The organism is Streptomyces sp. NPDC107471, from assembly GCF_055582845.1.
Map to the genome: position 1 here is coordinate 574,032 of NZ_JBVJPC010000001.1, position 115,343 is coordinate 689,374.

A 115,343-nucleotide genomic window follows, 5' to 3' on the forward strand; every position below is an offset into this window, starting at 1 on the left:
GGCCGACCCGCTTGCGGGTCATCTGGACCAGGCCCAGCGAGGTGACCTCGGCGACCTGGTGCTTGGTCCGGTCCCGGCCCAGGCACTCCAGCAGACGCCGGAGCACCAGGTCCCGGTTGGACTCCAGCACCATGTCGATGAAGTCGATCACGATGATGCCGCCGAGGTCGCGCAGCCGGAGCTGACGCACGATCTCCTCGGCCGCCTCCAGGTTGTTCCTGGTGACCGTCTCCTCCAGGTTGCCGCCCTGGCCGGTGAACTTGCCGGTGTTGACGTCGACGACGACCATCGCCTCGGTCCGGTCGATCACCAGCGAACCGCCGCTGGGCAGCCAGACCTTGCGGTCCAGCGCCTTGGCGAGCTGCTCGTCGATCCGGTACGTGGCGAAGACGTCGACCTCGGAGGTCCACTTCTGCAGCCGCTCGGCGAGGTCGGGGGCGACGTGGGAGACGTATCCGTGGACGGTCTCCCAGGCCTCCTGACCGCTGACGACGACCTTGGAGAAGTCCTCGTTGAAGATGTCGCGGACGACCCGGACGGTCATGTCCGGCTCGCCGTAGAGCAGCGTCGGGGCGTTGCCGCTCTTGGCCTTCTTCTGGATGTCCTCCCACTGCGCCTGCAGTCGCTCGACGTCGCGGCGCAGCTCGTCCTCGCTCGCGCCCTCGGCGGCGGTGCGCACGATGACGCCCGCGTCCTCGGGGACGATCTTCTTGAGGATGGTCTTCAGACGCGCCCGCTCGGTGTCGGGCAGCTTGCGGCTGATGCCGGTCATCGAGCCCTCGGGGACGTACACGAGGTAACGGCCCGGCAGGGAGACCTGGCTGGTCAGACGCGCGCCCTTGTGCCCGATCGGGTCCTTCGTCACCTGGACGAGCACCGGCTGGCCGGACTTGAGCGCGGACTCGATGCGGCGCGGCCCGTTGGCCATGCCCAGCGCCTCGAAGTTCACCTCACCGGCGTACAGCACGGCGTTGCGGCCCTTGCCGATGTCGATGAATGCGGCCTCCATCGACGGCAGGACGTTCTGGACCTTGCCCAGGTAGACGTTGCCGACGTAGGAGGTGGCCTGCTCCTTGTTGACGTAGTGCTCGACGAGCACGCCATCCTCGAGCACGCCGATCTGGGTGCGCTCACCGCTCTGCCGGACGACCATCACGCGCTCGACGGCCTCACGGCGGGCCAGGAACTCGGCCTCGGTGATGATCGGCACGCGGCGGCGGCCCTGCTCACGGCCCTCGCGGCGACGCTGCTTCTTGGCCTCCAGACGGGTCGAGCCCTTGATGGACTGCACCTCGTCGGACGGCTCGGACTTCGGGCGCGGCTCGCGCACCTTGACGACGGTCCGCTCCGGGTCGCCGTCACCGGGCTCGCTGTCGGCGGAGTCACCGGACCGGCGCCTGCGGCGACGGCGGCGACGGCTGCTGGAGCTGGAACCGCCGGACTCGTCCGAACGGGCGTCCTCGTCGTCCTCGTCGTCGTGCTCGGCGTCGGCGTCGGCGTCGTCCTCGTCCTGAGCGGACTGAGCGGACTGAGCGGAGCGCCCGGCCTCCTCGGCGGCGGGCTCGTCGGAGTCGTCCGCGTCCTCGTCACCGGACGCCTCGGCGGACTCGCCCCGGCGCCGGCGGCGGCCACCGCGCCGGCGACGGCGGCGCGAGCCGGTCTCCTCGGCGTCGGCGTCGTCCTCGGCGGCGTCCTCGGCGGCCTCGTCCGTCTCCTCTTCCTCGACGACGGTCTCGGCCGCGGTCTCCTGCACCTCGGGCTCGTCACCGGCACCCCGGCGACGGCGGCGGCGCCGCGAGCCGGTCTGCTCCTCGACGGCGGTCTCCTCGACCGGCTCGACGACCTCGGCCGGCTCGCTCTGTCCGGCCTCCGCCTCGGCGGCGGCCTCGGCGGCGGCCCGCTGCGGGGTCTGGAACTGCGGCTCGGTGAAGACGGGAGCCTGGAACACGGCGACCGCGGGGCGCGCGGGCCGGCGCGCCGACCCGTCCTCGTCGTCGGCACCGGCGGCGCCGCCGCGCCGCGCGGGCTCGGAGAACCCGGTGGCGGCCTGACGGACGGACCGGCGACGGGCACGGCGCGGGGCGGCCTCCTCGACGGGGGCCTCGGCGGCGGGCTCCTGCACGACGGGGGTCTCGGCGGCGGCCTCGGCCGGCGCGGCCTCGACGCTCTCGCCCTCGGGGGCCCCGGCGGGCGCGGAGACGCGCCGCGTGGCACGGCGACGGGTACGCCCGGCGGGCGCGGCGGACTCCTCGGACGCCTCGGCGGCCACCGGCTCCGCGGCCACCGGCTCGGCGGCCTCCGGAGCACCGGCGGGCGCGGCGGCCCGGCGCGTGGCACGGCGACGGGTGCGCGGAGCCGGCGCGGCGGTCTCGGCGTCAGGCGCCTCTGTCTCTGTGGGCGCCTCGGCGGTCACCGGCGCCTCGGTCCCGGCCGACTCCTCGGCCGCGGGGGCGGCGGCGGGCGCGGTCACCCGGCGGGTCGCACGCCGACGGGTGCGCGCGGCGGGCGGAGCCGCGTCCTCGGTCTCGGCGGGCGCGGTGTCCTCGGCCGCGAGCTGTGCGGGCGCCTCGGCGGCGGCCACTGGCACCACGGTCTCGGCGGCCTCGGCCGCCGCGGGGGCCCCGGCGGGGGCGGACGCCCGGCGGGTGGCACGTCGGCGCGGACGCGGCGCGGCCTCGGCCGGCTCCTCCGCCACGACGTTCTCGTCGAGCTTCTCCTCCTCGTCCGTGACGAGGTCCTCGGCCTCCGCGGCCGGTATGGCCGGAGCGACGACCTCCTCGGCGCCCGGGGCGCCGGCGACCGGCGGTCCCGCCGGCCTGGAAGCGGCCCTGCGCCGACGACGCGGCGGCAGGGTGTCGCTCGGGGTGTTCTGTTCGGAACCCTCGATGGGTTCGGTCGGTTCGAGCATGCGGGCTTGTCTCCCGTCAGGCTCCCGGGCGCCGCGCCTGGTCCGGCGAGGATGCCGGTGACGTCCGCGGCTCGCGCGATGCGCGGTGCCGCCGTCCGGGGCGCGGGCGCCGCACGGGAGCTCTCTGTGTCCTGTCTCGCCGGTTCCGTACGCCCTTGTTGGGTACGGCCTGGCGAAAGTCTTGTGGTCGGTGCGCTGCCCGACCCAGGTGGCTCCCGAGTACGAGGGCTGCGCTACGACGCCCGTCCTTCGCGGGACCTTCCTTACGCCGGCGCCTTCGCGGCGGCAGTCGGTTCGGCCGTTGAGTGGGCCTCGACTGCCTCGCGGTCGGGCGCGAGCGGGTCGGTCACCGTGCCGGTCTCTTCATCGAGCAGCCCCTGCGCCAGCCTGGTCACCGCTGCGGGGACCGGCGGCGCCAGGTCGGCCACGGCGCGGAGACCGGACAGGACGTCGTCGGGTCGTACGGCAGGCGTCACGTGCCGAACAACCAGCCGCAGTATCGCACAGGGCTGGTCGGTCGGCCTATCAGCGGGTTCACTGTGCGTTTCCAGGTGGACGACCGCGGGGCGGGCGTCGAAGGTCCGCAGGCCGTTCTTGGTGGTGCGCTGGACCTCGACCGCCTCGGCCGAGTTGAACGCGGCGACCGCGCGCTCGGCCTCGGCCGGTGCCACGCCGTCCAGCCTGAGCTCCCACACGGAAGCGGTGAGCCGGTCGGCGAGTCCCGAGGTCCGGGCCTCGACCGCGTCGACGACGTCGAGCCCGGCGGGCAGCGACTCGTCGAGGAGGAGCCGGAGCTTCTCCGGGTCGCGCGCCTGCGTGAGCGCGATCTCCAGGTACTCCGCCTCACTGCCCGTGCCGGTGGGTGCGGCATTGGCGTACGACACCTTCGGATGCGGCGTGAACCCCGCCGAGTACGCCATGGGCACCTCGGCGCGGCGCAACGCACGCTCGAAGGCGCGCTGGAAGTCACGGTGGCTGGTGAACCGGAGGCGGCCGCGCTTGGTGTAGCGCAGTCGGATGCGCTGCACCGCCGGTGCGGGCGGCGGGCCTTCGGGCTGTCGCTTGCCCAGTGTCGCTCAGTCCTTCGTGAGTGCGGTCGTACTGCTACCAAGAGTACGTGTGTCGGCGCCCGTCGGTTCCCGCCGGGCCACCACCTCACGCTCACGGGTTCCCCCGGCACTGCCGAAAAGAACCCGCCGGACGTCGGCCCGGGCCTGCCGTACGGATTCCCGGGCGGAGGCGAGCGTGGCCCGGGTGATCCGGCCCACACTGCGCGCGGCCTCGGCGACGGGCCGCAGCACCGCGTCCCGGATCACGTGCCCGACGGGTGTCAGGACCTCGCGGTACACCCAGCGCACCGGCTCGACGAAGATCCACCGGAAGAGGGTCGAGAGGAACCGGCCGACGGCGAGGGAGATGTGCCCGGCGATCCGCCACGCGTGCCCGAGGGCGTCCCACACCTCCCGGCCGACGACGGCGAGGGCCCGCCCCACGGGCGCGAGGACCCAGCGCCACAGGGCGACGAAGGGCAGGACGAGCAGGACGCGGGCGATCCAGTACAGGGCGACGCCGATGCCGGTGAGGACGGCGCTCGCCAGCCACGCGACGCCCTTGGCGCACCACGCGATCCCCTGCGCGCACCAGACGATCGCGCGCCCGACCGGCGTGAGGATCCAGAGGAGCACGGTCCCGACGCCCCTGAGGAGCCACATGATCCCGTGCCCGACCGGCGTGAACATGCGCGCGTACACCCACGTCAGCCCGGCCACGATCCCTCGCACGACCCACGCGATGCCGTGCCCGGTCACCGTGCAGATCCAGACGAGCCCGGCGCCCACGCCCTTGAGGAGCCATACGATCCCGTGCCCGACCGGGGTGAGCACGCGCGCGTACACCCACACCAGGCCGGCCACGATCCCCCGTACGACCCACGCGATGCCGTGTCCGACCGGTGTCAGCACCCACCGGTACAGCCACACCAGGGGCAGGACCAGGAGTACCTTGCCGAGCCAGCCGACCGCCTTGGCGAGGGGCACGACCAGGTACCGCCACACGGCCACGCAGGGCCAGACGACGAGCGCCCGCCACAGGGGCCGCAGCACGCTGTCGCGCAGGAAGCGTCCCACCACGACGAGCGCGTCCCACGCGATCCGCACGGGCACGACCAGCACGAGCACGACGATGCGTACGGGGATGCGAATCGCGACGGTGAGACATCCCTCGGGCGGGGACGCCTGCTGCGCGGGCTGCTTCTCCAGGTCCATAACGACGTAGACGCCTCAGTTCCCCGTCCGGATCCCGTACGGCGGCTCCGCTCCGCACCGGTCCTCGAATTCTCCGCCCCTGACGCGGTCACCTTACGAGAGGCGGTGTCGGTGGCGGCACGGGTGACCAGGGGCCGGGCGAGGGCCGGTTGACGACGGACGGCGGCGGGGCCGCGAGCACGGACCGGCTGCCGTCACCGTCAACCCACCCCGGTGGCAGGGCCGTTGCGGCTCGGTGCGCCTCTCGTCGACGACGGCCACGGATCCGCTGTGGGACCTCGGAGAAAGCCCGTGCAGTATGTCCCCATGATTACGCTTACGAAGGAAGACGGCCCCGCCGACCTGGACGGCGTGACCCATCTGTCCATAGGGGTCTCCTGGGACCCGACCGCGGGCGCCAGCGGCGGGGTGATCGGCAAGCTGCGCCGCAAGACCGGCACGGACCTCGACCTGATCGCCATCGCCATGCACGACGGCGACCCGGTGCGTCTGGCGGGCCTGGACTCGCTCGACCCCATCGGCAACGGCTCCCTGCTGCACAGCGGCGACAACCAGACCGGCCACGGGGACGGCGACGACGAGACGGTCACCGTCGAGTTCGCGAAGATCCCGCCGCACATCACGTCGATCGTCTTCGTGGCCGCCGCCTACAAGAAGGGCAGTTCCTTCCAGAAGGCCCGCAACATCAGCTTCAAGGTGTACGACGCCACCGGCGGCAGCTCCCAGCAGGTCGCCGACATCTGGCCGAGCATGCTCACCACGGACAACGGCTGCGCGGTCGCCAAGGCGGTCCGGGTCGGCGCCACCTGGAAGCTCGAGGTCATCAACGTGACGGGCAAGATCAAGCAGGGTGACGAGCTGGCCCTGATGCGCTTCGCCGCGAGCAAGTAGCACGCACCGGAAGGGCGTTGCCGAGGGGAGGGGCCGCGGCACCGGCGGCCCTTCCCTCCCGCGACCGATGAGTTCCCGCGCCCGCCGGGGTCTGCCTCCGGAGAGAACCGCACTCTGTGAGGGGACCCATGACCGCACACGCACTGCCTCCAGTCGTCGACGCCGCGACCTGGGAGCGCCGGCTCGGCGAACTGCGAGCCCGGGAGAAGGCCGCGACACGCGAACTCGACGCCATCGCCGCCGAGCGCCGCCGCCTGCCGATGGTCGAGCTGCCCGACTACACCCTGGACGGCGAGGGCGGCCCCGTACGCCTGGTGGACGTCTTCGAGGGCAAGCGGCAACTGATCGTCTACCACCACATGTGGAACGCCGGCCAGGAGTGGCAGTGCCCGGGCTGTACCGGCTTCACCGCGCAGTTCACCCGGCTGGAGTTCCTGGAGAACTACGACGCCCGGTTCGTCGTCGTCACCCAGGGCCCGATCGAGGAGGTCCTCGCCTACCGGGAGCGGGTCGGCAACCGGATGCCCTGGTACTCCACCGCGAACAGCCCCTTCGGCGAGGACGTCGGCGCCCCGCCCGGCGGCGGCTTCGCGGTCAACGTCCTCCTGCGCGACGGCGACACCGTCCACCGCACCTGGCACACCGACGGCCGCGGCACCGAGCAGCTCAGCCACACCTTCGCCCTGATCGACCTCCTCCCCTACGGCCGCCAGGAGCAGTGGCAGGACTCCCCCGAGGGCTGGCCCCAGGCGCCCACCTACAGCCGCTGGACCACCTCCAAGGACATCGCGGCGCTCTACGGCCCCGGCTCCGCCGACGGAAGCTGAGCGGGCCCGGGGCGGGGGGCGCTGCGAACCGCTCGCCCTGCTCCTCCCGCCCCGGCGGTCCATACTGGTGACGGAAGTGACGCCGTTCCTCCTGCGAGGAAGGTGAGTGCGCGCATGTGCCGTTGGATCGCCTACTCGGGCACGCCTGTCCTGCTCAGCCGCGTCCTGTTCGAGCCTCAGCACAATCTGATCGACCAGAGCCTGCACTCCCGCATGGGGGTGGAGACCACCAACGGCGACGGCTTCGGGATCGGCTGGTACGCCGAGGACCTCGCCACCCCGGCGGTCCTACGGGACGTGGGCCCGGCCTGGAACAACCGGAACCTGCAGGAGGTCGCTCACCACGTCCGCTCGGGTGTGTTCTTCGCCCACATCAGGGCGACGACCGGGACAGCCGTCCAGCAGACCAACTGCCACCCCTTCCGCAGGGACCGCTGGCTGTGGATGCACAACGGCATGATCAACGAGTTCCACCGGCTCCGCCGCGACCTGGCCCTGGCCGTCGATCCGGCCCTCTATCCCGAGATGGAGGGTTCGACCGACTCCGAGCTGATGTTCTACCTGGCCCTGACCTTCGGCCTCACCGAGGACCCGCCGGGCGCCGTGGCCCGCATGGCCGGCCTGGTGGAGGAGACCGGCCGACGGCACGGCGTCCCCCACCCCCTCCAGATGACCGTCGCCCTCTCGGACGGTGAGCGGGTGTGGGCCTTCCGCTACTCCAGCGAGGGCAAGTCGCGGTCCCTCTTCTACAGCACCGCGGTGGACTCCCTGCGCGCCCTGCACCCGGACGCCGCGTTCCTCCGCGAGGTCGACGAGGAAACCCGCCTGGTCGTCTCCGAGCCCCTGGGCGACCTCCCAGGAGCCTGGAACGAAGTCCCGGAAAGCACCTACGGCGTCATCCAGCCGGGCCCGGACATGCTGTACCCGTTCCGCCCCCTGCCGTAGCGCCCCGCAGCCTCAGTGCGAGTGCCCGCTCCCCGCCGGTGCCGGTGTCGCGTTCTTGACCGTCAGCGGCAGCAGCTTCTTCCCGGTGGGTCCGATCTGGATGTGGGTGTCCATCTGCGGGCACACCCCGCAGTCGAAGCACGGTGTCCAGCGGCAGTCCTCGACCTCCGTCTCGTCGAGGGCGTCCTGCCAGTCCTCCCAGAGCCAGTCCTTGTCGAGGCCGGAGTCCAGGTGGTCCCAGGGGAGGACCTCCTCGTACGTCTTCTCGCGGGTCGTGTACCAGTCGACGTCCACGCCGAACGCGGGCAGCGTCTTGTCGGCGCAGGCCATCCAGCGGTCGTAGGAGAAGTGCTCGCGCCAGCCGTCGAAGCGGCCGCCGTCCTCGTAGACGGCGCGGATCACGGCGCCGATGCGGCGGTCGCCGCGGGAGAGGAGGCCCTCGACGATGCCGGGCTTGCCGTCGTGGTAGCGGAAGCCGATGGAGCGGCCGTACTTCTTGTCGCCGCGGATCTTGTCGCGGAGCTTCTGCAGGCGGGCGTCGGTCTCCTCGGCGGAGAGCTGCGGGGCCCACTGGAAGGGGGTGTGGGGCTTGGGGACGAAGCCGCCGATCGACACCGTGCAGCGGATGTCGTTCTGGCCGGAGACCTTGCGGCCCTCGGCGATCACCTTCGTCGCCATGTCGGCGATCTGGAGGACGTCCTCGTCGGTCTCGGTGGGCAGGCCGCACATGAAGTACAGCTTCACCTGGCGCCAGCCGTTGCCGTACGCGGTGGAGACCGTGCGGATCAGGTCCTCTTCCGAGACCATCTTGTTGATGACCTTGCGCATGCGCTCGGAGCCGCCCTCGGGGGCGAAGGTCAGGCCGGACCTGCGGCCGTTCCTGGTGAGCTCGTTGGCCAGGTCGACGTTGAAGGCGTCCACGCGGGTGGAGGGGAGGGACAGGCCGATCTTGTCCTCCTCGTACCGGTCCGCCAGGCCCTTCGCGATGTCGCCGATCTCGGAGTGGTCAGCCGAGGACAGGGACAGCAGCCCCACCTCCTCGAAGCCCGTCGCCTTCAGGCCCTTCTCCACCATGTCGCCGATGCCCGTGATGGAGCGCTCGCGCACCGGGCGGGTGATCATGCCGGCCTGGCAGAAGCGGCAGCCGCGGGTGCAGCCGCGGAAGATCTCCACGGACATGCGCTCGTGGACCGTCTCCGCAAGCGGTACGAGGGGCTGCTTCGGGTACGGCCACTCGTCCAGGTCCATGACGGTGTGCTTGGCCACACGCCACGGGACCCCCGACTTGTTGGGGACCACGCGGGCGATACGGCCGTCGGGGAGGTACTCGACGTCGTAGAAGGCGGGGATGTAGACGGAACCCGTCTTCGCCAGGCGGAAGAGGACCTCCTCGCGGCCACCCGGCCGGCCCTCCGCCTTCCACTCCCGGATGATCTTCGTCATGTCCAGCACGGCCTGCTCGCCGTCGCCGATGATCGCCGCGTCGATGAAGTCCGCGATCGGCTCGGGGTTGAACGCCGCGTGGCCGCCGGCCAGGACGATCGGGTCGTCCAGTCCCCGGTCCTTCGACTCCAGCGGGATGCCCGCCAGGTCGAGGGCGGTCAGCATGTTGGTGTAGCCCAGCTCCGTGGAGAAGGACAGGCCGAACACGTCGAAGGCGCCCACCGGACGGTGGCTGTCCACCGTGAACTGCGGGACCCGGTGCTCGCGCATCAGCGCCTCCAGGTCCGGCCACACGCTGTAGGTGCGCTCGGCGAGGACGCCCTCCTGCTCGTTCAGGACCTCGTAGAGGATCATGACGCCCTGGTTGGGCAGGCCGACCTCGTAGGCGTCCGGGTACATCAGTGCCCAGCGGACGTCGCAGGACTCCCACGGCTTGACGGTGGAGTTGAGCTCACCGCCGACGTACTGGATCGGCTTCTGCACATGCGGGAGCAGAGCTTCGAGCTGCGGGAACACCGACGCGGCGGTTTCGGCTGACATCTCGCACTTCCATGGACGGACAGGGGTGACCATCTAGCGTAACGCGGCCGCGGCCACCCCCCGTACGCCCGGAGGGTCACAGGGCGTCCGCGGCCCCCCTGATCCCGTCCCAGAACCCGGGCAGCTCCGCCTCCACCGCCGCCGCCCGCTGCTCCTCACGCCCGTACAGCAGCCCGTACGTGAAGGCGCTCTCCCCCGCCGCGTGGGCGACCGCGGACAGCTCGCGCAGGGTCTGCCGGGCCATCACGCCGTCCTGGTGCTCCCCCAGCAGGTTCTGGAGCGCCTTCATGGACTTGACCATGGTCTTGGCCGGCTTGCCGAGGGCCGGGCGGGCCGCCTCGGCCGCGTAGCGGGTGCGCTTGGTCTTCTTGCGGGCCTCGTGCATCGCCTTGTCCCGGTCGGTGCCGGGTTCCAGGTCCAGCGCCTGGCCGACGAGCCCGGCGACCTTGCGGAAGTCCTTCCGCACGGCCTTGGCGATCACCTTGTGCGGCTTCTTCCCGGCCGCGTCGAGCAGCGGCGGGTCCGCGATCAGCGCGTCCAGGGCGTCGAGCAGGGCGAGGTGGCGCCGGGAGTCCAGCACTCCGACCAGCCGCGCGCTCGCCCCGCCGGGCCGCTCCCCCGCCCAGGTGCCCAGACGCTCGGCCACGGGCCCCGAGACCAGCGCCCCGGGCACCTCGTCGAGGGCGGCCGACAGGCGCTCGCTGAGCACCTCGCGGTCCCGGTCCACGCCCAGCTCGCCGGCCAGCCACTTCAGCTCGTCGCCGATCGGGTCCGTGACGTCCCGGTCCAGGACCTTGCCGTACGACTTGAAGGTGCTGCGCAGCCTGCGGGTGGCGACACGCATGCTGTGCACGGAGTCCTCGACGTCCTGGCGGACGGCCGGGTCGAGGGCGACGATCGCGTCCCGCTGGGCGCGGACGTACGCGAGGACGTGGTCGCCGGCGGTCACCGGGTCGCCGCCGGCCGGGCGCTTCTTCCTCGGTGCGGTCTCCGCGAGGGCCCGGGCCAGTTTCGAGGCGGACCCGGAGGGCCGTACGCCCGCCTTGCGCAGGCGTTTCTCCACCTTGTCGAGGAAGGCCGGGTCGCCGCCGTCGGCGAGTTCCACCTCGATCTCGGTCCACTGGGCGTCGCCGACGCCGCCGCTGAGCCGTTCGGCGTGCACGGCGTCCACGCTGACCTCGGCGAGCAACCGCCCGTCCGCCCCGAGGAGATGGCGCACATCGCGGTTCGAACGCAGCCGGACCACGGGCACCAGCTCGACGCCCCGGGCGCGGGAGCGGACCAGTGCGGCGAGTTCGTCGGGAAGGGTGTCGGACAGGGGTGCCCGGATCTCGTCGCGCACGCCCTCGGAGACGGGGAGCTTCAGGTGCCAGCCCGCGTCCGACCCACCGGTTCGGCGGCGCAGGGTGACCGAGGACGCCACGAGGCGTTCGTCCGGGGTGTCGTAGTAGACGGCGTCCAGATGCGCGACGCCCTTGTCGACGACGGCCTCGACCCCGGCGACTCCGGTCAGGTCGGGCAGGCCGCTGTCGTCGGACTCATACTTGCGTTCGATCTCCCGCTTTGTGTCCGCCATGATTCGAATCTAATGGTCAGGCACCGGTTCCGGCAGAGGGCCACGGCCACCCGGCCCAGCCCGGTCACGCCGACATCGGCCGCTGCACCTTGATCGACTGCAGCAGCCCTATGGCCACCCACACCGCGAACATCGACGATCCGCCGTACGACACGAACGGCAGCGGCAGACCGGTGACCGGCATGATCCCGAGGGTCATGCCGATGTTCTCGAAGGACTGGAAGGCGAACCAGGCGACGATCCCGGCGGCCACGATCGTGCCGTACAGCTCGGTCGTCTCGCGGGCGATCCGGCAGGCCCGCCACAGCACCACGCCGAGCAGGACGATGATCAGGCCCGCGCCGACGAAGCCCAGTTCCTCACCGGCGACGGTGAAGACGAAGTCGGTCTGCTGCTCGGGGACGAACTGGCCGGTGGTCTGCGAGCCGTGGAAGAGGCCCGCGCCCGTCAGGCCGCCCGAACCGATCGCGATCCGCGCCTGGTTGGTGTTGTAGCCGACGCCCGCCGGGTCGAGGCTGGGGTTGGCGAAGGCGGCGAAGCGGGCGATCTGGTACTCGTCCAGCACCCCGAGCTGCCACACCGCGAGCGCGCCGGCCGTCCCCGCGCCGAGCAGTCCGAAGACCCAGCGGTTGGAGGCGCCGGAGGCGAGCAGCACACCGAGCACGATGATGACCATGACCATGACCGACCCGAGGTCGGGCATGAGCATCACGATCAGCATCGGTACGGCGGCGAGGCCCAGGGCCTGGAGCACGGTGCGGTGGTCGGGGTAGGGCTTGTCGCCGGCGTCGACCCGGGCCGCGAGCAGCATCGCCATGCCGAGGATGATCGTGATCTTCACGAACTCCGAGGGCTGGAGCGAGAAGCCGCCGCCGAGCACGATCCAGGAGTGGGCGCCGTTGACCGTGGAGCCCAGCGGGGTGAGCACCAGCAGGATCAGGAACACCGAGGCGCCGTACAGCAGGGGCACGGCGGTGCGCAGGGTGCGGTGGCCGACCCACACGGTGCCGATCATCAGGGCGAACCCGATGCCGGTGTTCATGACGTGCCGGATCAGGAAGTAGTACGGGTCGCCCTGGTTGATCTCGGTGCGGTTGCGGGTCGCCGAGAAGACCAGGATCGAGCCGATCATGGACAGGGCGAGCGCCGAGAACAGTATCGGCCAGTCCAGCCGGCGGGCGAGCGAGTCGCGGGCCAGCAGCCGGGTCCAGCCCGCGCGTGCGGGGCCGTACCCGGAGACCTGGAAGCTGTTCGCCCCGGTCATGTGAGCATCCTCCGGCTTCCCCTCCTGCGGTGCCGCCTGCGGGTGTCGCGGTTCCCGCCGGTCGACGTGTTCACGGTCGCGCCCTGCTGCGTCTCGTCCGGCTCGGGCGCGCCCTCCTGGCTCGCCCGCTGGTCCTTGGCCGGGTCCTTGGCGACCTTCGGGGACTTGATGGTCCCGTCCGTGCGGACCTTCGGCAGGCTCTTCTGCGGGGTCGGCAGCAGGGCGTTCTTCTTGTCGATGGTGCCGTCGTCGGAGACGCCGTACAGCGCGTCGTAGATGTTGCGGACGGCGGGGCCCGAGGCACCGGAGCCCGTACCACCCTGGGAGATCGTCATGACGACCGTGTAGTCCTTGGTGTACGTGGCGAACCAGGACGTCGTCTGCTTGCCGTAGACCTCGGCCGTACCGGTCTTGGCGTGCATCGGGATCTTGTCCTGCGGCCAGCCGACCTGGGCGAAGCGCCAGGCGGCGGTACCGCGGGTGGCGACGCCCGCGAGGGCCTCGTCCATCTTGCTGAGCGTGGTACGGCTTATCGGCAGCCTGCCGTGCGAGGTGGGCTTGATCTCGTCGACCTTCTTGCCGTCGGCGCTGACGACGGCCTTGCCGACCGTCGGGTTGTACAGGGTGCCGCCGTTGGAGATGGCCGCGTAGATCGTGGCCATCTGGATCGGGGTGACGAGGGTGTCGCCCTGGCCGATGGAGTAGTTGATCTCGTCACCGGCGCGCATCTTGTTGCCTTCGAGGCAGTTCTCGTACGCGATCTTCTCGACGTAACTGCCGTCCTTCTTGCCGGTCTTGCACCAGCCGTCCTTGTTGGCGTTCCAGTAGGACTGCTTCCACTGGCGGTCGGGGACGCGGCCGGTGACCTCGTTGGGCAGGTCGATGCCGGTCTCCTTGCCGAGGCCGAACTGGTGGGCGGCCTTGAAGAAGTAGTCCTTGGGCTCGCCCTTCTTCGGGTTGATCCCGCCGTCCCGCTGCCACTCCTTGTGGGCGAGGCCGTAGAAGACGGTGTCGCAGGAGACCTCCAGGGCCCGGCCGAGCGAGATGGGGCCGAAGTTCTCCGACTCGAAGTTCTTGAAGACCTGACCGCCCACCGAGTACGAGCTCGTGCACGGGTAGCGGCCGTCGAAGTCGTAGCCGGCCTCCACGGCGGCGGCCGTGGAGATCACCTTGAAGGTGGAGCCGGGCGCGGACTGACCCTGTATGGCCCTGTTCAGCAGCGGGTAGTTGGACTTCTTGCCGGTGAGCCTCGCGTAGTCCTTGGCGGAGATGCCGCCCACCCAGGCGTTCGGGTCGTAGGTCGGGTTGGACGCCATCGCGACGATGCGGCCGGTCTTGGCCTCCATGACGACGACGGCGCCCGAGTCGGCCTTGTAGTTCTCGCCGGTGTTGTCGTCGAACTGCTTGCGGGCTTCCTTCATCGCGTCGTTCAGTTCGTACTCCGCGACACGCTGGACGCGGGCGTCGATGCTGGTGACGAGGTTGGCGCCGGGCTGGGCCTCGTCGGCCTCGGCCTGGCCGATGACCCGGCCGAGGTTGTCGACCTCGTAGCGGGTCACGCCGGCCTTGCCGCGCAGCTCCTTGTCGTACTCGCGCTCCAGACCCGAGCGGCCGACCTGGTCGGAGCGCAGGTAGGGCGAGTCGGTGTCCTGGGCCTTGGTGATCTCGTCGTCGGTGACCGGGGAGAGGTATCCGAGGACCTGGGCGGCGTTGGACTTGCCGGGGGCGGCGTAGCGGCGCACGGCCTCCGGCTCGGCGGTGATGCCGGGGAAGTCCTCGGCGCGCTCGCGGATCTGCAGGGCCTGCTTGGCGGTGGCCTCGTCGGTGATGGGGATGGGCTGGTACGGCGAGCCGTTCCAGCAGGGCTGGGGGGTCTTCGCGTCGCAGAGCCGGACCTTGAGCATGACGTCCTTGGCGGACATGCCGAGGACCTTGGCCAGCTTGGTGAGGACGGCCTTGCCGTCGTCCTTCATCTTCAGCAGGTCGGTGCGGGAGGCGGAGACCACCAGGCGGGTCTCGTTGTCCGCCAGGGCCACTCCGCGGGCGTCCAGGATCGAGCCGCGCACGGCGGGCTCGACGACCTGCTGGACGTGGTTCCCGGAGGCTTCCTTGGCGTACGCGTCGCCCTCGCGGATCTGCAGGTACCAGAGGCGGCCGCCGAGGGTGCCGAGGAGGGACAGCACGAGGATCTGGATGACGACGAGTCGGATCTGGACCCGTGGGGTCCGTCCGGTCTCGGGGATGTTGGTCACTGCGGTTGCCGCCCCCTCTCAGTGCGCCGACGTGTGTGCGCGTACGAATGATGAACGGCTGACCTGTGAAGCCGCGTTCCGCCCCGGCGAACCCGTTCGAGTGAACTCCGCTGCCCTGAACTCCGAGGCCCTCACAGCCGCTTGACCCCCTTGATGCGCCCTACCCGCGCCGTACGTGTCCGGGCCTTCGTCTTCAGGCTCCCGAGTCCGCCCCGCTGACCGCCGATCTTCAGACCGGTGCCCGAGGAGAGCCAGCCGGAGGAGATGTCGGCCGACTTGGCCGCCGAACCGGTCTCGGCCAGCGGGTCGTTCTCGGCACGGCGGGCGAGCGCCATGATGCCGGGGACGACGAACGGGGCGAGCAGCAGGTCGTACAGGGCGGCGGTGAACAGCAGGCTGGGCAGGCCCACATGGCGGGCGGCGGTGTCGCCGACGAGGGCGCCGACACCGGCGTACAGCAGGGTGGTGCCGACGGCCGCGGCGACCACGACGACCATGGGGCCGGTGGCCGACTTGAGCCGGCCGTTCTCCGGCTTGGCCAGGCCCGCGAGGTAGCCGATGACGCACAGCACCAGGGCGTAGCGGCCGGCCGCGTGGTCGGCGGGCGGGGCGAGGTCGGCGAGGAGGCCGGCGGCGAAGCCGACGAGGGCGCCGCCGACATGGCCGTAGACCAGGGCCAGGCCGAGGACGGTCAGGAGCAGCAGGTCGGGGACGGCGCCCGGGAGGTGGAGGCGGGCGAGGACGCTCACCTGGATCACCAGGGCGACCACGATCAGGGCGGAGGACAGCAGGATCCGGTTGACGCGCATGACTACAGCTCCTACTGCTCTTGCTGGATCTCGCCGTCGACCGGCGCATTGGCGGACGGGGTGACGGTGACCGTCACGGTCGGCGTGGGCGTCGGCTTCGGTTTGGCGGGCAGCACCGTGTCGCGCGGGTCCTTCTTCGGGGCCTCGACGACGACGCCGACGATGTCGAGCTTGGTGAAGCTGACGTACGGCGTGACGTACAGGGTGCGGGTGAGGTCGCCGCCGGAGGGGTCGACGCGGGCGACCACGCCGACCGGGACGCCGGGCACGAACGGCTTGTCGGCCTGCGAGCCGAAGGTGACCAGGCGGTCGCCCTTCTTCACCTCGGCCTTGCCGTTGAGGAGTTCGACGCGCAGCGGGCGGTCGCCCTGCCCGGAGGCGAAGCCGAGCTCGTCGCCGGCCTCCATGCGGGTGCCGACGGTGAAGTCGGGGTCGTTGGCGAGCAGCACGGTGGCGGTGTTCGGGCCGACGGTGGTGACCCGTCCGACCAGTCCGTCGCCGTTGAGGACGGTCATGTCGCGCCGGATGCCGTCGTCGGCGCCGACGTCGATGGTGATGGTCCAGGAGAAGCCCTGGGCCGCTCCTATGGCGATCACCTGGGCGCCCTTGATGCCGTACTGCCCCGCGCCGGCGATCTTCAGCATCTTGTCGAGCTGCTTGAGGCGGCTGGTGTTGCGGTCGTCGCTGCCGAGCCGCGCCTTGAGGGCGGCGTTCTCCTTCTCCAGCGTGGCGAGCCGGTCGTGCCGCTCGCCGGAGTCGCGGATGGCGGAGACGGCGTTGCCGACCGGGTCGACCGCGGAGGACACCCCGTCCTCGATGGGGCCGAACACGGCGGCCGCACCTTGGCGGGCACCGTCGACCGGCGAGTCCTCCCCGCCGCGGATGTCCACCGTGATCAGCGCGAACGCGACGGCGATCAGCAGCACCAGGAGCAGCCGGCTCTCTCGTGTGTCCCTCACGTGCGGCGGCCGTGCCCTTCTTATTGGAGTGGCGTTTGTGGGAGCTTATGCCTCTATATCAACGATCCGCCGTACGAGAGGAGATCATCTCGTACGGCGGAATCGAAGAGTTACGTCATCTGCGCGGCTGGGCGTCCAGCACCTGCTGGAGCGCCTCGAATTCTTCGACGCACTTCCCGGAGCCGAGCGCCACGCTGTCCAGCGGGTCCTCGGCGATGTGGATCGGCATGCCGGTCTCCCGGCGCAGCCGCTCGTCGAGCCCGCGCAGCAGGGCGCCACCGCCGGTGAGGACGATGCCGCGGTCCATGATGTCGCCGGAGAGCTCCGGCGGGCACTTGTCGAGGGTCGTCTTGACCGCGTCGACGATGGCGTTGACCGGCTCCTCGATCGCCTTGCGGACCTCGGCGGCCGAGATGACGACCGTCTTGGGCAGTCCGGACACGAGGTCCCGGCCACGGATTTCGGTGTGTTCGTCAGCGTCCAGGTCGTACGCCGAACCGATCGTGATCTTGATCTGTTCGGCGGTCCGCTCACCCAGAAGGAGGGAGTACTCCTTCTTGATGTGCTGGATGATCGCGTTGTCCAGTTCGTCGCCCGCGACACGGATGGACTGGGCGGTGACGATGCCGCCGAGCGAGATGACCGCGACCTCCGTGGTGCCGCCGCCGATGTCCACCACCATGTTGCCCGTGGCCTCGTGGACCGGCAGGCCGGAGCCGATGGCGGCCGCCATGGGCTCCTCGATGATGTGCACCTGGCGGGCGCCGGCCTGGGACGACGCCTCGATGACGGCACGGCGCTCGACGCCGGTGATGCCCGAGGGGACACACACGACGACGCGCGGCCGCGCGAGATACCGACGCTTGTGGATCTTCAGGATGAAGTAGCGCAGCATCCGCTCGGTGATCTCGAAGTCGGCGATCACGCCGTCCTTCAGCGGCCGCACGGCAACGATGTTGCCGGGGGTCCGCCCGATCATCTTCTTCGCTTCGGCGCCGACAGCCAGGATTCCACCGGTGTTCGTGTTGATCGCGACGACGGACGGCTCGTTGAGTACGATCCCGCGACCCCTGACGTACACCAGCGTGTTGGCGGTCCCGAGGTCGACAGCCATGTCACGGCCGATGAACGACATTGAGTTCCCCATCAGGATTCGTCTGGCCTTCCTGGGAGCTTTTGAGGGCTTTTCAGGTCGGCGAAGTGGGTGCTGTGACGTGAAGGCTTCCATCGTAGACGCGCCTGCACGAACACTGCGCGAGGGTCTTCGCCATTGTCAGCAGATCAGACACCGCCTCGCTTGTGGAGACGGTCCATAAGGGCCACTCGTTCCCCCGATCGGCACGCATATGCCGAGGGACGGCCGAAAAAGTACGGCCGCCCCAGGTCAGACGGGAGTGCGAGCTGACGCGCCCTCAGAAATTGCCACGAAACCTACGCACGTGACGTACGCAGGTGACCTATGCGCGGCCGGGGAAGAAGATCTTCACCTCGCGCTCGGCGGACTCCTCCGAGTCGGACGCGTGGATGAGGTTCTCGCGGACGATGACACCGAAGTCCCCCCGGATGGAGCCGGGAGCCGCGGCGATCGGGTCGGTGGGACCCGCCAGTTGGCGTACGCCCTCGATGACCCGCTCGCCCTCGACGATCAGCGCCACGACCGGACCGGAGGCCATGAACTCCACCAGCGGCTCGTAGAAGGGCTTGCCCTTGTGCTCGCCGTAGTGCTGCTCCAGCGTGTCCTGGTCCAGGGTGCGCAGCTCCAGCGCGGTGATCTGCCAGCCTGCCTTGCGCTCGATACGGCTGATGATCTCGCCGGTCAGGCCACGACGGACGGCGTCGGGCTTGAGGAGGACGAGGGTGCGCTGGCTCACGAGGGGCTCCTAACCTGCTGACATGTGCGGTGGGACGAGATTACAGGGCGTGTCGGTCCGCTCGTCACACAGCGTCAGGTGTAGTGGGGCCGGCCTGGGCGGTCTGGGCGGCGAACCTCGCCTTCGCCTCGTCGATCTTGCGGCCGTAGTGCACCGACGCCCACCACAGGGCCGCGAAGACCGCGCCCATGAAGAACATGGTCGGCACCACGAAACCGGAGGCGATCAGGGCGATCTGCAGCGCCCAGCCGAAGGCGATGCCGCCGGGCCGGGTCACCACCCCGCACAGGGCGAGGCACAGGAACATGGCGATGCCGCTGACCGTCCACACCGTGGAGGTCGCGAGGTCGGGGTCCTTCATCGCGACCAGTGCGGCGAAGCCGATGACGAAGAACTCGCCGATCAGGGTGGATGCACAGAGCGTACGCATGGCGCGGCTCAGCCCCTTCCGAGCAGCAGCCGGGCCTCGCCGACCGTGATGACCGACCCGGTGACGAGCACCCCGCCACCCGTGAACTCGCCGTCCTCCTCGGCCAGCGTGATCGCCTCCTCCAGGGCGTCCGGCAGCCGCGGCTCGACCTGCACGCGCTCCTCGCCGAACACCTCGACGGCGATCGCGGCGAGCTCGTCGGCGTCCATCGCGCGGTGGCTGGAGTTCTGGGTGATCACGACCTCGGCGAAGATCGGCTCGAAGGCCTCCAGGAGCCCCCGCACGTTCTTGTCGCCGCTCGCGCCGACCACGCCGATCAGCCGGCTGAAGTCGAAGGCCTCACCGACCGCCTCGGCGGTGGCGCGGGCACCCGCCGGGTTGTGGGCGGCGTCCAGGACGACGGTCGGGGAACGCCGTACGACCTCGAGGCGGCCCGGGGAGGAGACGGCGGCGAAGGCCTTGCGCACGGTGTCGATGTCGAGGGGGTCGGGGCGCTGGGCACCCACCCCGAAGAACGCCTCCACGGCGGCGAGCGCCACGGCCGCGTTGTGCGCCTGGTACGGGCCGTGCAGCGGCAGGTACACCTCGTCGTACTCACCGCCGAGGCCGCGCAGGGTCAGGAGCTGGCCGCCGACGGCGACCTGCCGGGAGACGACCCCGAACTCCAGGCCCTCGCGGGCGACGGTCGCGTCGACCTCGACGGCCTTCTTCAGCAGGACCTGCGCCGCGTCGACCGGCTGCTGGGCCAGCACGACGGTCGCGCCCTGCTTGATGATCCCGGCCTTCTCGACGGCGATCTCCCCGGGGGTCTCCCCCAGCCGGTCGGTGTGGTCCAGGTCGATGGGGGTGACGACGGCGACATCGCCGTCGATGACGTTGGTGGCGTCCCAGGAGCCGCCCATGCCGACCTCGACGACGGCCACGTCGACGGGCGCGTCCGCGAAGGCGGCGTACGCCATGCCGGTCAGCACCTCGAAGAAGGACAGCCGGTACTCCTGCTGCCCGTCGACCATGTCGACGTACGGCTTGACGTCCTCGTACGTCTCGATGAACCGCTCGGCCGAGATCGGGGCGCCGTCCAGGCTGATGCGCTCGGTGACCGACTGCACGTGAGGGCTGGTGTAGCGGCCCGTGCGCAGCTCGAAGGCGCCGAGGAGGGCCTCGATCATGCGGGCCGTGGAGGTCTTGCCGTTCGTCCCCGTGATGTGGATCGAGGGGTACGACCGCTGCGGCTCGCCCAGCACGTCCATCAGCGCGGCGATCCGGCTGACCGAGGGCTCCAGCTTGGTCTCGCCCCAGCGGGTGGCGAGCTCCGCCTCGACCTCGCGCAGAGCCTTGTCGACCTCGGGGTCCTCGGGGCGGGCGGGCACGTCTGCCTCCGGCGGGCCGCCCTGGGTGCGCAGGGTGCGGCTGCCGGCCTCGATGACCGCGAGGTCGGGGTCACGGTCGGTCTCGGCGGCGACGATCTCGTCGAAGGGGTCGGTCTCACTCACGGGGCCCAGTCTACGGAGGCCGACCGACACAGTGCCCACGGAGTGGGGTGGCAGCCGCGGGGCCCCGGAGTCCGACGGACTCCGGGGCCCCGGTGAGCCTTATGCCTCGGGCAGGCGGTCCAGTTGCTCCTGGATCCGCTTGATGTCCTCGTCCGCCTTCGCCAGGCGGCCGCGGATCTTGTCCACGACGTTGTCCGGGGCCTTCGCGAGGAACGCCTCGTTGCCCAGCTTGGCGTTGGCCTGGGCCTTCTCCTTCTCGGCCGCGGCCAGGTCCTTCGCGAGGCGCTTGCGCTCGGCCGCCACGTCGATCGTGCCGGAGAGGTCGAGCGCGACCGTGGCACCGGCGACCGGGAGGGTCGCCGTGGCCGCGAAGGTCTCACCCTCCGGCTGAAGGCGCAGGAGCTGGCGGATGGCGGCTTCGTGGGGGGTTAGGGCGGTGCCGGTGAGGTCCAGGCGGGCCGGGACCTTCTGGCCGTCCTTGAGGCCCTGGTCCTTGCGGAACCGGCGGACCTCGGTGACCACCCGCTGGACCAGCTCGATCTCCAGCTCGGCGTCCTTGTCGCGGAAGCCGCTGTCCGCCGGCCACTCTCCGATGACCAGGGACTCGCCGCCGGTCAGGGTGGTCCACAGGGCGTCCGTGACGAACGGGATGACCGGGTGCAGCAGTCGCAGCGTGACGTCGAGCACCTCGCCGAGGACCCGGCCGGAGACCCTGGCCTGCTCACCACCCGCGAAGAACGTCGTCTTCGACAGCTCGACGTACCAGTCGAAGACCTCGTCCCACGCGAAGTGGTAGAGCGCGTCGGCGAGTTTGGCGAACTGGTAGTCGTCGTAGTACGCGTCGACCTGGGCGACCGTGGTGTTGAGCCGGGAGAGGATCCAGCGGTCCGTCGCCGACATCTCGGAGGCGTCCGGCAGCGGGCCCTCGACCGTGGCGCCGTTCATCAGGGCGAAGCGGGTGGCGTTCCAGAGCTTGTTGGTGAAGTTCCGGGAGGCCTTGACCCAGTCCTCGCCGATCGGCACGTCCGCGCCCGGGTTGGCGCCGTTGGCGAGGGTGAAGCGGACGGCGTCGGAGCCGTAGGCGTCCATCCAGACCAGCGGGTCCACCGCGTTGGGGTTCGACTTCGACATCTTCTTGCCGAACTCGTCACGGACCAGGCCGGTCAGCGCGATGGTGTGGAAGGGGGCCTGGCCGTCCATGGCGTAGAGGCCGAACATCATCATCCGGGCGACCCAGAAGAAGATGATGTCGTGGCCGGTCAGCAGGACGTCGGTCGGATAGAACTTCCGCAGGTCCTCGGTCTGTTCGGGCCAGCCGAGCGTGGAGAAGGGCCACAGACCGGAGGAGAACCAGGTGTCCAGGACGTCGGAGTCCTGGGTCCAGCCCTCGCCGGTGGGCGGCTCCTCGTCCGGTCCGACGCAGACCACCTCGCCGTCGGGGCCGTACCAGATCGGGATGCGGTGGCCCCACCAGAGCTGACGCGAGATGCACCAGTCGTGCATGTTGTCGACCCAGTCGAAATAGCGCTTCGACATGTCCTCGGGGTGGATCTTGACGCGACCGTCGCGGACCGCGTCACCGGCGGCCTTGGCGAGCGGACCGACCTTGACCCACCACTGCATGGACAGACGCGGCTCGACCGTGGTCTTGCAGCGCGAGCAGTGACCGACGGAGTGCATGTACGGGCGCTTCTCGGCGACGATCCGGCCCTGCTCCTTGAGGGCGCCGACGACGGCCGAGCGGGCCTCGAAGCGGTCCAGGCCGATGAAGGGGCCGTGGACGGTGATGACACCGTGCTCGTCCATGATCGTCAGGGACGGCAGGTCGTGGCGGCGGCCGATCTCGAAGTCGTTCGGGTCGTGCGCCGGGGTCACCTTGACCGCTCCGGTGCCGAACTCGGGGTCGACGTGGGTGTCGGCGACGACCGGGATGGTGCGGTCGGTCAGCGGGAGCTTGATCTGCTTGCCGATGAGGTGCTTGTACCGCTCATCGTCGGGGTGGACGGCGACGGCCGTGTCACCGAGCATCGTCTCCGCGCGCGTGGTCGCGACGACGAGGCTGTCCTCGCCCTCGCCGTAGCGAATGGAGACCAACTCGCCCGCGTCCTCCTGGTACTCCACCTCGATGTCGGAGATGGCCGTCAGACAGCGGGGGCACCAGTTGATGATGCGCTCGGCGCGATAGATCAGCTCGTCCTCGTAGAGCCGCTTGAAGATGGTGAGGACGGCCTTGGACAGGCCCTCGTCCATCGTGAAGCGCTCACGGCTCCAGTCGACCCCGTCGCCCAGGCGCCGCATCTGGCCGAGGATCTTGCCGCCGTACTCCTCCTTCCACTGCCAGACGCGCTCGACGAACTCCTCGCGGCCCAGGTCGTGGCGGGACTTGCCCTCCTCGGCGAGCTGCTGCTCGACCTTGTTCTGGGTGGCGATGCCGGCGTGGTCCATGCCGGGCAGCCACAGGGCCTCGTAGCCCTGCATGCGCTTGCGGCGGGTGAGGGCGTCCATGAGCGTGTGCTGGAAGGCGTGGCCCAGGTGGAGCGAACCGGTGACGTTCGGCGGCGGGATGACGATGGTGTACGGCGGCTTGTCGCTCTTCGCGTCGGCGGCGAAGTAACCGCGCTCCACCCAGCGCTCGTACAGCGTCCCCTCTACCTCGGCCGGCGCGTACTGGGTCGGCAGTTCGGTGCTGGGCGCTGTGGGCTGCTGCTGAGCGTTCTCGGTCACGGGGTCAGTTTAGGGGTGTCCCGGGCATGTCCCGAAACGCGTTTGTTCTGTAACGGTGGGGGCCCCGATGCGGTGCGCCGCCCGCGCCTGGGCCAGGATGTCGGGAACACATAAGCATCTGGAGGGGAACCCAGAGATGAGTCACAACCAGCCGGGCCCGTACGGGCAGCCCCAGCAGCCCGGGCAGCCGCCGCAGCCCGGGCCGTACGGCCAGCCGGGCCCCTACGGCCAGCCCCCGCAGGCCCCGCAGGCGCCCCAGCCCGGCTACGGCTACCCCCAGCAGCCCGGGCAGCAGCCCCAGCAGCCGGGGTACGGCTACCCCCAGCAGCCGCCTCAGCCGGGCTACGGCTACCCGCAGCAGGGCGGGGTGCCGCCGCAGGCCCCGCCGCCGTACGGCCAGCAGCAGCCGTACGGCCAGGCGCCCTACGGGGTTCCCCAGCCCCCGCCGCCCGCCGGCGGCAACGGCAAGAAGGTCGGCATCATCATCGCCGCGGTGGCGGTCGTCGCGGCGATCGCGGTGGGCGCGTACCTGGTGATCGGCGGGAGCGGGAGCGGCGGCGGCTCGGACATCGCGGACGACGGCGCGCACACGCTCACCACGCCCGCCACGGTCCTCACGGATTACAAGAAGTCCGCCGGCGCGGGCGGCGACGGCTTCAGCGCGGACGACGTCAAGGACGCCGAGAAGCACGGCGTGAAGAACGCCAAGGACGTGAGCGCGACCTACCAGTCCGGCGACGCGACCAACTACCTCGCCATGAAGATGGTCAACTTCATGGGCGTCTACGGCGACATCGACGATCCCGAGAAGGTCGTCGACGCGATGTTCGCCGAGATGAAGAAGAGCGCCGCCGAGGACTCCGACGGCGAGGCCGTCGGCAGCCCGAAGGCGTACACGCCGGCCGGTCTCGACGGCGCGGTGCTCAAGTGCCAGGAGACGAAGATCAAGGACAGCTCGGGCTCCGGTCCGAGCTCGATCAGCATGCCGGTGTGCATCTGGGGCGACCACAGCACGCTCGGCGTGGTCATCCCGGTCGACATGGCGGACGCCATGGCCGGCAAGGCGGCGGACCTCTCGAACGCGGCGGACATGACTGCCAAGCTCCGCAAGGAAGTTCGCGTCAAGGCCTGACACGCGCTACTGATCGGCGGCGAGGCACCGCACCCGCGAGCGCCTCGCCGCCTCAGCGGTTCAACGCTCAGGCAAACTTGCAGGCGATGGTCGCGTGGTCCGTAGTGACACCGATGACGACGAGATCGCTTATGCAGACCGGATTCGGTCCCACAGGGAGATGCCTGATGCTGCAGGCCGCCCGCACCTTGACGCCGACCGTATAGCCCCGGTGCTTCAAGAAGGTTATGCAGTCACTCTGGTCCGCGCTTGCCGGTGCAGCCGCTGCAATGGGTACAACTCCGGCCGCGACAACCACACTTGCCGCAGCCAGGAGTCTCTTGGCCCCTAGTAGTCTCACGCCATTCCTCCCGATTTCTTTCCACCGGAAACGCCAGGCAGGCGCCCGATGGTGGTCGGGTCGACTTGATCAAGTGCACGAACCGTCCGCAAGAACTCGGCAGGGACCTGACCTGTTCGCGTGGCGTGATTGGCCAGAACGCAAGACGAAGTGCTCGGCACCTGATTCAGGTACCGAGCACTTCACATGTGCGGGAGACCGCTACGCCGTCTTCTGCTCGCCCGAACCCCGGCCGCGGGCATCCCTCGGGATCAGGGTCGGGTTGACGTTGGAGTGGACGACGTCCGCGGTGATGACGACTCGGGCCACGTCCTTGCGGGACGGGATCTCGTACATGACGCCCTGGAGGACCTCTTCCATGATGGCGCGCAGGCCGCGCGCGCCGGTCTGGCGGAGGATGGCCTGGTCGGCGATGGCCTCCAGCGCCTCGCGCTCGAAGTCCAGCTCCACGCCGTCGAGTTCGAAGAGGCGCTGGTACTGCTTCACCAGCGCGTTGCGCGGCTCGACCAGGATCTGGAGGAGGGCCTCACGGTCCAGGTTGTGGACCGAGGTGATCACGGGCAGGCGGCCGATGAACTCGGGGATCATGCCGAACTTGACCAGGTCCTCGGGCATGACGTCCTCGAACTGGTCCTTCGCCTCCAGCTCCCGCTTCGAGCGGATCGTCGCCCCGAAGCCGATGCCCTTGGCGCCCGCCCGGGACTCGATGAGCTTCTCCAGACCCGCGAAGGCACCGCCAACGATGAACAGGACGTTCGTCGTGTCGATCTGGATGAACTCCTGGTGCGGGTGCTTGCGTCCGCCCTGCGGCGGCACGGAGGCCGTGGTGCCCTCCAGGATCTTCAGGAGCGCCTGCTGCACACCCTCGCCGCTCACGTCCCGCGTGATCGACGGGTTTTCACTCTTCCGCGCGACCTTGTCGATCTCGTCGATGTAGATGATCCCGGTCTCGGCCTTCTTGACGTCGTAGTCGGCCGCCTGGATCAGCTTGAGCAGGATGTTCTCGACGTCCTCGCCGACGTAGCCCGCCTCGGTGAGCGCGGTCGCGTCGGCGATCGCGAACGGGACGTTCAGCATGCGGGCGAGGGTCTGGGCGAGGAGCGTCTTGCCGGAGCCCGTGGGGCCCAGCAGGAGGATGTTGGACTTCGCCAACTCGATCGCGTCGTCACGGCCGTTGCCGCCGCCGTTCTCGCCGGCCTGGACGCGCTTGTAGTGGTTGTACACCGCCACGGAGAGGGCCTTCTTGGCCGCCTCCTGGCCCACCACGTAGCCCTCCAGGAACTCGTAGATCTCGCGGGGCTTGGGGAGTTCCTCCCAGCGCACCTCGCTCGTCTCGGCGAGCTCCTCCTCGATGATCTCGTTGCAGAGGTCGATGCACTCGTCGCAGATGTACACACCAGGCCCTGCGATGAGCTTCTTGACCTGCTTCTGGCTCTTGCCGCAGAACGAGCACTTGAGCAGATCGCCGCCGTCACCGATGCGTGCCACGGTGTGCTTCCCCTTCGCCTGGGAGACGCCTAGGTCCAGCGGCTCCTGGTGCTGCCTTATGTCCGACGGTACCTTGCCGGGCCCCCCGTTCGGGCCCCCCTTGGCAGGGTTCACTTTGACGTGCGCTGTACCAAGGGGCGGCATATCCTACGGGTCCGCGTCAGCGGACGGCGGCGTTGTTCATCTTCCGGGTGGAGATGATCTGGTCGATCAGGCCGTACGCCAGGGCGTCGTCGGCCGTGAGGATCTTGTCGCGCTCGATGTCCTCGCGGATCTTCTCGATCGGCGTGGTGGAGTGCTTGGCCAGCAGGTCCTCGAGCTGCGCGCGCATCCGGAGGATCTCGTTGGCGGCGATCTCCAGGTCGGAGACCTGACCGCGGCCGGTCTCGCTGTAGGGCTGGTGGATCAGCACCCGCGCGTTGGGCAGCGCCATGCGCTTGCCGGGCGTACCGGCGGCCAGCAGGATCGCGGCGGCGGAGGCCGCCTGACCCATGCAGACCGTCTGGATGTCCGGCTTCACGAACTGCATGGTGTCGTAGATCGCGGTGAGCGCCGTGAAGGAGCCGCCGGGGCTGTTGATGTAGACCGAGATGTCCCGGTCGGGGTCCATCGACTCCAGGCACAGCAACTGCGCCATGACGTCGTTGGCGGAGGCGTCGTCGATCTGCACGCCGAGGAAGATCACGCGCTCCTCGAAGAGCTTCGCGTACGGGTCGTACTCGCGGATGCCCTGCGAGGTGCGCTCGACGAAGCGCGGGATCACATAGCGGGACTCGGCGCGCGGGCCGGTGTACTCGGCCTCGGTGCGGGCGTAGAGGCCGCTGCCGGGGAAGTCGTTCACTGTCTGTCTCCTAGGGGCTTGGGCGGTCGGCTGAGGGGCTGTGCGGGGGTGTGGTGGCCCCGCATGGGGCTCAGGCCCCGGTGCCGCCGCCGCCCGGCATGCCGGCGGCCGTGGCGATCACGTCGTCGATGAGGCCGTACTCCTTGGCCTCGTGGGCGTCGAACCAGCGGTCGCGGTCCGAGTCGCGGGTGATCTGCTCGATGGTCTGGCCGGTGTGCTGCGAGGTGAGCTCGGCCATGCGCTTCTTGGTGTGCAGCAGCCGCTCGGCGTGGATCTTGATGTCCGAGGCCGAACCGGCGAGGCCGGCGGACGGCTGGTGGATCAGGATCTCGGCGTTGGGCAGCGCGAAGCGCTTGCCCGGGGTGCCCGCGCTGAGCAGGAACTGGCCCATGGAGGCCGCGAGGCCCATGGCGATGGTCACCACGTCGTTCTTGATGTACTGCATGGTGTCGTAGATCGCCATGCCCGCGGTGATCGATCCGCCGGGGCTGTTGATGTAGAGGTAGATGTCCTTTTCCGGGTCAGCGGCAAGGAGCAGAAGCTGTGCGGTGATCTTGTTGGCGATGTCGTCGTCGACCGCCTGGCCGAGGAAGATGATCCGCTCGCCGAGCAGCCGGTTGTAGACCTGGTCACCGAGGCCACCACCGATGGAGGGGTCGCCGGCGGCGGAGGGCATCAGATTCGTCACGTATCCACCTGCTCGTCTTACGACGGCGCCGGGCCGTCTCACGTGTTCCCGTCCGGGGGCTGGGCAGTCTGCGCAACTTCCCTGCCCTAGTACTCATGGACCCTAACGCGCTGGTCCCCTTGGGGAATCCCGGTAAGGGGGGTGTTCGCCGGGGGCGTAGCGCCGTGGTATCGCCGGGTCGTGGCCGGGCGCACGCGATCCGCGCCCGCCGCGCGCCCGCCCGCGCTCCGGTCCGGTTCCGCGGCCGGGTGCCGGAAGGGCCCCGGAGACCTGGTCTCCGGGGCCCTTCCTACGACGTGGAGGTGCCGTGGGCTCAGCCCTCGGTCTTCTCCTCGGCCTCGGCCGGGGTCTCCTCGGAGGAGGCCGAGGCGTCTGCCGCGGGGGCCGCGGCCGTCTCGTCCTCGTCGTCGTCCAGGTCGACGACCTCGCCGTTGGTGTCCTTGACCGTGGCGGCCTCGACCACGACGGCCAGGGCCTTGCCGCGGGCGACCTCGCCGACGAGGAGCGGAACCTGGCCGCCCTCGACGACCGCCTGGGCGAACTGGTCGGGGGACATGCCGGAGGAAGCCGCGCGGCGCATGAGGTGCTCGGTGAGCTCCTCCTGGTTGACGTTCAGCTTCTCGCGCTTGACGAGCTCGTCGAGGACGAACTGGGTCTTGATGCCCTTGACCGCGGCGTCCTTGGTCTCGGTGTCGAACTCCTCGGCGGTCTTGCCCTGGATCTCGAGGTACTTCTCGAGGTCGAGGCCCATCTGGCCGAGCTGGTGGTGCTCCAGGTTGTGCTTGCGGGTGTTGATCTCGTCCTCGAGGAGCTTCTCGGGGACGGGCACCTCGACGAGCTCCAGGAGCTTCTCCAGGACGCGCTCCTGGGCCTGGGTGGCCTGGTCGTACTGCTTCATGTTCTCGAGGCGCTTGCGGCTGTCCGCCCGCAGCTCCTCCAGGGTGTCGAACTCGGAGGCGAGCTGCGCGAACTCGTCGTCCAGCTCGGGCAGTTCGCGGGCGGCGACCTGGGTGACCTTGACGGTGACCTCGGCCTCCTTGCCGGCCGCGGAGCCGCCCTTGAGCTCGGAGGTGAAGGTGGCCTCGCCACCGGCCTCCAGGCCCTTCACGGCGTCGTCGATGCCGTCCAGCAGCTCGCCGGAGCCGATGGTGTAGGAGACGCCGCTCGCGACGCCGTCCTCCAGCACCTCGCCGTCGACCTTGGCCTCCAGGTCGATCGTCACGACGTCGCCGTCCTCGGCGGCGCGCTCGACCGGGGACGTCGAGGCGAAGCGCTCACGGAGCTGCTCGACCGACTTCTCGATGTCCTCGTCGGTGACCTCGACGGCGTCGACCTCGACCTCGATGCCGGAGTAGTCCGGGATCTCGATGGTCGGGCGGACGTCGACCTCCGCGGTGAAGTTCAGCGTCTCGCCGTCCTTCAGCTCGGTGATGTCGACCTCGGGCTGGCCGAGGACGTCGATCTCGGCCTCGTTGACCGCCTCGGTGTAGAACTTCGGAAGCGCGTCGTTGACGGCCTCCTCCAGCACCGCACCGCGGCCGAACCGCTGGTCGATGACGCGGGCCGGGATCTTGCCCTTCCGGAAGCCCTTCACCGTGACCTGCTGGTTGATCTTCTTGTACGCCGCGTCGAGGCTGTCCTTGAGCTCCTCGAAGGGCACCTCGATGCTGAGCCGAACCCGAGTCGGGTTCAGGGTCTCCACGGCGCTCTTCACGGTTCGGTCTCCTTGTGGCTGACTTCTCGGATTCTGCCGGGGCCAGAACGGCTCCGGCGGATAGCCGCCCGGAGGACTTCTAGTAGGAGAGACACACGGGCGTGCAGCTTGCATAGTAACGGCAGCGGCGACACGCCCCAAAGGCGATCACGGACTCGGGCGCGCGTGCTGATCGCGCAGGTGGTCGGGGTGGCGGGATTTGAACCCACGGCCTTCCGCTCCCAAAGCGGACGCGCTACCAAGCTGCGCCACACCCCGTCTGGTGCGACACGTAGGGTACATGCCCGCAGGCTGCGGGGTTGCCCCATTTCACGAGCCCCGACCCACAGCGCCCCGGCGTACGCCCGCGCCCCCACCCCTCGGCGCCGGCGGGGCTCGAGTCCGGCTCGATCGACGGGCGCGTCGCGCACCACCGAGCCCGGACCGCGCCGGGCCCTGCCTCGGAGGCCGGGTGCACGCTCCGCCGAAGACCGCCCCTCGGGAGCGCCCCCGCGACCGGCCGCTCGCCTCCGGGACCGCGGGCACCCGACCGGCGCCCCGCTTCACACGTCCCCGCCGGTGAGCCCTCTTCGGCCCGGCGGCGGGCCGCACCCGGACTTCAGGCGCCCGACAGCTCGGGCGAGCGCGGCAGCGGGTCGTACCCGAGACGGACCCCGTGTTGGGCAGTCGCGGACACCCGTCCGGCGTTCGGATGCGCGGAACGTACGGGGGCCGGGCGGAGGCCCGCACGCGCCCCCGGGATCCACCGCGAGCCCTCTCCGGGCGCCGCGCGGCGGAAGGGGTGTGCGACGAGGGGTGACGACCCGGTACGATGCTTGCGTGCCGTCGGTCAGCGGACCGCGGCGCGTCCTGTGCGGGCGTAGCTCAATGGTAGAGCCCTAGTCTTCCAAACTAGCTACGCGGGTTCGATTCCCGTCGCCCGCTCCGATGAAGGCCTCCGGCCCGGTCCCCCAGGGGATCGGGCCGGAGGTCTTCTGGCGTGTGCGCCTGCCCGTGTCCGGGGCTAGAACTGGATCGAGTTGATGGTCTCCGCTATCGAGTCCAGGAAGCGTTGGATGTCGTCGGCCATGCCGGTGGAGGCGAGGAAGAAGCCGAAGAGCACCGCGACTATGGCGGGGCCGGCCTTGATGGAGCCTCCCCGCATCAACACCACCAGGATGATCCCCAACAGCAGCACCACTGACAGCGAAATGGCCACAACTGATCACACCCTCGGTCGGTCCCGCTCTCCCGGCCCGGGGACGCGACCCCGCGACCCCCGCCAGAACCATCGTGCCACCAACGCGGCCCGCATATGCGGCCGGTGACGCAACGTTTGGCCATGCCGATACACGCGCGGCACCCCCTGGCCGGTTCCTTTCGGTCCGCGGTCACCGCGTCCGCACATTCCGTCCGCAGGGAACGCGAAGCACCGACACAGGTGTGCGAGGGGTGTGGTTGTGTGGCTTTTCAGGGTGATTAATCCTGACAATGCAGGCCTGTTGAAGACGGCTCAGAAGTGAACAATCAGCAACGAGGCAGCCGGTTTTACGGAAACACACAGCCGGGACTAGGGTGCCTCAGATGTTTTCAGCCGCCGCCGACGCAGTCCCCCGTCCGCGCCCGCCGCAGGACCCGCCGCCGCCCAAGCAGCGTGACGCCTTCTTCGACAACGCCAAGTACCTGGCGATCGTCCTGGTGGCGGTCGCGCACTCCTGGGAGCCGCTCAAGGGCGACAGCCGGATCCTGGAGGGCGTGTACGCGGTGGTGTACTCGTTCCACATGCCGGCGTTCATCCTCATCTCCGGGTTCTTCTCGCGCAGTTTCGACATGCGCCCGGACCGGCTGCAGCGGCTCGTCACCGGCGTCGCTGTGCCGTACATCGTCTTCGAGACGGCGTACTCCCTCTTCAAGCGCTACGCCGACCACGACCCCGGCATGGAGATCAGCCTCCTGGACCCGTGGTTCCTGACCTGGTTCCTGGTGGCGCTGTTCGTCTGGCGGCTGACCACGCCGATCTGGAGGCTGGTGCGGTGGCCGCTGCCGCTCGCGCTCGGCATCGCCATGCTGGCGTCCGTCACCCCGGACATCGGTGACGACCTGGACCTCCAGCGGGTGCTGCAGTTCCTGCCGTACTTCGTGCTGGGCCTGGTCATGCGGCCCGAGCACTTCCGGATGGTGCGCCGGCGCTCGATGCGGATCGCGGCGGTGCCGGTGTTCGCGGCCGCGCTCGCGGTCGGCTGGTGGGCGGTGCCGCGCATGAACACCGAGTGGTTCTACCACCGCAACGCCGTCCAGGAGATGGGCGCGCCCTGGTGGACGGGGCCCGTCATGGTGCTGGCCATGTTCGGCGGTTCGCTGCTGCTGACGGCCTGTTTCTTCGCCTGGGTGCCGGGGCGGCGGACGTGGTTCACCACGCTCGGCGCGGGCACGCTGTACGGCTACCTGCTGCACGGCTTCCTGATCAAGGGCGCCGGTTTCGCGGGCTGGTTCGACCACGCCTGGCTGCACGGGCCGGCCGGTGAGCTCTTCGTGAGCGCCTTGGCCGCGGTCGCCGTCACCCTGCTGTGCACCGCGCCGGTGCGCCGGGTCTTCCGGTGCGTGATGGAGCCCGACATGGACTGGGCGTTCAGGAAGGACGCTCCCGACGTGGCCCGGGCGCGCGAACAGCGGACGGCTCCCCGCGAGACGGCCGGCGTCTAGACGGACCCGCCGCCGCCCAGACCGAGAAGCGCGCGCATCCCCGCGTACTTCTCGGTCAGTCGTCTCCGCGTCGCCTCGTCGAGGACGGCGAGGCGCTCCGGGTCCGCGTTGTGCGCCAGGTCGGCCTCCTTCACCAGCAGCGCGCCCGGCGTCGCCAGGATGCGCCCGGCGTACGCCTCGGGCGGCTCCCCGGCCCGCTTGGTGACGGCGCGCACGATGTCCTTCGTACGGCGGCTGAGCGCGGCCTCGTCGAGCCACCGCTCGGTGAGCGCGTCGTCCTCGACGGAGTCGTGCAGCCAGGCCGCCGCGATCTGGTCGTCGTCGCCGCCGCGCGCGCGTACGCCCTCGGCGACGGCCCGCAGGTGTTCGGCGTAGGGGTGGCCGGCCTTGTCGGTCTGGCCCTCGTGTGCGGCGCGGGCGAGGGCCTCGACCTCGGCCAGGGTCAACTCGTCGGTCATGCCCCCAGTGTGTCGCGCCACAGCGGCGCGCGGGCTGGGAGGCCCGCGGTGTAGGTGACGGGCGGCAGGGGGTGAGTCGATGCCGCGGAGGGCGGACGGCGGAGTTGCCCTCACCCCGGCCGGCCGGCAGGACGTGTCCCTTCGGTCCGTTGTCGTCCCCTCGGACGTGCGGATCACAGGGCGGCCGGCGGATCCGACCGGGGTGAAACCCTCCGGCCGCAGCGGACGGCTAGTGCGGTGCGGCCTGGGCCGTCGGACCCTCGCGGCAGATCAGCAGCAGCGCCCGGTCGTCGTTGACGTCCTTCGCGACCGCCTCGATCAGGTGCCAGGCGGCGCCGTGGAAACCGCCGGCCACATACCGGTCGGCCTCCCCCGTCAGCCGGTCGATGCCCTCGACTATGTCGCGGTCGGACGTCTCCACCAGACCGTCGGTGAAGAGCATCAGGACGTCACCGGGCCGCAGCGAGCCCTTCACGGGGTCGAACTGGGCACCGTCGTAGACGCCGAGGAGCGGGCCCTCCGCGGCCTTCTCCTCCCAGCGGCCGCTGCCGGAGCTGAGCTGGAGGCCCGGCGGATGGCCGGCCGAGTAGAGCTCGTAGTCCCCGGAGTCCAGGTCCAGGACCAGGTGGATGGAGGTCGCGAAGCCCTCGTCCCAGTCCTGGCGGAGCAGGTAGCCGTTCGCGGCGGGCAGGAAGGCGTGCGGGGGCAGCGAGCCGAGCAGGCCGCCGAACGCCCCCGACAGCAGCAGGGCGCGCGACCCCGCGTCCATGCCCTTGCCGGAGACGTCCGTCAGGACGACCTCCAGGGTCCGGCCGCCGTTCGTGCGGGCCGCGACCACGAAGTCACCGGAGAAGGACTGCCCGCCCGCGGGGCGCAGCGCCATCTCCCGGTGCCAGCCGTGCGGCAGGTGCGGCAGCTTGCTCTGGACCCGGATGCGTTCGCGCAGGTCGAACAGCATGGTGCCGCCGCGCCGCCAGGGCACTCCGACCCGGCTGCGGAACTGGGCGATCAGCAGGCCGAAGAACCCGCAGGCGGCCACGACCAGGACCACGCCCGGGGTGACCCGGGACGGTCCCTCGGTGTACGGGCCCAGCCGGACCGACTCCACGATCAGCGCGGTCGCCGCGGCCGCGTACAGGCCGAGCAGGCTCGCCGGGCGCAGCAGCAGACCGCCGGCGACGATCGGGAGGACCAGCGCGGCCGGTGAGCACCACACCGAGTTCATCAACGTCACGGCCGCGATCACCGGGACGGTCATGAGCAGGCCCGCCAGCGCGACCCAGTCCGAGCCGTCGCCGCGGAAGTAGTCCACGGCGCTTCTGCGCAGGCCGACGCGGACCCGGTGCCACTGCATCCTCAACCGGGCCGTGAACGTCTCGGCTTCCGCGCGCCGCTCTCGTCCTGCTGCCATTAGTTCGGGACCTTATCCGTCGAACCCCCTGCTTGGCACAGGAGGTACGACTTGTCCCCCGTGCGGGGCCCAACTTCACAGCCGTTCAAGGGCCGTGCCCGCGCCGGCTCACGGCGGCCCCGGCGTAATTCCCTCGCCCGGGCCGCGGTGCCCTGGTAGGCATGGTTCATGGGGACTGACTTGCGGGTGCTTCGGCAGGACGACTGGGACGAGTGGTACGGCAGCCTGATCCGCGCCTTCGGCGGGGTTCCGGAGTCGGCCGAGGAGCGGGAGCTGTGGCGTGAGCTCACCGAGCACGACCGTTCCATCGGCGTGTGGGACGACGGGCGGTGCGTGGGCACGGCCGGGGCGTTCAGCTTCCGGCTGACCGTGCCCGGCGGGGCCGCCGTGCCCGCGGCCGGCGTCACCATGGTCGGCGTGGCCGGCACGCACCGGCGGCGCGGGATGCTGACCTCGATGATGCGCCGGCAACTGGACGACGTGCGCTCCTGGGGCGAGCCGCTGGCCGTGCTCACCGCCTCCGAGCCGGCGATCTACGGCCGGTTCGGGTACGGCGTCGGCACCTACCACCTCAACGCCGACATCGACACGAGCCGGGTACGGCTGTCCCTGCCGCCCGGCACCGACGACGTACGGCTGCGGTACGCGGCGCCCGCCGACGTGCTCGACGCGTGCGAGGCGGTGTACGCCCGGCTCGTGCCCCGGCGGCCCGGGATGGTCGCCCGGATCCCGGGCTGGGAGCGGGTGGGGCTGCTGGACCCGGAGGGCGACCGGGGCGGTGCCTCTCCGCTGCAGTGCGTGGTCGCGGAGCGGGACGGCGAGGTCGTGGGCTTCGTGCGGTACCGGGTCAAGGCGGACTGGGAGCCGGCCGGGGCCAGGGGCACGGTGGTGCTCTCCGACCTGGAGGCGCTGGATCCGGCCGCCCACGGCGCGCTGTGGCGGTTCCTGTTCGACCTCGACCTCACCTCGCACATCGACGCCCGGCGGCGGCCGGTCGACGAGGCCTGGCAGTACCTCGTCTCGGACGTACGGCGCTGCTCCCTGCTGGTGCGGGACTCGCTGCACGTACGGCTGGTGGACGTCGGGGCCGCCCTGGAGGCACGGACCTATCAGACGCCGGTGGACGTGGTGCTGGACGTCGAGGACGCCTTCTGCCCCTGGAACAGCGGGCGTTGGCGGCTCAGCGGGGACACCAAGGGCGCCTCCTGCGAGCGTACGACGGATCCGGCCGACCTCGCCCTGTCCGTACGGGAGTTGGGCGCGGCCTATCTCGGCGGGGTGAGCCTCGCCGGGCAGGCGGGGGCCGGGCTGGTGCGGGAGGTGCGGCAGGGGGCGCTGGCGGAGGCGGCGGTGGCCTTCGGGTCGGCGGTGGCGCCCTGGCTGCCGCACGGCTTCTAGGGGCCTGTTCTCACCGGCTCTGGCAGGCCGGACACCAGAAGAGGTTGCGGGCGGCGAGATCGGCGGTGCGGATCTCGCCGCCACAGATGTGACAGGGCAGGTTCGCCCTGCGGTACACGTAGACCTCGCCGCCGTGGTCGTCGACGCGGGGCGGGCGGCCCATGGCCTCCGGGGTGTGCTCCGGGCGGACGGTGTCGATGCGGTTGTTCCGCACGCCCTCGCGCATCAGCCCGACGAGGTCGTTCCAGATCGCGTCCCACTCGGCGGGGGTGATGTCCCGGCCCGCGCGGTACGGGTCGAGGCGGTGCCGGAAGAGGACCTCGGCCCGGTAGACGTTGCCCACGCCCGCGATGACCTTCTGGTCCATCAGCAGGGCGGCGATCGTCGTACGGCTGCGGGAGATCCGCCGGTACGCGGCCTGCGGGTCGGCGTCCTCGCGGAGGGGGTCCGGGCCGAGGCGGTCGTGTATCGACTGCTTCTCGGTGGGGGTGATCAGGGCGCAGGTCGTCGGGCCGCGCAGGTCGACGTACGCCGTGCTGTTCGCGAGACGGAGGCGGACCGTGTCGGTGGGCGGGGGTGCGGGGGCCGGGCCGAAGGTGACCTTGCCGAAGAGACCGAGGTGGATGTGGACCCAGTCGGTGTCCCGGAAGCCGAGGAAGAGGTGCTTGCCGTGGGCCTCGGTGGTGGTGAGTTCGGAGCCGGTGAGGAGGGCGGCGGCGTCGGAGAACTTGCCCTGGGGGCTGGTGACGTGGGGGGTGGTGCCTCGGAAGGCGGCGCCGTAGTCCTGGGCCAGGCGGTGGATCGTGTGGCCCTCGGGCACGGTGGCTCCTCCTGTGCGTGTCGGGGGTGAGCGCCGGGTCCTTCTCGCCCCCGCCGCCCCTACCCGTCCCATCCTCCAGGGGCTGCCGCCCCTTCGACCCCGCCCCCAGGGGCTCCGCCCCCGGACCCCCGCTCCTCAAACGCCGGAGGGGCTGAATTGCGCGCAGGTGACCCACCCCAGGGGCGCGGGGAACTGCGCGACCAGCCCTCACCGGACCTGCACCCGACGGCGAACCCCGCCGCCCCGCCGCCGGAGGCTACTGCTGCGGGTGGTGCGCCGGGATCTCCGGCAGGTCGCCCGTCGTCTCGTACGCGGACAGCATGTCGATGCGGCGCTGGTGGCGCTCGTCGCCGGAGAACGGGGTGGCGAGGAAGGTCTCGACGAACTTCGTCGCCTCCTCGGTGGAGTGCATGCGGGCGCCCACCGCGACGACGTTGGCGTTGTTGTGCTGGCGGCCCAGCGCCGCGGTCTCCTCGCTCCAGGCGAGAGCCGCGCGGACGCCCTTGACCTTGTTCGCCGCGATCTGCTCGCCGTTGCCGGAGCCGCCGATCACGATGCCGAGGGAGTCGGCGTCGGCGGCGGTGCGCTCGGCGGCGCGGAGGCAGAACGGCGGGTAGTCGTCCTGGGCGTCGTAGATGTGGGGGCCGCAGTCGACCGCCTCGTGGCCGGCCGCCTTGAGCCAGTCGACGAGGTGGTTCTTGAGTTCGAAGCCCGCATGGTCGGAGCCGAGATACACGCGCATGGGATGAGTGTGACACGGCTGTTTCAGGGCAGCAGCCCCGGGTGTCGGCCAGGGAAATCATGAGTCCCGCATTGGAACCTCAAGGAAACCTCAAGTAACGATCTGGATTCAAAGGTTCACGAATTTCTTTGCCTCCGATTCACTGGACCGACCCGTACACCGCTCGTACGGAATCCCCACACCCGGCACGAAGGAATTCCCCGTATGACTGGTCTCCAGGCCGGACTCAAGAACCGCCACCTCTCGATGATCGCCATCGGCGGTGTCATCGGAGCGGGCCTTTTCGTGGGCTCCAGCTCCGGTATCGCCACCGCCGGACCCGGCATCCTGCTGTCGTACGCCCTCGTCGGCACGCTGGTCGTCCTCGTGATGCGGATGCTCGGTGAGATGTCCGCCGCGAATCCGAACTCCGGCTCCTTCTCGGCGCACGCCGACCGGGCCCTCGGACGCTGGGCCGGTTTCTCCATCGGATGGCTGTACTGGTTCTTCTGGGTCGTCGTCCTCGCCGTCGAGGCGACCGCAGGCGCCAAGATCCTCGAAGGGTGGATACCCGCCGTACCGCAGTGGGGGTGGGCGCTCATCGTGATGGTGGTGCTGACCGCCACCAACCTGGTCTCCGTGGGGTCCTACGGCGAGTTCGAGTTCTGGTTCGCCGGGATCAAGGTCGTGGCCATCGGCGCGTTCATCGTCATCGGTCTGCTCGCGGTGTTCGGCGTCCTGCCGGGCGTCGACGCCGACCAGGCGAGCTTCTCCAACCTCACCGACCACGGCGGTTTCCTGCCCCACGGGCCGGGCGCCATCCTCACCGGTGTGCTGCTCGTCGTCTTCTCCTTCATGGGCAGCGAGATCGCGACGCTCGCGGCCGGTGAGTCGGAGGACCCGCAGCGGGCCGTGACCAAGTCGACCAACAGCATCATCTGGCGGATCGCGGTCTTCTACCTGGGCTCGATCTTCGTCGTGGTCGCCCTGCTGCCGTGGGACTCCAAGTCCATCCAGGACGACGGCTCCTACGTCGCCGCGCTCGACTCCCTCGGGATCGCGCACGCCGGCCAGATCATGAACTTCATCGTGCTGACCTCGGTGCTGTCCTGCCTGAACTCCGGCCTCTACACGGCGTCCCGGATGGCGTTCTCGCTCGGCGAGCGGGGAGACGCGCCGAAGGCGTTCGCGCGGGTCAACGGCCGGGGTGTGCCGATGGCCGCGATCCTCGCCTCGGTGGTGTTCGGCTTCGTCGCCGTGTTCTTCAACTACCTCTCCCCCGACAAGATCTTCCTCTTCCTCGTCAACTCCTCCGGTGCGGTGGCCCTGTTCGTGTGGCTGGTCATCTGCTTCTCGCAGTTGCGGATGCGGAAGATCATCCAGGCCGAGGCGCCGGAGAAGCTGGTCGTGCGGATGTGGCTGTACCCGTACCTGACCTGGGCGACGGCCGCGCTGATCGTGTTCGTCCTCGGGTACATGCTGACCGACACCGAGCACGACGGCCGGGAGACCGTGCTGCTGTCGCTGCTCGTCGCCGCGGTGGTGCTGGCCATCGCCGTGGTGAAGGAGAGGATCGGACGCGGCCGGGCGGGTGCCGCCCCCGCGGGCGAGGTGACCGACAAGGTCTCCGTCGGCTGAACGGATCGCTGGGCGGACCGTTGAACGGACCGTTGGGCGGGGCCCCGTGGCGTGTGCCGCGGGGCCCCTTTCCGTGTGCACCGGACGGTACGGCTCACAGCACGGTGAAGCTCTCCATCACCTCTTCGTACGTCTCCAGCGCCTGCGCCTCGTTGTCCGGCTGGTACCAGGTGTTGATCTGGTACGACTTGTCGCCGACGTTGAAGCCGAGCAGCCGGGCGTGCCACGGGACGCCGCCGAGGGTGAAGGTGTACTCCCAGACGACCGCGGGGTGTTCGCGGAACGTCGTCTCCTCCAGGCGGATCTTGCGGTAGTCCTGCCCCTGGTGGGCGTTCTGCTCGGAGGTCCTCCAGGTCTCCATCAGGTCGCCCCGGGCGAGCGAGGACTTGGCCGCGAGCTCCTGCTTCCCGTCCGGCGAGGTGTAGTGGACCTCGGCCCCCGTCTTCACGTCCCGCCGCCAGCCGGTGGGGGTGGTCCACGCGAATCCGCCGGCCTCCTCGTGCGCGCCCGGCGGGAGCGAACGGGGGCGGGAGGTGCCCTCGACCGTGGAGGACGGGGTGCCGCCGGGGGTGGAGGCACCGGGCTCCGAGACGGAGACCGACGCGGAGGCGGACGGGGAGCCGCCCGCCTTGTCGTCGCCGGGCGGGTCCGACGCGGTGGCGAGGATGACCGCGACCACGACGGCAGCGGCGGCGACCACGCTCCCCGCGGCGAGCAGGGCGGTCCGGCGCCGGCCGCGGTGCGGGGCGGCGGGCCGGGCGGGGCCCGGGAGTTCGCCCGGGGGCATGCGGTGAGGGTGGGGCCCGAGGAGCGGGGCGGAACCGGCGCGGGGGTCCGCGGCGGGCTCTCCGGTGGCACTGCCGGAGCCGGGGCCGACGGTGGCCTCGGACCGCTGACCGGGTCCGGCCTGTTCGCCGCGGACCAGGGAGACGCCGGGGTGCTGTGGCCGCCGCCGGGTCGCCGGTACCGGGCCGACCCGGGTGGGGGCGGAGGCGGCGTGCGGGGCGTTGTCCCGCGTCGGCGCGTCCGGCATCGGGTAGTGCTCGGTGGGGGCGCCGGCCTCGAGGGAGTCCTGGGTGGGGGCGCTCGCGAGGGGCGTGCTGGTCGTGGTGGCCCCGGCCCGCAGCGCGGCTCCCACGGAGTTCCCCGACGGCGCCTCCGACCGCACCTCCGAACGCTCCTCGGAGACGGCCTCGGTGGAGGCACTGGCGGCATGATCGGCCGAGGCCGTCAGGGGGGCGGGGGATGTGCCGGTCCCTGCGGGTGAACGGGGTTCGGCGGGCCTTCCCGTCTCGGCGGGCGTCGGAGTTCCTGCGACGGGTGAGCGGGGTCCGGGCCGCACACCCACGTCCTCGACACCGTCCTCGTCCTCGGTACCGTCCGGGCCCTGGTCCCCGGCTCCCCCCACGGCCGTCGACCCACCATGCACCGGCACGGCGTCCGACGGCTCCTCGGCCTCGGCGTCGACCCGAGCCCCTGCGGGCGGTGGTACGGCATCCGACGGCTCTCCGACCACACCGTCAGCCGCGGGCTGTCGTACGACCGCCTCGGCGCCCTCCACCGAGGACCGGGCGCCCTCCGCCGAGGACCGGGCGCCCTCCGCCCCCGTCTCCGTCTCCGCGCTCTCGGCGACGGCCCCGTCCGAGAGGTCCGGCACCCTCGGATCCCGTACCGCCCGCACGACCCGGGGTTCCAGGTAGGCCGGTGTGGCCGACTCCCGTCGCGCCCACGGCACGGGCGGGGTCTCCGAGAGCCCCGGTCCGGCATCCGACGTGTCCGGTGCGTCGGGTGTCTCCGGTGTTCCCGGGCCGCCCGACGTCCCGGTCTCCTCGGAGGCGTCCGCGTCACCCGGTGTCCCTGAGGCTCCCGCGGTCGCGGAGGCGGCGGAACGGCGCGCGTCCCCTGGGGGGTCACTCGGCTCCGGCTCCCCCGCCTCCATCCGCAGCGTCGGCGTGGCCGCGGGGAGCGCGACCAGGCGCAGGGCCGCCTCCACCTCGTCGAGGCCCGGGCGTATCGAGGGGTCCTTCTCCAGCAGGGCCGTCAGGATGTCGGTCAACGGGCCCGCCGCCGCGGGGAGTTCCGGCTCCTCGTAGAGGACGGCGTGCAGGGTGGCCAGCGTGGTGTCGCGGGAGAACGGGGAGCGGCCGCCGAGGGCCGCGCTCAACGTCGCCCCGAGGGACCAGATGTCCGAGGGCGGCCCCTGCGGGCGCCCGGAGATCCGCTCGGGGGCCATGTAGTCGGGCGAGCCGACGAGCATGCCGACCATGGTGAGCGCCTCGGCGTCCTGCATCGCGGCGATGCCGAAGTCCGTCAGCACGATCCGGTGGCCGGTGCGGTCGGCGGACTCGACCAGGACGTTCCCCGGCTTGATGTCCCGGTGCAGGACGCCCCGCGCGTGGACCTGACGCAGGGCCTGCACCAGCCCCAGGCCGAGCAGCGCGGTCTCGCGCGGGTCCAGCGGACCGTCCTCCACCGTCATCCGTTCCAGGGAGCGGCCCTTGACCAACTCCATGACGATCCACAGGCGTTCACCCTCGTCCACGACGTCGTAGACCCGTACGACGTTGGGGTGGTCGATCCGGGCGGTGGCCCTGGCCTCGCGCAGGGTCCGTTCACGGCGGGTGCGGGCGTCCTCCGCGTCGAGGCCGTCGATCCGCATCTCCTTGACCGCGACCTGCCGGTCCAGCATCTCGTCGGCGGCCCGCCACACCCGCCCCATTCCCCCCTGGCCGATGCTTTCGACCAGGCGATAGCGTCCTGTCACCAGAAGCCCTGAAACTCCGCCGCGCCTCGCATTTCCCGTCTCTCCCGTATTCCCCGGCAATCCGCTGCACCCCCTCAACGACGCCCCGAGTGGAACACAATGGTCACACTTCGAGCCGTACCAGCATAGTGCGGAGAAATCTTGTGGTACCTCTTCAAGTACTGCGAATTCAGGCGCAGCCAAGGGGGGCGAACATGAGTTCTCGTCGAATGACGACCATTGCCGGATCGCTGGTCACGGCATCCTTCTCGACGGTGATGATCTTTTCCTTCACCGCGAGCGCGGACGAGGGACCGGCAAGCAGCAAGGGGGGAAAGGCCGTCGACAAGGCGCCGGCCGGGGTGGAGTTGACGACGACACTGCCCGGGACGATCTCCGTCGACAACAGCTCGCAGAAGACCGATCTCACGGCCACCGTGAAGAACGACGGGAGCAAGGACAGCGGAAAGATCAGGCTGTTGGTCGTCGGTTTCGACGGCATGACGGTCAAAAACGTTCAAGGCTGCTCTCCGATCGAAGAAAAGGATCTGCCGGAGGGCTCGAACAGCGGATTCGCGTGCCCGATCGACAATCTCGCGGCCGGCAAGTCGAAGTCGTACGCCGTAGCCGCGACATTCGATCTCAAGAAGACCGGAAAGATCTGTCTGCCGGTCCAGACCGGCGACGGAAAGAAGACGTTCTGGCAGCAGGGCCCGGTTCCGTTCGGCACGACGAACCCGTCGCCGAACGCCCCGGCCACCCCGCTGCTGCTGGGCACCGACAACAAGCCGGTGGCGCCGGGCGGGGACACCCCGCGCGAGCTGCCGAAGACCGGCCCGGCACGTGACCTGCTGCCCCTCGGGGCCGCGGGCGCGGCGCTGATGTCGGCGGGCGCGGCCGGGCTGTGGTGGTCGCAGCGCCGGCCGCAGCGCACGGTCTGATCCACCACGGGGCACGGCGGGAGGCATAACCTGACGGAAACTGTCAGGTTATGCCTCCAGCATGTCCGGCATGAACACCACGGACATCCTGACCGCCTCGGACTCCGCCACCGGCGACGAAGTCACCAGTTTCCAGACCGGGTTCGCGCTGCGACCCGACCTCGTGGTCCCGGCCCGCTCGCCCGCCGACGTGGTCGCCGCCGTGCGCCACGCGGCTGCGGCACGCCTGCCGGTGAGCGTGCTGGCCACCGGGCACGGGCTGCCCGGCGCGGTGCGGGGCGGCATGCTCATCGGCACCCGGCACATGGACCGGGTGACCGTCGATCCCGGCGCCCGTACCGCCCGGCTCCAGGCGGGCGTCCGCTGGGGTCAGGTGGTCGAGGCGGCCGCGCCGTACGGCCTCGCGCCGCTCAACGGTTCCGCTCCGGGCGTCGGTGCCGTGTCGTACACGCTGGGCGGCGGACTCGGCATCCTGGCGCGGGAGTTCGGCTACGCCGCCGACCACGTCCGCTCCCTCGACGTCGTCACCGGGGACGGCGAACAGCGGCACGTCACCGAGGGGTCCGAGCTGTACTGGGGCCTCCTCGGCGGCGGCCGGCGCCTGGGTGTCGTCACCGAGCTGGAGATCGGGCTCGTCCCGGTGCGGACGCTGTACGGCGGTTCGCTCGCCTTCGACGGCCGCGCGGTCGACCCGGTGGCCGCGCTGCGGGCGTACGAGGAGTGGACCAGGACCGTCCCGTCCACGCTGACCTCGTCCTTCGCGGCCGTTGCGTATCCGGACGTCCCGGCGCTGCCGGCGCACCTGCGCGGGCGGTACGTCCTCTCGGTCCGGGTCGCGTACACCGGGGCCGACGGGGGCCGGCGCACCGCCCCGCTGCGGGAGATCGGGCCGGTGCTCGCGGACTCCCTGCGCGAGATGCCGTACGCCGACAGCCGCACCATCCACAGCGATCCCGACGCCCCGCACAGCTACTACGGGGACAGCGCGGTGCTGAGCCGACTGGACGTGGAGCGGGTGGGTGAGCTGCTCGGACGGACCGGTCCGGGGGCCGGCGCCATGGTCGTCGTACAGATCAACCATCTGGGCGGGGCGCTGGCGCGGCCGGCGCCGAACTCGGTGCCGTACCGCGAAGGGCGTTTCCTGGTACGGCTGTTGACCGGTGGGGAGCGGCAGCGGGCGCGGGCGCTGCTGGACCCGGCCTTCGGGCTGCTCGCGCCCGTCACCCTCGGCCGCAGCGTCAACTTCGCCTTCGGGGCCGGGGACCGCACCGAGGGGCTGTACGACGCCGGGACACGGAAGAGGCTCGCCGGGCTGGAGTCGCGTCACGACCCGGCGAGCCTCTTCCGCGGCGGTGTCAGCGCCTGACGAGCTTCCAGGCGGCGGGCAGGACGCCCATCGCGAGGATCGCCTTGAGGGCGTCGCCGAGGAGGAAGGGGGTCAGGCCGGCCGCGACGGCGGCGGACAGCGACATGTCGGCGGCGTAGGCGAGGTACGGGACACCGATCGCGTAGATGATCGCCTCGCCGACGAGCATGGCACCGGCCGTCCGCCACACGTTCCGGTCGGCGCCGCGGCGGGCCAGGGCGCCGACGGCTGCCGAGGCGAGGATCATGCCGAGGATGTAGCCGAAGGAGACGGAGAACCCGGAGGTGCCCTGGGCGAACCACGGGAGTCCGGCGAGGCCCGCCAGCGCGTACAGCGCGAGGGACGCGACCCCGCGGCGGGCACCGAGGGTGGTGCCGACGAGCAGCGCGGCGAAGGTCTGGCCGGTCACCGGCACCGGGGAGCCCGGCACGGGCACGGAGAGCTGCGCGGCGAGCCCGGTGAGCGCGGCACCGCCGACCACGAGCGCGACGTCCCGGACGCGGGAGGCGGGGATCAGGTCGGCGAGGACCTGGCCGGTGCGGGCGGGGGCGACGGCGGTGCTCATGGGGACTCCGCGGGTGTGATCGACAGGGGACACGGTGACGCTATCCCGGCGTCCTCGGGCCGACCACCGTCAACGGTCGACAAAGCCTCGAACAGCGGCTTGGTGGACTCCGGACAAAGAGTGGGGCTTACACCGGGTTCGGCGTGATGCCTGTCACTGAGGTGAGGTGAGGCGGAGTACAGCGGGCGGGAGGGCCCTCGCTGTGGGGAATCACCAATGAACCCTAGTGGTCTGGTCGGATTCACCTTTCCTGACCTACCCTTCCAGACATGGTCGCCCAGTCCCGGTACTTCTCCTCGCGTCGCCATGTCGACCTGCGACGCGTGGGCACGGCTGTCTGTCGCCGTCCGGTGTGAGGCGGGCTCCGGCGCGCCTCGACCTCCGAGACGTGTCGGCCCCCGTTCCCGAGGACGGTCCTCCATGCCCCCTTCCGTGGCACTCCCTGTCGCTTCCCCTTCCCCCTCCCCTCTCACGTCCCGGCGCCGGACCAGCGCCAGCGTCGTCCTGCGGTCCGTGCTGGAGCACGGGCCGGTGGCGCGCAGCACCATCGCCCGGCTGACCGGACTGTCCCCGGCGTCCGTGACGGACTACTGCTCGCGCTTCACCGAACTCGGTCTGATCCGTGAGTCGGAGACGCCCCGGCGCTCCCAGGGTGTGGGCCGCCCCCATGTGCCCGTGGACCTCGACGCGTCACGGTTCATCGTGGGCGGGGTCCATGTGGCCGTCCCCTACACGACCGTGGCGCTGCTCGATCTGCGCGGGCGGGTGGTGGCCGTGCGGGAGCTGCGGCACGACGGGGTCGAGGGCGCCGACGCGGTCCTGGCACGGGCCGCCGAGGCGCTCGGTGCGCTCCTCACCCGGTTCCCGCGACTGCGTTGCCTGGGCGTCGGCTTCGCGGCCGGCGGCTGGGTGGACCGGGACTCCGGGACCGTGGTCGAGCACCCCCTGCTGGACTGGCACGAGGTGCCGGTGCGGGAGCTGCTCGGCATCCGCACCGGCCTGCCGGTCCATGTGGACGGGCACGCCCGGGCGTTGGTCAACGCCGAGCGGCTGTTCGGGCGGGCCCGCGGCAGCCGGAGCGTGCTGCATCTGTTCGTCGGCAACGTGGTGGACGCGGCGTTCGCCACCAACGACGAGGTGCATCACGGGCCGCGCTCCCAGGCGGGCGCGATCGCCCATCTCCCGGTACCGGGCGGCACCGAGCCCTGCGACTGCGGGCGGACCGGATGCCTCCAGGCCGAGCTGAGCGAGCGGACGTTGTGCCGGCGGGCCCGGCGGGCGGGCATCGTCGAGGGCGTGAACCCGATGCACGTGGTCGCGGCGGCGGCCGCGGGCGACCCGGCGGCGGCCCGGCTGCTGGCGGAGCGGGCGGGTGCCGTGGGGCGGGTGGCGCGGCTGCTCCTCGATGTGCTGAACCCGGAGACGGTCGTGGTGACCGAGGTCGGCGTCCTGCACCGGGAGGACTGCCTGGCCGCCCTGCGCGAGGGCGTGGGCGACGACCGCGCGGCTTCCGTCGTTCCGTCGAGCTTCCCGGATTCCGTCCTCGCCGTGGCCGGCGGTTCGGTGGCGCTCGACGTGCTCTACCGAGATCCGCTGGCCGCTTCACCTGAGGCTATTTAATTCAGCAACTCCGAATGTTGACAGGGCTTCCGAAGAACCGAGAACATCCTTTCCATGAGCCCGCACCTGTACTGTCGCGCCCTTTGTTGCTGACACGTTGCCCCGCGTGACGCGCTCATTTCCCCGGCCTGAACGCATTTCTTCGTGACTTTCTCCTGCACTGATTCAGGGAGCCTTCCCATGCGCTCTTCCCGCACGTCCGGCATCGGCTCGTCCGGCATCGACCGGCGGCTGTTCCTCTCCTCGCTCCTCGGCACCGCGGCCGGTGTCGCCGGCCTCAGCGGTTGCGCCGGCAGCAGTGCCGCCGCCGGCAAGGACGCCCTGACCGCCCCGCTCGCCGCCGAGGTCCCGGCCGGCACGAGCCTGAAAATCGCCTCGTACTCCGGCACCCAGCAACTGCAACTGAAACTCGGAAAGCTGGGCGATCCACCGTTCAAGGTGACGAGCTGGCCCAATATCAGCGCCGGCCCCGATGTCATCAACGCCTTCCGGGCCGGCTCCCTGGACGTCGCCAACAACGCGGGAATCCCGCCGATCCAGGCGCATTTCCAGGGTTACGACGCGAAAATCGTCGCGATCAACATCACCCGCAAGCCGAACTACCTGTTCGCCACCAAGCCCGGCAGTGACATCCGCACGGTCGAGGACTTCAGGGGAAAGAAGCTCGCGTTCTCCCAGGGGCAGGCCCAGGGCGTGGTCCTGCTGCGGGCGTTGAAGAAGGCCGGGCTCGCCTACGACGAGGTACGACTGGTCCCGCTGACCAGCAACCAGTTCTTCACCGCCCTGCAGTCCGGTCAGGTGGACGTGGCGCCGCTCGCCAACAGCCAGGCACCCGCCTACCTCCAGCAGTACCGGGCGAAGGGGGCGCACGCCCTCACCACCGACGTGGTCGACCTGCTCAGCCTGCTGTGGGCGCCGACCTCGGTGCTGGGCGACCCCGCGAAGGCGGCCGCGGTCGCCGCGTACATCCCGTACTGGGCCAGGGGCCAGGTGTGGACGTACGAGAACCCCGACATCTGGAACGAGGAGTTCTACGTGAAGACGCAGAACCTGACCCCCGCCCAGGCGAAGGCGGTGACCGCGCTGGCCAACAAGCCGCTGTTCCCGCCCGGTTGGGACGAGGCGATCAAGTGGGAGCAGGAGACGGCGGATCTGCTGGCGGAGGGCGGCTTCGTGAAGAAGTTCGACGTCGGTGAGCTGTTCGACCACCGCTTCGAGGGCATCGCCGCGCAGTCCGTGAGCGCGGAGTACCGGAGGTGAGCGCCGTGACCACCACCGTGACCGCCACCGCCGCGGTCGCCCCGGACACGGCTCAGGTCCGCAGGCGCCGGCGGCTCTCCCCCGGCCGGCGGCTGCCCGCCGCCCGGCTCGTCGGCCCGCTCCTGCTCATCGCCCTGTGGGCGGCCGCCTCCGCGGCGGGACGGCTCGACGCGGCCGCGGTCCCCGCGCCCTGGACGGTGGTGCGCACCGGCGTCCACCTGTGGAGCGCCGGGACCCTGCCCACCGACATCCTGACCTCGCTCCAGCGGGCCGCGTCCGGTTTCGCGATCGGACTGGCCGCCGGTGTCCTGCTGGCCCTGGCCGCCGGGCTCAGCCGGGTCGGCGAGGCACTGATCGACGGGACGGTGAACCTCAACCGGGCGATCCCCACCCTCGGTCTGATCCCGCTGTTCATCCTCTGGCTGGGCATCGGCGAGTCCTTCAAGGTCGCCATCATCGCGATCGTCGTCTACATCCCGATCTATCTGAACACCCATGCCGCGCTGGCCGGAATCGACCACCGCTATGTCGAACTCGCCGAGGTCCAGGGGCTGTCGAGGTTCGCCTTCGTACGGCAGGTCGTCGTCCCGGGGGCGCTGCCCGGGTTCTTCGTGGGACTCCGGCTCGGCGTCACCGGCTCCTGGCTGGGCCTGGTCGTCCTGGAGCAGATCAACGCCACCAGCGGACTCGGCTACCTGATGTTCCAGGCCCAGAACTACGGCCAGAGCGATGTGATCCTCGTCGGTCTCGTCATCTACGGCGTCTTCGGCCTGGCCTCCGACAGCGCGGTCCGTCTCATCGAACGGAGGGTGCTGTCATGGCGCCGCACACTGAGCATCTGACCCGGCCGGCCGTACGACTGCGGGGCCTGACCCGGTCGTTCGACGGGCGGACCGTCCTCGACGGCGTCGACCTCGACATCCCGCCCGGACAGTTCGTCGCCCTGCTCGGGCACAGCGGCTCCGGCAAGAGCACGCTGCTGCGGGCGGTGGCGGGGCTGGACCACGAGGTGGCGGGCAGCGGGCAGCTCACGGCGCCGGAGAGGGTGTCCGTGGTCTTCCAGGACTCACGGCTGCTGCCCTGGCGGCGGGTGCTGGACAACGTCCTGCTGGGGACGGACGGGCAGGACAGGGGTCGGAAGGCGCTCGCCGAGGTCGGACTGAAGGGCCGCGAACGGGCCTGGCCGAGCGAGCTGTCCGGCGGTGAGGCCCAGCGTGCCGCGCTCGCCCGCTCACTGGTCCGCGAACCCGAACTCCTGCTGGCCGACGAGCCGTTCGGGGCCCTCGACGCCCTGACGCGCATCCGGATGCACGCGCTGCTGCGGGAGCTGTGGAAGCGCCACCGGCCGTCGGTGCTGCTCGTGACGCACGACGTGGACGAGGCGATCGCCCTGGCCGACCGGGTGCTGGTGCTGGAGGACGGCCGGATCGGGCTGGACGAGGTCATCGACCGTGAGCGGCCCCGGGAGGAGTACCGGGTGCGGTTGCTGGCGGCGCTGGGCGTGACCGTCGGCGCCGGCGACTGACGAGCGGCTTCCGAGCAATCCCTCCGGTTCACAGCAAAGGACCTGCCATGCCCCGCCACCTCCACCTCAACGCCTTCCTCATGAACACCGGTCACCACGAAGCCTCCTGGCGGCTCCCCGAGAGCGACCCCTTCGCGCATGTCTCGCTCGACCACTACGTGCACCTTGCCCGGATCGCCGAGCGCGGGACCTTCGACTCGCTGTTCCTGGCAGACGGGCCGCAACTGTGGAGCAGCCTCGCCCAGCGGCCCGCCGGTGCGCTGGAGCCGCTCACGCTGCTGACCGCGCTGGCCACGGCCACCGAGCACATCGGGCTGATCGCGACCGCGTCCACGTCCTACAACTCGCCCTACAACCTGGCCCGGAAGTTCGCCTCGCTGGACATCATCAGCGGCGGCCGGGCGGGCTGGAACATCGTGACCACGGCCGGCGCGGAGGCGGCCCGCAACTTCGGTCTGGACGCCGAGCCCGCGCACGCCGAGCGGTACGCGAGGGCCGCCGAGTTCGTCGACGTGTCCCTGAAGCTCTGGGACAGTTGGGAGGACGACGCGGTCCTCGGCGACAAGGCGGCCGGCGTCTGGGGCGACGACGCGAAGATCCACCCGCCCCGCCACCGGGGGACGTACTTCCGTGTCGAGGGCGCTCTCAACGTGCCCCGCACGCCCCAGGGCCACCCCCTGCTCGTGCAGGCCGGTTCCAGCGAGGACGGCAAGGAGTTCGCGTCCCGGTACGCGGAGGCCGTGTTCACCGCCCAGCAGACCGTCGAGGACGCGCGGGCCTTCTACGCCGACCTCAAGTCCCGTACCGCGGCGGCCGGACGGGACCCCGAGCACATCAAGGTGCTCCCCGGGATCGTCCCCGTCATCGGCGCCACGGAGGCCGAGGCGCGCGCGAAGGAGCAGGAGCTGGAGGACCACATCGTGCACCGGCACGGCGTGGCCAACCTGGAGCGGCTTCTGCAACTGCCTTCGGGGACTTTGGAGTTGGACGGTCCTCTGCCCGCCGACCTGCCGCCCGAGTCCGCCGTCGAGGGCGCCAGGAGCCGCTACACGCTCGTCGTGGAGCTGGCCCGGCGCGACCGGCTGACCGTGCGGCAACTGATCGGACGGCTCGGCGGCGGACGCGGCCATCTCACCTTCGCCGGCACACCCGAACAGGTCGCCGACGCGATCGGGACCTGGTTCACCCAGGGCGCCGCCGACGGCTTCAACATCATGCCCGCGGTGCTCCCCTCGGGGCTCGACGCCTTCGTCGACCACGTCGTCCCGATCCTGCGCGCCCGCGGCCTGCTCCGCGAGGAGTACGGCCCGCGCCGGACCCTGCGGGAGCGCTACGGCCTCCCCCGTCCCGCCAACCAGCACGTCCAACCCGCCTACGCCTAGGAAGGACCCCTCTCATGTCCGACATCGAGATCCGCAAGGTCACCGCGAACATCGGCGCCCATGTGTCCGGCGTCGACCTCACCGCGCCGCTCGACGAGAAGACGGCCACGGCCCTGCGTGAAGCCCTCAACGTCCACAAGGCCCTGGTCTTCAGTGACGTGAACCTCGACGACGAGGGCCAGCAGGCCTTCGCCCGGCACTTCGGTGAGCTCACCACCGCCCATCCGACCGTGCCGGCCGTCGACGGCACCCCGAACGTCCTGCCCGTGGACAGCGAGGGCGGCCGAGCAGCCAACCACTGGCACACCGACGTCACGTTCGTCCTCAACCCGCCCCAGGCCAGCACCCTGCGCAGCCTGACGATCCCGCCGTACGGCGGCGAGACCCTGATCGCCAACGCGGCGGCCGCCTACCGGGACCTGCCGCAGCCCCTGCGGCGCCTGGCCGACGAGCTGTGGGCCGAGCACACCAACGACTACGACTACGCGGTCCCGGAGGAGACCGTGGACGAGGAACAGGCCGCCCGGCGCGCCCAGTTCACCTCGATCACCTACCGCACGGCCCACCCGGTGGTCCGGGTCCACCCGCTGACCGGTGAACGCGGGCTGTTCATCGGCGGCTTCGCGCAGCGGATCGTGGGGCTGTCGACCGGTGAGTCCCGCAAGCTGCTCGACATCCTCCAGTCGTACGTGACCCGTCCGGAGAACCTGCTGCGCCACCGCTGGTCGGAGAACCAGCTCGTCCTCTTCGACAACCGCATCACCCAGCACTACGCCGTCGACAACTACGACGGTCTGCCGCGGCGGCTGCACCGGGTGACCGTCGCCGGGGACGTCCCGGTGGGCGTGGAGGGCAAGGAGAGCTGGTCGATCGAGGGCGACGCCTCGCACTACACGGCCGTAGCCGCCTAGTCACAGCGGGTGCGGGACGGGTCCGCATGGTGGGCGGTCTCCCCTCTGACCAGGGAGGACCGCCCAGACTGTGGGCGTTTTTGCCGTCTCACGCATTGGACGAACCGCGCCCATGCCCACCACCACCGTCAAGGCCGCACAGGAGTCCGACGCCTCCCTGGCCCACGGCCTCAAGCAGCGCCATCTGTCGATGATCGCCCTCGGCGGGGTGATCGGCGCCGGACTCTTCGTCGGCTCCGGCGCGGGGATCGCCGCCGCCGGACCGTCGATCGTCCTCGCCTACACGCTCTCCGGCCTCCTCGTGATGCTGGTGATGCGGATGCTCGGCGAGATGTCGGCCGCCCACCCCTCCTCCGGTTCCTTCTCCGCGCACGCCGAGCGGGCGATCGGCCCGTGGGCCGGTTTCACCGCCGGGTGGTCGTTCTGGGTCCTGCTGTGCACGGCCGTGGGTCTGGAGGGTATCGGCGCCGCGAAGATCGTGACCGGCTGGCTGCCGGGGACGCCCGAGTGGGCCTGGGTGGCCCTGTTCATGCTGGTCTTCTGCGGCACGAACCTGGCCGCGGTGCGCAACTTCGGCGAGTTCGAGTTCTGGTTCGCGGCCCTGAAGGTCGGCGCGATCGTCCTGTTCCTGGTCCTCGGGGTGCTGGCGATCGCCGGGCTGCTGCCGGGCACGGCCGCCCCCGGCGCCGCGAACCTCACCGGCCACGGAGGCTTCTTCCCGGGCGGCGGCGAGGGCCTGGTCGTCGGCCTGCTCGCCTCCGTCTTCGCGTACGGCGGTCTGGAGACGGTCACCATCGCGGCCGCCGAGTCCGAGGACCCGGTGCGGGGCGTGGCGGGCGCGGTCCGTACGGCGATGTGGCGCATCGCGCTGTTCTACGTCGGCTCGATGGCGGTCATCGTCACCCTGGTCCCCTGGGACGCCGAGGCGGTCGTGGAGAAGGGCCCGTACGTCGCCGCCCTCGACGAACTGGGCATCCCGGGAGCGGGACAGCTCATGAACGTGATCGTGCTGATCGCGCTGCTGTCCGCGATGAACGCCAACGTCTACGGCTCGTCCCGGATCGCGTACTCCCTGGTGGAGCGGGGCATGGGGCCGGGGTTCCTGGGCCGGGTCTCCGGCGGGGTGCCGCGTGTCGCGGTCCTCGCCTCCAGCGCGTTCGGCTTCGGCTGCGTGGTCCTGAGCCACTGGCGCCCCGACGACGTCTTCCCCTGGCTCCTCAACATGATCGGCGCGGTCGTCCTGGTCGTCTGGGGCTTCGTCGCCGTCTCCCAACTGCGGCTGCGCCGGGCGCTGGAGCGCGAGGCCCCCGGGAAGCCGGCCGTGCGCATGTGGGCCTTCCCGTATCTGACCTGGATCGCCCTGGCGGGCATGGCGGCGATCCTCGTCCTGATGGCCAGGGAGCCGGACACCCGGGTGCAGTTGTACTGGACCGGCGGCATGACCCTCGCGCTGGCGGGCGCCGGGTACGCGCGACAGAAGCGCCTTCTTGTTGCTAGCGTGTAGTTGCAAGCTCTTTGCAATAAGAGGTTCGGAGGGGACCCGCGCATGCCCGTCTACACGCTGCCCGACCTGCCGTACGACTACGCGGCGCTCGCGCCCGTGATCAGTCCGGAGATCATCGAACTGCATCACGACAAGCACCACGCGGCCTATGTGAAGGGCGCGAACGACACCCTGGAGCAGTTGGCGGAGGCACGCGACAAGGAGGCGTGGGGAGCGGTCAACGGGCTGGAGAAGAACCTCGCCTTCCATCTCTCGGGGCACATCCTGCACTCCATCTACTGGCGGAACATGTCCGGTGACGGGGGCGGCGAGCCGCGGGAGGCCGACGGCGTGGGCGAACTCGCGGACGCCATCGCCGAGTCGTTCGGTTCGTTCGCCGCCTTCAAGGCGCAGCTCGGCAAGGCCGCGGCGACCACGCAGGGCTCCGGCTGGGGCGTGCTCGCCTACGAGCCGCTCAGCGGGCGGCTGATCGTCGAGCAGGTCTACGACCACCAGGGCAACGTCGGTCAGGGCTCGACCCCGATCCTGGTCTTCGACGCCTGGGAGCACGCCTTCTACCTGCAGTACCGGAACCAGAAGGTCGACTTCATCGACGCCATGTGGGCCGTCGTGGACTGGCAGGACGTGGCCCGGCGATACGCGGCCGCCACGTCCCGCGCGGACGTGCTGCTGCTGGCGCCCTGAGCGGCCGTACCGAAGCGTCCCGCCTCGTGATCGTCTTCTCACCTTTCACGCGGGCGGGCGGAAGGACGGAAGGCCCCCGCGAGGACGTGACTCGCGGGGGCCCTCCGGTTCGCGTCAGGGCTTGCGGCCCACGCCGCCGTGCTGGCCGATGGGGGCCGGGGCCGTGTCGCCGTCCGGGCGCCACAGCGGGACCGACACCACGCCCGGGTCCACCAGTTCCAGGCCCTCGAAGAACGCCTCGATCCGGTCCACCGGACGCAGGAAGTAGGGCACTGCGCCGGTCTCGTTGTAGGCGTCCTGGGCCTGCTCGTAGTCCGGGTCGGTGCCGCGCGAGCCGTCGTTGACGCACAGGTAGCTGCCCGAGGGCAGACCCGCCAGCAGCCTGCGGACCAGGTCCCGGGCCAGGTCGTAGTCGGCGACATGGCCGAGGAGCCCGCTGAGGATCAGGGCCGTGGGGCGGGTGAGGTCGAGGGTCCGTGAGGCCGCCTGAAGGATCTTCTCCGGCTCGTAGAGCGTCAGGTCCTCGTACGCCGTCACGCCCTCCGGGGTGGAGGTGAGCAGGGCGCGGGCGTGGGCGAGGACCAGCGGGTCGTTGTCCACGTAGACGATCTTCGATTCGGGGGCGATGCGCTGGGCGACCTCGTGGGTGTTGTCGACCGTGGGCAGCCCGGTCCCCACGTCCAGGAACTGGCGGATGCCCGCCTCCTCGACCAGGTAGCGGATGCTGCGGCCGAGAAACGCCCGGCTGCTGCGGGCGATCGTGACGATGCCGGGGAAGACGGCCGTGTAGGCGTCGCCGGCCGCCTCGTCGACGGGGTAGTTGTCCTTGCCGCCGAGCCAGTAGTTCCAGATCCGGGCCGAATGCGGCACCGAGGTGTCGATCTCCGTCATGGGCCTATCGTGCTACGACCTGTCCGGCTCGCACGGCACATTGAGGGAGAGAAGTGCGGCGGATCCGTCCTCGTCCAGGCGGAGTTCGGTGATCGCCGCGTTGCGCAACCGCGGGAACACCCTGCGGTACTCCCCGAGCGGGATCGACAGCAGCGCGCACAGCACCAGCCGCAGCAGGGTGTTGTGGGCGACGACCAGGACCCGCTCGCCGCGCTGGGCGGCGGCGATGCGGCGCAGGGCCTCCGTGCCCCGGGCCGCGGCGGCCGCCGGGTCCTCCGCGCCGGGGAAGGGGTACGACACCGGGTCGGCGCGGAAGGCCTCGGCCGCGTCCGGCACCTCGGCCGCGAACTCCGCGAGGGTGCGGCCCTCCACCACCCCGAAGTCGCACTCCCGCAGGCCGGGTTCGCGGTACGGGGTGACGCCGAGGGCGCGGCAGGCCGGGTCGGCGGTGGCGATCGCCCGCGACAGGGGTGACGTCCACACCGCGTCGGGGCGGTGGACGGCGGCCCAGCGTCCGAGCGCCTCCGCCTGGGCGCGGCCCTCGTCGGTGAGCCCGATGTCGCTCACGCCCGCGTAACGGTTCTCGGCGTGCCAGATGGTCTGCCCGTGCCGGGCCAGCAGGAGTGTTGTACTGGTTGTCATGGGCTGGTCCAGTCGGTAGGTGCGGCGCCGTGGTGGCTGGTCGCGCAGTTCCCCGCGCCCCTGGGCAGGTTCGTGTCCGGGCTGGTTTCCCAGTGCAGTCGGCTGTGGGCGTGCGCCGCAACCGGGGTGGGGAGCCAGCCTCGCTCAGTGAGTTCGTCGACCAGGCGGGCGTACGGCTCGGCGAAGAGGGTCGTGCGGTCGGGGCGGGGTTTCACGACCGTGCGGATGCGGACCATGTGCTCGGCGGCCTCCGCCAGCGGTGTGCCCGTGGTGCCGTGGAGGGCCAACGCGGCCATTCCCAGAGCCGGTTCGGTCTGTTCGGGGACGCGGGCCGGGCGGCCGAGGATGTCGGCGCGGAGCTGGTTCCAGTACGGGCTGCGGGCCGCGCCGCCGGTGAAGGTGAGGGGGCCGTCGAGCGGGGCGCCCAGGTGGTGCAGGTAGTCGAGGCACAGGCGTTCCGCGAACCCGACGCCCTGGAGGAGCCCGGCCCAGCGGTCGGCGTCGTCGGCGGGCTCCCCGAGACGGAAGGCGCCGGCGTCCGGGGCCCGGAAGGGGAACCGCTCCCCCCGTGCCACCAGCGGGTAGGCCACCGCCCCTGACGGCTCGTACGCGGCCGCCCGTGCGTCCATGGCGGCGGGGTCCACGTCCGTCGGGAGCGCCCCCGCGCCCACGCTCGACGCCCCGCCGGGCAGCCAGGTGCCGCCCGGCGCCCGGTGGTTGTAGACCACGCCGGCCGGGTCCCGCACCGGGTCCGGGGTGGCCCCCTTCAGGACGAGGGTGGTGCCGAGCACCGAGTTCCAGGACCCGTGCCGCAGGGCGCCCGCGGCGATCTGGGCGGCGCAGCCGTCGGTCATCCCGGCGACGACGGGCGTGCCCGCCGGAATCCCGGTCGCCGCGGCGGCGGCGGGGCAGACCTCGCCGAGCCGGGTGCCGGGGAGGACGACCTCGGGAAGATCCAGGGCGAGGTCCGGCCAGGCGCCCCGCTCGACGTCGTAGCCCGTCTTGAGCGCGTGGCTGGAGTCGGTGGGCACCGGCCCGCCGGTCAGGCGGGCGGTGACGAGGTCGGGCTGGTGGGTGACCCGGCCCTTCGCGCCGTGCTCCCGCACCAGCCACAGGGCCTTCGGCAGCGCCCAGGTGTCCTGCACCGCGAGGCCCGCCTCGCGCAGCCCGGCCGCCTCGCCGGCCGCCCGTCCGTCGTCGTACATGAGGGCCGGGCTCGTCGGCCGGCCCTCCGCGTCGGTCAGCAGGACCGTCCCCGAGGTCCCGCACACCGCGACACCGCCGATCCGTACACCCGTCAGGGTGAGCAGCGCGGCACGGGACGCCGTGCGCACCGCCTCCCACCACTGCCCCGGGTCCTGCTCGTGCCGCACGCCCTCGCGCCGGCCGCCCAGCGGGGCGGAACCCCGGCCCAGCACGGTGCCGTCGGCCGTGACCGCCAGCGCGCGCACGCTCTGCGTGCCGAGGTCGATCCCCAGCCACGCCGTCTCGTTCTCGTCCGTCATACCGGTCATCGGGACCTCCCACCCGCACGGGGTCTATGCGTACCCGGGACTCGCGGCTCAACATCGTCTCAGTGAAGCGACGACTCGGAGGTCGACGATGACCCAGAGGACCGATCCCGTACGTGTCGTGGCGGCCGGCGACCACTTCGTACTGCCGGGGCTGATCGCCGGGGCCGTCGAGGCCGAGCTGGGCGGCATCGCCGCGGAGACGAGGGAGGTGACGCTCGGCTGGCCGCTGGAGCCCTTCGGGCCCGTCTCGGAGGTGACGGAGGCGAGCGACGCCGAGGACGAGCTGATCGAGGCGCTGCAGGGCGCGGAGGTCCTCGTCACCCAGATGGGCCCGGTCACCGAGCGGGTGCTGACCGCCGCGGAAAGCCTGCGGCTGGTCGTCGTGTGCCGGGGCGGCCCGGTCAACGTGAACCTCGACGCGGCCAAGGCCCGGGACGTACGGGTGTGCTTCGCGCCCGGCCGCAACGCCGCCGCGACCGCCGAGTTCACCGTCGGCATGCTGCTGGCCGCCCTGCGCCGCATCCCGCAGGCCCACGACCTCCTCGCCGCACAGGGCAGTTGGGCGGGCGGCGCCGCCTACTACACCTACGAGCACAGCGGCCTGGAGCTGGAGGACCTGCCCGTCGGGCTCGTCGGCTACGGCGCCGTCGGCAGCCGGGTCGCGCGCGTGCTGTGCGCCTTCGGCGCGCAGGTGATGGTGTACGACCCCTATGTGCGCGGCGAGATCCACGGCCTGCGCGTGAACTCCCTGGACCAGCTCCTCACCCGCTCCCGGGCGATCACCCTGCACGCCCGCCTCACCGCCGAGACCCGCGGCCTGATCGGCGCCCGCGAGCTGGGCCTGCTGCCCGAGGGGGCGGTCGTGGTGAACGTGGCCCGCGGCCCGCTCGTCGACGAGAGCGCGCTGTGCGACGCCCTGGAGGCCGGCCGGCTGTCGGCGGCCGCCCTGGACACCTACGAGCACGAACCGCTGCCCACCGACTCCCGGCTGCGCGCCCTGGCCGACCGGGTCGTCCTGACCCCGCACCTCGGCGGGGCGAGCCGCGCGGTGGCCGAGAAGGCGGCGAGGATCGCGGCTCAGGAGGTGGGCCGCTGGGCGCGGGGAGAGCGGTTGGCGCACTGCCTGACGTGAGGTCGTAGGAGGGAATCTGCATGTACGTCGGTATCGATGTGGGCACGTCCGTCGTCAAGGCCGCCGCCTTCGACGGTGCGGGACGCCAACTGGCCGTCGAGTCCCGCCCGGTGGAGCTGTCCCTGCACGGCGGGCGCGTCGAGCAGGACATGGCGGAGATCTACGACGCGGTCGTCGACGTCCTCGGCAGGCTCACCGGGGCGGTGCCGGAGCCGGTGGAGCTGGCCGGGCTGACCGGTCAGGGCGACGGGGTGTGGCTGGTCGACAAGGAGGGGCGGCCGGTGCGTTCGGCGCTCTCCTGGATGGACGGACGGGCGCACGAACTGCTCGACCAGTGGCTCGCGGACGGCACCTTCGAAACGGTGTTCCGGCGGACCGGCGGCGCGATGTTCCCGGGCTCGCCGGGGCCCCTGCTGGCGTGGCTGGACCGGTACGACCCGAAGTCCCTGGACGCCGCCGCGGCCGCCGTGTACTGCAAGGACATGGTCTTCCAGCGGCTGACGGGCGCCGCGCTCGCCGTGACGGACGTGTCGGACGCGTCGATGCCGTTCCTCGATCCGCGGACCCGGACGTACGACAACCGGGTCGTGGAGCTGCTGGGGCTGACCCGTCGGCGGCGGTTGCTGCCCTCGATCGGCGACCCGATCAGCACGGGCGAGGCGCGCGGCGAGGGACTGCCCGCCGGGACGCGGCTGTCGAACGGGCCGTACGACCTCCCGGCGTGCGCGCTGGGCGCGGGGGTCACCGAGCCGGGGGACGGTCTCCTGATCGTCGGGACGTGCCTGGCGGCGCTGGTCGCCACGACGGAACTGGATCTGTCGGGTGAGCCGGCCGGGCTGTACATCTCCACGGACCGGCCCGGGCATCGGTTGCGGGCGATGCCGGCGATGGTCGGGACGGCCGCGCTGGACTGGGTGCTGTCGACGACGGGGGTGACGCACGCGGAGGTGGACGGGCTGCTGGCGTCGACTCCGCCGGGGGCGCACGGGGTGCGGGTGCTGCCGTACTTCGCCCCCTCCGGGGAGCGGGCTCCCTTCGTCGAGCCGCGTCTGCGGGCCGAGCTGACGGGGGTCTCGCTGGAGACCACCAAGGCCGATCTGGTCCGGGCGACCTGTGAGGGGATCGGCTATGCGGCCCGGCACTGTCTGGAGGTGGCCGGGCTGACCGGGTCGCTCGCGGTGTGCGGGGGTGGGACGCGGAGTCCGGCGTGGATGCAGTTGCTGGCCGATGTGCTCGGGCGGCCGCTCAGGGTCGTGGAGGGGGAGGTGGGGGCCCGGGGGGCGGTGTTGGCGGCGGCGGAGCGGTACGGGGTTTCTCTCGACGCCGGGGTCTGGACCGAGCCGACGATGATCGTTGAACCGGATCCCGGGCGTTCCGCGTACTACGCGAAGGGGTTCCAGGCGCATGTGGCGCGGTTGGATGTGGCTCGGGGGACTGCCGGTCGTTAGCTGCGGGTTTCGTCGTGGCCGGTCGCGCAGTTCCCCGCGCCCCTGGGTGGGCTGGAGTGCACGGTGTTCATGCGGTGCTCGAATTGTGGTGGGAGTCTTCAGGAGTTTCGCGCGCTCACTGATGACGAGCAGAAGTTCGTCCGGGAGCACAAGCCCAGGCACACTCGCCTGGGCTCGTACTACCGCTGTGCCCGTGAGGGCTGTCTTCGTTACCAGCGGCTCGGGGATCAGAACGACGGAGGGTCCTTTCCCAAGCCTAAGGACTGACTACAGGTTGCTGAAGTCGGGGCCCTTCGTGCGGGTGCGCTTGATCTCGTAGAAGCCCGGGACCGAGGCGACCGCGAGGGTGCCGTCCCACAGGCGGGCGGCCTCCTCGCCCTTGGGGGCCGGGGTGACGACCGGGCCGAAGAAGGCGATCTGCTCGCCGTCGGCGCCGGGGACCGCGATGACCGGGGTGCCGACGTCCTGGCCGACCTTGTCGATGCCCTCCTTGTGGGAGGCGCGCAGCTCGGCGTCGAACTCGAAGTCCTTCTGGTCGAAGTACTCGATCAGGTCGGCGGGCAGGCCGACGTCCGCGAGGGCGCCCTCGACGGCCTCGCGCGTCGGGCCCTGGCCCTCGTTGTGGATACGGGTGCCGAGCGCGGTGTACAGCGGACCGAGGATGTCGGAGCCGTGCTTCTGCCAGGCCGCGGTGACCACCCGGATCGGCTGCCAGGCCTTGGTCTCCAGCAGCTCGCGGTACTCCTCGGGCAGCTCGTCGAGCTTCGGCTCGTTCAGCACCGCCAGGCTCATGATGTGCCAGCGCACCTCGATGTCCCGGACCTTCTCGACCTCCAGGACCCAGCGGGAGGTCATCCAGGCCCACGGGCACAGCGGGTCGAACCAGAAGTCGACGGGGGTCTTGCCGGAGGCGTTCGCGGTCTCGGACATGGGTCTCCTAGAAGAGTGTTCGTTTCCCCCGGCAACACCGGTGGCCGCCCACCCCATTCCCGGCTGACCGATGTCAGGAGCACATGGCAGGATCGGGCCTGTCCGCATGCTGAACACCATCCGAGGGAGCATCGCCGTGCCCGGTGAGAATCTGTCCCGTGACGAGGCCCGGGAGCGGGCCGCCCTGCTGTCCGTCGACGGGTACGAGGTGTCCCTCGACCTGCGCTCGGCGGTCGGTGACGACGCCGGGGACGGTCCGCGCACCTTCCGGTCGGTGACCACGATCCGCTTCCGGTGCAACGAGCCGGGGGCCACCAGCTTCGCGGACCTGATCGCGCCGAGCGTCACGGCGGTCTCGCTGAACGGCCGGGACCTCGACCCCGGCGAGGTCTTCGACGGCTCCCGGATCGCCCTGGAGGACCTGGCCGCCGACAACGAACTCGTCGTGGACGCGCAGTGCGCCTACTCCCGCACCGGCGAGGGCATGCACCGCTTCGTCGACCCCGAGGACGGCGAGGTCTACCTCTACACCCAGTACGAGCCGGCCGACTCCCGCCGGGTCTTCGCCAACTTCGAGCAGCCGGACCTCAAGGCGCCCTTCCGCTTCGAGGTGCGGGCGCCGCAGGGCTGGACGGTGTGGAGCAACGGCGTCGGCACGGAGAGCGACGGGGTCTGGCGGTTCGCGGAGACGAAGCCGATCTCGACGTACATCACCTGTGTGGTGGCCGGTCCCTACCACTACGTGACGGACTCCTACGAGCGGGTCCTGGAGGACGGCACCCGTCTGGAGATCCCGCTCGGCGCGCTCTGCCGCAAGGGGCTCGCCCCCCACTTCGACTCCGACGACGTGTTCCTCGTCACCAAGCAGGGCCTGGACTTCTTCCACGAGCACTTCGACTACCCGTACCCCTTCGGGAAGTACGACCAGGCGTTCGTGCCGGAGTACAACCTCGGCGCGATGGAGAACCCGGGCCTGGTGACCTTCCGCGAGGAGTTCATCTTCCGGGGCAAGGTCACCCGGGCCTCCTACGAGGGCCGGGCCAACGTGATCCTCCACGAGATGGCCCACATGTGGTTCGGCGACCTGGTCACCATGGTGTGGTGGGACGACCTGTGGCTGAAGGAGTCCTTCGCGGACTTCATGGGCACCTTCGCCAACGTCGGCGCGACCCGCTTCAAGGACTCCTGGATCACCTTCGCCAACCGCCGCAAGGCCTGGGCCTACCGCGCCGACCAGCTTCCCTCCACGCACCCCATCACCGCCGACATCCGCGACCTTCAGGACGCCAAGCTCAACTTCGACGGCATCACGTACGCCAAGGGCGCCTCGGTCCTGAAGCAGCTCGTCGCCTACGTCGGCCAGGACGCGTTCCTGGAGGGCGCCCGGCGCTACTTCAAGCGGCACGCGTACGGCAACACCCGCCTCGGCGACCTGCTGTCCGTGCTGGAGGAGACCAGCGGCCGGGACATGGGCGCGTGGGCGCGGTCCTGGCTCCAGACGGCCGGGGTCAACTCCCTCACCCCGCAGGTGCTGCTGAGCGCCGAGGGGCGCGTCGACGAGCTGGCGGTCGTGCAGGAGGCGGCCGAATCGCACCCGGAGCTGCGCCCGCACCGGGTGGCGGTGGGCCTGTACCGCCGTACGCCCGAAGGGGCCCTGGAGCGGTACGCGCGCGCCGAGGTGGACGTCGACGGCCCGCGTACGGTCGTGGCGGAGCTGGCCGGTGCCGAGGCACCGGAGCTCGTGCTGGTCAACGACGACGACCTGACGTACTGCAAGACCCGCTTCGACGCGGGCTCCCTGGAGACCCTGAAGGCGGGGCTCGGCGACCTCAGCGACCCGCTCGCCCGCGCCCTGTGCTGGTCGGCGCTGTGGAACATGACCCGGGACGCGCTGCTGCCCGCCCGGGAGTTCATCGCCATCGTGCTGCGCTTCGCGGGCCGCGAGTCCGACATCGGCGTCCTGCAGATGCTGCACGCCTGGGCCGAGTCGGCCCTCGTGCACTACGTGGCGCCCGAGTGGCGGGAGCCGGGTGCGCGGCTGCTCGCCGAGGGCGCCGAGCGGGAGCTGCTGGCCGCCGGGCCGGGCAGCGAGCAGCAGTTGGCGTGGGCGCGGTTCTTCGCGCGGACGGCCGAGGGCCGGGCCGCCTTCGACCTGTTGCAGGGGCTGCTGGACGGCACGTCCGTGATCGAGGGGCTGGAGGTCGACCAGGAGCTGCGGTGGGCGTTCCTCCAGCCGCTGACCGTGTGGGGGGTGGCCGACGAGAAGACGCTGGCCGCCGAGCTCGCCCGCGACGACACCGCGTCCGGCAAGCGCCACCAGGTCCGCTGCCTGGCCGCGCGGCCGTCCGAGGCGGTGAAGGCGCAGGCGTGGGCGCAGGTCGTGGAGTCCGACGCGCTGTCCAACGCCCTGGCCGAGGCGACCATCGCGGGGTTCGACCAGCCGTCCCAGCGGAACCTGCTGGAGCCGTACACGGAGAAGTACTTCGCGGTGATCGAGCGGGTCTGGAAGGAGCGCTCGATCCAGATCGCGATGAACATCGTCTCCGGGCTGTTCCCCTCCCTCCAGGACTCGCGGGCGACGCTGGACGCGGCCGACGCGTGGCTCGCCGCCCACGAGGACGCGGCGCCGGCGCTGCGCAGGCTGGTGCTGGAGGGGCGGGACGATCTGGCGCGGGCGCTGCGGGGGCAGGAGTGCGACGCGCAGGCCGTCAACGCCGTCAACCCTGAATGACCTTTGGCCTGAGCTTGGGCGCCCGGTAGCCGTTACGAAATCCGTTCAATAGCAGCCGTAACCCCTGGTCCCACCCGAATGGACCAGGGGTTTTCGCTGCCTACTCGGCACCCGAACACCCGTCCTTTAGTACTGCCTTGTCCGTATTTGTCGACAGGCGTGTAACAGCGGTTATCGGGCGCTCCGGAGGCGGGAATCTCCGCTGCATGAACCACAACACCCCGGTCCCCCCGCTCTCCCCCCGCCCCCTGCGCCACCTCGCCGAGGTGCACCGCCGTGTCGTGACCGCCGGCCGGCTGCGCGCGACCGGCGTCTCGGTCGCCGAGGCCAACGAGCAGTGCCGGCCCGGCGGCCCCTGGCAGCAGCTCCTCCCGGGCGTCTTCCTGCTCCACCCGGGCCCGCCGACCAGCGAGGAGCGGCTGCACGCGGTGCTGATGTACGCGGCCCGGGAGCAGAGCGCCGGGGTTCCCGTGCAGCCGGGCGCCGAGGAGCCGCACCGGCCGGTGTACGCGGAGGCGATGATCACCGGCCTCGCGGCGCTGACGCTGCACGGCTTCAGCTCGACCCCGCCGCTGCTCTCCCTGGACCGGATCGACGTCCTGGTCCCGAGGCTGCGGCGGCTGCGCTCGACGGGCGGCGCGCGGATCGTCCGCACCTCGGCGCTGCCCGCCGCCGAACAGGTCACCGGAGTTCCGGTCGCCCCGGTGCCGCGGGCCCTCGCCGACGCGGTCACCGAGCTGACGGACGCGGGCGCGGTACGCCGGCTGCTGACCGAGGCGGTACGCGGCGGACACTGCGAACCGGCCGCCGTGGTGCGGGAGTTGACCAACGCCAAGCTGCTGAGCCGCCCGCACGTGGTGGACGCGGTGGACTCCCTGCTCGCCGAGGGCCGCGCCATCGCGGAGGACCGGCTGTACCGCATGGTCCAGGAGTACGGCCTGCCCGACCCGGTGTGGAACGTGGACCTGAGGCTGCCGGGCGGCCCCCACCTGGGCGGCCTGGACGCGTACTGGCCCGAGCAGGCCGTCGCGTTGGAGCTGGACACCCGGGCACCTCGGCAAGGCCATCGGCAGGACGACGACGCCCTGTGGTCCGAGTACGCCCGCAAACGCGAGCACCTGGAGCGGCTCGGCATCACGGTCGTCCACATCACCCCGCGCAAGCTCAGGGACGCGATGGAACAGCAGGCGACGGTGGTCCGTACGGCCCTGATGGCCTCCGGCGACCGGGATCCCGCCGCCTATGTCGTGGTGCTGCCCCGGTAGTGACGGACCGGGGCAGGGCCAGGAGGGGAGAGGAGGGGCCACGGCAGCGGACAGCCGTGGCCCCTCCTCGTGCGCGCCTACCCGCCGCAGTACTCCGCCTCGATCACGGCGTCGCTGTCCCCCGACCAGTCGCCGTTGAAGTTGAAGGCGAGGGAGTGCCGGCCGTCGGCCGTGGTCACGGCGACGGAGGAGGAGCCGTGGATGCCGCCGTCGTGGCCCCACACATGGACCCCGCAGCTCAGCTCGCGGTCGATCAGGGCGAGGCCGTAACCGGCGCCCTGGTGCTCGTCGACGGGCACCGTCGCCTTCATCTCCCGGAGCTGTTTCGGCGGGAGCAGTTTCCCCCGCAGCAGGGCCGAGTAGAACCGGTCGAGATCGGCCGAGTCGGAGATCATCTCGCCCGCCGAGGAGGCGAGGGAGGGGTTCAGCTCGGTGACGTCGTACGTCGGTCCGGTCGCCGTCCGCGCGAGCTTGGAGTAGGCCCGGCTGCTGGGGCGGGGCACGGTGACGCGGGTGCCCGGGACCGAGGTGGCGGTCAGGTGCAGCGGCGCGATGACACGGCGGCGGATCTCCTCGCCGTAGGTCCGTCCGGTGACCTGGTGGATCACCATGCCGGCCAGGACGTAGTTGGTGTTGGAGTAGCTCCAGGAGGTGCCGGGTGCGAAGTCCGGCCGGTGGGCCATGGCGATCGCGACGAGCTGCTCGGGGCTCTGGGTGTCGTAGCGGTGCGCGAGGAAGCCGTCCTTGAGGAAGTACGTGCTCGCGAAGGTTTCGTCGGACGTGTAGTCGAAGACGCCGCTGGTGTGGTTGAGGAGTTGGCGCAGGGTGATCCGGCCGCCGTCGTGCCCGTTGCCGTGGACCGTGCCGGGCAGCCACTTCTCCACCGTGTCGTCCAGCGACAGCCGTCCCTCGGCCTCCAGTTGGAGCAGCACGGTGGCGACGAAGGTCTTGGTGATGCTGCCTACGCGGTAGCGGTCGTCCGCCGAACGCGGGGCGTGCGTGCGGAGGTTGCCGACCCCCGCGGTGGTCGACCAGGTGGTGCGGCCGTCCCTCGCGGTGAGCGTCACCCCCGGCACACCGTCCTGCACCGCGGCGCGGACGGCCTGTCGGGTGGCCTCGTGCGGGTCGGCCCCGGCCGCCGTCGCCGGGGCGGCGAGGCCGGTCGCGAGCGCCACGGCGGCCGCCCCGACCACCACAGTCGTGCGTACGGTCATGTCTTCCCCCTGTTCCGGCACGCTCGGCGAGCGTGATCGGCGGGAGAGACTCACCGCGGACGGCGAGGGTTGAGGTGGATCAGGAGGGTTGAGCCGGTTTCAGCCCTTCTTCAGGACCAGCTCGGTGTTCCGGTCCCGCGAGGCGCCGCCGAGCTTGTCGCTCGACCCGGGGGCGTTGTAGGCCAGTTCGCGGTAGAGGGCGGCGAGACCGGTCTGGGAGAGGTCGGCGAAGTCGGTGCGGTGGGGCGCCGCGGACTCGATCAGGGTGGTGAGGATCGAGATCGTGCCGTCCTTGTTGTCGGCCAGTTCGACGACCCGCGCGAGGTGCGGGAAGTCGATGTGGGAGGCGGTGGAGATCTCCCAGAAGGACCGGCCGCCGGGGGCGGAGTGGGCGGTGATCACATTGCGGTGGATGTGGCCGTTGACCCAGGCGAGGACGTTGCTGTGCTTCGCGAGCAGGGCGACGACCTCCTGGCCGTTGTGCCGGCGCTCCCCCAGGTGGGCGGGGTCGGGGCGGGTGTTGGTCATCGAGTCGCTGGTGTGGTGGCTGAAGACGACGGCGAAGGAGTCCTTGTTCTCCCGCAGCGTCCGGTCCAGCCAGCGCAACTGCCGGGTGCCGACGGAGCCCTGGTAGTGGCCGCCCGGGTCGGTGGTGTCTAGGCTGATGCCCACCACGTCGTCGGCGATGCGGAAGCTGTAGTACTGGGTGCCCGCGTCGAGGTTGGCGGTGGAGTAGCCGTGGCCGACCGGGCCGACGCCCCGGTGTGCGGGGTCGAGGTGGGCCGTGAGGTAGTCGCGGGCGGTGTAGGGGGCGCGCCGCTCGTCCGGGGTGACCGAGCGCATGCTCCTGGCGTGCGTCTTGAGCAGGTCGCGGAAGGCGTGGCCCTGGGGGTCGGAGGCCGTGCGGATCATGTCCTGGAGCTTCTTCGACTCGGACGCGGGCAGCGACATCAGCTTCTTGCCGCCGACGGCGTACTCGGCGAGCCAGGAGTCGCCGTGGCCGTAGCAGCCGAGCGGCAGGCTGTCGTGGTTGCCGACCGTGGAGTACCAGGGGATGGTGAGGCCCGGGCTGTTCAACTCCCTTACGGCGGCGGCGAGATAGCCCTGCAGGTGCGGGAAGCCGCGCTGCTTGTCGGCGTCGCGGGTGGTCGAGTCGGGCTGCCAGTACTGCTTGAGGCCGCTGTTCTGGACGCCCTCGTAGTGCCGCGGGTCACCGGAGTTGGGGGTGATCCTGCCGCCGCTCATGACGGCCAGGAACCAGTCGAGCTCGGTGTGGCTGTTGTTGTCCGTGTTGTCGCCGGTCGTCATGGCGAACTGGAGCGGGGCGCCGGTGACGGGGGCGCCGCGCAGCGCGTTGATCCGCTCGACGAGCGAGATCGCGCCCGGCACGGTCAGCGCCTCCTGCGGCCGCCAGGCGTGCACGTCGGTCGAGCGCAGGTACTCCAGGCGCATGGGGTGCTGGGTGTCCATCAGGTGCAGGTCGGTGAGCTGCACGAACGCGGCCAGCGCGGTACGGCGGCCGGCCCGCCCGGCCTTCGGGGCGGCCAGTTCGGAGCGCACCGTGCGGCTCCAGCCGGGGCCGTCGCCGAGGCGCCGGTAGCCGGAGCCGGTGCGCGGGGCGGCGACGGAGGCGACGGTGGTGCCGCGGGTGTACGGGGCGAGGGGGGCCGCGGCCGGTGCGGCGGCCCGGTGGACGGGCTGGGCCACCGGCGCCTCGGCGGCCCCGGTGGCCGTCGCGGCCTGGCTGTCGGTGGGCCGCAGGGCGTAGCCGGCGCCCGTGGAGACGGCGGCCGCGCCCGCGGCGGCGAGGACGGTACGGCGGTGGACCCCCAGCGTGCTGCTGGCGACAGAGCGTGTGCGCGACATGGCGCGATCTCCCCGAGTGCGAACTGCGTCGGCAGTGGTCGCGGGTGATCGCGTTCGCGAACGACCCGCTCGCTCTGGATGCTTGGCACCGGGAATGACCTGCGCGTGAACGAGACGGCAACGCGCAACGCCGATCACCGTACGTGGATCTTGGCCCACCTCGCGTGTCCAGGAGCGCTCGTCGAACGGCCCGGGGGCGGTCACTCCGTGTTCATCTTCCGGGGTAGGACTGCTATCCCCCGGGCCGGCCGGCCACCGGCCGCTCCCGCCACAGCCGCAGGCCGAAGTCGACCAGCGGCACCCGGTTCAGTTCCGGTACCGCGTCGAGGTCGTGCCAGGCGGCCATGTCCGTGGAACCGCCGACCTCGAAGCGCAGTTCGCCTCCGGTGACGCGGGCCTCGTACAGGAGGCCCACGTGGTGCGCGTCGGCCGTGCGGCCGAAGCGGAGCCGTTCCGGGAAGCGCACCGACCGCACGCCGAGCAGACCGGTGAGCTCGACGCGGTGACCCGTCTCCTCGGCCACTTCCCGCAGCACGGTGTCGTAGGGGTCCTCGCCGTGCTCCATGCCGCCGCCCGGCAGGGTCCACTGCGGCCGGCCGTGGTTGAGCCAGCGGGCCAGCAGGATCTGACCGTCACGGACACACACGGCGTAGGCCGCCACCCTCGACTTCTTCCACATACGGGCAAGTTAGCCCGCCGGGACCGGATTGGCCGGTGAGTACTCGGGCGCGGACCAGCGCAGCGGGAGCGCGCAGGGGGTCTCGACGGTCTCGTGCACGGTGAAGCGCACCCTGCGCTCCGGGCCGAACTCGGTGCTCGCCTCGCCGGTCAACTGGAGGGCCGTGCCGGTCGTCCAGTCGAGGAACAGCAGACCGGCCCGCGGGTCCGCGGCGAGGTTGCCGAGGGTGAGGAACATCGAGTTGCCCGGGTAGTCGCGCCAGCTCAGCTCGCCCGGTGCGTCCACGCGCACGAAGCCGGCGTTGCCGCCCCGATGGCTGGCGTCGGCGCCGCCCTCGCGCACCGAGGCCAGGAAGAAGGTGTCCGCCGTGGTGACGAACTCGGCCTGTCGGGGCGTGAGTTCACGGCCGCGCAGCGCGCCCCCGGGGCGCCGGCCGGCCACCACCTCGTACGACTGTCTCTTCTGGAGGTACTTCGGGCAGTTCGCGAAGACCTGCTCGGCCTCGATGGTGAACCCCCCTGCCGTGGGCCCGAGTCGGCCGTTGAGGCGCATCCGGCGGCGGGTGCGGGGGTCCAGGGCGATCGTGCCGATCGGGGTGCCGGGGGTGGCGAACGCCCTCGCGAGGGGGTCGGACGGCAGCCATCCGCCCGTGACCGAGACGCGGTGCGGGCCCGTCGCCCGCACGAAGCCCGGCGCGCCGGTGAGCGGGGACGCCCAGACCCGGCCCGTCGAGGGGTCCGCGGCACCGGCCACCAGCAATGGCTGGAGCTCCAGGAAGGCCGCGGCGACCTCCCGGATGCCCGAGCCGACCGAGCGGCCGACGTGATCGGCCTGCTCGCGCACCCCGACCCGGTCCTGCACGGCCCGCGAGCCCGCGTGAAAGACCCCCATGGCTAGAAGAACCCGCAGGTCGGGGCCGCACCGGAGGGGGCCGGCGCCTCTTGGGCGCCGCTCGGCACGAAGATCTCCAGGCGGGTGCCGTCGGGGTCGTGGAAGAAGATGCCGCCCGACGCCGCGCCCTCGCGGTGGGCGACCACCCCGTCGTGGGCGAAGTCGGCGCCGTACGCCCGCAGCGCCTCCTCGTACTCCCTGATCCGCTCGATCGAGTCCGCCTGGAAGGCGAGGTGGTGCAGGCCCGCGCGGTCGGAGGCGTACGGCTGCTCGGCCTGCTGCCAGAGGGTGAGGACGAGGGTGTCGCCCTCGCCGAGGAAGGCGTACCTGCGCCCCTCCTCCTTGCCCTCGGCGAGGGACGTGAAGCCGAGGACGTCCCGGTAGAAGGCGAGCGAACGGTCGAGGTCGGTCACGTTCAGGCCGATGTGGCCGGTGCGCAAGGTCACGGCTGTCCCCTTCAGCTTGGATAACCCGGTGGTTAACCCTTGTGAGGGACTTTAGGGGTTAGAAGTGGTGCATGCAACCGGTCACGTACGCTTGACCGGTTAGCACGGAAGGGAGCCCCCACATGCCCGCCCCCCGCGACCCCCGCCCGCTCACCGGTGAACCGCTCGCACTCGACCTGCTCAACACGCGGTGGATGAGCGAGGGGACCCTCCAGGACCTCCTCACCGACGTCGACGGGCTCGCGGTGTGGCTCGATTCGGCCGGACTGGGCGGCGAGCACACCCCGGACGACCGGATGCTGCGGCACGTGCGGCAGGCCCGGGAGGCTCTGCGCACGGCGGTGGACGGGTCACTGGAGGAGGGGGCGCCGCTCGTCGACGCGGTGCTGGAGCACGGGCGGGTCCGGGTCGCGCTGACCCCCCAAGGCCCCTTCGAGCGGCCCGAGTTGCGCGATGCGGCCTGGGGCCCCGGCTGGCTCGCCGCCCGCGACTACCTGCGACTTCTCGACACCGCGCCGGACCGGATCAGGTCGTGCGCCCACGAGTCGTGCGTGCTGCACTTCCTCGACACGTCGAGGAACGGCACCCGGCGCTGGTGCTCGATGGCGACCTGCGGCAACCGCGCCAAGGCGTCCCGGCATTACGCGCGCACCAAGGACGCCTGAGGGGCGCCCGAAAGAGTCACCCAAGAGGGCGTCAGGGTGAATTGCCCGCTTTCTGGCGCGACTTCACCGATGTCCCCAAAGGGCATCGCGGGTTTTCCCCATACACCCATATCGATTCGGTCAACTCTCCCTAAACATCCTTCCCATGCGTAAAGCTGGGCGGTCATCCGGGGTCTTCTTCCGGATCGCCGTGGCCAGGACCGATCGGTCCCGGTCACACACCCGCTCGTTCCTTTACCTACAAGGGATGCCGATGACCCTCACCCCCCAGCGCGCTCCGATATCGGGCGCGAGACGTGTGGCGCGCATAGCCGCGGCCGCCGGACTCGTCGCCGCGCTCTCCGCGGCGGGTCCGATACCCATGGCCTTCTCCGCCGACGCGGGCACCACCCCCGCGGCCTCGGACCCGGGCCTGAAGTCCGCCGACGAGAAACTCGGTGCGGACGACGCCGACGCGCTCGCCGAGGCCAAGGCCGACGGCGCGAAGAACATCACGCTGATGGTCGCCACCGCCCCCGGGAAGACCGAGCAGGTCGCCGAGGAGCTGGACGCGGTCAAGGGCGGCCTGGTGGGCCAGACCTACGACAAGCTCGGTTACGTCCGGGCCACCGTCCCCACCGCGAAGGCGGACTCGGCCATCGCCGCCGCCGCGAAGCTCTCCTCCGTGCACGGCATCGACGTCAAGCAGGACATCCCGCTGGACGACCCGACGCCGAGCGCCGACACCGCGAAGGGCGCCGCGCACAAGGCCACGACGACCTACCCGGCGCCGAACAGGAAGACCCCCGCCGAGAACCCGTACAACCCGTCCTTCGAGACGGGCGCCGTCGACTTCGTGCAGGAGCACCCGAAGGCGGACGGCCGCGGTGTCACCATCGGCATCCTGGACTCGGGTGTGGACCTCGGCCACCCGGCCCTGCAGAAGACCACCACCGGTGAGCGGAAGATCGTCGACTGGGTGACGGCGACCGACCCGGTCGCCGACGGCGACGCCACCTGGCGGCGGATGACGACCTCGGTCTCCGGCCCGAGCTTCGCCTTCGACGGCCGCACCTGGACGGCGCCCGCCGGGTCGTACCAGGTCAACCTGTTCCGTGAGGCCGCGACGACGGGCGGCGACGCCAAGGGCGACGCGAACCGGGACGGCGACACCACCGACACCTGGGGCGTGCTGTACGACAAGGCCGCCGGGACCGTCCGGGTCGACCTGAACAACAACCAGAACTTCGCCGACGACACCCCCATGAAGCCGTACAAGGACGGCTTCCAGGTCGGGTACTTCGGCACCGACGACCCGTCGACCGACGTCGCCGAGCGCCAGCCGTTCGTCGTCGAGATCCGCAAGGACGTCGTCTACGACGCCGCGGGCAGCAAGGCCGACTACGTCAACATCGGCGTCATCGAGTCCGAGCACGGCACCCACGTGGCCGGCATCACCGCCGCCAACGGCCTGTTCGGCGGCCGGATGAACGGCGCGGCCCCGGGCGCGAAGCTCGTCTCCTCCCGTGCCTGCACCTGGACCGGCGGCTGCACCAACGTGGCGCTGACCGAGGGCATGATCGACCTCGTCGTCAACCGCGGGGTCGACATCGTCAACATGTCGATCGGCGGTCTGCCGGCGCTCAACGACGGCAACAACGCGCGCGCCGAGCTCTACACGCGCCTCATCGACACCTACGGCGTCCAGCTCGTGATCTCCGCGGGCAACTCCGGCCCCGGTGCCAACACCATCGGCGACCCGGGCCTGGCCGACAAGGTCATCTCCGTCGGCGCGACCGTCTCCAAGGCGACCTGGGCCGCCAACTACGGCTCCGTCGTGGAGAAGAAGTACGCGATGATGCCGTTCTCCTCGCGCGGTCCGCGTGAGGACGGCGGCTTCACGCCGACCCTGTCCGCCCCGGGTGCGGCCATCAACACCACCCAGACCTGGCTGCCGGGCTCCCCGGTCGCCGAGGCGGGCTACTCGCTGCCGGCCGGCTACTCGATGCTCCAGGGCACCTCGATGGCCTCCCCGCAGGCGGCGGGCGCCTCCGCGCTGCTGATCTCGGCCGCCAAGCAGAAGCACATCGCGCTGACGCCGGCCACCCTGCGCACCGCCCTCACCTCGACCGCCGACCACATCAAGGGTGTGCAGGCGTACGAGGAGGGCGCGGGCCTCATCGACATCGTGGACGCCTGGGACGCCATCAAGGACGGCGCCACCGCCCACGACTACACCGTCAAGGCCCCGGTCGACACCGCGATCGACCAGCTCCTGAAGACCCCGGGCTACGGCACCGGTCTCTACGACCGCGAGGGCGGCCTGAAGGCCGGCCAGAAGAAGACGTACGACGTCACCATCACCCGTACGTCCGGCGCGGACAAGGCGATCCGGCACGACCTCCGCATCCGCAACAACGCCGGTGACACCTTCCGGATCCTCGGCAAGGGCGACGTCCGGCTCCCGCTGAACCAGCCGGTGACCGTCAAGGTCCAGGCCCAGCCGAGGTCCGCGGGCCTCAAGAGCGCGATCCTGGTCGTCGACGACCCGAGGACCGAGGGCATCGACCAGCAGGTCCTGACCACGGTCGTCGTCTCGGCGCCGGTGAAGTACACCTACACCGCGTCGAACACCGTGCAGCGCAACAGCACCCAGTCGTACTTCGTGACCGTGCCCGCGGGCGCCAAGTCGCTGGAGGTCGCGATCGGCGGGCTCAAGGACAAGAGCCAGACCCGCTTCATCGCCATCCACCCCTACGGCGTCCCGGTCGACAACACCAGCACGCCGTACTGCTACAACAACTACCTCGACGGCAACGGCTGCAAGCCCGACGCCCGTTCCTACGCCGACCCGCAGGCCGGTGTCTGGGAGATCGAGGTCGAGTCGCGCCGCACCTCGCCGCTGCTCGACAACCCGTACAAGCTGGACGTCGCCGTCTACGGCGCGACCTTCGACCCGGAGACCGTGACCGTCCCCGAGGCCAAGGTCGGCACCCCGGCCACCGCCTCCTGGAAGGTGACCAACACCCTCGCCGCGATCGACGGCAAGCCGGCCGGCGGCCCGCTCGGCTCGTCCAAGACGGCCCGCCCGACCATCACCGAGGGCACCACCCAGACCAGCACGGTCGAGGTGCCCGCGGGCGCCAAGTCGCTCGACGTGGCCATCGGCAACGTCTCCGACGTCTCCGCCGACCTGGACCTGACGGTCTACGACGCGGCCGGCACCGTGGTCGGCTCGTCCGCCGACGGTGACTCGGAGGAGGCCGTCTCGGTCGCCTCGCCCGCCGCCGGTACGTACACCATCGAGGTCGTGGGCTACTCGGTCCCGGCCGGCTCCACGGCGTACGACTACCAGGACGTGTTCTTCTCCAGCGCCCTGGGCACCGTCACCGTCTCCGACGCGCCGGTCAAGCTCGCCACCGGCGCCTCGACGACCGTCTCCGGCAGCGTCACCGCCCTGGCGCCCGCTCCGGAGGGCCGTGAGTTCTTCGGTCAGGTCAGCCTCGTCAACGCGCGCGGCACGGTCGCGGGCAGCGGCAACGTGAAGATCGAGAAGGTCACGCCGTAACACTTCTCCGTACGGCGACAAGGGGCGGGTGTCCGTGAGGGCGCCCGCCCCTTCCCGTGTCTCAGCAGGCCGAGGCCCGCGACTGCGGCAGCGAGGCGGTGATCCAGGCCCGCTCCCGGGCGATCTCCCGCTCACCGACGACCCAGTGGTCGGGAGCGGGTGAGCCCTCGCTCACGCCGAACAGGACGTGGGTGCCCCGGGTGAGGGGCTCGGGGAGGTCGTAGGCGCCGATCACCCAGGTGAGGCGGTCGGCGCCCCGGGCCGGCTTGAAGTACCGGCTCACCTGCACGGTGACCTGCAGTTCCCCGGTGGCCGGGAGTTCCCTGACGGCGGTCACCTCGCCCTCGGCGACCGTGGTCGCGCAGGCCAGGTAGGCCGGACTGCCGAAGCGCACGCCCGACTCCGCCTTGGAGGCCGAGTCGGCGCTGCCGCCCGCGTCCGAGATGTTCGCGCCGGTGTGCCCGACGAGCCAGCCGAGGCCGGTGACGACACTCGCGGCGGCTGCCACCGCCAGGGTGCCGAAGGCCAGGATGCGGACGCGGCGGCGGGCCGGGGCGGGCCGGGGCCGCGCGGACACGGGCTCCGGGGCGGGCGGCGGGGCGGCGAGCGCCTCGCCGAGGAGCCCGAGCTGCTCCCTCAGCAGGCCGATGTCGGCCTCGGCCGCCCGGTACTCGGCGAGGAACGCCTCGTCCGCGCGGGCCTCGTCACCGAGCTCCGCACCGGTGATCGCGGCCATGAGCGCGTCGCTGTCGTACGTCTCGTTCTCGGCGCTCATGTCACACCACCTCGTCCTCGTGCAGCCGGGCGCGCAGGGCCCGCACCGCCGTGTGCAGGCGGCTTTTCACCGTGCCCTCCGGGACGCCCAGCTCCTGGGCGATCGAGCGCACCGGCAGGTCCGCGAAGAACCGCAGCACCAGGACCTGGCGCTGCTGGTCGGGCAGCTCGTCCAGACCCTGCGCGACAGCGACGGACAGCACGCTGGTGTCCTCCCCGGAGGGGTGCTCGTGCTGTCTGAGCGAGGCCAGCCGCTCCCCCAGGCGCTCCTGGCGCTTCTTGGCCCGGTGCCAGTCCATGGCGAGGTTGGAGGCGACGACGGCGGCCCACGCGGACACGTCCCGCGGCGCCTCGTGCCCCTTCGCCGCCCGCTCCAGCAACCGCAGGCGGACCTGCTGCACCCCGTCCGGCAGGTCCGCCTGCGGCACCCCGCCCAGGGCGAGCACGGCCCGCACCCGGCGTTCCTGCGCCGCGTCCAGGGGGTCGTCCCCCTGGGTCCGGCGGCCGATTCCGCGCAGCACCGACACCCCTCCCCTCGCCGCGTTTCTCCTACGACGCCGGTGGGACGGAAAACGTTCGGCGGGGCCCGCGACAATTTCTCCGAGGTGTACGTCACACCGGGCGCCCGGGACCGTACGGCTTGCGGCACGGAACCGCGGCGGGGCGAATTTCTCCAGCTCAGCGACGGGGGGACGGGTGTTCCGCAACGGATCGCCACCGCCCGGCGTCCCAGTCCTCGAGCATGGAGCACAAAGAATTGGACAGGCTCACCCGGGTCGGCCGCATGATGGAAAAGCCTCGGTCAAGCACGCAGAGATAGGGAGTCACCGTGAGGGTCGGAATCGTCGGAGCCACCGGACAGGTCGGCACGGTCATGCGGAAGATCCTCAAGGAGCGGAACTTCCCGGTCACGGAGCTGCGCCTGTTCGCCTCCGCCCGCTCGGCCGGCTCGGTCCTGGACGGCGTGACGGTGGAGGACGCGGCGACGGCCGACTACACCGGCCTGGACATCGTGCTGTTCTCCGCGGGCGGCGCGACCTCGAAGGCGCTGGCCGAAAAGGTCGCCTCGCAGGGCGCGGTCGTGATCGACAACTCCTCGGCCTGGCGCAAGGACCCCGAGGTCCCGCTGGTCGTCTCCGAGGTGAACCCGCACGCCATCGCGGACCGCCCCAAGGGGATCATCGCCAACCCGAACTGCACCACGATGGCCGCGATGCCGGTCCTGAAGGTGCTGGACGCGGAGGCGGGCCTGCAGGCGCTGATCGCCACCACCTACCAGGCGGTGTCCGGCTCCGGTCTCGCGGGCGTGGCGGAGCTGCACGGGCAGGTGCAGAAGGTCGCCGCCGACGCGGACCGGCTCACCCACGACGGCGGCGCGGTCGACTTCCCCGAGCCGCAGGTCTACAAGCGGCCCATCGCCTTCAACGTCCTGCCCTTCGCGGGCAACCTCGTCGAGGACGGCCTGAACGAGACCGACGAGGAGCAGAAGCTCCGCAACGAGTCCCGCAAGATCCTGGAGCTCCCCGAGCTGAAGGTCTCCGGCACCTGTGTGCGCGTCCCGGTCTTCTCCGGCCACTCCCTCCAGGTCAACGCCCGTTTCGCGCGCCCGATCCCCCCGGAGCGCGCGACGGAGCTCCTGGCGGGTGCCCCGGGCGTGACCCTCTCGGACATCCCGACCCCCCTGCAGGCCGCCGGCCAGGACGCCTCCTTCGTCGGCCGCATCCGCCGCGACGAGACGGTCGACAACGGCCTCGCCCTGTTCATCTCCAACGACAACCTCCGCAAGGGCGCCGCGCTGAACGCGGTCCAGATCGCGGAGCTGGTGGCGGCGGAGCTCAAGGGCTGACCCTCAGGGCCGCCTGACCTCGTAGAGGAAACAGCCGTACTCGACGGCCCGGACGTGGACCAGCGCCACGGACGGGTCGTCGAACGCGTTTCGGAAGGCGTCGTCGTCGACCCTCCCGACCAGCTCCCCGCCCAGGATGTGCCCGGCGGCGGAGTACCGCCGGACGGTCCGGTGGGCGTCCGCGAACGGATACCGCTCGCGTCCGTCCGGCCCCGCGCACTCCTCGGCGTGGAGGAAGACGGGACCCTGTTCGTCGTACGCCCCGGGCTCGGCGCCGGTGACGGCCGCCCAGCGGCGCAGGGGTGCGTAGGAGACCAGCGCGATCCGCTCGCCCGGCTCGCTGCGGCGCAGACAGCAGCGGAGCGGGGCGCCGCCCTCCTCGTCGGTGAAGGGGGACAGCGGGCGGCCGGAGTCGTCGGCGGTGCGCAGTTCCGCGGCCACGGCGGGGGCGACGGGCCGTGCGGTGTAGGTCGTCATGGCACCAGGCTGGCGCGGCCGCGCGCGGATGACCGGCGGAAACCGGACCTCGAACCCCCGGAACCGCAGGGTAATCCCCCGATGCGTGGGAGACAGTTCGTGGAAGGATGGCCGGACCGCCGAACCTACTCATATCGAGGAAACAAGGAGATGACCGCGTGCCTGGCACAAACCTGACTCGCGAAGAGGCTCAGCAGCGCGCGAAGCTGCTCAGTGTCGAGTCCTACGAGATCGATCTCGACCTCTCCGGCGCGCAGGAGGGCGGTACCTACCGGTCCGTGACCACGGTGCGCTTCGACGTCGCCGATGGGGGCACCTCCCGCTCGAGCGAAGCCGAGAGTGGGGGAGGTGTCGAGTCCTTCATCGACCTCGTCGCCCCCACCGTCCACGAGGTCACGCTGAACGGGGACGCCCTCGACCCCGCCGAGGTCTTCAAGGACTCCCGGATCGCCCTTCCGGGCCTCCTGGCGGGGCGCAACATCCTGCGGGTCGTCGCCGACGCCGCCTACACCAACACCGGTGAGGGCCTGCACCGCTTCGTCGACCCGGTCGACCAGCAGGCGTACCTGTACACCCAGTTCGAGGTGCCGGACGCCCGCCGCGTCTTCGCGTCCTTCGAGCAGCCGGACCTGAAGGCCACCTTCCAGTTCACCGTGAAGGCGCCGACCGGCTGGACCGTCATCTCCAACTCCCCGACGCCCGAGCCGAAGGACGACGTCTGGGTCTTCGAGCCGACCCCGCGGATCTCGTCGTACATCACGGCCCTGATCGTCGGCCCGTACCACTCCGTGCACAGCGTGTACGAGAAGGACGGCCAGTCCGTGCCGCTGGGCATCTACTGTCGCCCCTCGCTCGCCGAGCACCTCGACTCGGACGCCATCTTCGAGGTGACCCGGCAGGGCTTCGAGTGGTTCCAGGAGAAGTTCGACTACGCGTACCCGTTCGAGAAGTACGACCAGTTGTTCGTGCCGGAGTTCAACGCGGGCGCGATGGAGAACGCGGGCGCGGTCACCATCCGCGACCAGTACGTCTTCCGCTCCAAGGTGACCGACGCCGCGTACGAGATGCGCGCCGAGACCATCCTGCACGAGCTGGCCCACATGTGGTTCGGCGACCTCGTGACCATGGAGTGGTGGAACGACCTGTGGCTGAACGAGTCGTTCGCCACCTACACCTCCATCGCCTGCCAGGCGTACGCCCCGGACAGCCGGTGGCCGCACTCCTGGACCACGTTCGCCAACTCCATGAAGACGTGGGCGTACCGCCAGGACCAACTGCCGTCCACGCACCCGATCATGGCCGAGATCCGCGACCTGGACGACGTGCTGGTCAACTTCGACGGCATCACGTACGCCAAGGGCGCCTCCGTCCTCAAGCAGCTCGTCGCCTACGTCGGCATGGACGAGTTCTTCGGCGGGGTGCAGGCGTACTTCAAGCGCCACGCCTTCGGCAACACCCGGCTGTCCGACCTGCTGGGCGCGCTGGAGGAGACCTCCGGCCGTGACCTGGGGAACTGGTCGGAGAAATGGCTGCGGACGGCCGGCATCAACGTCCTCCGCCCGGAGATCGAGACGGACGGCAACGGTGTCATCACCTCCTTCGCCATCCGCCAGGAGGCCCCGGCGCTCCCCACGGGCGCCAAGGGCGAGCCGACCCTGCGGCCCCACCGCATCGCCGTCGGCCTGTACGAACTCGACGACACCAGCGGCAAGCTGGTCCGCGACGAGCGTGTGGAGCTGGACGTCGACGGTGCGCTGACGGCCGTACCGCAGCTCGTCGGCAAGCGCCGTCCGGCGGTCGTGCTCCTCAACGACGACGACCTGTCGTACGCCAAGGTCCGCCTCGACGAGCAGTCGCTGGCCTTCGTGACCGAGCACCTGGGTGACTTCGAGTCGTCGCTGCCCCGCGCCCTGTGCTGGGCGTCGGCGTGGGACATGACGCGGGACGCCGAGCTCGCGACCCGCGACTACCTCTCGCTGGTCCTCTCCGGGATCGGCAAGGAGTCCGACATCGGTGTCGTGCAGTCGCTGCACCGGCAGGTGAAGCTGGCGATCGAGCTGTACGCCGCGCCCGCCGCCCGCGAGACCCTGCTGACCCGCTGGACCGACGCCACGCTGGCCCACCTGCGGTCCGCGGCGGCCGGCAGCGACCACCAGCTCGCCTGGGCGCGGGCGTTCGCGGCGACGGCCCGCACCCCCGAGCAGCTCGACCTCCTGGAGGCGCTGCTCGACGGGTCCCAGGTCGTCGAGGGACTCGCCGTCGACACGGAGCTGCGCTGGGCGTTCGTGCAGCGGCTGGCCTCCGTGGGCCGCTACGACGAGTCGGAGATCGCGGCGGAGTACGAGCGGGACAGGACGGCGGCGGGTGAGCGGCACGCGGCGACCGCGCGTGCCTCGCGGCCGACCGAGGAGGCGAAGGCGGAGGCCTGGTCGCAGGTCGTCGAGTCCGACCAACTGCCCAACGCGGTCCAGGAGGCCGTCATCGGCGGGTTCGTGCAGACCGACCAGCGGGAGCTGCTCGCGCCGTACACAGAGCGGTACTTCGAGGTGGTCAAGGACATCTGGGAGTCCCGCTCGCACGAGATCGCCCAGCAGATCGCGGTCGGCCTCTACCCCTCCCTCCAGGTCTCCCAGGAGACCCTGGACCGGACGGACACCTGGCTGTCCACAGCCGAACCGAACGCGGCCCTGCGCCGCCTGGTCTCCGAGTCCCGCGCAGGCGTGGAACGAGCCCTGAGGGCCCAGACGGCGGACGCCCAGGCGGGGGAGTAGAGGGCGGAGGCCACTGACCCAACGGGGGCCCGGCGGTCTTGCCGGGAGGCTGGTCCGGCGGGAGGCTCGGCCCTGCGGGGTCGGCGTCCTGCGGGGGCGGACGTCATGCGGGGGCCGGCCTGGCCCTGCGGGGCCCGGTGGCCCAGCAGGACTCCTGCCCCTGCGGAACACGGCGGCCCTGCGAGGGTCCTGGCCCACGGTCCTGCGGGGCGCGGGTGGGTCAGCGGTCCGATCGAAGGCGGCCACGGGTGCCGGGTGACCCGACGCGGCGCGGGTCGCCCGGCGGTCCGGCGGGGGCCCAACAGCCCGCCTTGCGCGGGGCTGCCAGGCCACCCGGCGCACGCCGGGCACCCAACAACCCGGCGTGAAGCGGGCGCCCTGCCGTCCGGCGGGCGCGGTTCGCCCAACCGCCCGGCGGGACGCGCGCAAGCAACAGCCGGCGGGACGCATGCGGCCCAGCCGCCCGGCGCAAGGCGGGAGTTCAGCAACCCGGGGCGGGGCGGGGGTCCCGGTTAAGCGTCTTGTGTGCAGATCAGGTGGGCCGTGTTCAGCATCGTGCGGAGGTGCAGGGCGGTCTGGGCGGCGACCGGGATCCAGCGCAGGTCGTACGTCTTGCCCAGCTCCTGGCTCCACTCGCGCACCAGGTCGTCGAGGATCTCGGCGGCGCGGGGGTCGGTGCGGGCCAGGGCGCGGGCGGCCATCGCCGCCACCCTGAGCGGGATGCGGCGGGCGGAGATCCCCCGGGACGCGAAGTGGCCGTGGAAGCGGCCGGGTTCCTCCGCGGCCCAGCACGCGACGATGGACGGCGCCACGTCGAGGAGTTCCCGCGCCGCGGCCCCCAGCGGGGCCAGATCGTCCGGTACGGCGGTGTCGAGCCGGGTCCCGAGGACGTCCTGGAGTTCCCGGGTCCGGCCCAGCAGCACCTCCCCCAGATGCGCGGCCGCCCGGTCGGGGTCGGCGACGGGCCGGGCGTCGCTCACCGAGGGCACGGCCCAGGCGGGGGTCTCGATCAGGGTGGTCAGGGTGCCGTGGCGGCGGGGGTGCAACCAAGTGCTCTCGGCGACGTAACCGCTCGGGTCGCGCTCACCCTCGCCGTGCCCGTCGGGCAGCACGAGGACACCGGGCGGGTCGAGCCGCCAGTCGGGTCCGTCGACGGGGTCCCGGTCGACGGGGACGCGCAGATGTGCCGCCGTCCGCCGGAAGGCCTCCGCGGCGCCGGGCACCGACCGCGTCATCATCACGAAGGCACCGCCGAACTCGATGCCGTGCAGGGTGAACTGGGCGACGGGCCGCAACTCGTCGAGGAGCCGCAGGAGCGCGGCCGACTCGGGCAGCGGCAGTCCGGGCGGCACGGGCAGGGACTCCGGCTGCAGGGCGAACGCGGGCCGGTAGAAGTAGCGGTGACATTCCGTCAGGGACGGCTCCGGCTGCTCCGGCTGCCAGCCGTGCGCGAGGTGCGCCCCGTCGGGGTCGAGGCAGAGCAGGAAGTGCCAGGTGCAGCCGAGCGCTTCGAGCACGCGGGGCCGGCCGGCGAACAGCGCGGCGAGCCGCAACGCCGAGGCCCCGCCCACCGGTTCGTTGGCATGGGCACCGGCGACGGCGAGGACATGGCGGGCGCCGTGTCCGGCGGACAGCAGCCACAGGGGGCGCCCGGCGCGGCTCGTGCCGACCCGGTCCAGCCGCAGCAGGCCGGGGGCGGCGCGGACCAGCGTACGGGCCCTTCGCTCCAGTTCGTCGACTGCCGGATAGAGCGAAGTCCGCACGCCGGTCCTCCGAGAACGCTGTTGATCCGATCAAGCACCCTGGGAATTACTGTCCCCAGTGGTCTCTTTCTTGTCCAGCGGGCGAATCACGATTTTGACGGTCATGTGAGCTCCTCTCAACTGCCGCCGTTGCCGCCGCTGTCCCCCGTGGTCTCCTTCTTGTCCAAGGGGCGGATCACGATCTTTGTCGGCATCGCAACTCCTCGTCTTAGTACGGGATTTGACCTTTCCGAAGCGATCGCTGACCGCTCTTGTCAAGGCTGTGCCGAGGGGGTCAGAGTGTCAAGAAGGTGTACGTGTAAAGGGGAGGGGGCCCTGGTGGCGGATACGGTGACGGTGACGGTCGAGTCGCTCGGGCGCCCCCGCATCAAGCCCGAGCACCGCGCCTACCGCACGGTCGACGGCAACGTCCGCGTCGGCAGCGTGATCCACGGCATCGGCGCGGAGATCGCCGACCCGCAGGGCTGGGTGTGGACGCTCGTCGAGGCGATGGACGGCACGCGGGGACCGTCGGAGGTGGTCGCCGAGGTCCTGCGCACGCACCCCGGGCTGACCGACGCGGACGCCCGCCAGGCCATGGCGGACCTGCTGACCGCCGGTTTCGTGGACGACGCGGGGGCGCCCGTACCGGTGCCGCCCCGCGAGGAGGACCGCTACAGCCGCGGTGTCCCCCTGCTCCGCTGGATGGACCTCGCCCCGCGCACCAGCCCCTGGGACGCCCAGCTCCGGCTGCGCGGGGCCCGCGTCCTCCTGCTCGGCGTCGGCGGCACGGGCGGCCACGCGGCCCAGGCCCTGGTCGCGTCCGGGGTGGGCCACGTGCACTGCGTCGACCCGGACGTAGTCGAGCTCTCCAACCTCAACCGCCAGCCCCTGTACCGGGAGTCCGACCTCGGCCGCCCGAAGGTGGAGGCGGCACTGGCGACCCTGCGGGCACTGAACTCGGACGTGACGGTGACCGGGGAGCGCAGCGAGGTGACGGGCCAGGAGGACCTGGCGGAGCTGCTGGCCGGCCCCCGGGAACGCGGGCGCCGGGCCTCCTCCCCGTACGACCTCCTCGTCCTCGCCGCCGACCGTCCCGAGGCCCTCCGGCGCTGGACCAACCGGGCGTGCCTGGCGGCCGGACTGCCGTGGGTCGACGCCGGATACCGGGGTCCCCTGGTGACCGCCGGGGTGTACGTACCCGGGCGGGGGGCCTGCTGGGAGTGCCTGCGGGAGGGCGAGATCGCCCGGCGCGACCTGCGGCTCGGGCCGGGCCAGGACCCGGAGATCGCCTCGCCGCGGATGCCGTGGAACCCTGCGAGCGCCGTCACCGCCGGGCTCTCGGGAGCGCTGCTCGCGCATGCCGCCCTCGCCCTGCTGACCGGGGTCCCCGCGATGGAGCCGGGTTTCCGCTTCGGCGTGAACCTCATGCTCCCCGGCGACCCGGTCCACCAGCGCACACCCCGGCTCCCGGACTGCCCGGCGTGCGGGGAGCGTGCGTGAACCGGGTACGGCTGCACGCGCTGGACTCCCGCCCCGACGGCGACGAGTGGATCGTGGGCCGCCGCGCGACCGGCCGTTTCGTGGCCCTGCCCGAGGTGGGCAAGCAGGCCCTCGACCTGCTCGACGAGGGCCTGACCCCGGCCGAGGTGGGCGCCCGGCTACGGGACCGGACCGGCGACGACATCGACGTACCGGACTTCGTGGCGGCCCTGCTGGACCTCGGGTTCGTCGCGGAGGTCGACGGCCGTGCGATCGAGCAGGAGCCGCCGCCGACACCGACGTTGGCGTGGATACGGCCCCGTCATGTGCGCCGGCTGCTGAGTCCCGCCGTCCCCGTGGCGGTCGTCCTGCTGATCGCGGTCACCGTGCTCACCCGTCCGCCCGTGCCGCTCGACTACCGCACCCTGCTGTGGAGTTCGCACGGCAGCGCGGTCCTCGCCCTCGGCGCGGGCGTCGGCTGGAGCCTGCTGCTGCTCCACGAGTGCGCCCATCTGCTGACCGCCCGGGCGACCGGGGTGGCGGGGCGGATGCGGCTCGGCACCCGGCTCCAGTTCCTGGTCATGCAGACCGACATCAGCGGCATCGAACTCGCCCCGCGACGCCACCGGTTGACCGCCTACCTGGCCGGCATCGCGACCAACCTGACGGCCGCGTGCCTGGCCGCCCTCGCCGCGGGCGCCACGAGCGGCACACCGCGCCGCGTCCTCGCCGCGGTGGCGCTGCTCGCCCTGCTCCCCCTCCCGTTCCAGCTCCTGGTCTTCATGCGCACGGACCTGTACTTCGTCCTCCAGGACCTCACCCGCTGCCGCGACCTGTTCGGGGACGGGGTGGCGTACACGCGCTACCGTGCCCGGCGTCTGCTGCGGCGCACCGGGGAGGTGGACCCCAGTCTCGAACTGCCCGCGCACGAACGGCGGGCCGTGCGCGCGTACAGCGTGGTGCTGGTCCTCGGCACCACGCTGTGTCTCGCGTTCTTCGCCGCCGTCACCCTGCCCGCCGACCTCGCCCTGTTCACCCGAGCGCTGGTCAAGTCGTATGCGGGGCAGACGGCTTGGGACCGGCTGGACGGGATCGCCGTCGTCGTCACGCTCGGCGGGCTGCACGCCCTGTGGCTGCGCACCTGGTGGCACGGCCGCAGGCTCAGACGGACACCATCCCGCCCGTCGCGTTGACGAACGTGCCGGTGATCCCGCCCGCGTGGTCGGAGGCGAGGAACACCGCGGTGGCGGCGACCTCGGCGAGGGTGGGGTTGCGGCGGGTCATGCGCATCCCCGCGAGGTGGTCGACGATGCCCTGGACGGCACCCTCGTCGATGGCCGGGTTGACCGCGGAGAGCTTCTCCACGGTGAAGGTCTCCGGCACCCCGGCCACCCACAGCCCGACCGCCCGCACCCCGCGCGGCCCCAGCTCGATCGCCAGGTTGCGCACGAGGGTGTCGATCGCCCCGTCCGCCGGTCCGGTGCCGCCCATCATCGGACTGCCGTGCGCGGAACCGCTGTTGAGGGCCAGGATCACACCGGAGCCGCGTGCGGCCATCCGGCGTCCGGCAGCGCGGGCGGTGATGAAGTTGGCGCGCAGACCGTCGGCGACCGGCCGCATGAAGTCGTCGACCGGCATGTCGGTCAGCGGCGCGCCCTGCACATCGCCGCGGGTGACCAGGTTGATGGAGATGTCGATGTCCCCGACCTGCTCGGCGTGCGCCTCCACGGCCGCCTCGTCCAGCGCGTCCACGACGGCGACCTCGGCGTCCTTGATGTCGGCGGCCACCGCCTCCAGGGAGGCACGGGTACGGCCGACGAGGTGGACCCGCGCGCCCTGCTCGGCGAAGGCACGGGCGACGGCCCCGCCGATGGAACCGCCGGCGCCGTAGACGATCGCGGTCTTGTCGGTGAGCAGCATGGTGAACTCCTTGGAAGGTGTTTCGTACGTGACATCCATGCAGACGTACGACTCCCCCGACGCTCATCGGTCGGGTCACCGCTCCTCGGTCGGCTCCTCGGTGGTCACAGCCGCGGGGGCAGCCCGAACGCGGCGAACAGATGCGGCTCGAAGGAGGTGATCTCCGCGATCCGGTCGCCGCGGCCCTCGTCGCCGAAGCGCAGGACGTCCAGGACCTGGGCACGGAAGACGCTGGTCCCGGGCCTGCGGACGTAGTTCGCCGCCGCGAGCTGGCCGTTGGCCCGGGTGGGCAGGCTGCGCCAGTGTCCGAGGAACACGGGGGAGGCGGGGTCGAGGCTGACCCGCACGAAGTCGATGATCGCGTCCCGGCCGACGAACCAGAACGGGTTCGGCGGCATCGTGAGGGTGACGTCCTCGGTGAGCAGCGCGGCCATCGCGTCGAAGTCGAGGCGTCCGACGGCGGCCATGTACCGGTCCAGTACGGCCTGTTGGCCCTCCGTGGGCACGGTGGCCCGCCAGTCCGCGCGCTCCCGGGGCAGGTGCTCGCGCAGCGTGGGCCGGGCCCGCTGGAGTGCGCTGTTGACGGAGGCCACGCTGGTCTCCAGGGCCTCGGCGGTCTCGGCGGCCGTCAGCCCGAGGGCGTCACGCAGGACCAGCGCGGCCCGCTGGCGCGGGGGCAGGTGCTGGATCGCGGCGAGGAGGACGAGCTCCAGGGTCTCGCGGGACACCGCGGCGGACTCGGGCTGCTCGTGCTCCTCGGTGAGGGGCATCTCGTCGTCGGGGTAGGGCTGCAACCAGGTGACACGGGCGGGCGGCTCCCCCTCGCCGTGGTTCATCCCGGGCACCGGCTCGTAGCGCTGCGGGCGGCGGGCGGTGCGTCGCAGCAGGTCCAGGCTGGTGTTGGTGGCGATCCGGTACAGCCAGGTCCGCGCGCTCGCCCGCCCCTGGAAGCCGTCCCGCGCCCGCCAGGCCCGCAGGAAGGTCTCCTGCACGAGGTCCTCGGCCTCGTCGTACGACCCCGTCATGCGGTAGCAGTGCACCTGGATCTCACGCCGGTACTGCTCGGTGAGGGCGGCGAAGTCGGTCTCGGAGAGGGAAGCGGCTTCAATGGGTTGCGTAACGGATCCCGCTGTTACGGAATCCCCGGCGTCGTGGGTGGTGTCCCGCACCGTGCGCGCCACACGCCTCAACTGGGCGACCGACTCCGACAGTTCGGACACGGTCGAGTAGAGGGCGTCCGCCGGCTGCGGCGCCAACCGCTGGGCCTGCCGCCCGATGTCGTCGATGAGCCCCTGCACGGTGAGTCCCTGCGGCTGCCGCCGCCCCCGGTAGGCCTTCTGCCGACAGGCGGCCGAGCAGTAGACGGACCCCCGCCCGGTCCGCCCGGCCCGCGCGGGCAACGGCTCCCCACACACCGCACAGCCGCCTGCGCCCACGTACGCCTCCGGAAGTTTCGTAACACGGGGACGAAGTGACGTTACAACGGCGCCGGGTGGCGCGTGCGCGGATCGCGGGAGCGCGGTCCTTGCAGTGATCCCGCGCAACGGGGCCGGCGTCGGCCGAACCGCCGCCCACCCGACAACCGCCGCGACCAGAGGTGACAGCAGGCCGAGGGAAGTGCCCCCTATCGCCGGAGCGCCACCGGCTCCACCCCCGTCGGCACCCCCCGCCGCTCCCGCCCTTCCGAGCCGAGCGACCCGCGGGCCGGCGGGTGTGCTCCCCGCTGGCCCGCCACCGTCGCCCCGAAGGCCAGGGTCATCCCCGCGAGCTGCACCGGCGTGAGGGCCTGGCCGAGGGCCGCCCAGCCGACCACCGCGGCGGTGAGGGGGGACAGCGGGCCGAGGAAGGTGACCTGGGTGGCGGTGAGGCGGCCGATGCCGCGGAACCAGAGCCAGTACGCCACGGCCGTGTTGGCCAGCGCGAGGTAGAGGTAGCCGCCGACCGCGGGCCCGTCGAGCGCGGGCGGGGTGCCCTCCACGAAGAGGGCGAGCGGTGCGATGAGCAGGCCGCCCGCGGTGAGCTGCCAGGCGGTGAGCGCGAGCGGGCCGACACCGTCGGGGCGGCCCCAGCGCTTGGTCAGCACGGTGCCGACGGACATCGAGGCGGTGGCCGCGAGCGCCGCGAGGACACCGAGGGCGTCGAGGGCCCCGGCCGCCTTGAGCACGACCAGGCTGACACCGAACGCGGCGACGAGTCCGGTGAGCACGCTCCGGGTGGCCGGCCGTTGCCCCAGCAGTACGGCCGACAGCCCGACGACGATGAGCGGCCCCACCGACCCGACCACCGCGGCCATCCCGCCCGGCAGCCGGTACGCCGACAGGAACAGCAGCGGGAAGAAGGCCCCGATGTTCAGGGCCCCGAGCACCGCCGCCTTCCCCCACCAGACACCTCGCGGCAGCACCCGCGCGAGGGCGAGCAGGACCAGCCCCGCGGGCAGCGCCCGCATCATGCCGGTGAACAGGGGCCGGTCGGCCGGGAGGAACTCCGTGGTGACGGCGTAGGTGGTGCCCCAGGAGACGGGGGCGAGGGCGGTGAGAAGGACGGTGGCGGAACGGTTGATGCCCGGTTTCCTCATGGCTCCCCCAGACGATTAGCTTGCGTGAAAGTAGCTTACTCCTAAGCTACTTTTCCGCAAGCCACTTTCTTGCGGCCGAGCCGGTGCCCACGGATACTCGCCCCATGAGTGCACCGCGCAAGGACGCCGTCGACGCGATCATCGAGCAGTGGGCGGCCGTACGGCCCGACCTCGACACCAGGGCCATGGAGGTCTTCGGGCGCGTCTACCGCCTCTCCCGCGCCATGGGCGACCGCGTGGAGAAGGTGTACGCCCCCTTCGGCATCTCCCGCGGGGAGTTCGACGTCCTCGCCACACTCCGCCGCGCCGGGGAGCCGTACACCCTCTCCCCCCGCCGGCTCTCCTCGACGCTGATGCTGACCACGGGCGGCATGACGGGCCGCCTGGACCGGCTCGAACGCGCCGGCCTCCTGCGCCGCTCCCCCGACCCCCACGACCGCCGCGGCCTCCAGGTGACCCTGACGGAGAAGGGGTTGAACGTCATCGACGAGGCGGTGGGAGCGGGCCTGACCGCCCAGACGGACGCCCTCTCCGCCCTCGACGACGAAGAGGCCGTCCAACTGTCCGACCTGCTGCGCAAGTTGCTGGAGGGCACCCAGAACCCCCCGGAGTGACCCCGGCCCCGCACCCGCTCAGCCGACATACATGGCGAGCGCCCCCTCGATCTCCTCCGCCGTCGCCCCCTCCGCCGCCCACCCCACGTACCCGTCGGGGCGTACCAGTACGGTCGTGCGCCGGGCGCTCGCCCAGCGTTCCACGGCGAGGCGGTCCTTGTGGACGGCCGAGGCGGCGTGGGACTCGGGGGTGATCAGGACGAACCTGCCGCCGCGCAGGGACGCGTAGAGGCGGCCGCCGTCCGCGAAGGCCACGTCGGGCACCCGGGTGCCGGTCAGGGGATGGGCCGAGCGCGGCGCGGCGTACTTGTAGCCGATTCCGGTGACCTGGCCGAGCATCCTGCGGCGGGCCGGGCCGACGTGGTCGAGGACGGTGGTGAGGGCGGTGCGCAGGGCCAGTTCCCAGGGGCGCTTGGCCATCGCGAGGCGGACGATGCCGCCGCTGCTGCGGAGGACGGCCCTGCCGACGGGGTGGCGTTCGGACTGGTAGGTGTCCAGCAGCTCGGGGCCCGCGTGGCCGCCCGCCACCTGGGCCAGCTTCCAGCTCAGGTTCGCCGCGTCCTGGAGCCCGGTGTTCATGCCCTGGCCGCCGGCCGGGGTGTGGACGTGGGCGGCGTCGCCGGCCAGGAAGACCCGGCCCACCCGGTAGGCGGGCGCCTGGCGTTCGTCGCTGTGGAAGCGGGACATCCAGCGGGCGTCGTGCATCCCGAAGTCGCGGCCCAGGGCGAGACGGGTGACCTCCTTGATCTCGTCGAGGTCGAGCGGCTCGCTGTCGGGGACGTCATGGGCGCGGTTCCAGGCGATGACCCGGTGGTAGCCGTCGCCGAAGGGGGCGATGAAGGCGAAGGCGTCCCCCACGGCGTTGACGGTGAGCAGGGTCTCGGGCTGCTCGGCGAGGCGGACGTCCGCGAGGACCACCGAGCGGATCACCGAGCGGCCGGGGAAGGGCAGCCCGATCGCGTCGCGTACGGCGCTGCGCATGCCGTCGGCCCCCACGACGTACTCGGCGCGCAGGGTCTCCGTCGACCCGCCCGGTCCCTCGACCCGTACCGTCACGCCGTTCTCGTCCTGGGACAGGCCCGTCACCTCGGTCTCGTACCGGAAGTCGACGCCCGCCTCCACGGCCCGCCGCTCCAGGGCCTTCTCGACCTCGTACTGCGGCAGGACCAGCAGGTGGGCGAAGCGGGAGGGGAGGGTGTCCAGGCCGATGGTCAGGTTGCCGAACAGGCGCAGTTTGTCCAGGCGCTGCCCCACCGCCTCCAGGCCGTCGGCGAGGCCGCGGGCGTCGAGCTGTTCGAGGGTGCGGGCGTGCAGGACGAAGGCGCGGGAGAGGTTGCTGATCCGGTGCGGTCGCCTCTCGACGACGGTGACGGGGACGCCGGCGCCGGCCAGGTCACCGGCCAGGAGCAGGCCGGTGGGGCCGGAACCGACGACGATCACGGGGGTGCCGTTCTTCGAGGTGCCGTTCATGGTGGCCTCCTGCTGCCGACGATTCGAAAGTCAACGGTTGTTTGCCAACGCCTGTTGACGAAGGTAGCGGCACCTGACCACAGCGTCAACACTTGTTGGCCAACACACGTTGACCTACGATCGTCGGCATGAACGAGACCCCCCGCCGCCGCTCCGACGACACCCGCGACGCGATCCTCGCCGCGGCCCGCGAGCGCTTCGCCGCCGACGGCTACGAGCGGGCCACCATCCGCGCCATCGCCAAGGACGCGCGCATCGATCCGTCCATGGTGATGCGCTACTTCGGCAACAAGGAGGGCCTGTTCGCGGCGGCCGTCTCCGTCGACCTGAGGCTGCCGGAGCCCGACTCCCTGCCCCCGCACGACATCGGACGCGCGCTCGTGTCGCGCTTCCTGGACCTGTGGGAGGAGAACGAGGTGCTCACCGCGCTGCTGCGGGTCGGCGCGACCAACCAGGCGGGGGCCGAGCGGATGCGGGGCATTTTCGGGGAGCAGGTGCTGCCGGTGGCCCTGCGGGTGTGCCCGGACCCGGAGCAGGCCCCCGCGCGGGCCGCGCTGGCCGCCACGCAGTTGCTGGGGCTCGCACTGACCCGGTACGTGCTGCGGTTCCCGCCGACCGTGGCGCTGGCGCGCGAGGAGATCGTGGCGTGGCTGGCCCCCACGGTGCAGCGGTACCTCACCGCGCCGAACCCCTGAGCCCGCCCCGGGAGAACGCGCCGGGAGAACGCGCCGGGGCGCCGGCCTCGCCCACGGACGGCTGACGCGCGTACGTACGGCGGGGCCGGCGCCCCGGACACCGAGGTCAGTGCCTCGGAAGAGCCGGGACCAGGGTCCCGGCGAAGGCGATGTCAGGCCTTGGATCCGGCCTTGGCCTCGGCCTCGGCGGGCTTGGTCCTGATGTTGCGGCTGGTCACCCGGTGCTCTTCCTTGGACTTGTCCAGGACCAGCACCAGGCCGGCGATGACCGCGAACAGCACGAGCGGGGCCACGACGAACAGACCCAGCGTCTCGATGACGCTCAGGCCCGTGCCGGGGTCGTCGCCGTCGTCGCGGGTCAGCGCGGAGGCGGGGGACGACATGAGCAGCATCATCAGCGTCGTACCGGCCACCAGGGCGCCGGCGCGCAGGGCGTTCTTCTTGTCCACGGAGTCAAAGTATCCAACGGCGGTTCGGGCCGCGCGCCCGGGGTGCCGTACGAGGTGCCCCGGCCGGCCGGACGCCCCTCCTACGGCGCCCGCAGCACCTCCACCAGGGCGTGCAGCCGGGCCGATCCCGCCAGGTCCTCCAGCGTCACCGCCCGTCCCTCCCCGTCCGCGATCGGCAACCGCCAGTTCGGGTACTGGTCCCAGGTGCCAGGCAGGTTCTGCGGGCGGCGGTCGCCCACCGCGTCGGGCAGCCAGACCCCCACCATGCGGGCCGGGGTGTTCAACAGGTACCGGTGGACGGCCTGGATCTGCGCCTCCTCCGCGGAGGGGTCGGCGCCGCCGCCCGTGCCGTGCAGGAGTCCGAGCCGGGCCAGCAGCTCCAGCCACTCCGCCGTGTCCGCCGCGGCCTCCGCGCGTTCCACCTCCAGCGGCCGGGTCAACAGGCCGAGGCTGTCGCGGAGTTCGACGTGTTCCCCGGTGAGGCGGGAGGCGGTGGGCGGCAGGTCGTGCGTGGTCGCGGTCGCGAGACAGTCCGCACGCCACCGCTCGGGCGGCAGCGGCCGCCCGTCGCCCTCCCAGTCCCGCTCGAACCACAGCACCGACGTCCCCAGCACCCCCCGCTCGCGCAGCGCCTCGCGCACACCGGGTTCGACCGTGCCGAGGTCCTCGCCGATCACCACCGCCCCGGCCCGCGAGGCCTCCAGGACGAGCACGGCGAGCATCGCCTCGGCGTCGTAGCGGACGTAGGTGCCCTCCGTGGGCGGGTGCCCCTGCGGGACCCACCACAGCCGGAACAGGCCCATGACGTGGTCGATGCGCAGCGCGCCGGCGTACCGGAAGAGGGCCCGCAGCAGTTGCCGGTAGGGCGCGTAGCCCGACTCCGCCAGCCGGTCCGGGCGCCACGGCGGCAGTCCCCAGTCCTGGCCGCGGGCGTTGAAGGCGTCCGGGGGTGCTCCTACGGACATCCCGGCCGCGAAGTACGCCTGCTGGGCCCATGCGTCCGCGCCCTCGGGATGCACGCCCACCGCGAGGTCGTGGACGACGCCGACCGGCATCCCGGCCTCCCGGGCGGTGCGCTGCGCGGCGCCGAGCTGGCTCTCGGTGAGCCAGGCGAGACGGCAGTGGAAGTCGACGCGGTCCATCAGCTCGCGGCGGGCGCGGGCTGTCTCGGCGGACCGCGGGTCGCGCAGGCCGGGGGGCCAGCCGCGCCAGTCCGGGCCGTGCGCCTCGGCCAGCGCGCACCAGGTCGCGTGGTCCTCCAGTGCCTGGCCGCCCTCGGCGAGGTAGTCGGCGTAGGCGGCGCGGCGGCCGGGCCCGAGCGGGACCTCGCGGATCAGTTCGAGCGCCTCGCGCTTGAGCTCCCACACCGCGTCCCGGTCGATCAGCGCGCCCTTGTCCAGCACGGCGCCCCGCAGCCGCTCGGCCCGCTCGCGCAAGGTCCGCAGCCGTTCGGAGTCGGCGACGTGGACGTACTCGGGGATGTCCTCGATGCGCAGGTGCACCGGGTCGGGGAACCGGCGGGAGGACGGTCGGTAGGGGGACGGGTCCGTGGGGGCGCCGGGCACCGCCGCGTGCAGCGGGTTGACCTGGACGAAGCCGGCGCCGAGGGCACGCCCCGCCCAGGAGGTCAGTTCGGCGAGGTCGCCGAGGTCGCCCATGCCCCAGGAGCGGTGCGAGAGCAGGGAGTAGAGCTGGACGAGGAGGCCGTACGACCGCCTCGGCGGTGCGGGCAGCCGCGGCGGGGCCACGATCAGGTGGGCGTCGCCGGTGCGGCCGTCGGGCGCGGTGGCGGTCAACCGGTGGACACCTGGCGGGAGTTGGTCGGCTGCGGCGCGGGTCTCGCCCTGTTCGGTGGTGATGCGCAGCCGGGTGCCCGCGGGCAGGTCGGCGACGAAGGCGGGCGGGCTGCCGCTCCAGCACACCACCGTCGGCGGCAGCAGGCGGGCGCGCAGCTCGCGCTCCCGGGCCGCGAGGGCGGCGGCCGGGTCGCCCGCGTCGACGCCGAGGGCGGCCAGGGCCAGGGTGACGGCGGTGGCGGAGGCGGCGACCGTGCGGTCCGGGGAGGGCTGGTAGGAGGTGGCGACGCCGTACGACTCGGCGAGCCGGGTGAGCTCCGGACCGGGGGGCGCCGCCATCTAGGGCTCCAGGTATGCGTCGGACTCGCTGGTCAGGGGGGCGGCGTCGGCGAGCGGCGGCTCGCTGGTGAGGGGCTGCTCGGCGTCGGGCAGGGGCGGTTCGCTGGTGAGCGGGGTCTCGGTGCAGGCGCCCTCGGCGCTGAAGACACAGAAGTGCTCAGCGGGCGCCTCGGGTTTGGACAGGGCCGGGAGCAGAAGGGGTGCCGGTGCGGCCACGGGGGCCTCCTTGTCGAGTACGACGACGGGGGTTACCGCAGCCCTACCCACAGGACGCGGCGCCAGACGTACCGAAGGGGAGAACGTGCTCTTCGTCATGTTCCGTGGCCCGGTCACCCACGTCCACCGCTCGGCCGCAGATCACCCTGTTCGGTGACTCCGCCGTCCGCTTCCACCGGTAGATCGCCGGTCGTCCGGAGATCACTATTCACTCAGTACATATACGTGATGCATACTGATCACCATGAGCACCCGCCACATCCTGCTGGGGCTGCTCGCCGGAGGGCCGAGCCATGGCTACGACCTCAAGCGACGCCACGACGACCGTTTCCCCGAGGCCCGTCCGCTGGCCTACGGGCAGGTCTACACGACCCTCCAGCGCCTGGTCCGGGACGGCCTCGCCGAGATCGACGGCACCGACTCCGACGGCGGCCCGGAGCGCACCAGGTACCGCTCGACCGAGGCCGGGTCGCGCGAACTGGCCGAGTGGGCCGGGCAGATCGCCCCGCCCGCCCCCTTCGTGACCAACGAGATCTTCGCCAAGGTCGTCGTCTCGATCCTGTCCGGCGGCGACCCGGCCGCCTACCTCCGGGCCCAGCGCGCCGCCCACATGGCGCGGATGCGGGAGCTCACGGCGGTCAAGACCGCCGAGGGGGCCGACCTCGCGACCGTGCTCTCGGCGGACTACGCCCTCAACCACCTCGACGCCGACCTCCGCTGGATGTCCACCACGGCGGCCCGGCTCACCACCCTGACCGCGGAGGTCGACTCAGCATGAGCAACCCAGAGCCGCTGCTCGCGGCCCGCGACCTCGTGAAGACGTACGGCAGGTCCGAGGCCCTGCGCGGCGCCTCGGTGCGCCTGGACGCGGGCGAGATCCTCGCCGTGACCGGTGCCAGCGGCAGCGGGAAGTCGACGCTGCTGCACTGCCTGGCCGGGATCGTCGCGCCCGACGCCGGTTCGGTGTCCTACCGCGGTCGCCGCCTCGCCGAGCTGCCCGAGAAGAAGCTGAGCGAGCTGCGGCGCACGGAGTTCGGTGTGGTCTTCCAGTTCGGGCAGCTCGTGCCCGAGCTGACCGTCCTCGACAACGCGGCGCTGCCGCTGCTGCTCGCGGGCCTGTCCCGCGCCGACGCCCACACGCGGGCCGGTGCGTGGCTGGAGCGGTTCGGGGTGCGCGGGCAGGCCGGACTGCGGCCCGGCGAGCTGAGCGGCGGGCAGGCCCAACGGACCGCGCTGGCCCGGGCCCTGGTCACCGGCCCGAAGGTCGTCCTTGCGGACGAGCCGACCGGCGCGCTGGACTCTCTGGCGAGCGAGCAGGTCATGACGGCGCTGGTCCACACGGCCCGCGAGACCGGCACGGCTGTTCTGCTGATCACCCATGACGCCCAGGTGGCGGCGTACGCGGACCGCGAGGTGCGGATGGCCGACGGGGCCGTCGTCCCGCTGGAGGTGACGGCGTGAAGGCGCTGACGAGCGAGCTGCGGACGGCCTGGCTGCTCACCCGCGGGTCCGACCGGCGGGAGTGGTGGCGGATCGGGCTCACGGCCGCCGGGGCGGCGCTCGCGACGGGCATCGGGGCGGCGGTCGTCGCGCTGAACTCACTGGACGGGCGCTACTCCGTGTCCTTCGGGGCGGGGCTGCTGGACTCGGCGGGCGACCGGCGGAACGTGAGCGTCGTGGCGGCGCTGCTGCTGATCCCGGTGCTCGGTTTCGTCGGCCAGTGCGCGCGCATCGGCGCGGTGCACCGGGACCGCCGGCTGGCCGCGCTGCGGCTGGCGGGGGCCGACGCGTGGCAGGTGCGGCGGATCGCGGCCCTGGAGTCGGGACCGGCGTGCCTCGCGGGTTCGCTGACGGCGACCGCCCTGGGCGTACCCCTGCTGCTGCATCTGTGGGCCCGTCCCCCGGCGCTCGCGTGGGCCGGTGTCGCCCTGGTCGCCGTGGCCGTACCGGTGCTGGGCGCGGCCGTGAGCGCGCTGTCGCTGCGGCGCGTGGTGGCCTCACCGCTGGGGTGGGTCCGGCGGGTACGGCCCGTGTGGGGGCCGGGGCGGACCCTGCAGGCGGTGTTCGCGTTGCTCGGGGGCGCGGCGCTGCTCGTCGGCGGGTCCTCGTTCACCGGCGGTCCGGTCCGCCTCGCCCTCGGGCCGCCCGCGCTGTTCGCCCTCGTCCTGCTCGTCGGGATCGCGACGGTGTCGCTGGCCGGTACCGCGGCCCGGAGGCTGGGCGGGGCCCTCGCCGCCCGCGCGCAGAGCCCCGCGCTGCTGATCGCGGCGGAACGACTGCGGGACGACCCGTGGGCGGCGGCCCGCACGCATGCCGCGGTGCTGCTGGTGACGGTCGTCGGGGCCGGTTTCGTGGGCGTGCGCCAGGTGCTCCTGGAGACCCTGCACACCATGCGCCGCGAGGGGACGCTGGGCACGGACCTGGCGTACTACACGACCGGCATCGACCTGACGGCCGCGGCGATCCTCGTCGCCCTCGCCCTGACCGTGACGGGTCTGGCCGTGGGCACCCTCGAGTCCCTCGCCGCCCGGCGCCGCGGACTGGCCGCCCAGGTCGCCGCCGGGGTGCCGTACCGGGTGCTGGCCCGGGCCACGCTGCTGGAGACCGCCCTGCCGCTGGCTCCGGCGGTCGCTGTGGCGGGCCTGGGAGGTACGGCGATCGGCGCCTGGTACGCCTCGCTGGCCTCGCGCCACTCGGACACGACCCTGCCGTACGCCGCACTCCTGGTCCCCGTCGCGGTCTACGCCGCCTGCCTGCTGGCCGCGACCGCCTCCCTCCCCCTACTGCGCCGCTCGGCCCACCCGACGGAACTCAGACACGCCTGACACCGGCCTGCCGACGGCTCCGGCGGTCGGGACACGGCGATCGGTGCCAGGCACGGCTCGCACCGCTCGGGCATGGGCCTGCCGTACGTCGCGCTCCTGGCCCCGTCGCGGTCCACCCGGCCGCGGCGGCCTCCCTGCCGCCGGCTCCGTCGGTCGCGGTGGCGGGCTGGGAGGGTGCGGAGATCGGCGCCGGGTACCGCTCGCGACCTCGCACCACTCGGACACGTGCCCGCGGAACTCGGACACCCCTGACACCGCCGCGCCACCGGCTCCGGCGGTCATGCGGAGGACGGCGGTCCGCGCCACGTACGGCTCGGCGGACTCGCGGCACTCGGACACGAGCCCGCGGAACTCAGGCACGCCTGGCGCGGTGACGGGTCGGCCCCGGAGGCACGGGGGTCCTCCGGGGCCGGGGCCGAGCCGGCGTGTGCGGCAACACAAAGGCCCGGATCGTCGTCAGGCTGAGATGCCGTCGATCCGGGCCATGGCGTCCTCGGCGCCGTACGGTTGCAAGTACGGCAGCCAGCGCGGATCCCGGTGCCCGGTGCCGATGATGCGCCAGGCCAGGCCGGAGGGTGGAGCGGGCTTGTGGCGCAGCCGCCAGCCGATCTCGAACAGGTGCCGGTCGGCCTTCACGTGGTTGCAGCGCCGGCAGGACGCCACGACGTTGTCCCAGACGTGCTTGCCCCCGCGGCTGCGCGGGATGACGTGGTCGACGCTGGTTGCGACGCCACCGCAGTACATGCACCGGCCCCCGTCGCGGGCGAAGAGCGCCCTGCGGGTGAGAGGAACGGGCCCACGGTAGGGAACCCGGACGAATCGCTTGAGCCGGACCACGCTGGGTGCGGGGACTGTGACGGTCGCGCTGTGCATGAAGGCGCCGGATTCCTCCAGGGAGACGGCCTTGTTCTCCAGGACGAGGACGAGCGCGCGGCGGAGCGGTACGACGCCGAGGGGCTCGTACGACGCGTTGAGTACCAGGACATGCGGCACGGATGCCTCCTTGGGCGTCGGCGGCGCGTGGCTCGCGCCGGGACGAACTGAGGTCAGTCTCCCCTCTCGGCCGGGAGAAACGCCACCATGTCCCGGTAACGGGCTGGGAGTGTTTTCGACCACACCTTTCTTCATCCCCAGGTGAGAGCCGTCTCTCCCCCGAACATTGCAACGATCCACACACGATGCACCGTTAGTGTGGTGAGCCTGCCGTACCGGTGACCTTTTCGTGACCTTGACCGCCGTACCGGACGGCAGACGCAGCACCTGGAGGTACCTGCCGTGTCCTTGTCCGCCGTCCTACTGGCCGCGAGCCCGTCGCCGTCCCCCTCGGACACCTCGACGCCGGCCGTGCCGAGTCTCCAGGACGCCCAGGAGAGCGCCACGAACGCCGCGAGCTGGGTCGAGCAGAACTGGTCGACCTGGCTGGCGATCAGTCTGCGGGTACTGCTGATCCTGGTGATCGCCGCGGTGCTGAGAATGGTCGTACGGCGGGCGATCACCAAGCTCATCGACCGGATGAACCGCACCGCCCAGGCGGTCGACGGCACGGCGATCGGCGGCCTGCTGGTCAACAACGAACGCCGTCGCCAGCGCTCGCAGGCCATCGGCTCGGTGCTGCGCTCGGTGGCGAGCTTCATCATCATGGGCACGGCCGCCCTGATGGTCCTGGGCGCCTTCGAGATCAACCTCGCCCCGCTGCTGGCGTCGGCCGGTGTCGCGGGTGTGGCGATCGGCTTCGGCGCCCGCAACCTCGTCACGGACTTCCTCTCCGGTGTCTTCATGATCCTGGAGGACCAGTACGGCGTCGGCGACACCATCGACGCGGGCGTGGCCTCGGGCGAGGTCATCGAGGTCGGCCTGCGCGTGACCAAGCTGCGCGGCGACAGCGGCGAGATCTGGTACGTCCGCAACGGCGAGGTCAAGCGCATCGGCAACCTCTCGCAGGGCTGGGCCACGGCCGGCGTCGACGTGACCGTGCGCGCCTCCGAGGACCTCGACCGGGTCAAGCGGGTCCTGGGCGAGGTCGCCGAGAAGATGAGCAAGGAGGAGCCCTGGAACGAGCTCCTGTGGAGCCCGATCGAGGTCCTCGGCCTGGACAGCGTCCTGCTGGACTCCATGGTGGTGCGGGTCTCCGCCAAGACGATGCCCGGCAAGTCCCTCACGGTCGAGCGCGAGCTGCGCTGGCGGATCAAGCGCGCCTTCGACGCGGCGGACATCCGCATCGTGGGCGGCGCGACCGTCCCCGCCGAGGAGGAGAGCGCCGACCCGGCCGCGGCGGTCGCGGCCCCGTCGGTCTTCGCGAACTCCGAGTCCCCGCAGTCGGCGGCGGCCTCCCCGCTCGCCCAGGCACCGGTCCAGCGCCCGGCCCCGAAGTAGGGCGCACCTCCCGCGCGACCGCCCCCGCAGGTAACGACTCCGTCTCCTGCGGGGGCGGTTTGTCGTTCCCCTCTTGACTGACAGGTGGCCCAGACCTAAGTTCCCGTGCATCAGATAGGAAACCTTCCTAACAGTTTCCGGACAGTAAAGTCGTCCGGCAGTCACGGAGAGGGGCACCCATGGCAGGCACACCACGCACACTGCGCGCCATGAACGACCGTGCCGCACTCGACCTCCTGCTGGAGCACGGCCCCCTCTCCCGTACGCGGATCGGCAAGCTCACCGGCCTCTCCAAGCCGACCGCGTCCCAGCTCCTGGCCCGCCTGGAGGCGTCGGGGCTGGTCCTCGCCACCGGCACCAGCGAGGGCAGGCCCGGGCCCAACGCCCAGCTCTACGAGGTCGACCCGACCGCCGCCTACGCCGCCGGGCTCGACGTCACCCCCGAGCGCGTCCTGGCCGCCGTGGCCGACATCACCGGCCGCACGGTGGGCTCCTACGAACTGCCCACCCCTGGACGCCGGCCCGCCCAGCCCGTCGTGCGGCAGGTCACCGACGCCCTCGACGGCGCGGTGAAGGCGGCGGGACTGGCCCGCGGCGACGTCCACCGGCTCGTCATCGGCACCCCGGGCGCCTTCGACCCGGGCACGGGCCGGCTGCGCTACGCCTCCCACCTCCCCGGCTGGCACACCCCGACCCTCCTCGACGAACTCGCCGCCGCGCTCCCGATGCCGGTCGAGTACGAGAACGACGTCAACCTCGTCGCGGTGGCCGAACAGCGGCTCGGGGCGGCCCGCGGCCACGAGGACTTCGTACTGCTGTGGAACGAGGGCGGGCTCGGCGCCGCCCTGGTCCTCGGCGGCCGGCTGCACCGCGGCTGGACCGGAGGTGCCGGGGAGGTCGGCTTCCTGCCGGTCCCGGGCGCACCCCTGGTCCGCCAGGTGACCAAGGCCAACAGCGGCGGCTACCAGGAACTCGCCGGTTCCCAGGCCGTCCCCCGGCTCGCCCGCGAGCTCGGCATGACCGACATCCCGTCGGGACCGTACGCCGAGGTCGCCGCCACCCTCGTCGAGCGGGCCGCCGCCGAGGACACCGCCCTGAACCGGCTGCTCCTGGAGACCTACGCCACCCGGCTGGCCACCGGTCTCGCCTCGCTCGTCTCCGTCCTCGACCCCGAGCTCGTCGTCCTCAGCGGTGCCTCGCTCACCGCCGGCGGCGACACCCTGCGCGCCCTCGTCCAGGCCGAGCTGGAGGAACTGGCAGCCTCCCGGCCCCGGCTGGTCGTCGGCGCCGTCCGTGCACACCCCGTGCTGCGCGGCGCGCTGGAGAGCGCGCTGGCGGCCACCCGCGACGAGGTCTTCGACACCTCACGCTGACCTTCCGTACTCCCCCACACATCTCACTCACCGCCCGTCCCTGGGAGACCCCGTCATGCGCTCAGCCATACCCTCGTCCGCCCGAAAAGCGGCCTTTGCCCTGACCGTGTCCGCGGTGCTCGTCACCACCGCCTGCACCGGCCAGTCCTCCTCCGGTGCCGACGACGACGTCTCGAAGGAGACGACCGTCAACTTCTGGCACGCCTGGAGCGCGGACTCCGAGGTGGCGGGGGTGAAGGCGCTGGTCGCCGGGTTCGAGAAGGCGCACCCCAACATCCACGTCAACGTCGTCGGCAACATGACCGACGACAAGATCAACCAGGCGCTGCGCGCGGGCGGCGGCAAGGCCCCGGACGTCATCTCGTCGTTCACCACGAACAACGTGGGCAAGTTCTGCTCCTCGGGCGCGCTGGTCGACCTGAACCCGTTCCTCGAGAAGTCGGGGATCGACCCGGCCAAGACCTTCCCGGCCGCGATGAACCAGTACACGCAGTTCGAGGACGACCGCTGTGCCGTACCGCTGCTGGGCGACGCCTACGGCCTCTACTACAACAAGACCGCGTTCGAGAAGGCCGGGATCGCCGGCCCGCCCAAGACCTGGAGCGAGTTCGCGGCCGACGCCAAGAAGCTGACGATCGCGCAGGGCGGCTCGTACAAGCAGCTCGGGTTCATGCCGAACTACCACGGCTGGGAGACCACGACCGAGCACTACATGGGCCAGTTCTCGCCCACCTACTTCGACAAGGCGGGCAAGTCCACGATCGCCACCGACCCGGCCGTCGCCGCCGCGTTCACCCTCCAGAAGAAGCTCGTCGACGATCTCGGCGGCTACACCAAGCTGGAGAAGTACCGTGCCGGGCTCGGCGACGAGTGGGGCCCCAAGCACCCCTTCCAGACCGGTCAGGTCGCCATGCAGCTCGACGGGGAGTGGCGCCTCGGCATGGCCGTGGACGCCAAGCCGGGCTTCGAGATCGGCGTGGCCCCGCTGCCCGTGCCCGACGACCAGGCCGAGCAGTACGGCAAGGGCTACATCACCGGCACCATCGCCGGCATCGCCGCCAACAGCACCAAGCAGAACGCGGCCTGGGAGTTCCTGAAGTACATCACCACGGACACGGACGCGGTGGTCGGCTTCTCCAACGCCATCCACAACGTGCCCTCGACGCTCGCGGCCCTGAAGTCCCCGAAGCTGAAGTACGACCCGCGCTTCAAGACCTTCCTGGACATCGCCGCGAACCCCGACTCGACGACCGCCCCGTCCTCGATCAACGGCGGCGTGTACCTCACCACGATCCAGCAGCTCGGCTACGACTACGAGAGCGGCAAGGTCACCGACCTGAAGAAGGGCCTCGCCGCCGCGGCCAAGCAGATCGACACGGACATCACGCAGGCGCAGTGATGGCCGCGACGATCACCCTCGCCGCCAAGCGCCGCCGGTCGGCGCTGCGGACCCTCGCCTTCATGTCGCCCTGGCTGGTCGGCTTCTCGGTCTTCTTCGCCTACCCGCTGCTGTCCACCCTGTACTTCTCGTTCATGCACTACGACGGCTTCAGGCCGCCGACCTGGAGCGGGACGAAGAACTGGACGTATGTCTTCGAGCACTACCCGTTCTTCTGGCCGGCCCTGCGCAACACCCTGTGGCTGGTCGTGGTGATGGTGTCCCTGCGGGTCGTCTTCGGCCTCGGGATCGGCCTGCTGATCACGAAGATCAAGACGGGTACGGGGGTCTTCCGGACGCTCTTCTACCTGCCGTACCTGGCCCCGCCCGTCGCCGCCACCATGGCCTTCGCGTTCCTGCTCAACCCCGGTACGGGGCCGGTCAACTCGATCCTGGAGAAGGTCGGCATCCCGGCCCCCGGCTGGTTCAACGACCCCACCTGGTCGAAGCCGGCCCTCACCCTGCTCGCCCTGTGGGGCATCGGCGACCTGATGGTCATCTTCATGGCCGCCCTGCTGGACGTGCCCCGGGAGCAGTACGAGGCGGCCGAGCTGGACGGGGCCTCGGCCTGGCAGCGGTTCCGGTTCGTCACCCTTCCCAACATCTCGCCGATCGTGATGTTCGCGGTGGTCACCGGCGTCATCCAGACCATGCAGTACTACACACAGCCGTTGATCGCGGGGAAGGTTGCCTCGGGGGTGATCCAGGGCGCGGGCACGCAGTTCGAGCCCGGCTATCCGGACAAGTCCACGCTGACCCTCCCCCAGCTCGTCTACAACCTCGGCTTCCAGCGCTTCGACTACGGCTCCGCGTGTGTCGTCGCCCTCGTCCTCTTCGCCCTGTCGATGGTGTTCACCGCGTTCCTGATGCGGCGCCGGGGCGGTCTCCTCCAGGCAGGTGACTGACCATGACCCAAGTACTGGACCGGCCGGTGGAGTTGAAGACCCCGGCCTCCCCCGCCGAGCGCACCGCCCGGCGCCGGGCCCTCCTGGAGTGGGTGGCGGTGCACTCCCTCGGCATCGCCGCCGCCCTCTTCTTCACGCTGCCCTTCGTGTTCGTGTTCCTGACCTCGCTGATGAGCGACAGCCAGGCCCTCAGCCGCGATCTGATCCCGCACACCTGGGAGTGGGGAAACTACCGGCGGGTCTTCGACACCCCGGGCTTTCTGACCTGGTGGCGCAACACGCTGATCTACGCGGGGCTGGGAACGGTCCTCACGGTCGTGTCGTCGATCCCGGTGGCGTACGCGCTCGCCAAGTTCCGCTTCCGGGGCCGCAACCTGTCCCTGATGCTGGTGATCTCGATGATGATGCTGCCGCCGCAGGTCGTCATCATCCCGATGTACCTGTTCTGGGCGAAGCAGCTCGGGCTGTCCGGCACGCTGTGGCCGCTGATCATCCCGATGGCGTTCGGGGACGCGTTCTCGATCTTCCTGCTCCGGCAGTTCCTGATGACGATCCCGAACGAGTACGTGGACGCGGCGAAGGTCGACGGCTGCGGTGACCTGCGCACCCTGCTGCGGGTCGTCATCCCGATGGCCAAACCCGGTATCGCGGCCGTCGCGCTCTTCCAGTTCTTCTACGCCTGGAACGACTACTTCGGCCCGCAGATCTACGCCTCGGAGAACCAGAACGCCTGGACACTGAGCTACGGCCTGGAGTCCTTCAAGGGCATGCACCACACCGACTGGAACCTCACCATGGCCGCGACCGTACTGGTCATGGCCCCCGTGATCCTCGTGTTCTTCTTCGCACAGAAGGCGTTCGTCGAGGGCGTCACGCTGACCGGAGTGAAGGGTTAACCAAGCATGCTGCGTCTCCCCGGGGGCCGACCCCCGGACCCCCGGCCGACCGACACCGTCCCCGGCACCCGGAAGCGAGGGAACCCCCAGTGAAACTCACCGTGGTCGGCGGAGGCTCGACCTACACCCCCGAACTGATCGACGGTTTCGCCCGTCTGCGCGACACCCTGCCCGTCGAGGAACTCGTCCTGGTCGACCCGGCCGCCGAGCGCCTGGAGCTGGTCGGCGGGCTCGCCCGGCGCATCTTCGCCAAGCAGGGCCACGACGGCCGTATCGTCACCACCTCCGACCTGGACGCGGGTGTGGACGGCGCCGACGCCGTGCTGCTGCAACTCCGCGTCGGCGGCCAGGCGGCCCGTCTGCAGGACGAGACCTGGCCCCTTGAGTGCGGCTGCGTCGGCCAGGAGACCACCGGCGCGGGCGGCCTCGCCAAGGCGCTGCGCACGGTCCCGGTCGTCCTCGACATCGCCGAACGCGTCCGCCGGACCAACCCGGACGCCTGGATCATCGACTTCACCAACCCGGTCGGGATCGTCACCCGCGCCCTCCTCCAGGCCGGCCACAAGGCGGTCGGCCTGTGCAACGTGGCGATCGGCTTCCAGCGGAAGTTCGCCGGGCTGCTCGGCGTCACCCCCTCCGACGTCCACCTCGACCACGTGGGCCTCAACCACCTCACCTGGGAGACCGGGGTACGGCTCGGCGGCCCCGAGGGCGAGAACGTCCTGCCCAAGCTGCTCGGCGAGCACGGCGAGACCATCGCCGGCGACCTGCACCTGCCGCCCGTGCTGCTGGACCGGCTCGGCGTGGTCCCGTCGTACTACCTGCGCTACTTCTACGCGCACGACGAGGTCGTACGGGAACTCGGCACCAAGCCGTCCCGGGCCGCCGAAGTCGCGGCGATGGAGGAGCAGTTGCTGCGGATGTACGGCGACCCGGCGCTGGACGAGAAGCCGGAGCTGCTCGCCAAGCGCGGCGGCGCCTACTACTCGGAGGCGGCGGTGGACCTGGCCGCCGGGCTGCTCGGCGGGGGCGGCAGCCCCTACCAGGTGGTCAACACCCTCAACCGGGGCACGCTGCCCTTCCTGCCCGCGGACGCGGTGATCGAGGTGCAGGCCGCGGTGGGTCCCAAGGGGCCGACCCCGCTGGCGGTACCGGTTGTCGACCCGCTGTTCGCGGGGCTGATGGCCAACGTCACCGCGTACGAGGACCTGGCGCTGGCGGCCGCCCTGCACGGGGGCCGGGACCGGGTCTTCAAGGCACTGCTCGCCCACCCCCTCGTCGGCCAGTACGCGTACGCCGAGGGCCTCACGGACCGACTGATCGCACACAACCGGGAGCATCTCGCGTGGGCCTGACCGCAAGCGTCCTCGCCGTCGACGCGGGCAACAGCAAGACCGACGTCGCGGTCGTGGCGGCGGACGGAAGCGTCCTCGCCACGGCCCGCGGCGGCGGGTTCCGGCCGCCGGTGGTGGGCGTCGAGAAGGCGGTGGACGTCGTCGCCGACGCGGTCGGCCGGGCCTTCGCCGCCGCCGGGGTGAGCGCGGTGGAGCACGTGTCGGCCTGTCTCGCCAACGCGGACTTCCCGGTGGAGGAGCAGCAGTTGACCGCGGCGCTCCACGCGCGCGCGTGGAGCCGGGACGTGGAGGTCCGCAACGACACCTTCGCGATCCTGCGGGCCGGGGCCACCGAACCGCGCGGGGTCGCCGTGGTGTGCGGCGCGGGCATCAACTGCGTCGGCATGCGGCCCGACGGCCGTACCGCCCGTTTCCCCGCGCTCGGCCGGATCTCCGGTGACTGGGGCGGCGGCTGGGGCCTCGCGGAGGAGGCCCTGTGGCACGCGGCCCGCGCGGAGGACGGGCGGGGTGCCGACACCGAGCTCGCGCGCGTGCTGCCCGCTCACTTCGGGCTGCCGTCGATGTACGCCCTCATCGAGGCCCTGCACCTGGAGGAGATCGCCACCGCCCGCCGTCACGAACTGACGCCGGTGCTGTTCGCCACGGCCGCCGCCGGCGACCCGGTGGCCCGCTCGCTCGTCGACCGCCTGGCCGACGAGGTGGTGTCCATGGCGACGGTGGCCCTGACCCGTCTCGACCTGCTCGACGAGGAGACCCCGGTCCTGCTCGGCGGCAGCGTCCTGGCCGCCCGCCATCCCCAACTGGACGACGGCGTACGGGAACTGCTGGCCGCCCGGGCCCCGAAGGCGGTGCCCCGGGTGGTGACCGCGAGTCCGGTCCTGGGCGCCGCGCTCCTCGGCCTGGACCGGGCGGGAGCGTCCCCGGAGGCGCAGACGAGGGTGCGGGCGTTCTACGAGGCCTGAGCGAGCACCGCGTCGGCCACGTCGGGGACGGACATGCCGTCCTCGACGTGGACGCGGGGCAGCCCCAGCCGGTCGGCCGCCGCCACCACGAGCTCCTGGAAACGCACGCTGCGGGCCAGGAACGCGTCCATCAGCGCGCGTTCCGCCTCCGACGCCTCGTCGTAGCGCCCGCCCGCACGGATCCGGGCGCGTACGACGTCCTCGCCGGCGGTGAGCCACACGGCGGCCGTGCCCGGGACGTCCAGTGCGGCGACCCGCTCGGGCCACAGGGCGGAACCCTCCAGGACCAGGCCGGGCCCCGCGCCCGCGTGGGTCCGGACCAGCTCCTCGACGCGGGGCCAGAGCCGCTCGTAGTGGGCGAGGACCGAGGCGATCAACTCGTCGACGCCGAGCGTCGCGTAGTGCTCGGCCACGTGCGGCGGCACCTCCCGCTCCGGCGTGCGCCAGGGCCGCCCGGGGTGTCTCGCCAGCAGGTCGGTCGAGCGATGCCCGACGCCGAGCCGCCCGGCGACCTCCGCCGCGACCGTGGACTTACCGGTATGTGACGTTCCGCCGATCATCACCACACGTACCCCGCGCACGACGGCGACCCTACGCGCCCCCGGGGGAACCGAACCGATTCCGGCGGCGTATTCATGGGCAAGGGGTGGTGCAGAACGCGGAGCCGCCGGCGGGCGGTCCGCTGCGATCCGATCAAGATCGAGTGAAGCCCGGTGCGGATGTCGGTCCCGGCAGCGATACTTGCGGCGAGGGATGACCATGGGGGAGGTCAAACGGTGACACACCCGCCGAAGAGCAGCGCGGCACCACCGGGTTCCGGGGTGCCCACGATGCCGGCCGTACCGCCGCAGCCGGGACCTCCGGCCCCGGCCCCGCAGGTGTCCCCGCCCGCCCCCGCGCCGGAGCGGGCGCCCGCCCGTCGTACGGCCTTCGCCGAGGGTTTCGACCAGGTGCGCGCGGCCGCCACCACCGAACCGGGCAGGCTGCGCATCATCGGCGCGGCCCTCGCCCTGCTCGTCGTCCTGTTCGGCGCGGTGACCGCCTGGCAGACCGACGAGCGGGCCGCCGCCGCGGACGACGTGCTGCACAAGAGCCAGCCGCTCAGCAGCGCCGCCGCCGACATCTACCGCTACCTGGCCGACGCCAACACCGCGGCCTCCAGCGGCTTCCTCGCCGGCGGCCAGGAGTCGGCCGAGTCCCGCGAGCGCTACGAGGACGACATCGACCGGGCCGCCGCGGGTCTGGTCAGGGCCGCCTCGAACTCCGACCCGGACTCCCGCGCCGCCAGGACCGTGGCCGAGCTCAACACCCTGCTGCCGGAGTACAAGGGGCTGGTGGAGCAGGCCCGGACGTACAACCGCCAGGGCTTCCCGGTCGGCGGGGCGTATCTGCGGTACGCCAACGAGAAGATGCAGGAGGAGATGCTCCCGAAGGCGCAGAACCTCTACACCAGCGAGAACCAGCGGCTGCGTGCCGACTACGCGGACGCCACGCCCTACCCGTGGGCGGCGATCGGCCTCGGCGTCCTGGCGCTCGCCGGGCTCGCCTGGGCCCAGCACCGCAACTACCGGCGCACCAACCGGGTCCTCAACCACGGCCTGGTCGCGGCCACCGCGGCGGCGACCGTGGTGCTGCTGTGGCTGGTCGTCGGCCACACCCTGGCACGCGCGGGCCTCAACGACTCCTACGACCACGGCGTCCGCTCGCTCAACGTCCTGCACGACGCCCGCATCGCCTCCCTGAAGGCCCGCGGCAACGAGAACCTCACGCTGGTGGCGCGCGGCGCGGAGACCGTCACGCTCACCGACCGCAAGACCGGCGAGAAGGTCACCCTCGACGCCTACGACCACGACTTCGACCAGGACATGGACGTCCTCGGCAAGGGGCTGGCCGAGGCGTCGAAGCTCGCCGACGACAACAGCGGCGAGAAGCCGGTGACCGCGGCCCAGGGCAACATGAAGGTCTGGAAGGAGCGTCATGCCGCGGCCCGCGAGCAGGACGACTACGGCAACTACCAGGAGGCGCTGAGCCGGGTCGTCGGCGGCAAGGGCGCGACGGGCGAGTGCTTCGACAGCGTCGACCACAACCTCCATCTCGCCCTGACGCACGAGGAGTCGGAGTTCCGGAAGTCGGCCGGTGACGGCCTGGACGCGATGACGGGGCTGTCGGTGGGCGCCGCCGTACTGGCCGTGCTGGGCGCCGCCGGCGCGGTCCTCGGCATCGGGCGCAGGCTGTCGGAGTACCGGTGAGAGGGGGCGTGACGATGCGGATGCGTGGACGTGTGCGAACCGGTCTCAGGGGCTGGGGCGGGGTGGGGGCGATGGCCGTCGTCTGCACCCTGGTGCTCGCCTTCGCCCTGCTGCTGCCGCTGCTGCGGACACCCGGCGACGGCAGCACGGGCACCGGCGGCCCGGGCCTGACCCGTGCCGAGCAGGCCGCGGCGGACGACCCCTGTCTGGACCCCGCGATCAAGGCGCACCCCGAGGACCGGACGCTCTCCCCGTCGGGCGCGGACGGCCCGACCATCGAGCGGATCAAGGCCCGCGAGGGCGAGAAGCGCAAGCTGGTCGTCGGCGTCGACCAGAACAGCTACCGCTGGGGCTACCGCAACCCCAACGGCGGGGAGGACGCCGACCTGGAGGGCTTCGACATCGACCTGGTGCACCGGATCGCCCAGGACATCCTCGGCGACCCGAACGCCGTGCAGTTCAAGGCCATCCCCACCAACCAGCGCATTCCGGCCATACAGAACGGCCGGGTGGACATGGTCGTCCGCACCATGACGATCAACTGCACCCGTGTCGGCCAAGTGGCGTTCTCCGCCCCGTACTTCAAGACCGGCCAGCAGGTCCTCGCCCCCAACTCCTCGGACATCGAGGGCTACGACGACACCCTGGCGAACAAGAGGATCTGCACGGCGGAGGGTTCGACGGCCTTCAGCAAGCTGGACGACGACAAGAAGGCGGGAGACCTCGTCGCCTCCGCCGACATCAGGACCACGGTGCCCAACCAGCTCGACTGCCTGGTCCGGCTCCAGCTCGGCGAGGTCGACGCCGTCGTCACCGACGGGGCGCTCGCCGCCAGCCAGGCCGCCCAGGACCCCACGGTCGAACTGAAGGGCTCCCCCTTCACCACCGAGTACTACGGCGTGGCGATGAAGAGCGACGCCGACGATCTGGTACGCCGGGTCAACCAGATCCTGGTGGACTACCGCAAGGACCGCACGAACGGCTGGCAGGCGTCGTACGACAGATGGCTGTCCGCCACACTGGACAGGAACCCGGCGAAGTCGCAACCCCCGCCGGCGAAGTACCTGCGCACGAGCTGACGGACCGTCCGGAACACTCAACCACCCAGCAACCCTTCAGCAGCGAGAGGTGATCGATGGGCGTCACGGGACCCCCTGGGCCGGTGATGGACCGGGACGAGGTGGACCGTGCGCTGGCGCGGCTCGGCGCGGAGCACGAGGCGATCGAGACCTCGCTCCTCGCCCTCCAGGACCACGCGGGCCGCAGGCTCCTCGAAGGCGCCGACCTCACCGGGGTCACCAAGGAGCGCTGGGAGTCCGCCGACGCGTCGATCACCCTGCTGTGGGCGTACTTCGACGCGTACTCCGACGCGCTGCGCTCCGCCCGTGAGATCCGCTCCCGGCGCCGCTGGTCCAGCCGCGAGGACCTGGCGGAGCTGACCGAGCTGCTGCGCGGCGAGTCGGTCACGGTCGCGGGCTCGGCGACCGCCACCGCCAACGCGCCGACCCTGAACGGCACTTCGAGCAAGCTCAGCGAGCGGTTCTCGCTGGTGACGCTCGTGGAGCGGATGAACGAGCTGTACGCGACGAGCCTGGACATGGTCGTCGCCGCCGACGCGGTCTGGTCGGCGCTGCCCGCGCGGATAGACCTGCTGTCCGCCGAACTCCAGCGCACCCGCCAGCTCGCGCACTCCGTCGGCGTACGCCCCGGGGAGCATCCGGCGGGCGACGACCTGGAGCGCATCACCCGCACCCTGACCTCGCTGCGCGAGCGGGTGATCTCCGACCCGCTCGCCTTCTGGCAGCGCGCGCAGGGCAGTTCGGCCCCCGGCGGCGGCAGGCCGGACACCACGGCCTACGACCGGGAGGCGCGCGCCCTGGAGGACGTGCGCCGGGAGATCGACGCGGTGCTCACCGTCCGGCAGGACGCCGAGGCCCGGCTGGTCAGGCTGCGGGACGTGCTCTCCCGAGCGGACCGCACGCTCGCCGAGGCCCGTATCGCGCGCGGCGAGGTCCTCGCGAAGATCGCGGCCACGGAGGTGCCGGTCGTCAGCGGCCCGCCGACCGTGCTTCAGGAGCAGTTGGCGACGGCCGCCGAGTACCGCAGACACGCCCAGTGGCACCGGCTGTCCCCGCTCCTGGAGTCCCTGGAGCAGAAGGCGGAGGACGAACTGCTGCGCGCCCGCGAGTCGCTGACCGCGGTCACCGCGCCGCTCGCGGTCCGCGCGGAGCTGCGCGGCCGGCTCGACGCGTACAAGGCGAAGGTGGCCCGGCACGGTCTGGCCGAGGACCCGTTCCTGATCGAGCGGTACGACGCGGCCCGGCGGATGCTGTGGAGCGCGCCCTGCGACCTGCGGGTCGCCGAACAGGCCGTGCTGCGCTACCAGCACGCGGCCGCCGAGCTGCTGAGCGCCCCGCGGGTGCCGCAGCACGGTCCCGAGGACCGTAGGGGGGAGTCGTCGTCATGAGTCAGGAACAGCAGCCCTGCCAGCGGCCCGGCTGCGACGGGACGTACGAGGACATGGGCGGCGGCGAGCTGTACTGCGACACCTGCGGTCTGGCGCCGGTCGTCGCGGGCGGGGGCTCCGGCGGGGGCGGCCGGGCCGGCTCGGTGCCCAGCGGCAGGACCGGCGGCCGGGACTCGCAGGGCAGCGGCAGCACGCCCTCCACCGGCCGCGGTTCCGCGCGGACGTCCTCGCACTCGTCGAAGTCGCGGCGCTCGGTGTCGGGGCGGCTCTCGCGCTCGGTCTCCGGGAAGTCCACGGGCCGTTCGGTGTCGGTGCGCGGCTCCGGTTCCTCCGCCGGCTCGACCGGGCGCGGCCGGCTCGGCGCGGGACTGGTCGAGGTGCCCGGGGTGCCGCGGCCCGACCCGCGCGAGATGGTGCTGGAGAACCCGGAGGTGCCCGAGCGCAAGCGGTTCTGCTCGCGCTCCGACTGCGGGGCCCCGGTGGGGCGTTCGCGCGGGGAGCGGTCCGGGCGCACGGAGGGTTTCTGCACGAAGTGCGGCCACCCGTACTCCTTCGTGCCGAAGCTGAAGTCCGGCGACATCGTGCACGGCCAGTACGAGGTGGCGGGCTGTCTGGCGCACGGCGGGCTGGGCTGGGTCTATCTCGCCGTGGACCGGGCGGTGTCCGACCGCTGGGTGGTCCTCAAGGGCCTGCTGGACACCGGCGACCAGGACGCGATGGCCGCCGCGATCTCCGAGCGGCGCTTCCTCGCGGAGATCGAGCACGCCAACATCGTGCGGATCTACAACTTCGTCGAGCACCTCGACCAGCGCACCGGCTCGCTCGACGGCTACATCGTCATGGAGTACGTCGGCGGCAAGTCGCTCAAGGAGATCGCCAACGGCCGCCGTTCGGCGGACGGCAAGCGGGACCCGCTGCCGGTGGAGCAGGCGTGCGCCTACGGCATCGAGGCCCTGGAGGCGCTCGGCCACCTGCACAGCCGCAACCTCCTGTACTGCGACTTCAAGGTCGACAACGCCATCCAGACCGAGGACCAGCTCAAGCTGATCGACATGGGCGCGGTGCGCAGGATGGACGACGAGGAGTCGGCCATCTACGGCACGGTGGGCTACCAGGCGCCGGAGGTCGCGGACGTGGGTCCGTCGGTCGCCTCCGACCTGTACACCGTCGGCCGCACCCTGGCCGTGCTGACCTTCGACTTCCAGGGCTACACCAACGTCTTCGTCGACTCGCTGCCCGACCCCGACCACATCGAGGTCTTCCGCCAGTACGAGTCCTTCTACCGGCTGCTGGTCCGGGCCACCGACCCGGACCCGGCCCGCCGTTTCGCCTCCGCGCAGGAGATGTCGGAGCAGCTCACGGGCGTCCTGCGCGAGGTCGTCTCGTTGCAGACGGGGCGGGCGAGGCCCTCCCTGTCGACGCTCTTCGGCCCCGAGGTCCGGGTCACCGACACGGAGCTGTTCCCGAAGCTGGACGGGGAGGTGTCACGGCTCGGGGGACGGGTGGTGCCTTCCCGGAAGGCCTCCGCCGGCTCCCCGGGCGCCGCGGGTGCCCCGCGTCCGGGCGGCGGCGGGTTCAGCCCCGCCGGGACCCTGGTCAAGCCGGTCAACACGCCGGTCGCCTCCCTCGCGCTCCCGGTCCCCCACGTCGACCCCGCCGACCCCAACGCCGGGTTCCTCGCCGGGCTGATGACGACCGCGCCCGCCGAGCTGCTCGGCGCCCTCGCGGCCGCGCCGGCCCCCTCGGCGGAGTCCCGGCTCCGGCAGGTGCGGGCCTGGCTGGAGAACGGCGACACGTACACCGCGGACGAGGCACTGCGGAAGCTGGAGGGCGAACGGCCCGACGACTGGCGGGTGGTCTGGTACCGGGGCGTGGCCGCCCTCGCGACCGGCGACCACGAGGCCGCCGCGCTCGCCTTCGACGCGATCTACGACGCCTTCCCGGGCGAACCCGCCCCCAAGCTGGCCCTCGGCCTGTGCGCGGAGGTCCTCGGACAGCTCGACAACGCCGCCGAGTACTACCGGCTGGTCTGGTCGACCGATCCCAGTTACGTGAGCGCCGCCTTCGGTCTCGCGCGCGTGCAGCTCGCGACCGGGGACCGCCGTGGCGCGGTGCGGACGCTGGAGTCGGTGCCGGAGTCCTCCATCCACTACACCGCCGCCCGGGTGGCAGCCGTCCGCGCACGGCTGCGTGGACGCACCGCGACCGCGGGCGACGTACCCTTCCTGGACGACCTGACCGCCGCCGCCGGGCAGGTCGAGGCGCTGGACGCGTACGGACTGGATCCGGCGCGCCGCGAGCAGTTGTCGGCCGAGGTGCTGGGCGCGGCCCTGGACTGGATACTCTCCGGTGGCCAGGACTCCGTCGCCCCCGCCACCGGGAAACGGGCACTGCTCGGCAGCGGACTGGACGAGCGAGGACTGCGCTTCGGCCTGGAGCGTTCGTACCGCGCGCTGGCCCGGCTCGCGCAGGGCGGCGAGGAGAGGATCGACCTGGTGGAACGAGCCAACCGTTACCGCCCCCGGACGTGGGTGTAGTTGATGTCGCAGATGCCCCAGCAGACCGCCCTTTCGCGGTGCCCGAGCTGCGAGGAACCCCTCGAGTCGGGCGACCGTTTCTGCGGTGCGTGCGGATACGACCTGTCCGCCGTCCCGGCGCGGCCGGACGACCACCCGACCGTCGTCCTGGACGGCGCGCCGCCGGACGGCCCCTGGCCACCGGCCCCGCACCCCCCGGCCGAGCTGCATCTGCCCGGCGACCTGCGGGCCTCCGCGTCGGGCGAGCACGAACTGCCCCCGGTGCCGCCCCAGTCGGGGCCGGTGCTCGGATCACCGGTCTCCCCCGCCTCCGGTGTGCGCTTCGACCGTCCGCCGGAGCCCGACGAGTACCCCCTGCAGGCGCCGGACCCGCGGGTGGCCGCCGGACCGGCCGGCCATGCCGAGGAGACCAAGGTGTGCGTGGCCTGCCGCGCGGGCCGGGTCGACGGCGACGGCTACTGCGAGAACTGCGGGCACGCCCAGCCCCGGGAGCGCGACCACATGGAGCAGCAGGCCGGCCCGATCGCGGCCGTCAGCGACCGCGGTCTGCGCCACCACCGCAACGAGGACGCCTTCAGCCTCGGCACCGGCGTGCTGCCGGACGGGCAGCCCGTGACCTTCGCGGTGGTCTGCGACGGCGTGTCCTCCGCGACCCGCCCCGACGACGCCTCCCTGGCCGCCTCCCGTGCCGCGGCCGACTCGCTGCTGGCCGCGCTGCCGCAGGGCACGCACCCCCAGCAGGCACTGCACGAGGCGATCGTCGCCGCCTCCCGCGCGGTCAACTCCCTCGCCGGGGAACCGGCCACGGCCCGTGAGCACCAGCCGCACCAGAACGCCCCGGCGTGCACGATCGTCGGCTCGGTCGTCACCCCGAGCCTGCTGGTCGTCGGCTGGGTCGGCGACAGCCGCGTCTACTGGGTGCCCACGGACCGCAGTTCACCCCCGGCCCGGCTCACCGAGGACGACTCCTGGGCGGCGCAGATGGTCGCCGCGGGCCTGATGAACGAGGCCGAGGCGTACGCCGACGAGCGCGCCCACGCGATCACCGGCTGGCTCGGCGCGGACGCCTACGAACTCGACCCGCACACCGCTTCCTTCAAGCCGGACCGGCCCGGCGCGGTGGTGGTGTGCACCGACGGTCTGTGGAACTACGCGGAGGCGGCGGAGGAGATGGCGGAGGCCGTACCGGCCGACGCCGCCGCGCGCCCGCTGCACGCCGCCCGGGTGCTGGTCGGCCATGCCCTGGACGGCGGGGGCCACGACAACGTAACAGTGGCCGTCGTGCCGTTCCCGACCCCGGTGCAGGGGGCAGGATCGGCCTGAGGCCGCACCAACGGGGATGCCTCAGCGGGCCGGAGGGGACCGGTCCGCGATCATTCGTCGCCCCACGGCTGTGGGGTACGTGAGGGGGATGTGAGCAGGCATGGCCAATTTCTCGAAGTCGAACGTGCCGCAGTTCGCGATGGACGTCTACCAGAACGAGTACCTGCCGGAGGGCGGCCGCGAGGTCAACGCGATCGTCACGGTGACGGCGACCGGCGGCGGCACGATCGGCAGCGCGGTCGCCGCCCCGCACCTGTGGTCGGCGGGGCAGGGCCCCTCGGCCGCGGTCGCGGTCATGGTCGACTGCTCGGGTTCCATGGACTACCCGCCGACCAAGATGCGCAACGCCCGGGACGCCACGGCCGCCGCTATCGACACCCTGCGCGACGGGGTGCACTTCGCGGTGATCGGCGGCACCCACGTGGCGAAGGAGGTGTATCCGGGCGGCGGGCGGCTCGCGGTCGCCGACGCCACCACCCGCGACCAGGCCAAGCAGGCCCTGCGCAGGCTCAGCGCCGGCGGCGGTACGGCCATCGGGACCTGGCTGCGTCTCGCCGACCGCCTGCTGTCCTCGGCGGACGTCGCCATACGGCACGGCATCCTGCTCACCGACGGGCGCAACGAACACGAGTCGCCGGAGGACCTCAAGGCCTCCCTCGACACCTGCGCGGGCCGTTTCACCTGTGACGCCCGGGGCGTGGGCACCGACTGGGAAGTGAAAGAAGTCACAGGGATCGCCTCGGCGCTGCTCGGCACCGCCGACATCGTGGCCGACCCGGCCGCCCTCGCCGCCGACTTCACGCAGATGATGGAGACGGCCATGGGCAAGGAGGTCGCCGACGTGGCCCTGCGGGTGTGGACCCCGGTGGGCACCACCATCAAGTTCGTCAAGCAGGTCGCGCCCACCGTCGAGGAGCTCACCGACCGCCGCACCGAGGCCGGCCCGCGCGCCGGGGACTACCCCACCGGCTCCTGGGGAGACGAGTCCCGTGACTACCACGTCTGCGTCGAGGTCCCGGCCGCGAACATCGGCCAGGAGATGCTCGCCGCCCGGGTCTCCCTGGTCGTCCCGCAGCCCGACGGCAGCACGCAGAACCTGGGCGCGCAGGGGCTGGTCCGAGCCGTGTGGACCGACGACATGGTCGCCTCGACGTCGATCAACCCCCAAGTCGCCCACTACACCGGGCAGGCCGAACTGGCCCAGGCCATCCAACAGGGGCTCGACCTTCGCAAAGCGGGCGATATCGATGGAGCAACGGCCAAACTGGGTCGTGCCGTTCAGCTCGCGAACGACTCCGGGAACGCCGATACTGCGAAACTGCTTTCGAAGGTGGTGGACGTCGTCGATGCCACGACAGGTACTGTGCGACTGAAGGCGAAGGTCGAGGAGGCCGACGAGATGACTCTCGAGACCCGGTCGACAAAGACTGTTCGTGTAAAGAAGTGACGTAGAAGTTCCCTGATCCGAGAGGGGGAAGCGCCGACATGCCGACCTGCCCGAACGGACACCAGTCGGGTTCCGACGACTGGTGCGAGGTCTGCGGTCACCGCATGGCCGGTGCCGTGCCTCCGCCCCCTCCGCCGCCCGGTCCGGGTGGGGGCGGCTACGGCTTCCCGCCGCCCGGTGGTCCCGGCGGCCAGCCCGGTGGACGCCGGCACGGGTCCGCCGCACCGGACCCCGAGCCGGAGCTCTGCCCGCAGTGCCGTACGCCCCGTGAGGGCGGTGCGCCCTTCTGCGAGGAGTGCCGGTGGAACTTCCTGACGAACACGGCGACCTCGTACACCCCGGCCGCCCCGCGCCCGCCGGCCGGTTCCGGCGGCCCGCCCTCGCACTTCCAGCAGCAGTCCGGTCCCGGCCCCGGCCCGTCCTTCGGCGGCGGCGGTGACTCCTACGAGTACCAGGGCTCGCGTCCGTCCCAGGTGAACCGCCCCGCGGAACCGATCCCCTTCGGCTCGGAGCCGTCGGGCCGCACGGGCCCGGGCGGTCCCGGCGGCCCGCAGGGCTTCCCCGGTGACCCGGGGCGCCCCGGCGTCCCCGGCCAGTCAGGCCCCGGCGGTCCCAACGGTCCCGGTGGTCCCGGTGGTCCGGGCTCCTCCGGTCCTTCCGGTTTCCAAGGCGGCCCCGGTGGCCCCGGCGGTCCCGGTCCCTCCGGTTTCCCCGGCGACCCGGCCCGCCCCGGCGGTCCCGGCCAGCCCGGCCCCGGCGGCCCGCAGGGCTTCCCCGGTGACCCCGGACGTCCCGGCGCACCCGGTCCTTCCGGTTTCCAAGGCGGCCCCGGTGGTCCCGGCGGCCCCGGCCCCTCCGGTTTCCCCGGCGGCCCCGGCCAGTCCGGTCCTGGTGGCCCGGGCGGTCCCGGCGGCCCTGGTGGCCCCGGCGGCTACGGCTACCCCCAGCCCGGCGGCACCCAGGCCCCGCCCGGACCTTCGGGTCCCGGCGGTCCCGGTGGCCCGCAGGGCTTCGGCGGCCCTCCCACCCAGCCCGGTCCGGGCGGCCCCGGCCAGTCCGGCCCCGGCGGCCAACAGGGCTTCCCCGGCGACCCCGGACGACCCGGCCCCGGCGGCCCCTCCGGCCCCGGTGGCGGTCC

General features: G+C 71.8%; 94 protein-coding genes and 2 tRNA genes (2 of these 96 cut by a window edge). 48 read left to right on the forward strand and 48 right to left on the reverse strand.

The features are described from left to right. The 3 genes from ACZ66S_RS02570 to ACZ66S_RS02580 all read right to left on the reverse strand — a co-directional run. On the reverse strand, positions 1-2,908 hold the 5' portion of the coding sequence (locus tag ACZ66S_RS02570) for an Rne/Rng family ribonuclease (RefSeq protein WP_469899096.1). It extends 1,133 nt beyond the left edge of the window; only the first 2,908 of its 4,041 coding nucleotides appear in the window; its start codon is at positions 2,906-2,908; the stop codon falls past the left edge of the window. A 263-nt stretch (positions 2,909-3,171) separates the two neighbouring features. Then, positions 3,172-3,936 carry a TIGR03936 family radical SAM-associated protein gene (locus ACZ66S_RS02575; protein ID WP_469899098.1) on the reverse strand — a complete coding sequence of 255 codons (765 nt, stop codon included), beginning with the start codon at positions 3,934-3,936 and terminating at the stop codon, positions 3,172-3,174. Between the two features lie 48 nt (positions 3,937-3,984). Next, positions 3,985-5,172, reverse strand: coding sequence for a hypothetical protein (locus ACZ66S_RS02580; RefSeq protein ID WP_469899100.1), 1,188 nt, complete (start codon positions 5,170-5,172; stop codon positions 3,985-3,987). 306 nt (positions 5,173-5,478) lie between these two features. Between ACZ66S_RS02580 and ACZ66S_RS02585 the strand changes: the two genes are divergently transcribed. The 3 genes from ACZ66S_RS02585 (at position 5,479) to ACZ66S_RS02595 (ending at position 7,835) form a co-directional block, all read left to right on the forward strand. Continuing rightward, entirely contained in the window at positions 5,479-6,063 is a 585-nt protein-coding gene (locus tag ACZ66S_RS02585; protein WP_123764962.1) for a TerD family protein, read from the forward strand. A 128-nt stretch (positions 6,064-6,191) separates the two neighbouring features. Next, a complete protein-coding gene (locus ACZ66S_RS02590; protein WP_469899101.1) occupies positions 6,192-6,890 on the forward strand; it encodes a DUF899 domain-containing protein in 699 nt (232 codons plus the stop codon). 114 nt (positions 6,891-7,004) lie between these two features. Continuing rightward, positions 7,005-7,835, forward strand: coding sequence for a class II glutamine amidotransferase (locus ACZ66S_RS02595; RefSeq protein WP_469899103.1), 831 nt, complete (start codon positions 7,005-7,007; stop codon positions 7,833-7,835). Positions 7,836-7,847: 12 nt separating this feature from the next. Here ACZ66S_RS02595 and ACZ66S_RS02600 read toward each other — a convergent pair whose 3' ends face one another. From ACZ66S_RS02600 to ACZ66S_RS02650, 11 genes are all read right to left on the reverse strand, one after another. Then, complete coding sequence (locus tag ACZ66S_RS02600; RefSeq protein WP_469899104.1) at positions 7,848-9,818, reverse strand: TIGR03960 family B12-binding radical SAM protein; 1,971 nt, start codon at positions 9,816-9,818, stop codon at positions 7,848-7,850. Positions 9,819-9,894: 76 nt separating this feature from the next. After that, positions 9,895-11,394, reverse strand: coding sequence for a CYTH and CHAD domain-containing protein (locus ACZ66S_RS02605; protein WP_469899105.1), 1,500 nt, complete (start codon positions 11,392-11,394; stop codon positions 9,895-9,897). A gap of 64 nt (positions 11,395-11,458) precedes the next feature. Next, entirely contained in the window at positions 11,459-12,658 is a 1,200-nt protein-coding gene (gene rodA, locus ACZ66S_RS02610) for a rod shape-determining protein RodA (protein ID WP_469899106.1), read from the reverse strand. Then, positions 12,655-14,910, reverse strand: coding sequence for a penicillin-binding protein 2 (gene mrdA, locus ACZ66S_RS02615; RefSeq protein WP_469899107.1), 2,256 nt, complete (start codon positions 14,908-14,910; stop codon positions 12,655-12,657). Before mrdA ends, rodA begins: the two co-directional genes overlap by 4 nt. 131 nt (positions 14,911-15,041) lie before the next feature. Further along, the gene (gene mreD / locus ACZ66S_RS02620) at positions 15,042-15,719 is read right to left on the reverse strand and encodes a rod shape-determining protein MreD (RefSeq protein WP_469899108.1); all 678 of its coding nucleotides are present in this window, start codon (positions 15,717-15,719) and stop codon (positions 15,042-15,044) included. A gap of 11 nt (positions 15,720-15,730) precedes the next feature. After that, entirely contained in the window at positions 15,731-16,678 is a 948-nt protein-coding gene (gene mreC, locus ACZ66S_RS02625) for a rod shape-determining protein MreC (RefSeq protein WP_469899109.1), read from the reverse strand. 115 nt (positions 16,679-16,793) lie between these two features. Further along, positions 16,794-17,813: a rod shape-determining protein gene (locus ACZ66S_RS02630; RefSeq protein ID WP_004931372.1), complete on the reverse strand. Its 1,020-nt coding sequence runs from the start codon at positions 17,811-17,813 to the stop codon at positions 16,794-16,796. A 322-nt stretch (positions 17,814-18,135) separates the two neighbouring features. After that, positions 18,136-18,549, reverse strand: coding sequence for a nucleoside-diphosphate kinase (ndk, locus tag ACZ66S_RS02635; protein ID WP_007382017.1), 414 nt, complete (start codon positions 18,547-18,549; stop codon positions 18,136-18,138). Positions 18,550-18,613: 64 nt separating this feature from the next. Continuing rightward, positions 18,614-18,979: a DUF4233 domain-containing protein gene (locus ACZ66S_RS02640; RefSeq protein ID WP_469899110.1), complete on the reverse strand. Its 366-nt coding sequence runs from the start codon at positions 18,977-18,979 to the stop codon at positions 18,614-18,616. 8 nt (positions 18,980-18,987) lie between these two features. After that, positions 18,988-20,472: a bifunctional tetrahydrofolate synthase/dihydrofolate synthase gene (gene folC, locus ACZ66S_RS02645; RefSeq protein ID WP_469899111.1), complete on the reverse strand. Its 1,485-nt coding sequence runs from the start codon at positions 20,470-20,472 to the stop codon at positions 18,988-18,990. Between the two features lie 99 nt (positions 20,473-20,571). Then, positions 20,572-23,196, reverse strand: a complete 2,625-nt coding sequence (locus ACZ66S_RS02650; RefSeq protein ID WP_469899112.1) for a valine--tRNA ligase — start codon at positions 23,194-23,196, stop codon at positions 20,572-20,574. A 136-nt stretch (positions 23,197-23,332) separates the two neighbouring features. On the opposite strand from ACZ66S_RS02650, the gene ACZ66S_RS02655 reads away from it, so the two are divergent. Next, positions 23,333-24,328 (forward strand): hypothetical protein, encoded by a 996-nt coding sequence (locus tag ACZ66S_RS02655; protein ID WP_469899113.1) that lies wholly within the window; start codon positions 23,333-23,335, stop codon positions 24,326-24,328. A 541-nt stretch (positions 24,329-24,869) separates the two neighbouring features. Here the strand turns inward: ACZ66S_RS02655 and clpX are convergent. From clpX to ACZ66S_RS02680, 5 genes are all read right to left on the reverse strand, one after another. Continuing rightward, positions 24,870-26,156, reverse strand: a complete 1,287-nt coding sequence (gene clpX, locus ACZ66S_RS02660) for an ATP-dependent Clp protease ATP-binding subunit ClpX (protein ID WP_053846477.1) — start codon at positions 26,154-26,156, stop codon at positions 24,870-24,872. 160 nt (positions 26,157-26,316) lie between these two features. Beyond that, a complete protein-coding gene (locus ACZ66S_RS02665) occupies positions 26,317-26,997 on the reverse strand; it encodes an ATP-dependent Clp protease proteolytic subunit (RefSeq protein ID WP_020136160.1) in 681 nt (226 codons plus the stop codon). Positions 26,998-27,067: 70 nt separating this feature from the next. Next, positions 27,068-27,673: an ATP-dependent Clp protease proteolytic subunit gene (locus ACZ66S_RS02670; protein WP_050789879.1), complete on the reverse strand. Its 606-nt coding sequence runs from the start codon at positions 27,671-27,673 to the stop codon at positions 27,068-27,070. A 325-nt stretch (positions 27,674-27,998) separates the two neighbouring features. Beyond that, on the reverse strand, positions 27,999-29,399 hold the full coding sequence (gene tig / locus ACZ66S_RS02675; protein WP_469899114.1) for a trigger factor: 1,401 nt from the start codon (positions 29,397-29,399) through the stop codon (positions 27,999-28,001). 181 nt (positions 29,400-29,580) lie between these two features. Further along, positions 29,581-29,657, reverse strand: a tRNA-Pro gene (locus ACZ66S_RS02680). A gap of 595 nt (positions 29,658-30,252) precedes the next feature. Between ACZ66S_RS02680 and ACZ66S_RS02685 the strand changes: the two genes are divergently transcribed. Then, a tRNA-Gly gene (locus ACZ66S_RS02685) sits at positions 30,253-30,323 on the forward strand. 79 nt (positions 30,324-30,402) lie between these two features. Here ACZ66S_RS02685 and ACZ66S_RS02690 read toward each other — a convergent pair. Continuing rightward, positions 30,403-30,597, reverse strand: coding sequence for a hypothetical protein (locus ACZ66S_RS02690; RefSeq protein ID WP_007382026.1), 195 nt, complete (start codon positions 30,595-30,597; stop codon positions 30,403-30,405). Positions 30,598-30,962: 365 nt separating this feature from the next. Between ACZ66S_RS02690 and ACZ66S_RS02695 the strand changes: the two genes are divergently transcribed. After that, complete coding sequence (locus ACZ66S_RS02695; protein ID WP_469899116.1) at positions 30,963-32,081, forward strand: acyltransferase family protein; 1,119 nt, start codon at positions 30,963-30,965, stop codon at positions 32,079-32,081. Here the strand turns inward: ACZ66S_RS02695 and ACZ66S_RS02700 are convergent. Beyond that, positions 32,078-32,539, reverse strand: a complete 462-nt coding sequence (locus ACZ66S_RS02700) for an HD domain-containing protein (protein WP_469899117.1) — start codon at positions 32,537-32,539, stop codon at positions 32,078-32,080. The genes ACZ66S_RS02695 and ACZ66S_RS02700 overlap by 4 nt on opposite strands. A gap of 229 nt (positions 32,540-32,768) precedes the next feature. Continuing rightward, positions 32,769-33,950 carry a SpoIIE family protein phosphatase gene (locus ACZ66S_RS02705; protein WP_469899118.1) on the reverse strand — a complete coding sequence of 394 codons (1,182 nt, stop codon included), beginning with the start codon at positions 33,948-33,950 and terminating at the stop codon, positions 32,769-32,771. 168 nt (positions 33,951-34,118) lie between these two features. Here ACZ66S_RS02705 and ACZ66S_RS02710 point away from each other — a divergent pair, with 168 nt between their 5' ends. Beyond that, positions 34,119-35,348 (forward strand): GNAT family N-acetyltransferase, encoded by a 1,230-nt coding sequence (locus ACZ66S_RS02710; RefSeq protein WP_469899119.1) that lies wholly within the window; start codon positions 34,119-34,121, stop codon positions 35,346-35,348. A gap of 10 nt (positions 35,349-35,358) precedes the next feature. Here the strand turns inward: ACZ66S_RS02710 and ACZ66S_RS02715 are convergent, their stop codons facing one another. Both ACZ66S_RS02715 and ACZ66S_RS02720 read right to left on the reverse strand, forming a co-directional pair. Then, positions 35,359-36,168: an Fpg/Nei family DNA glycosylase gene (locus ACZ66S_RS02715; protein WP_469899121.1), complete on the reverse strand. Its 810-nt coding sequence runs from the start codon at positions 36,166-36,168 to the stop codon at positions 35,359-35,361. Positions 36,169-36,424: 256 nt separating this feature from the next. Further along, positions 36,425-36,910, reverse strand: a complete 486-nt coding sequence (locus ACZ66S_RS02720; protein ID WP_469899122.1) for a ribose-5-phosphate isomerase — start codon at positions 36,908-36,910, stop codon at positions 36,425-36,427. A 204-nt stretch (positions 36,911-37,114) separates the two neighbouring features. Here ACZ66S_RS02720 and ACZ66S_RS02725 point away from each other — a divergent pair, with 204 nt between their 5' ends. Continuing rightward, entirely contained in the window at positions 37,115-38,527 is a 1,413-nt protein-coding gene (locus ACZ66S_RS02725) for an amino acid permease (RefSeq protein WP_469899123.1), read from the forward strand. Positions 38,528-38,621: 94 nt separating this feature from the next. Here ACZ66S_RS02725 and ACZ66S_RS02730 read toward each other — a convergent pair whose 3' ends face one another. Next, positions 38,622-41,246, reverse strand: coding sequence for a serine/threonine-protein kinase (locus ACZ66S_RS02730; RefSeq protein ID WP_469899666.1), 2,625 nt, complete (start codon positions 41,244-41,246; stop codon positions 38,622-38,624). A 239-nt stretch (positions 41,247-41,485) separates the two neighbouring features. On the opposite strand from ACZ66S_RS02730, the gene ACZ66S_RS02735 reads away from it, so the two are divergent. Beyond that, a complete protein-coding gene (locus ACZ66S_RS02735; protein ID WP_469899668.1) occupies positions 41,486-42,211 on the forward strand; it encodes a hypothetical protein in 726 nt (241 codons plus the stop codon). Between the two features lie 70 nt (positions 42,212-42,281). Continuing rightward, positions 42,282-43,577, forward strand: coding sequence for an FAD-binding oxidoreductase (locus ACZ66S_RS02740; RefSeq protein ID WP_469899125.1), 1,296 nt, complete (start codon positions 42,282-42,284; stop codon positions 43,575-43,577). Here ACZ66S_RS02740 and ACZ66S_RS02745 read toward each other — a convergent pair. After that, on the reverse strand, positions 43,567-44,142 hold the full coding sequence (locus ACZ66S_RS02745; protein WP_469899126.1) for a biotin transporter BioY: 576 nt from the start codon (positions 44,140-44,142) through the stop codon (positions 43,567-43,569). The genes ACZ66S_RS02740 and ACZ66S_RS02745 overlap by 11 nt on opposite strands. Positions 44,143-44,411: 269 nt before the next feature. On the opposite strand from ACZ66S_RS02745, the gene ACZ66S_RS02750 reads away from it, so the two are divergent. The 9 genes from ACZ66S_RS02750 (at position 44,412) to ACZ66S_RS02790 (ending at position 53,028) form a co-directional block, all read left to right on the forward strand. Beyond that, positions 44,412-44,498, forward strand: a complete 87-nt coding sequence (locus tag ACZ66S_RS02750) for a putative leader peptide (protein ID WP_353963568.1) — start codon at positions 44,412-44,414, stop codon at positions 44,496-44,498. Positions 44,499-44,562: 64 nt separating this feature from the next. Beyond that, on the forward strand, positions 44,563-45,762 hold the full coding sequence (locus tag ACZ66S_RS02755; RefSeq protein ID WP_469899127.1) for an ROK family protein: 1,200 nt from the start codon (positions 44,563-44,565) through the stop codon (positions 45,760-45,762). 180 nt (positions 45,763-45,942) lie between these two features. Continuing rightward, positions 45,943-47,022: an ABC transporter substrate-binding protein gene (locus ACZ66S_RS02760; RefSeq protein WP_469899128.1), complete on the forward strand. Its 1,080-nt coding sequence runs from the start codon at positions 45,943-45,945 to the stop codon at positions 47,020-47,022. Continuing rightward, positions 47,019-47,864 carry an ABC transporter permease gene (locus ACZ66S_RS02765; protein WP_469899130.1) on the forward strand — a complete coding sequence of 282 codons (846 nt, stop codon included), beginning with the start codon at positions 47,019-47,021 and terminating at the stop codon, positions 47,862-47,864. The genes ACZ66S_RS02760 and ACZ66S_RS02765 overlap by 4 nt, the downstream gene beginning before the upstream one ends. Further along, a complete protein-coding gene (locus tag ACZ66S_RS02770) occupies positions 47,840-48,547 on the forward strand; it encodes an ABC transporter ATP-binding protein (protein ID WP_469899132.1) in 708 nt (235 codons plus the stop codon). The genes ACZ66S_RS02765 and ACZ66S_RS02770 overlap by 25 nt, the downstream gene beginning before the upstream one ends. A gap of 47 nt (positions 48,548-48,594) precedes the next feature. Continuing rightward, on the forward strand, positions 48,595-49,929 hold the full coding sequence (locus ACZ66S_RS02775) for an LLM class flavin-dependent oxidoreductase (RefSeq protein ID WP_469899133.1): 1,335 nt from the start codon (positions 48,595-48,597) through the stop codon (positions 49,927-49,929). Between the two features lie 14 nt (positions 49,930-49,943). Next, on the forward strand, positions 49,944-50,840 hold the full coding sequence (locus ACZ66S_RS02780; protein WP_469899135.1) for a TauD/TfdA dioxygenase family protein: 897 nt from the start codon (positions 49,944-49,946) through the stop codon (positions 50,838-50,840). A gap of 112 nt (positions 50,841-50,952) precedes the next feature. Next, the gene (locus tag ACZ66S_RS02785; RefSeq protein ID WP_469899136.1) at positions 50,953-52,344 is read left to right on the forward strand and encodes an amino acid permease; all 1,392 of its coding nucleotides are present in this window, start codon (positions 50,953-50,955) and stop codon (positions 52,342-52,344) included. Between the two features lie 42 nt (positions 52,345-52,386). Continuing rightward, complete coding sequence (locus ACZ66S_RS02790; protein WP_469899137.1) at positions 52,387-53,028, forward strand: superoxide dismutase; 642 nt, start codon at positions 52,387-52,389, stop codon at positions 53,026-53,028. A 114-nt stretch (positions 53,029-53,142) separates the two neighbouring features. On the opposite strand, the gene ACZ66S_RS02795 is transcribed toward ACZ66S_RS02790, so the two are convergent. Genes ACZ66S_RS02795 through ACZ66S_RS02805 form a run of 3 tightly spaced genes read right to left on the reverse strand, consistent with a single transcriptional unit; the run spans position 53,143 to position 56,066 of the window. Beyond that, the gene (locus ACZ66S_RS02795) at positions 53,143-53,919 is read right to left on the reverse strand and encodes an SAM-dependent methyltransferase (protein ID WP_469899138.1); all 777 of its coding nucleotides are present in this window, start codon (positions 53,917-53,919) and stop codon (positions 53,143-53,145) included. A gap of 12 nt (positions 53,920-53,931) precedes the next feature. After that, a complete protein-coding gene (locus tag ACZ66S_RS02800) occupies positions 53,932-54,561 on the reverse strand; it encodes a histidine phosphatase family protein (RefSeq protein ID WP_469899139.1) in 630 nt (209 codons plus the stop codon). After that, positions 54,558-56,066 carry an FGGY-family carbohydrate kinase gene (locus ACZ66S_RS02805; RefSeq protein ID WP_469899670.1) on the reverse strand — a complete coding sequence of 503 codons (1,509 nt, stop codon included), beginning with the start codon at positions 56,064-56,066 and terminating at the stop codon, positions 54,558-54,560. Before ACZ66S_RS02805 ends, ACZ66S_RS02800 begins: the two co-directional genes overlap by 4 nt. A 97-nt stretch (positions 56,067-56,163) precedes the next feature. Here ACZ66S_RS02805 and ACZ66S_RS02810 point away from each other — a divergent pair, with 97 nt between their 5' ends. Together ACZ66S_RS02810 and ACZ66S_RS02815 are read left to right on the forward strand one after the other, a co-directional pair. Next, positions 56,164-57,207, forward strand: coding sequence for a 2-hydroxyacid dehydrogenase (locus ACZ66S_RS02810; RefSeq protein WP_469899141.1), 1,044 nt, complete (start codon positions 56,164-56,166; stop codon positions 57,205-57,207). A gap of 20 nt (positions 57,208-57,227) precedes the next feature. Next, entirely contained in the window at positions 57,228-58,655 is a 1,428-nt protein-coding gene (locus ACZ66S_RS02815) for an FGGY family carbohydrate kinase (RefSeq protein ID WP_469899143.1), read from the forward strand. A 267-nt stretch (positions 58,656-58,922) separates the two neighbouring features. Here ACZ66S_RS02815 and ACZ66S_RS02820 read toward each other — a convergent pair whose 3' ends face one another. Then, a complete protein-coding gene (locus ACZ66S_RS02820) occupies positions 58,923-59,585 on the reverse strand; it encodes a mycothiol-dependent nitroreductase Rv2466c family protein (protein ID WP_469899145.1) in 663 nt (220 codons plus the stop codon). Positions 59,586-59,721: 136 nt separating this feature from the next. Here ACZ66S_RS02820 and pepN (ACZ66S_RS02825) point away from each other — a divergent pair, with 136 nt between their 5' ends. After that, on the forward strand, positions 59,722-62,316 hold the full coding sequence (pepN, locus tag ACZ66S_RS02825; RefSeq protein WP_469899146.1) for an aminopeptidase N: 2,595 nt from the start codon (positions 59,722-59,724) through the stop codon (positions 62,314-62,316). Positions 62,317-62,522: 206 nt separating this feature from the next. After that, positions 62,523-63,581 carry a hypothetical protein gene (locus ACZ66S_RS02830; protein WP_469899148.1) on the forward strand — a complete coding sequence of 353 codons (1,059 nt, stop codon included), beginning with the start codon at positions 62,523-62,525 and terminating at the stop codon, positions 63,579-63,581. Positions 63,582-63,658: 77 nt separating this feature from the next. On the opposite strand, the gene ACZ66S_RS02835 is transcribed toward ACZ66S_RS02830, so the two are convergent. From ACZ66S_RS02835 to ACZ66S_RS02855, 5 genes are all read right to left on the reverse strand, one after another. Beyond that, the gene (locus tag ACZ66S_RS02835; RefSeq protein ID WP_469899150.1) at positions 63,659-64,795 is read right to left on the reverse strand and encodes a serine hydrolase domain-containing protein; all 1,137 of its coding nucleotides are present in this window, start codon (positions 64,793-64,795) and stop codon (positions 63,659-63,661) included. A 99-nt stretch (positions 64,796-64,894) separates the two neighbouring features. After that, positions 64,895-66,661, reverse strand: coding sequence for a TIGR03767 family metallophosphoesterase (locus ACZ66S_RS02840; RefSeq protein WP_469899152.1), 1,767 nt, complete (start codon positions 66,659-66,661; stop codon positions 64,895-64,897). Positions 66,662-66,893: 232 nt separating this feature from the next. Beyond that, positions 66,894-67,340 (reverse strand): NUDIX hydrolase, encoded by a 447-nt coding sequence (locus ACZ66S_RS02845; protein WP_469899153.1) that lies wholly within the window; start codon positions 67,338-67,340, stop codon positions 66,894-66,896. A gap of 9 nt (positions 67,341-67,349) precedes the next feature. Then, complete coding sequence (locus ACZ66S_RS02850) at positions 67,350-68,231, reverse strand: pyridoxamine 5'-phosphate oxidase family protein (RefSeq protein WP_469899155.1); 882 nt, start codon at positions 68,229-68,231, stop codon at positions 67,350-67,352. Between the two features lie 2 nt (positions 68,232-68,233). Beyond that, on the reverse strand, positions 68,234-68,677 hold the full coding sequence (locus tag ACZ66S_RS02855; protein ID WP_469899157.1) for a VOC family protein: 444 nt from the start codon (positions 68,675-68,677) through the stop codon (positions 68,234-68,236). A gap of 122 nt (positions 68,678-68,799) precedes the next feature. On the opposite strand from ACZ66S_RS02855, the gene ACZ66S_RS02860 reads away from it, so the two are divergent. Together ACZ66S_RS02860 and ACZ66S_RS02865 are read left to right on the forward strand one after the other, a co-directional pair. Beyond that, the gene (locus ACZ66S_RS02860) at positions 68,800-69,342 is read left to right on the forward strand and encodes a CGNR zinc finger domain-containing protein (RefSeq protein WP_469899158.1); all 543 of its coding nucleotides are present in this window, start codon (positions 68,800-68,802) and stop codon (positions 69,340-69,342) included. A 253-nt stretch (positions 69,343-69,595) separates the two neighbouring features. Next, positions 69,596-72,889 (forward strand): S8 family serine peptidase, encoded by a 3,294-nt coding sequence (locus tag ACZ66S_RS02865; protein WP_469899160.1) that lies wholly within the window; start codon positions 69,596-69,598, stop codon positions 72,887-72,889. A gap of 61 nt (positions 72,890-72,950) precedes the next feature. Here ACZ66S_RS02865 and ACZ66S_RS02870 read toward each other — a convergent pair whose 3' ends face one another. Together ACZ66S_RS02870 and ACZ66S_RS02875 are read right to left on the reverse strand one after the other, a co-directional pair. Further along, entirely contained in the window at positions 72,951-73,664 is a 714-nt protein-coding gene (locus ACZ66S_RS02870; RefSeq protein WP_469899161.1) for a hypothetical protein, read from the reverse strand. 1 nt (position 73,665) lies between these two features. Next, entirely contained in the window at positions 73,666-74,190 is a 525-nt protein-coding gene (locus ACZ66S_RS02875; protein WP_053852501.1) for a sigma-70 family RNA polymerase sigma factor, read from the reverse strand. Positions 74,191-74,492: 302 nt separating this feature from the next. On the opposite strand from ACZ66S_RS02875, the gene ACZ66S_RS02880 reads away from it, so the two are divergent. Continuing rightward, positions 74,493-75,509, forward strand: coding sequence for an aspartate-semialdehyde dehydrogenase (locus ACZ66S_RS02880; RefSeq protein WP_469899162.1), 1,017 nt, complete (start codon positions 74,493-74,495; stop codon positions 75,507-75,509). Positions 75,510-75,512: 3 nt separating this feature from the next. On the opposite strand, the gene ACZ66S_RS02885 is transcribed toward ACZ66S_RS02880, so the two are convergent. After that, positions 75,513-75,986 carry a DUF1203 domain-containing protein gene (locus ACZ66S_RS02885; protein ID WP_469899164.1) on the reverse strand — a complete coding sequence of 158 codons (474 nt, stop codon included), beginning with the start codon at positions 75,984-75,986 and terminating at the stop codon, positions 75,513-75,515. Positions 75,987-76,144: 158 nt separating this feature from the next. Here ACZ66S_RS02885 and pepN (ACZ66S_RS02890) point away from each other — a divergent pair, with 158 nt between their 5' ends. Beyond that, on the forward strand, positions 76,145-78,757 hold the full coding sequence (gene pepN, locus ACZ66S_RS02890; protein ID WP_469899165.1) for an aminopeptidase N: 2,613 nt from the start codon (positions 76,145-76,147) through the stop codon (positions 78,755-78,757). Positions 78,758-79,269: 512 nt separating this feature from the next. On the opposite strand, the gene ACZ66S_RS02895 is transcribed toward pepN (ACZ66S_RS02890), so the two are convergent. Then, positions 79,270-80,520 (reverse strand): M14 family zinc carboxypeptidase, encoded by a 1,251-nt coding sequence (locus ACZ66S_RS02895; protein WP_469899167.1) that lies wholly within the window; start codon positions 80,518-80,520, stop codon positions 79,270-79,272. A 366-nt stretch (positions 80,521-80,886) separates the two neighbouring features. Here ACZ66S_RS02895 and ACZ66S_RS02900 point away from each other — a divergent pair, with 366 nt between their 5' ends. Together ACZ66S_RS02900 and ACZ66S_RS02905 are read left to right on the forward strand one after the other, a co-directional pair. Further along, positions 80,887-82,002 carry a HesA/MoeB/ThiF family protein gene (locus ACZ66S_RS02900; RefSeq protein WP_469899671.1) on the forward strand — a complete coding sequence of 372 codons (1,116 nt, stop codon included), beginning with the start codon at positions 80,887-80,889 and terminating at the stop codon, positions 82,000-82,002. Continuing rightward, entirely contained in the window at positions 81,999-83,174 is a 1,176-nt protein-coding gene (locus ACZ66S_RS02905; protein WP_469899169.1) for a hypothetical protein, read from the forward strand. The genes ACZ66S_RS02900 and ACZ66S_RS02905 overlap by 4 nt, the downstream gene beginning before the upstream one ends. On the opposite strand, the gene ACZ66S_RS02910 is transcribed toward ACZ66S_RS02905, so the two are convergent. The 3 genes from ACZ66S_RS02910 to ACZ66S_RS02920 form a co-directional block, all read right to left on the reverse strand. Continuing rightward, positions 83,143-83,901, reverse strand: coding sequence for an SDR family NAD(P)-dependent oxidoreductase (locus ACZ66S_RS02910; protein ID WP_469899170.1), 759 nt, complete (start codon positions 83,899-83,901; stop codon positions 83,143-83,145). The genes ACZ66S_RS02905 and ACZ66S_RS02910 overlap by 32 nt on opposite strands. A 104-nt stretch (positions 83,902-84,005) precedes the next feature. Next, complete coding sequence (locus tag ACZ66S_RS02915; protein ID WP_469899171.1) at positions 84,006-85,199, reverse strand: sigma-70 family RNA polymerase sigma factor; 1,194 nt, start codon at positions 85,197-85,199, stop codon at positions 84,006-84,008. Between the two features lie 326 nt (positions 85,200-85,525). Further along, the gene (locus tag ACZ66S_RS02920) at positions 85,526-86,476 is read right to left on the reverse strand and encodes an EamA family transporter (RefSeq protein ID WP_469899172.1); all 951 of its coding nucleotides are present in this window, start codon (positions 86,474-86,476) and stop codon (positions 85,526-85,528) included. A 104-nt stretch (positions 86,477-86,580) separates the two neighbouring features. Between ACZ66S_RS02920 and ACZ66S_RS02925 the strand changes: the two genes are divergently transcribed. Next, positions 86,581-87,090, forward strand: a complete 510-nt coding sequence (locus ACZ66S_RS02925) for a MarR family winged helix-turn-helix transcriptional regulator (protein ID WP_469899173.1) — start codon at positions 86,581-86,583, stop codon at positions 87,088-87,090. Positions 87,091-87,108: 18 nt separating this feature from the next. Here ACZ66S_RS02925 and ACZ66S_RS02930 read toward each other — a convergent pair whose 3' ends face one another. Then, a complete protein-coding gene (locus tag ACZ66S_RS02930) occupies positions 87,109-88,560 on the reverse strand; it encodes an FAD-dependent monooxygenase (RefSeq protein ID WP_469899175.1) in 1,452 nt (483 codons plus the stop codon). Positions 88,561-88,688: 128 nt separating this feature from the next. Between ACZ66S_RS02930 and ACZ66S_RS02935 the strand changes: the two genes are divergently transcribed. Continuing rightward, positions 88,689-89,255, forward strand: coding sequence for a TetR/AcrR family transcriptional regulator (locus tag ACZ66S_RS02935; protein ID WP_469899176.1), 567 nt, complete (start codon positions 88,689-88,691; stop codon positions 89,253-89,255). A gap of 152 nt (positions 89,256-89,407) precedes the next feature. Here ACZ66S_RS02935 and ACZ66S_RS02940 read toward each other — a convergent pair whose 3' ends face one another. From ACZ66S_RS02940 to ACZ66S_RS02950, 3 genes are all read right to left on the reverse strand, one after another. Further along, complete coding sequence (locus tag ACZ66S_RS02940; protein ID WP_469899177.1) at positions 89,408-89,704, reverse strand: hypothetical protein; 297 nt, start codon at positions 89,702-89,704, stop codon at positions 89,408-89,410. Between the two features lie 80 nt (positions 89,705-89,784). Then, entirely contained in the window at positions 89,785-91,839 is a 2,055-nt protein-coding gene (malQ, locus tag ACZ66S_RS02945) for a 4-alpha-glucanotransferase (protein WP_469899179.1), read from the reverse strand. Continuing rightward, complete coding sequence (locus ACZ66S_RS02950) at positions 91,840-92,055, reverse strand: hypothetical protein (protein ID WP_468379824.1); 216 nt, start codon at positions 92,053-92,055, stop codon at positions 91,840-91,842. Between the two features lie 244 nt (positions 92,056-92,299). Between ACZ66S_RS02950 and ACZ66S_RS02955 the strand changes: the two genes are divergently transcribed. Genes ACZ66S_RS02955 through ACZ66S_RS02965 form a run of 3 tightly spaced genes read left to right on the forward strand, consistent with a single transcriptional unit; the run spans position 92,300 to position 94,880 of the window. Continuing rightward, positions 92,300-92,833, forward strand: coding sequence for a PadR family transcriptional regulator (locus tag ACZ66S_RS02955; protein WP_469899181.1), 534 nt, complete (start codon positions 92,300-92,302; stop codon positions 92,831-92,833). After that, positions 92,830-93,516, forward strand: a complete 687-nt coding sequence (locus ACZ66S_RS02960; protein ID WP_469899183.1) for an ABC transporter ATP-binding protein — start codon at positions 92,830-92,832, stop codon at positions 93,514-93,516. The genes ACZ66S_RS02955 and ACZ66S_RS02960 overlap by 4 nt, the downstream gene beginning before the upstream one ends. Continuing rightward, complete coding sequence (locus ACZ66S_RS02965; RefSeq protein ID WP_469899184.1) at positions 93,513-94,880, forward strand: FtsX-like permease family protein; 1,368 nt, start codon at positions 93,513-93,515, stop codon at positions 94,878-94,880. The genes ACZ66S_RS02960 and ACZ66S_RS02965 overlap by 4 nt, the downstream gene beginning before the upstream one ends. A gap of 456 nt (positions 94,881-95,336) precedes the next feature. Here ACZ66S_RS02965 and ACZ66S_RS02970 read toward each other — a convergent pair whose 3' ends face one another. Continuing rightward, on the reverse strand, positions 95,337-95,873 hold the full coding sequence (locus ACZ66S_RS02970) for an HNH endonuclease (RefSeq protein ID WP_030609777.1): 537 nt from the start codon (positions 95,871-95,873) through the stop codon (positions 95,337-95,339). Between the two features lie 282 nt (positions 95,874-96,155). Here ACZ66S_RS02970 and ACZ66S_RS02975 point away from each other — a divergent pair, with 282 nt between their 5' ends. The 7 genes from ACZ66S_RS02975 (at position 96,156) to ACZ66S_RS03005 (ending at position 104,182) form a co-directional block, all read left to right on the forward strand. Further along, a complete protein-coding gene (locus ACZ66S_RS02975; RefSeq protein ID WP_469899186.1) occupies positions 96,156-97,253 on the forward strand; it encodes a mechanosensitive ion channel family protein in 1,098 nt (365 codons plus the stop codon). A 179-nt stretch (positions 97,254-97,432) separates the two neighbouring features. Continuing rightward, positions 97,433-98,626 carry an ROK family transcriptional regulator gene (locus tag ACZ66S_RS02980; protein WP_469899188.1) on the forward strand — a complete coding sequence of 398 codons (1,194 nt, stop codon included), beginning with the start codon at positions 97,433-97,435 and terminating at the stop codon, positions 98,624-98,626. A 55-nt stretch (positions 98,627-98,681) separates the two neighbouring features. Beyond that, positions 98,682-100,025 (forward strand): ABC transporter substrate-binding protein, encoded by a 1,344-nt coding sequence (locus tag ACZ66S_RS02985; protein ID WP_469899189.1) that lies wholly within the window; start codon positions 98,682-98,684, stop codon positions 100,023-100,025. Then, complete coding sequence (locus ACZ66S_RS02990; protein ID WP_469899191.1) at positions 100,025-100,969, forward strand: carbohydrate ABC transporter permease; 945 nt, start codon at positions 100,025-100,027, stop codon at positions 100,967-100,969. The genes ACZ66S_RS02985 and ACZ66S_RS02990 overlap by 1 nt, the downstream gene beginning before the upstream one ends. A 2-nt stretch (positions 100,970-100,971) precedes the next feature. Beyond that, a complete protein-coding gene (locus ACZ66S_RS02995) occupies positions 100,972-101,865 on the forward strand; it encodes a carbohydrate ABC transporter permease (RefSeq protein WP_469899193.1) in 894 nt (297 codons plus the stop codon). Positions 101,866-101,954: 89 nt separating this feature from the next. After that, entirely contained in the window at positions 101,955-103,220 is a 1,266-nt protein-coding gene (locus ACZ66S_RS03000) for a 6-phospho-beta-glucosidase (RefSeq protein WP_469899195.1), read from the forward strand. Then, positions 103,211-104,182, forward strand: a complete 972-nt coding sequence (locus ACZ66S_RS03005; RefSeq protein ID WP_469899197.1) for an N-acetylglucosamine kinase — start codon at positions 103,211-103,213, stop codon at positions 104,180-104,182. Before ACZ66S_RS03000 ends, ACZ66S_RS03005 begins: the two co-directional genes overlap by 10 nt. Here the strand turns inward: ACZ66S_RS03005 and ACZ66S_RS03010 are convergent. Then, positions 104,170-104,763: an AAA family ATPase gene (locus ACZ66S_RS03010; protein ID WP_469899198.1), complete on the reverse strand. Its 594-nt coding sequence runs from the start codon at positions 104,761-104,763 to the stop codon at positions 104,170-104,172. The two genes, ACZ66S_RS03005 and ACZ66S_RS03010, sit on opposite strands and share 13 nt — an antisense overlap. A gap of 249 nt (positions 104,764-105,012) precedes the next feature. Between ACZ66S_RS03010 and ACZ66S_RS03015 the strand changes: the two genes are divergently transcribed. The 7 genes from ACZ66S_RS03015 to ACZ66S_RS03045 all read left to right on the forward strand — a co-directional run. Next, positions 105,013-106,431, forward strand: a complete 1,419-nt coding sequence (locus ACZ66S_RS03015) for a hypothetical protein (protein ID WP_469899672.1) — start codon at positions 105,013-105,015, stop codon at positions 106,429-106,431. Between the two features lie 14 nt (positions 106,432-106,445). Then, positions 106,446-107,510, forward strand: a complete 1,065-nt coding sequence (locus tag ACZ66S_RS03020) for a glutamate ABC transporter substrate-binding protein (protein WP_469899200.1) — start codon at positions 106,446-106,448, stop codon at positions 107,508-107,510. A 56-nt stretch (positions 107,511-107,566) separates the two neighbouring features. Continuing rightward, complete coding sequence (locus ACZ66S_RS03025; RefSeq protein ID WP_469899201.1) at positions 107,567-108,898, forward strand: coiled-coil domain-containing protein; 1,332 nt, start codon at positions 107,567-107,569, stop codon at positions 108,896-108,898. Then, positions 108,895-111,435, forward strand: a complete 2,541-nt coding sequence (locus tag ACZ66S_RS03030; protein ID WP_469899203.1) for a serine/threonine-protein kinase — start codon at positions 108,895-108,897, stop codon at positions 111,433-111,435. The genes ACZ66S_RS03025 and ACZ66S_RS03030 overlap by 4 nt, the downstream gene beginning before the upstream one ends. Before the next feature lie 3 nt (positions 111,436-111,438). Next, positions 111,439-112,758 carry a PP2C family serine/threonine-protein phosphatase gene (locus tag ACZ66S_RS03035; protein WP_469899204.1) on the forward strand — a complete coding sequence of 440 codons (1,320 nt, stop codon included), beginning with the start codon at positions 111,439-111,441 and terminating at the stop codon, positions 112,756-112,758. A gap of 100 nt (positions 112,759-112,858) precedes the next feature. Then, positions 112,859-114,205 (forward strand): vWA domain-containing protein, encoded by a 1,347-nt coding sequence (locus tag ACZ66S_RS03040; RefSeq protein WP_469899206.1) that lies wholly within the window; start codon positions 112,859-112,861, stop codon positions 114,203-114,205. A 38-nt stretch (positions 114,206-114,243) separates the two neighbouring features. Beyond that, on the forward strand, positions 114,244-115,343 hold the 5' portion of the coding sequence (locus tag ACZ66S_RS03045; RefSeq protein WP_469899208.1) for an FHA domain-containing protein. It continues 763 nt past the right edge of the window; the window shows 1,100 of its 1,863 coding nt (coding positions 1-1,100); it begins with the start codon at positions 114,244-114,246; its stop codon lies beyond the right edge, outside the window.

What these genes read in the sequence shown, in the direction of transcription:
- malQ (WP_469899179.1), bottom strand. Translation starts at nt 91,839, where the DNA reads ATGGCGGCGCCCCCCGGTCCGGAGCTCACCCGGCTCGCCGAGTCGTAC.
- ACZ66S_RS02695 (WP_469899116.1), top strand. Translation starts at nt 30,963, where the DNA reads ATGTTTTCAGCCGCCGCCGACGCAGTCCCCCGTCCGCGCCCGCCGCAG.
- ACZ66S_RS03020 (WP_469899200.1), top strand. Translation starts at nt 106,446, where the DNA reads ATGCGGATGCGTGGACGTGTGCGAACCGGTCTCAGGGGCTGGGGCGGG.
- ACZ66S_RS02810 (WP_469899141.1), top strand. Translation starts at nt 56,164, where the DNA reads ATGACCCAGAGGACCGATCCCGTACGTGTCGTGGCGGCCGGCGACCAC.
- ACZ66S_RS03030 (WP_469899203.1), top strand. Translation starts at nt 108,895, where the DNA reads ATGAGTCAGGAACAGCAGCCCTGCCAGCGGCCCGGCTGCGACGGGACG.
- ACZ66S_RS02920 (WP_469899172.1), bottom strand. Translation starts at nt 86,476, where the DNA reads ATGAGGAAACCGGGCATCAACCGTTCCGCCACCGTCCTTCTCACCGCC.
- ACZ66S_RS02835 (WP_469899150.1), bottom strand. Translation starts at nt 64,795, where the DNA reads ATGACCGTACGCACGACTGTGGTGGTCGGGGCGGCCGCCGTGGCGCTC.
- ACZ66S_RS02745 (WP_469899126.1), bottom strand. Translation starts at nt 44,142, where the DNA reads ATGAGCACCGCCGTCGCCCCCGCCCGCACCGGCCAGGTCCTCGCCGAC.
- ACZ66S_RS02755 (WP_469899127.1), top strand. Translation starts at nt 44,563, where the DNA reads ATGCCCCCTTCCGTGGCACTCCCTGTCGCTTCCCCTTCCCCCTCCCCT.
- ACZ66S_RS02815 (WP_469899143.1), top strand. Translation starts at nt 57,228, where the DNA reads ATGTACGTCGGTATCGATGTGGGCACGTCCGTCGTCAAGGCCGCCGCC.
- ACZ66S_RS02910 (WP_469899170.1), bottom strand. Translation starts at nt 83,901, where the DNA reads ATGCTGCTCACCGACAAGACCGCGATCGTCTACGGCGCCGGCGGTTCC.
- ACZ66S_RS02710 (WP_469899119.1), top strand. Translation starts at nt 34,119, where the DNA reads ATGGGGACTGACTTGCGGGTGCTTCGGCAGGACGACTGGGACGAGTGG.
- ACZ66S_RS02730 (WP_469899666.1), bottom strand. Translation starts at nt 41,246, where the DNA reads ATGGGGCGGGTGTGGCGGGCCGCCGACGAGATGCTGGACCGGCAGGTC.
- ACZ66S_RS03015 (WP_469899672.1), top strand. Translation starts at nt 105,013, where the DNA reads ATGCCGGCCGTACCGCCGCAGCCGGGACCTCCGGCCCCGGCCCCGCAG.
- ACZ66S_RS02790 (WP_469899137.1), top strand. Translation starts at nt 52,387, where the DNA reads ATGCCCGTCTACACGCTGCCCGACCTGCCGTACGACTACGCGGCGCTC.
- ACZ66S_RS02925 (WP_469899173.1), top strand. Translation starts at nt 86,581, where the DNA reads ATGAGTGCACCGCGCAAGGACGCCGTCGACGCGATCATCGAGCAGTGG.
- ACZ66S_RS02985 (WP_469899189.1), top strand. Translation starts at nt 98,682, where the DNA reads ATGCGCTCAGCCATACCCTCGTCCGCCCGAAAAGCGGCCTTTGCCCTG.
- ACZ66S_RS02630 (WP_004931372.1), bottom strand. Translation starts at nt 17,813, where the DNA reads ATGTCGTTCATCGGCCGTGACATGGCTGTCGACCTCGGGACCGCCAAC.
- ACZ66S_RS02775 (WP_469899133.1), top strand. Translation starts at nt 48,595, where the DNA reads ATGCCCCGCCACCTCCACCTCAACGCCTTCCTCATGAACACCGGTCAC.
- ACZ66S_RS02980 (WP_469899188.1), top strand. Translation starts at nt 97,433, where the DNA reads ATGGCAGGCACACCACGCACACTGCGCGCCATGAACGACCGTGCCGCA.
- ACZ66S_RS03035 (WP_469899204.1), top strand. Translation starts at nt 111,439, where the DNA reads ATGTCGCAGATGCCCCAGCAGACCGCCCTTTCGCGGTGCCCGAGCTGC.
- rodA (WP_469899106.1), bottom strand. Translation starts at nt 12,658, where the DNA reads ATGACCGGGGCGAACAGCTTCCAGGTCTCCGGGTACGGCCCCGCACGC.
- ACZ66S_RS02655 (WP_469899113.1), top strand. Translation starts at nt 23,333, where the DNA reads ATGAGTCACAACCAGCCGGGCCCGTACGGGCAGCCCCAGCAGCCCGGG.
- ACZ66S_RS02580 (WP_469899100.1), bottom strand. Translation starts at nt 5,172, where the DNA reads ATGGACCTGGAGAAGCAGCCCGCGCAGCAGGCGTCCCCGCCCGAGGGA.
- ACZ66S_RS02840 (WP_469899152.1), bottom strand. Translation starts at nt 66,661, where the DNA reads ATGTCGCGCACACGCTCTGTCGCCAGCAGCACGCTGGGGGTCCACCGC.
- ACZ66S_RS02990 (WP_469899191.1), top strand. Translation starts at nt 100,025, where the DNA reads ATGGCCGCGACGATCACCCTCGCCGCCAAGCGCCGCCGGTCGGCGCTG.
- ACZ66S_RS03040 (WP_469899206.1), top strand. Translation starts at nt 112,859, where the DNA reads ATGGCCAATTTCTCGAAGTCGAACGTGCCGCAGTTCGCGATGGACGTC.
- ACZ66S_RS02785 (WP_469899136.1), top strand. Translation starts at nt 50,953, where the DNA reads ATGCCCACCACCACCGTCAAGGCCGCACAGGAGTCCGACGCCTCCCTG.
- ACZ66S_RS02860 (WP_469899158.1), top strand. Translation starts at nt 68,800, where the DNA reads ATGCCCGCCCCCCGCGACCCCCGCCCGCTCACCGGTGAACCGCTCGCA.
- ACZ66S_RS02885 (WP_469899164.1), bottom strand. Translation starts at nt 75,986, where the DNA reads ATGACGACCTACACCGCACGGCCCGTCGCCCCCGCCGTGGCCGCGGAA.
- ACZ66S_RS02585 (WP_123764962.1), top strand. Translation starts at nt 5,479, where the DNA reads ATGATTACGCTTACGAAGGAAGACGGCCCCGCCGACCTGGACGGCGTG.
- ACZ66S_RS02995 (WP_469899193.1), top strand. Translation starts at nt 100,972, where the DNA reads ATGACCCAAGTACTGGACCGGCCGGTGGAGTTGAAGACCCCGGCCTCC.
- ACZ66S_RS02930 (WP_469899175.1), bottom strand. Translation starts at nt 88,560, where the DNA reads ATGAACGGCACCTCGAAGAACGGCACCCCCGTGATCGTCGTCGGTTCC.
- ACZ66S_RS02850 (WP_469899155.1), bottom strand. Translation starts at nt 68,231, where the DNA reads ATGGGGGTCTTTCACGCGGGCTCGCGGGCCGTGCAGGACCGGGTCGGG.
- ACZ66S_RS02845 (WP_469899153.1), bottom strand. Translation starts at nt 67,340, where the DNA reads ATGTGGAAGAAGTCGAGGGTGGCGGCCTACGCCGTGTGTGTCCGTGAC.
- ACZ66S_RS02750 (WP_353963568.1), top strand. Translation starts at nt 44,412, where the DNA reads ATGGTCGCCCAGTCCCGGTACTTCTCCTCGCGTCGCCATGTCGACCTG.
- ACZ66S_RS02805 (WP_469899670.1), bottom strand. Translation starts at nt 56,066, where the DNA reads ATGACGGACGAGAACGAGACGGCGTGGCTGGGGATCGACCTCGGCACG.
- ACZ66S_RS02960 (WP_469899183.1), top strand. Translation starts at nt 92,830, where the DNA reads ATGAGCAACCCAGAGCCGCTGCTCGCGGCCCGCGACCTCGTGAAGACG.
- ACZ66S_RS03025 (WP_469899201.1), top strand. Translation starts at nt 107,567, where the DNA reads ATGGGCGTCACGGGACCCCCTGGGCCGGTGATGGACCGGGACGAGGTG.
- ACZ66S_RS02820 (WP_469899145.1), bottom strand. Translation starts at nt 59,585, where the DNA reads ATGTCCGAGACCGCGAACGCCTCCGGCAAGACCCCCGTCGACTTCTGG.
- mreD (WP_469899108.1), bottom strand. Translation starts at nt 15,719, where the DNA reads ATGCGCGTCAACCGGATCCTGCTGTCCTCCGCCCTGATCGTGGTCGCC.
- ACZ66S_RS02670 (WP_050789879.1), bottom strand. Translation starts at nt 27,673, where the DNA reads ATGCCCTCCGCCGCCGGCGACCCCTCCATCGGTGGTGGCCTCGGTGAC.
- ACZ66S_RS02720 (WP_469899122.1), bottom strand. Translation starts at nt 36,910, where the DNA reads ATGCGCGTGTATCTCGGCTCCGACCATGCGGGCTTCGAACTCAAGAAC.
- ACZ66S_RS02605 (WP_469899105.1), bottom strand. Translation starts at nt 11,394, where the DNA reads ATGGCGGACACAAAGCGGGAGATCGAACGCAAGTATGAGTCCGACGAC.
- ACZ66S_RS02735 (WP_469899668.1), top strand. Translation starts at nt 41,486, where the DNA reads ATGAGTTCTCGTCGAATGACGACCATTGCCGGATCGCTGGTCACGGCA.
- ACZ66S_RS02780 (WP_469899135.1), top strand. Translation starts at nt 49,944, where the DNA reads ATGTCCGACATCGAGATCCGCAAGGTCACCGCGAACATCGGCGCCCAT.
- ACZ66S_RS02740 (WP_469899125.1), top strand. Translation starts at nt 42,282, where the DNA reads ATGAACACCACGGACATCCTGACCGCCTCGGACTCCGCCACCGGCGAC.
- ACZ66S_RS02955 (WP_469899181.1), top strand. Translation starts at nt 92,300, where the DNA reads ATGAGCACCCGCCACATCCTGCTGGGGCTGCTCGCCGGAGGGCCGAGC.
- ACZ66S_RS02795 (WP_469899138.1), bottom strand. Translation starts at nt 53,919, where the DNA reads ATGACGGAGATCGACACCTCGGTGCCGCATTCGGCCCGGATCTGGAAC.
- ACZ66S_RS02830 (WP_469899148.1), top strand. Translation starts at nt 62,523, where the DNA reads ATGAACCACAACACCCCGGTCCCCCCGCTCTCCCCCCGCCCCCTGCGC.
- ACZ66S_RS02595 (WP_469899103.1), top strand. Translation starts at nt 7,005, where the DNA reads ATGTGCCGTTGGATCGCCTACTCGGGCACGCCTGTCCTGCTCAGCCGC.
- ACZ66S_RS02590 (WP_469899101.1), top strand. Translation starts at nt 6,192, where the DNA reads ATGACCGCACACGCACTGCCTCCAGTCGTCGACGCCGCGACCTGGGAG.
- ACZ66S_RS02800 (WP_469899139.1), bottom strand. Translation starts at nt 54,561, where the DNA reads ATGACAACCAGTACAACACTCCTGCTGGCCCGGCACGGGCAGACCATC.
- ACZ66S_RS02700 (WP_469899117.1), bottom strand. Translation starts at nt 32,539, where the DNA reads ATGACCGACGAGTTGACCCTGGCCGAGGTCGAGGCCCTCGCCCGCGCC.
- ACZ66S_RS02640 (WP_469899110.1), bottom strand. Translation starts at nt 18,979, where the DNA reads ATGCGTACGCTCTGTGCATCCACCCTGATCGGCGAGTTCTTCGTCATC.
- ACZ66S_RS02865 (WP_469899160.1), top strand. Translation starts at nt 69,596, where the DNA reads ATGACCCTCACCCCCCAGCGCGCTCCGATATCGGGCGCGAGACGTGTG.
- ACZ66S_RS02705 (WP_469899118.1), bottom strand. Translation starts at nt 33,950, where the DNA reads ATGGCAGCAGGACGAGAGCGGCGCGCGGAAGCCGAGACGTTCACGGCC.
- ACZ66S_RS02600 (WP_469899104.1), bottom strand. Translation starts at nt 9,818, where the DNA reads ATGTCAGCCGAAACCGCCGCGTCGGTGTTCCCGCAGCTCGAAGCTCTG.
- ACZ66S_RS02725 (WP_469899123.1), top strand. Translation starts at nt 37,115, where the DNA reads ATGACTGGTCTCCAGGCCGGACTCAAGAACCGCCACCTCTCGATGATC.
- ACZ66S_RS02935 (WP_469899176.1), top strand. Translation starts at nt 88,689, where the DNA reads ATGAACGAGACCCCCCGCCGCCGCTCCGACGACACCCGCGACGCGATC.
- ACZ66S_RS02760 (WP_469899128.1), top strand. Translation starts at nt 45,943, where the DNA reads ATGCGCTCTTCCCGCACGTCCGGCATCGGCTCGTCCGGCATCGACCGG.
- ACZ66S_RS02870 (WP_469899161.1), bottom strand. Translation starts at nt 73,664, where the DNA reads ATGAGCGCCGAGAACGAGACGTACGACAGCGACGCGCTCATGGCCGCG.
- ACZ66S_RS02770 (WP_469899132.1), top strand. Translation starts at nt 47,840, where the DNA reads ATGGCGCCGCACACTGAGCATCTGACCCGGCCGGCCGTACGACTGCGG.